This is a genomic window from Marinomonas sp. 15G6-16 (genome assembly GCF_055809555.1).
On the sequence record NZ_CM147916.1, the window covers coordinates 1,844,361 to 1,959,703 of the forward strand.

Annotated in this window: 108 protein-coding genes, 7 tRNA genes, 3 rRNA genes, 3 pseudogenes and 1 riboswitch (2 of these 122 cut by a window edge); of the genes and pseudogenes, 95 read left to right on the plus strand and 26 right to left on the minus strand. The window is 44.5% G+C overall.

Features of this window, described 5'->3' with window-relative positions; translation table 11 throughout:
* From AC0L46_RS08895 to AC0L46_RS08940, 10 genes are all read right to left on the minus strand, one after another.
* Nucleotides 1-513, minus strand: the 5' portion of a protein-coding gene (locus AC0L46_RS08895) for a 3'-5' exonuclease (RefSeq protein ID WP_473507127.1). The gene continues 225 nt to the left of window position 1, outside the view; the window shows 513 of its 738 coding nt (coding positions 1-513); the start codon lies at nt 511-513; its stop codon lies beyond the left edge, outside the window.
* The gene (locus tag AC0L46_RS08900) at nt 486-2,342 is read right to left on the minus strand and encodes a DUF294 nucleotidyltransferase-like domain-containing protein (RefSeq protein ID WP_473503033.1); all 1,857 of its coding nucleotides are present in this window, start codon (nt 2,340-2,342) and stop codon (nt 486-488) included. Before AC0L46_RS08900 ends, AC0L46_RS08895 begins: the two co-directional genes overlap by 28 nt.
* Nucleotides 2,343-2,351: 9 nt before the next feature.
* On the minus strand, nt 2,352-2,921 hold the full coding sequence (locus AC0L46_RS08905) for a TMEM165/GDT1 family protein (RefSeq protein WP_414682182.1): 570 nt from the start codon (nt 2,919-2,921) through the stop codon (nt 2,352-2,354).
* 80 nt (nt 2,922-3,001) lie between these two features.
* A riboswitch (yybP-ykoY riboswitch) is annotated at nt 3,002-3,122 on the minus strand.
* Between the two features lie 92 nt (nt 3,123-3,214).
* Nucleotides 3,215-4,798: a BCCT family transporter gene (locus tag AC0L46_RS08910; protein ID WP_473503035.1), complete on the minus strand. Its 1,584-nt coding sequence runs from the start codon at nt 4,796-4,798 to the stop codon at nt 3,215-3,217.
* Between the two features lie 364 nt (nt 4,799-5,162).
* The gene (gene hemW / locus AC0L46_RS08915; RefSeq protein WP_473503037.1) at nt 5,163-6,332 is read right to left on the minus strand and encodes a radical SAM family heme chaperone HemW; all 1,170 of its coding nucleotides are present in this window, start codon (nt 6,330-6,332) and stop codon (nt 5,163-5,165) included.
* Nucleotides 6,329-6,934 carry an XTP/dITP diphosphatase gene (locus tag AC0L46_RS08920; protein WP_317005450.1) on the minus strand — a complete coding sequence of 202 codons (606 nt, stop codon included), beginning with the start codon at nt 6,932-6,934 and terminating at the stop codon, nt 6,329-6,331. Before AC0L46_RS08920 ends, hemW begins: the two co-directional genes overlap by 4 nt.
* Before the next feature lie 67 nt (nt 6,935-7,001).
* Complete coding sequence (metW, locus tag AC0L46_RS08925; protein WP_414682185.1) at nt 7,002-7,592, minus strand: methionine biosynthesis protein MetW; 591 nt, start codon at nt 7,590-7,592, stop codon at nt 7,002-7,004.
* Nucleotides 7,582-8,748 carry a homoserine O-succinyltransferase MetX gene (metX, locus tag AC0L46_RS08930; protein WP_473503039.1) on the minus strand — a complete coding sequence of 389 codons (1,167 nt, stop codon included), beginning with the start codon at nt 8,746-8,748 and terminating at the stop codon, nt 7,582-7,584. The genes metW and metX overlap by 11 nt, the downstream gene beginning before the upstream one ends.
* Nucleotides 8,749-8,872: 124 nt before the next feature.
* Complete coding sequence (gene rsmD / locus AC0L46_RS08935; RefSeq protein WP_473503041.1) at nt 8,873-9,472, minus strand: 16S rRNA (guanine(966)-N(2))-methyltransferase RsmD; 600 nt, start codon at nt 9,470-9,472, stop codon at nt 8,873-8,875.
* Nucleotides 9,469-10,797, minus strand: a complete 1,329-nt coding sequence (locus AC0L46_RS08940; protein ID WP_473503043.1) for a peptidase M16 family protein — start codon at nt 10,795-10,797, stop codon at nt 9,469-9,471. The genes rsmD and AC0L46_RS08940 overlap by 4 nt, the downstream gene beginning before the upstream one ends.
* Before the next feature lie 171 nt (nt 10,798-10,968).
* Between AC0L46_RS08940 and ftsY the strand changes: the two genes are divergently transcribed.
* The 4 genes from ftsY to rpoH all read left to right on the plus strand — a co-directional run bounded on the left by ftsY (nt 10,969) and on the right by rpoH (nt 15,174).
* A complete protein-coding gene (gene ftsY, locus AC0L46_RS08945) occupies nt 10,969-12,432 on the plus strand; it encodes a signal recognition particle-docking protein FtsY (RefSeq protein ID WP_473503045.1) in 1,464 nt (487 codons plus the stop codon).
* Nucleotides 12,433-12,496: 64 nt separating this feature from the next.
* Complete coding sequence (gene ftsE, locus AC0L46_RS08950) at nt 12,497-13,168, plus strand: cell division ATP-binding protein FtsE (RefSeq protein ID WP_317005442.1); 672 nt, start codon at nt 12,497-12,499, stop codon at nt 13,166-13,168.
* Entirely contained in the window at nt 13,169-14,176 is a 1,008-nt protein-coding gene (gene ftsX, locus AC0L46_RS08955) for a permease-like cell division protein FtsX (RefSeq protein WP_414682190.1), read from the plus strand.
* A 131-nt stretch (nt 14,177-14,307) separates the two neighbouring features.
* Entirely contained in the window at nt 14,308-15,174 is an 867-nt protein-coding gene (gene rpoH, locus AC0L46_RS08960; RefSeq protein WP_414682191.1) for an RNA polymerase sigma factor RpoH, read from the plus strand.
* 109 nt (nt 15,175-15,283) lie between these two features.
* Here the strand turns inward: rpoH and AC0L46_RS08965 are convergent, their stop codons facing one another.
* The 5 genes from AC0L46_RS08965 to metK all read right to left on the minus strand — a co-directional run bounded on the left by AC0L46_RS08965 (nt 15,284) and on the right by metK (nt 20,922).
* A complete protein-coding gene (locus AC0L46_RS08965) occupies nt 15,284-16,147 on the minus strand; it encodes an energy transducer TonB (protein ID WP_473503048.1) in 864 nt (287 codons plus the stop codon).
* A gap of 6 nt (nt 16,148-16,153) precedes the next feature.
* Nucleotides 16,154-17,101, minus strand: coding sequence for a glutathione synthase (gshB, locus tag AC0L46_RS08970; RefSeq protein WP_473503050.1), 948 nt, complete (start codon nt 17,099-17,101; stop codon nt 16,154-16,156).
* 216 nt (nt 17,102-17,317) lie between these two features.
* Nucleotides 17,318-18,823: a TolC family outer membrane protein gene (locus tag AC0L46_RS08975; RefSeq protein WP_473503052.1), complete on the minus strand. Its 1,506-nt coding sequence runs from the start codon at nt 18,821-18,823 to the stop codon at nt 17,318-17,320.
* 113 nt (nt 18,824-18,936) lie between these two features.
* On the minus strand, nt 18,937-19,668 hold the full coding sequence (locus AC0L46_RS08980) for a 16S rRNA (uracil(1498)-N(3))-methyltransferase (RefSeq protein ID WP_473503054.1): 732 nt from the start codon (nt 19,666-19,668) through the stop codon (nt 18,937-18,939).
* Between the two features lie 90 nt (nt 19,669-19,758).
* Nucleotides 19,759-20,922 carry a methionine adenosyltransferase gene (gene metK, locus AC0L46_RS08985; RefSeq protein WP_414682196.1) on the minus strand — a complete coding sequence of 388 codons (1,164 nt, stop codon included), beginning with the start codon at nt 20,920-20,922 and terminating at the stop codon, nt 19,759-19,761.
* Between the two features lie 364 nt (nt 20,923-21,286).
* Here metK and tkt point away from each other — a divergent pair, with 364 nt between their 5' ends.
* The 11 genes from tkt to serA all read left to right on the plus strand — a co-directional run bounded on the left by tkt (nt 21,287) and on the right by serA (nt 35,339).
* Complete coding sequence (gene tkt, locus AC0L46_RS08990; RefSeq protein ID WP_473503056.1) at nt 21,287-23,287, plus strand: transketolase; 2,001 nt, start codon at nt 21,287-21,289, stop codon at nt 23,285-23,287.
* Nucleotides 23,288-23,402: 115 nt separating this feature from the next.
* The gene (locus tag AC0L46_RS08995; RefSeq protein ID WP_473503058.1) at nt 23,403-24,422 is read left to right on the plus strand and encodes a type I glyceraldehyde-3-phosphate dehydrogenase; all 1,020 of its coding nucleotides are present in this window, start codon (nt 23,403-23,405) and stop codon (nt 24,420-24,422) included.
* A gap of 45 nt (nt 24,423-24,467) precedes the next feature.
* Entirely contained in the window at nt 24,468-25,631 is a 1,164-nt protein-coding gene (locus tag AC0L46_RS09000) for a phosphoglycerate kinase (RefSeq protein WP_414682199.1), read from the plus strand.
* Nucleotides 25,632-25,901: 270 nt separating this feature from the next.
* Entirely contained in the window at nt 25,902-26,969 is a 1,068-nt protein-coding gene (fba, locus tag AC0L46_RS09005) for a class II fructose-bisphosphate aldolase (RefSeq protein WP_317005434.1), read from the plus strand.
* Nucleotides 26,970-27,091: 122 nt separating this feature from the next.
* Nucleotides 27,092-27,176, plus strand: a tRNA-Leu gene (locus tag AC0L46_RS09010).
* A gap of 189 nt (nt 27,177-27,365) precedes the next feature.
* On the plus strand, nt 27,366-28,457 hold the full coding sequence (locus AC0L46_RS09015) for a substrate-binding domain-containing protein (RefSeq protein WP_473503061.1): 1,092 nt from the start codon (nt 27,366-27,368) through the stop codon (nt 28,455-28,457).
* Nucleotides 28,445-31,027 (plus strand): hypothetical protein, encoded by a 2,583-nt coding sequence (locus tag AC0L46_RS09020; protein WP_473503063.1) that lies wholly within the window; start codon nt 28,445-28,447, stop codon nt 31,025-31,027. The genes AC0L46_RS09015 and AC0L46_RS09020 overlap by 13 nt, the downstream gene beginning before the upstream one ends.
* Before the next feature lie 16 nt (nt 31,028-31,043).
* Nucleotides 31,044-31,739 carry a 5'-methylthioadenosine/S-adenosylhomocysteine nucleosidase gene (gene mtnN, locus AC0L46_RS09025; RefSeq protein ID WP_414682202.1) on the plus strand — a complete coding sequence of 232 codons (696 nt, stop codon included), beginning with the start codon at nt 31,044-31,046 and terminating at the stop codon, nt 31,737-31,739.
* A gap of 3 nt (nt 31,740-31,742) precedes the next feature.
* The gene (locus AC0L46_RS09030; RefSeq protein WP_473503065.1) at nt 31,743-32,747 is read left to right on the plus strand and encodes a hypothetical protein; all 1,005 of its coding nucleotides are present in this window, start codon (nt 31,743-31,745) and stop codon (nt 32,745-32,747) included.
* Between the two features lie 111 nt (nt 32,748-32,858).
* On the plus strand, nt 32,859-33,962 hold the full coding sequence (gene trmA, locus AC0L46_RS09035; RefSeq protein WP_414682204.1) for a tRNA (uridine(54)-C5)-methyltransferase TrmA: 1,104 nt from the start codon (nt 32,859-32,861) through the stop codon (nt 33,960-33,962).
* A gap of 147 nt (nt 33,963-34,109) precedes the next feature.
* Nucleotides 34,110-35,339: a phosphoglycerate dehydrogenase gene (gene serA / locus AC0L46_RS09040; protein ID WP_473503067.1), complete on the plus strand. Its 1,230-nt coding sequence runs from the start codon at nt 34,110-34,112 to the stop codon at nt 35,337-35,339.
* A 79-nt stretch (nt 35,340-35,418) separates the two neighbouring features.
* On the opposite strand, the gene AC0L46_RS09045 is transcribed toward serA, so the two are convergent.
* Nucleotides 35,419-37,392 carry a methyl-accepting chemotaxis protein gene (locus AC0L46_RS09045; protein ID WP_473503069.1) on the minus strand — a complete coding sequence of 658 codons (1,974 nt, stop codon included), beginning with the start codon at nt 37,390-37,392 and terminating at the stop codon, nt 35,419-35,421.
* 343 nt (nt 37,393-37,735) lie between these two features.
* Here AC0L46_RS09045 and AC0L46_RS09050 point away from each other — a divergent pair, with 343 nt between their 5' ends.
* The 9 genes from AC0L46_RS09050 to rrf all read left to right on the plus strand — a co-directional run bounded on the left by AC0L46_RS09050 (nt 37,736) and on the right by rrf (nt 47,391).
* Nucleotides 37,736-38,848 (plus strand): extracellular solute-binding protein, encoded by a 1,113-nt coding sequence (locus tag AC0L46_RS09050; protein ID WP_473503071.1) that lies wholly within the window; start codon nt 37,736-37,738, stop codon nt 38,846-38,848.
* A gap of 79 nt (nt 38,849-38,927) precedes the next feature.
* On the plus strand, nt 38,928-40,019 hold the full coding sequence (locus AC0L46_RS09055; RefSeq protein WP_473503073.1) for an ABC transporter ATP-binding protein: 1,092 nt from the start codon (nt 38,928-38,930) through the stop codon (nt 40,017-40,019).
* Nucleotides 40,003-40,890, plus strand: a complete 888-nt coding sequence (locus tag AC0L46_RS09060; RefSeq protein ID WP_473503075.1) for an ABC transporter permease — start codon at nt 40,003-40,005, stop codon at nt 40,888-40,890. The genes AC0L46_RS09055 and AC0L46_RS09060 overlap by 17 nt, the downstream gene beginning before the upstream one ends.
* A complete protein-coding gene (locus AC0L46_RS09065) occupies nt 40,887-41,687 on the plus strand; it encodes an ABC transporter permease (RefSeq protein ID WP_473503077.1) in 801 nt (266 codons plus the stop codon). The genes AC0L46_RS09060 and AC0L46_RS09065 overlap by 4 nt, the downstream gene beginning before the upstream one ends.
* A 437-nt stretch (nt 41,688-42,124) precedes the next feature.
* Nucleotides 42,125-43,663, plus strand: a 16S ribosomal RNA gene (locus AC0L46_RS09070).
* 77 nt (nt 43,664-43,740) lie between these two features.
* A tRNA-Ile gene (locus tag AC0L46_RS09075) sits at nt 43,741-43,817 on the plus strand.
* A 20-nt stretch (nt 43,818-43,837) separates the two neighbouring features.
* A tRNA-Ala gene (locus tag AC0L46_RS09080) sits at nt 43,838-43,913 on the plus strand.
* 277 nt (nt 43,914-44,190) lie between these two features.
* A 23S ribosomal RNA gene (locus AC0L46_RS09085) occupies nt 44,191-47,074 on the plus strand.
* A gap of 202 nt (nt 47,075-47,276) precedes the next feature.
* Nucleotides 47,277-47,391: ribosomal RNA gene (gene rrf, locus AC0L46_RS09090) — 5S ribosomal RNA — on the plus strand.
* Together the 16S, 23S and 5S rRNA genes with 2 tRNA genes alongside form the textbook arrangement of a ribosomal RNA operon.
* A gap of 443 nt (nt 47,392-47,834) precedes the next feature.
* On the opposite strand, the gene AC0L46_RS09095 is transcribed toward rrf, so the two are convergent.
* A complete protein-coding gene (locus AC0L46_RS09095) occupies nt 47,835-48,275 on the minus strand; it encodes a GNAT family N-acetyltransferase (protein WP_473503079.1) in 441 nt (146 codons plus the stop codon).
* Between the two features lie 69 nt (nt 48,276-48,344).
* Between AC0L46_RS09095 and AC0L46_RS09100 the strand changes: the two genes are divergently transcribed.
* The 49 genes and pseudogenes from AC0L46_RS09100 (at nt 48,345) to rplQ (ending at nt 83,577) form a co-directional block, all read left to right on the plus strand.
* Nucleotides 48,345-49,523, plus strand: a complete 1,179-nt coding sequence (locus tag AC0L46_RS09100; RefSeq protein ID WP_473503081.1) for an alpha/beta hydrolase — start codon at nt 48,345-48,347, stop codon at nt 49,521-49,523.
* Between the two features lie 16 nt (nt 49,524-49,539).
* Nucleotides 49,540-50,424, plus strand: a complete 885-nt coding sequence (locus tag AC0L46_RS09105) for a phytanoyl-CoA dioxygenase family protein (protein ID WP_473503083.1) — start codon at nt 49,540-49,542, stop codon at nt 50,422-50,424.
* A gap of 31 nt (nt 50,425-50,455) precedes the next feature.
* Nucleotides 50,456-51,409, plus strand: a complete 954-nt coding sequence (locus tag AC0L46_RS09110) for a biotin--[acetyl-CoA-carboxylase] ligase (RefSeq protein WP_473503085.1) — start codon at nt 50,456-50,458, stop codon at nt 51,407-51,409.
* On the plus strand, nt 51,393-52,127 hold the full coding sequence (locus AC0L46_RS09115) for a type III pantothenate kinase (RefSeq protein ID WP_473503087.1): 735 nt from the start codon (nt 51,393-51,395) through the stop codon (nt 52,125-52,127). The genes AC0L46_RS09110 and AC0L46_RS09115 overlap by 17 nt, the downstream gene beginning before the upstream one ends.
* Nucleotides 52,124-52,828 (plus strand): SPOR domain-containing protein, encoded by a 705-nt coding sequence (locus AC0L46_RS09120; RefSeq protein WP_473503089.1) that lies wholly within the window; start codon nt 52,124-52,126, stop codon nt 52,826-52,828. The genes AC0L46_RS09115 and AC0L46_RS09120 overlap by 4 nt, the downstream gene beginning before the upstream one ends.
* Before the next feature lie 74 nt (nt 52,829-52,902).
* Nucleotides 52,903-52,986, plus strand: a tRNA-Tyr gene (locus AC0L46_RS09125).
* Between the two features lie 3 nt (nt 52,987-52,989).
* Nucleotides 52,990-53,064 (plus strand) — tRNA-Gly (locus AC0L46_RS09130).
* 2 nt (nt 53,065-53,066) lie between these two features.
* Nucleotides 53,067-53,142: transfer RNA gene (locus AC0L46_RS09135), tRNA-Thr, on the plus strand.
* 116 nt (nt 53,143-53,258) lie between these two features.
* Nucleotides 53,259-53,334: transfer RNA gene (locus AC0L46_RS09140), tRNA-Trp, on the plus strand.
* A gap of 43 nt (nt 53,335-53,377) precedes the next feature.
* Nucleotides 53,378-53,746, plus strand: a complete 369-nt coding sequence (gene secE / locus AC0L46_RS09145; protein ID WP_317005408.1) for a preprotein translocase subunit SecE — start codon at nt 53,378-53,380, stop codon at nt 53,744-53,746.
* Between the two features lie 9 nt (nt 53,747-53,755).
* Nucleotides 53,756-54,289, plus strand: coding sequence for a transcription termination/antitermination protein NusG (gene nusG, locus AC0L46_RS09150; protein WP_347984837.1), 534 nt, complete (start codon nt 53,756-53,758; stop codon nt 54,287-54,289).
* Nucleotides 54,290-54,339: 50 nt separating this feature from the next.
* The gene (gene rplK / locus AC0L46_RS09155) at nt 54,340-54,774 is read left to right on the plus strand and encodes a 50S ribosomal protein L11 (protein WP_317005406.1); all 435 of its coding nucleotides are present in this window, start codon (nt 54,340-54,342) and stop codon (nt 54,772-54,774) included.
* A complete protein-coding gene (rplA, locus tag AC0L46_RS09160; protein WP_347984838.1) occupies nt 54,774-55,469 on the plus strand; it encodes a 50S ribosomal protein L1 in 696 nt (231 codons plus the stop codon). Before rplK ends, rplA begins: the two co-directional genes overlap by 1 nt.
* 213 nt (nt 55,470-55,682) lie before the next feature.
* A complete protein-coding gene (rplJ, locus tag AC0L46_RS09165; RefSeq protein ID WP_414682759.1) occupies nt 55,683-56,183 on the plus strand; it encodes a 50S ribosomal protein L10 in 501 nt (166 codons plus the stop codon).
* An 81-nt stretch (nt 56,184-56,264) separates the two neighbouring features.
* Complete coding sequence (gene rplL, locus AC0L46_RS09170; protein WP_347984840.1) at nt 56,265-56,636, plus strand: 50S ribosomal protein L7/L12; 372 nt, start codon at nt 56,265-56,267, stop codon at nt 56,634-56,636.
* Between the two features lie 187 nt (nt 56,637-56,823).
* Nucleotides 56,824-60,924 carry a DNA-directed RNA polymerase subunit beta gene (gene rpoB, locus AC0L46_RS09175; protein ID WP_414682758.1) on the plus strand — a complete coding sequence of 1,367 codons (4,101 nt, stop codon included), beginning with the start codon at nt 56,824-56,826 and terminating at the stop codon, nt 60,922-60,924.
* Nucleotides 60,925-60,989: 65 nt separating this feature from the next.
* On the plus strand, nt 60,990-65,192 hold the full coding sequence (rpoC, locus tag AC0L46_RS09180) for a DNA-directed RNA polymerase subunit beta' (protein ID WP_473503092.1): 4,203 nt from the start codon (nt 60,990-60,992) through the stop codon (nt 65,190-65,192).
* Nucleotides 65,193-65,329: 137 nt separating this feature from the next.
* Complete coding sequence (rpsL, locus tag AC0L46_RS09185) at nt 65,330-65,701, plus strand: 30S ribosomal protein S12 (RefSeq protein WP_013659444.1); 372 nt, start codon at nt 65,330-65,332, stop codon at nt 65,699-65,701.
* A 99-nt stretch (nt 65,702-65,800) separates the two neighbouring features.
* On the plus strand, nt 65,801-66,274 hold the full coding sequence (gene rpsG, locus AC0L46_RS09190) for a 30S ribosomal protein S7 (RefSeq protein WP_317005403.1): 474 nt from the start codon (nt 65,801-65,803) through the stop codon (nt 66,272-66,274).
* Between the two features lie 21 nt (nt 66,275-66,295).
* Nucleotides 66,296-68,389 carry an elongation factor G gene (fusA, locus tag AC0L46_RS09195; RefSeq protein WP_473503094.1) on the plus strand — a complete coding sequence of 698 codons (2,094 nt, stop codon included), beginning with the start codon at nt 66,296-66,298 and terminating at the stop codon, nt 68,387-68,389.
* A gap of 35 nt (nt 68,390-68,424) precedes the next feature.
* Nucleotides 68,425-69,648 (plus strand): elongation factor Tu, encoded by a 1,224-nt coding sequence (tuf, locus tag AC0L46_RS09200; protein WP_414682755.1) that lies wholly within the window; start codon nt 68,425-68,427, stop codon nt 69,646-69,648.
* A 196-nt stretch (nt 69,649-69,844) separates the two neighbouring features.
* On the plus strand, nt 69,845-70,156 hold the full coding sequence (gene rpsJ, locus AC0L46_RS09205; protein ID WP_012071937.1) for a 30S ribosomal protein S10: 312 nt from the start codon (nt 69,845-69,847) through the stop codon (nt 70,154-70,156).
* A gap of 127 nt (nt 70,157-70,283) precedes the next feature.
* Nucleotides 70,284-70,922 carry a 50S ribosomal protein L3 gene (gene rplC, locus AC0L46_RS09210; protein ID WP_414682754.1) on the plus strand — a complete coding sequence of 213 codons (639 nt, stop codon included), beginning with the start codon at nt 70,284-70,286 and terminating at the stop codon, nt 70,920-70,922.
* Nucleotides 70,923-70,934: 12 nt separating this feature from the next.
* Nucleotides 70,935-71,540, plus strand: coding sequence for a 50S ribosomal protein L4 (gene rplD / locus AC0L46_RS09215; protein ID WP_317005399.1), 606 nt, complete (start codon nt 70,935-70,937; stop codon nt 71,538-71,540).
* Nucleotides 71,537-71,833 carry a 50S ribosomal protein L23 gene (rplW, locus tag AC0L46_RS09220; RefSeq protein WP_191596020.1) on the plus strand — a complete coding sequence of 99 codons (297 nt, stop codon included), beginning with the start codon at nt 71,537-71,539 and terminating at the stop codon, nt 71,831-71,833. Before rplD ends, rplW begins: the two co-directional genes overlap by 4 nt.
* 14 nt (nt 71,834-71,847) lie before the next feature.
* Nucleotides 71,848-72,671: pseudogene (rplB, locus tag AC0L46_RS09225) on the plus strand (50S ribosomal protein L2).
* Nucleotides 72,672-72,686: 15 nt separating this feature from the next.
* Complete coding sequence (gene rpsS, locus AC0L46_RS09230) at nt 72,687-72,962, plus strand: 30S ribosomal protein S19 (RefSeq protein ID WP_036163121.1); 276 nt, start codon at nt 72,687-72,689, stop codon at nt 72,960-72,962.
* 14 nt (nt 72,963-72,976) lie between these two features.
* On the plus strand, nt 72,977-73,309 hold the full coding sequence (gene rplV, locus AC0L46_RS09235; RefSeq protein WP_110577367.1) for a 50S ribosomal protein L22: 333 nt from the start codon (nt 72,977-72,979) through the stop codon (nt 73,307-73,309).
* Nucleotides 73,310-73,323: 14 nt separating this feature from the next.
* Nucleotides 73,324-74,004, plus strand: a complete 681-nt coding sequence (gene rpsC, locus AC0L46_RS09240; protein ID WP_414682753.1) for a 30S ribosomal protein S3 — start codon at nt 73,324-73,326, stop codon at nt 74,002-74,004.
* Nucleotides 74,005-74,014: 10 nt separating this feature from the next.
* Entirely contained in the window at nt 74,015-74,428 is a 414-nt protein-coding gene (gene rplP, locus AC0L46_RS09245; protein WP_133004497.1) for a 50S ribosomal protein L16, read from the plus strand.
* Nucleotides 74,429-74,620, plus strand: coding sequence for a 50S ribosomal protein L29 (gene rpmC / locus AC0L46_RS09250; protein WP_317005397.1), 192 nt, complete (start codon nt 74,429-74,431; stop codon nt 74,618-74,620). It abuts the gene before it with no gap.
* A gap of 1 nt (nt 74,621) precedes the next feature.
* The gene (gene rpsQ, locus AC0L46_RS09255) at nt 74,622-74,882 is read left to right on the plus strand and encodes a 30S ribosomal protein S17 (RefSeq protein ID WP_013797833.1); all 261 of its coding nucleotides are present in this window, start codon (nt 74,622-74,624) and stop codon (nt 74,880-74,882) included.
* A gap of 51 nt (nt 74,883-74,933) precedes the next feature.
* Nucleotides 74,934-75,302, plus strand: coding sequence for a 50S ribosomal protein L14 (gene rplN, locus AC0L46_RS09260; RefSeq protein WP_067020125.1), 369 nt, complete (start codon nt 74,934-74,936; stop codon nt 75,300-75,302).
* A gap of 16 nt (nt 75,303-75,318) precedes the next feature.
* A complete protein-coding gene (rplX, locus tag AC0L46_RS09265; RefSeq protein ID WP_317005395.1) occupies nt 75,319-75,636 on the plus strand; it encodes a 50S ribosomal protein L24 in 318 nt (105 codons plus the stop codon).
* 17 nt (nt 75,637-75,653) lie between these two features.
* Nucleotides 75,654-76,193, plus strand: a complete 540-nt coding sequence (gene rplE, locus AC0L46_RS09270; protein ID WP_012071924.1) for a 50S ribosomal protein L5 — start codon at nt 75,654-75,656, stop codon at nt 76,191-76,193.
* A 12-nt stretch (nt 76,194-76,205) separates the two neighbouring features.
* Nucleotides 76,206-76,511, plus strand: a complete 306-nt coding sequence (gene rpsN, locus AC0L46_RS09275) for a 30S ribosomal protein S14 (RefSeq protein WP_067020116.1) — start codon at nt 76,206-76,208, stop codon at nt 76,509-76,511.
* 130 nt (nt 76,512-76,641) lie between these two features.
* Nucleotides 76,642-77,034 carry a 30S ribosomal protein S8 gene (gene rpsH / locus AC0L46_RS09280; RefSeq protein WP_347984850.1) on the plus strand — a complete coding sequence of 131 codons (393 nt, stop codon included), beginning with the start codon at nt 76,642-76,644 and terminating at the stop codon, nt 77,032-77,034.
* Between the two features lie 8 nt (nt 77,035-77,042).
* Nucleotides 77,043-77,576, plus strand: coding sequence for a 50S ribosomal protein L6 (gene rplF / locus AC0L46_RS09285; protein WP_414682752.1), 534 nt, complete (start codon nt 77,043-77,045; stop codon nt 77,574-77,576).
* A gap of 10 nt (nt 77,577-77,586) precedes the next feature.
* Nucleotides 77,587-77,937 (plus strand): 50S ribosomal protein L18, encoded by a 351-nt coding sequence (rplR, locus tag AC0L46_RS09290; RefSeq protein WP_414682751.1) that lies wholly within the window; start codon nt 77,587-77,589, stop codon nt 77,935-77,937.
* Nucleotides 77,938-77,947: 10 nt separating this feature from the next.
* On the plus strand, nt 77,948-78,448 hold the full coding sequence (gene rpsE / locus AC0L46_RS09295; protein ID WP_317005390.1) for a 30S ribosomal protein S5: 501 nt from the start codon (nt 77,948-77,950) through the stop codon (nt 78,446-78,448).
* 6 nt (nt 78,449-78,454) lie between these two features.
* Nucleotides 78,455-78,640: a 50S ribosomal protein L30 gene (gene rpmD / locus AC0L46_RS09300; protein ID WP_036163144.1), complete on the plus strand. Its 186-nt coding sequence runs from the start codon at nt 78,455-78,457 to the stop codon at nt 78,638-78,640.
* Nucleotide 78,641: 1 nt separating this feature from the next.
* On the plus strand, nt 78,642-79,076 hold the full coding sequence (gene rplO / locus AC0L46_RS09305) for a 50S ribosomal protein L15 (RefSeq protein WP_317005389.1): 435 nt from the start codon (nt 78,642-78,644) through the stop codon (nt 79,074-79,076).
* The gene (gene secY, locus AC0L46_RS09310; protein ID WP_317005388.1) at nt 79,077-80,405 is read left to right on the plus strand and encodes a preprotein translocase subunit SecY; all 1,329 of its coding nucleotides are present in this window, start codon (nt 79,077-79,079) and stop codon (nt 80,403-80,405) included.
* A gap of 21 nt (nt 80,406-80,426) precedes the next feature.
* Nucleotides 80,427-80,540 (plus strand): 50S ribosomal protein L36, encoded by a 114-nt coding sequence (gene rpmJ / locus AC0L46_RS09315; RefSeq protein ID WP_110577380.1) that lies wholly within the window; start codon nt 80,427-80,429, stop codon nt 80,538-80,540.
* A gap of 126 nt (nt 80,541-80,666) precedes the next feature.
* Complete coding sequence (rpsM, locus tag AC0L46_RS09320; protein WP_212653854.1) at nt 80,667-81,023, plus strand: 30S ribosomal protein S13; 357 nt, start codon at nt 80,667-80,669, stop codon at nt 81,021-81,023.
* Nucleotides 81,024-81,089: 66 nt separating this feature from the next.
* The gene (rpsK, locus tag AC0L46_RS09325) at nt 81,090-81,482 is read left to right on the plus strand and encodes a 30S ribosomal protein S11 (RefSeq protein ID WP_414682750.1); all 393 of its coding nucleotides are present in this window, start codon (nt 81,090-81,092) and stop codon (nt 81,480-81,482) included.
* 16 nt (nt 81,483-81,498) lie between these two features.
* Nucleotides 81,499-82,119, plus strand: coding sequence for a 30S ribosomal protein S4 (gene rpsD / locus AC0L46_RS09330; RefSeq protein ID WP_347984856.1), 621 nt, complete (start codon nt 81,499-81,501; stop codon nt 82,117-82,119).
* A 33-nt stretch (nt 82,120-82,152) separates the two neighbouring features.
* Nucleotides 82,153-83,157: a DNA-directed RNA polymerase subunit alpha gene (locus tag AC0L46_RS09335; RefSeq protein ID WP_347984857.1), complete on the plus strand. Its 1,005-nt coding sequence runs from the start codon at nt 82,153-82,155 to the stop codon at nt 83,155-83,157.
* A gap of 42 nt (nt 83,158-83,199) precedes the next feature.
* Nucleotides 83,200-83,577, plus strand: coding sequence for a 50S ribosomal protein L17 (gene rplQ, locus AC0L46_RS09340; protein ID WP_212653851.1), 378 nt, complete (start codon nt 83,200-83,202; stop codon nt 83,575-83,577).
* Nucleotides 83,578-83,723: 146 nt separating this feature from the next.
* Here rplQ and uvrA read toward each other — a convergent pair whose 3' ends face one another.
* Nucleotides 83,724-86,546, minus strand: coding sequence for an excinuclease ABC subunit UvrA (gene uvrA, locus AC0L46_RS09345; RefSeq protein ID WP_473503100.1), 2,823 nt, complete (start codon nt 86,544-86,546; stop codon nt 83,724-83,726).
* A gap of 157 nt (nt 86,547-86,703) precedes the next feature.
* Between uvrA and AC0L46_RS09350 the strand changes: the two genes are divergently transcribed.
* Nucleotides 86,704-88,062, plus strand: coding sequence for an MFS transporter (locus tag AC0L46_RS09350; RefSeq protein WP_317005385.1), 1,359 nt, complete (start codon nt 86,704-86,706; stop codon nt 88,060-88,062).
* 38 nt (nt 88,063-88,100) lie between these two features.
* Nucleotides 88,101-88,805 carry a single-stranded DNA-binding protein gene (ssb, locus tag AC0L46_RS09355; protein ID WP_473503102.1) on the plus strand — a complete coding sequence of 235 codons (705 nt, stop codon included), beginning with the start codon at nt 88,101-88,103 and terminating at the stop codon, nt 88,803-88,805.
* A 121-nt stretch (nt 88,806-88,926) separates the two neighbouring features.
* Here the strand turns inward: ssb and AC0L46_RS09360 are convergent, their stop codons facing one another.
* A complete protein-coding gene (locus AC0L46_RS09360; RefSeq protein ID WP_473503104.1) occupies nt 88,927-89,328 on the minus strand; it encodes an Lrp/AsnC family transcriptional regulator in 402 nt (133 codons plus the stop codon).
* A gap of 183 nt (nt 89,329-89,511) precedes the next feature.
* On the opposite strand from AC0L46_RS09360, the gene AC0L46_RS09365 reads away from it, so the two are divergent.
* The 5 genes from AC0L46_RS09365 to AC0L46_RS09385 all read left to right on the plus strand — a co-directional run bounded on the left by AC0L46_RS09365 (nt 89,512) and on the right by AC0L46_RS09385 (nt 93,904).
* Nucleotides 89,512-90,393: an EamA family transporter gene (locus AC0L46_RS09365; protein ID WP_473503106.1), complete on the plus strand. Its 882-nt coding sequence runs from the start codon at nt 89,512-89,514 to the stop codon at nt 90,391-90,393.
* Nucleotides 90,394-90,447: 54 nt separating this feature from the next.
* On the plus strand, nt 90,448-91,596 hold the full coding sequence (gene add / locus AC0L46_RS09370; protein WP_473503108.1) for an adenosine deaminase: 1,149 nt from the start codon (nt 90,448-90,450) through the stop codon (nt 91,594-91,596).
* Between the two features lie 27 nt (nt 91,597-91,623).
* Entirely contained in the window at nt 91,624-92,004 is a 381-nt protein-coding gene (locus AC0L46_RS09375) for a VOC family protein (RefSeq protein WP_473503110.1), read from the plus strand.
* Nucleotides 92,005-92,171: 167 nt separating this feature from the next.
* Entirely contained in the window at nt 92,172-93,140 is a 969-nt protein-coding gene (locus AC0L46_RS09380) for a hypothetical protein (RefSeq protein WP_473503111.1), read from the plus strand.
* Between the two features lie 71 nt (nt 93,141-93,211).
* Nucleotides 93,212-93,904 (plus strand): META domain-containing protein, encoded by a 693-nt coding sequence (locus AC0L46_RS09385; RefSeq protein WP_473503113.1) that lies wholly within the window; start codon nt 93,212-93,214, stop codon nt 93,902-93,904.
* A gap of 51 nt (nt 93,905-93,955) precedes the next feature.
* Here the strand turns inward: AC0L46_RS09385 and AC0L46_RS09390 are convergent, their stop codons facing one another.
* The 3 genes from AC0L46_RS09390 to AC0L46_RS09400 form a co-directional block, all read right to left on the minus strand.
* Nucleotides 93,956-94,450: a phosphatase domain-containing protein gene (locus AC0L46_RS09390; protein WP_473503115.1), complete on the minus strand. Its 495-nt coding sequence runs from the start codon at nt 94,448-94,450 to the stop codon at nt 93,956-93,958.
* A gap of 11 nt (nt 94,451-94,461) precedes the next feature.
* On the minus strand, nt 94,462-95,511 hold the full coding sequence (ada, locus tag AC0L46_RS09395) for a bifunctional DNA-binding transcriptional regulator/O6-methylguanine-DNA methyltransferase Ada (RefSeq protein ID WP_473503117.1): 1,050 nt from the start codon (nt 95,509-95,511) through the stop codon (nt 94,462-94,464).
* Between the two features lie 123 nt (nt 95,512-95,634).
* A complete protein-coding gene (locus tag AC0L46_RS09400; RefSeq protein ID WP_473503119.1) occupies nt 95,635-96,516 on the minus strand; it encodes a LysR family transcriptional regulator in 882 nt (293 codons plus the stop codon).
* A gap of 142 nt (nt 96,517-96,658) precedes the next feature.
* Here AC0L46_RS09400 and AC0L46_RS09405 point away from each other — a divergent pair, with 142 nt between their 5' ends.
* The 6 genes and pseudogenes from AC0L46_RS09405 (at nt 96,659) to AC0L46_RS09430 (ending at nt 103,422) form a co-directional block, all read left to right on the plus strand.
* Nucleotides 96,659-97,396: an SDR family oxidoreductase gene (locus AC0L46_RS09405; RefSeq protein ID WP_473503121.1), complete on the plus strand. Its 738-nt coding sequence runs from the start codon at nt 96,659-96,661 to the stop codon at nt 97,394-97,396.
* A gap of 447 nt (nt 97,397-97,843) precedes the next feature.
* Entirely contained in the window at nt 97,844-98,422 is a 579-nt protein-coding gene (gene smrA / locus AC0L46_RS09410; RefSeq protein WP_414682734.1) for a DNA endonuclease SmrA, read from the plus strand.
* A gap of 151 nt (nt 98,423-98,573) precedes the next feature.
* A pseudogene (locus AC0L46_RS09415) lies at nt 98,574-101,491 on the plus strand (insulinase family protein).
* A gap of 54 nt (nt 101,492-101,545) precedes the next feature.
* On the plus strand, nt 101,546-102,652 hold the full coding sequence (locus tag AC0L46_RS09420; RefSeq protein ID WP_473503123.1) for a 1-acyl-sn-glycerol-3-phosphate acyltransferase: 1,107 nt from the start codon (nt 101,546-101,548) through the stop codon (nt 102,650-102,652).
* Nucleotides 102,653-102,670: 18 nt separating this feature from the next.
* A complete protein-coding gene (locus AC0L46_RS09425; protein WP_473503125.1) occupies nt 102,671-102,988 on the plus strand; it encodes a lysophospholipid acyltransferase family protein in 318 nt (105 codons plus the stop codon).
* Complete coding sequence (locus tag AC0L46_RS09430) at nt 102,937-103,422, plus strand: lysophospholipid acyltransferase family protein (RefSeq protein WP_473503127.1); 486 nt, start codon at nt 102,937-102,939, stop codon at nt 103,420-103,422. The genes AC0L46_RS09425 and AC0L46_RS09430 overlap by 52 nt, the downstream gene beginning before the upstream one ends.
* A 102-nt stretch (nt 103,423-103,524) precedes the next feature.
* On the opposite strand, the gene fabB is transcribed toward AC0L46_RS09430, so the two are convergent.
* A complete protein-coding gene (fabB, locus tag AC0L46_RS09435) occupies nt 103,525-104,739 on the minus strand; it encodes a beta-ketoacyl-ACP synthase I (protein ID WP_473503129.1) in 1,215 nt (404 codons plus the stop codon).
* A gap of 26 nt (nt 104,740-104,765) precedes the next feature.
* Nucleotides 104,766-105,281, minus strand: a complete 516-nt coding sequence (gene fabA, locus AC0L46_RS09440) for a 3-hydroxyacyl-[acyl-carrier-protein] dehydratase FabA (protein ID WP_347985010.1) — start codon at nt 105,279-105,281, stop codon at nt 104,766-104,768.
* Between the two features lie 294 nt (nt 105,282-105,575).
* Here fabA and AC0L46_RS09445 point away from each other — a divergent pair, with 294 nt between their 5' ends.
* Nucleotides 105,576-106,472 (plus strand): alpha/beta fold hydrolase, encoded by an 897-nt coding sequence (locus AC0L46_RS09445; RefSeq protein ID WP_473503131.1) that lies wholly within the window; start codon nt 105,576-105,578, stop codon nt 106,470-106,472.
* A 60-nt stretch (nt 106,473-106,532) separates the two neighbouring features.
* On the opposite strand, the gene ispB is transcribed toward AC0L46_RS09445, so the two are convergent.
* Complete coding sequence (gene ispB / locus AC0L46_RS09450) at nt 106,533-107,513, minus strand: octaprenyl diphosphate synthase (RefSeq protein WP_473503133.1); 981 nt, start codon at nt 107,511-107,513, stop codon at nt 106,533-106,535.
* Nucleotides 107,514-107,795: 282 nt separating this feature from the next.
* On the opposite strand from ispB, the gene rplU reads away from it, so the two are divergent.
* From rplU to AC0L46_RS09475, 5 genes are all read left to right on the plus strand, one after another.
* Nucleotides 107,796-108,104, plus strand: coding sequence for a 50S ribosomal protein L21 (gene rplU / locus AC0L46_RS09455; protein WP_199469959.1), 309 nt, complete (start codon nt 107,796-107,798; stop codon nt 108,102-108,104).
* Nucleotides 108,105-108,135: 31 nt separating this feature from the next.
* Nucleotides 108,136-108,393, plus strand: a complete 258-nt coding sequence (rpmA, locus tag AC0L46_RS09460; protein ID WP_265730332.1) for a 50S ribosomal protein L27 — start codon at nt 108,136-108,138, stop codon at nt 108,391-108,393.
* 106 nt (nt 108,394-108,499) lie between these two features.
* Entirely contained in the window at nt 108,500-109,690 is a 1,191-nt protein-coding gene (cgtA, locus tag AC0L46_RS09465; protein ID WP_414682727.1) for an Obg family GTPase CgtA, read from the plus strand.
* 26 nt (nt 109,691-109,716) lie between these two features.
* Complete coding sequence (gene proB / locus AC0L46_RS09470; RefSeq protein WP_473503135.1) at nt 109,717-110,841, plus strand: glutamate 5-kinase; 1,125 nt, start codon at nt 109,717-109,719, stop codon at nt 110,839-110,841.
* Between the two features lie 14 nt (nt 110,842-110,855).
* Nucleotides 110,856-111,218 (plus strand): diacylglycerol kinase, encoded by a 363-nt coding sequence (locus AC0L46_RS09475; RefSeq protein WP_347985015.1) that lies wholly within the window; start codon nt 110,856-110,858, stop codon nt 111,216-111,218.
* A gap of 60 nt (nt 111,219-111,278) precedes the next feature.
* On the opposite strand, the gene rpsT is transcribed toward AC0L46_RS09475, so the two are convergent.
* Nucleotides 111,279-111,542: a 30S ribosomal protein S20 gene (rpsT, locus tag AC0L46_RS09480; protein WP_347985016.1), complete on the minus strand. Its 264-nt coding sequence runs from the start codon at nt 111,540-111,542 to the stop codon at nt 111,279-111,281.
* A gap of 229 nt (nt 111,543-111,771) precedes the next feature.
* On the opposite strand from rpsT, the pseudogene murJ reads away from it, so the two are divergent.
* From murJ to ileS, 3 genes and pseudogenes are all read left to right on the plus strand, one after another.
* Nucleotides 111,772-113,339 (plus strand): annotated as a pseudogene (gene murJ / locus AC0L46_RS09485) (murein biosynthesis integral membrane protein MurJ).
* 128 nt (nt 113,340-113,467) lie between these two features.
* Nucleotides 113,468-114,403, plus strand: coding sequence for a bifunctional riboflavin kinase/FAD synthetase (gene ribF / locus AC0L46_RS09490; protein WP_473503138.1), 936 nt, complete (start codon nt 113,468-113,470; stop codon nt 114,401-114,403).
* Nucleotides 114,404-114,430: 27 nt separating this feature from the next.
* Nucleotides 114,431-115,343, plus strand: partial view of an isoleucine--tRNA ligase gene (gene ileS / locus AC0L46_RS09495; RefSeq protein ID WP_473503139.1) — the 5' portion only. 1,910 nt of this gene lie beyond the right edge of the window; only the first 913 of its 2,823 coding nucleotides appear in the window; the start codon lies at nt 114,431-114,433; its stop codon lies beyond the right edge, outside the window.

The window sequence follows — 115,343 nt, forward strand, 5'->3', positions numbered from 1 at the left end:
TACTGGAAAATAAAGCGGATAACCGTATATTTTCATGGCGGCTTTTAGAAGGAACTGGCGTTCAATCGACACACAATGTACCACCACAACCTGTTTGGTCATGGCTTCTAAAATTTCATCCAGTATGGCTTTCAGTGGCGGCGCTTGCTCCAATTCTGTGTCGGTAATTTCATGAATGGTGACGGATTCCGCATGCAGCGAATGTTCTGGTTTGGCCATCCAATATTGTGCGCCCTTACAGCGAATGGTTTTGCTGCTTAAGGGAATTAATCCCAAACTGATAATCTCGTCTTTTTCTGAATCCAAACCAGTCGTTTCCAAATCCAATGCGAGCAATGGCGTGTCTTCTAGCTTGGTATTTGAGGGAATCATGCCAGCTTGATAATAGCGTTTCAAAGGGCCTTCCGGCGCTTCTTCTGCCCACTCTGCAAACAGACTTTGCCAGTCTTGGATTTCGGCTGGTGGTTTCTTTTTAAAAAAGCCATTTAGCTGCGCTTCCCTGCATAGCGGAATTTAATAAATTCTTGCTGTCGGGTAACAATGTTGAACGCGTCTCTTAAGTGGCGTTTTTCAAAAGAGGACAGGTTTTCTGGGTTAACGTGATTATTTGGTTTGTCGCCCGCTTCGATTTGGTCTTTTTGGTTTTTGATTCGTACCATGCCGATCATTTCCAGCGCTAATGCCAGATCTTTTGCTCGGCCATCGGGAAGTAAACCAGCGGCTTCGATGTCTTCTATGCGTTCTAAGGTGTTCAGCTTGTCACTGCCACAGGCAAGTGCGTGTACACGAACAATGTCGATAATCGGGGCGATGCCTCTTTCTTTTAGGTTAAAAGTCCGCGATTGCTTGCCTTCGCCGTCTAGAACAAATTGTCTAAAAAATCCCAAAGGGGGTTTTCTTTGATTGGCGTTACGAGCCATGAAGGTTAAAAAGCCAGAATGCTGTTGAGCTTCTTTTCGAATATGTTGATTCAGCTGTTTGGCCAGCGTTTTGTCGCCGTAAATTCCTCGTAAGTCGAAGAAAATCGACAGGCGCAACAAAGCTTCTGCTTTTGGGTTTTGTATCCAGTCGCTGAAATTATCTTTCCACACGGATAAAGGCTGACGCCAGCGAGGGTTAGACGCCATGATGTCTCCCGTACAAAGGGTGTATCCGCATTTGTCTAAATTCTGGCACACCCAGTCGCTTAGATTCTCGAAGTACTCACCGTGCAGCTCTTTGTCGTATTTGTCGCTGAGAATAAGCGCGTTGTCTTGGTCTGTGTTGATGGTTTGTTCTTCTCTCGCTTGGGAACCCAAAGCCACGAAGCAATAAGGAACGGGCGCTGGACCAAACTTTTCTTCGCCAAGCTGCAAGAGTCGTTTCACAAAGGCCGTACCAATATGCGACATGGCGTTGCCAATCATTTGAGTATTGGCATCGGCAAGGACGAGTTGGGTGAAAGTGTGAGACATCTTTTGACTGATGGCGCGTAAGCTTTCGATGCTGTTTTGCTTAAAAATATCGCTGATCAAATACACGCTGCCATGGCTTTCTTTTTGAACAATATCGCCAGTGCTGACCACGCCAATCGGGCGGCCGTTTTTCATAATAGGAATGTGATGGACGTTTCTTTCCATCATTTTCAGGACAGCTTCGGAGGCATAATCTCGGCTGTCCATGACAATTGGGGCACGGGTCATAATGGCGGAAACAGGTGTTTCGTAAGCCAAGCCTTGAGCAACGGCTCTGGTGCGCAAATCTCGGTCCGTAACAATGCCTATTAGCTCGTCATTGTCTGTGATTAATAAGCTAGAGACGCGATGTTCAGACATGGTTTGCGCGGCCATGCGAATATCAGAATCCATTTGAATACTGATGGGTGGGCGTCTTAGCAGGCTAACCACAGGGCAAGTCATGAGTGAAATGTCTGAGCTTTGGGAATCCATGGCAAGACGCAAACGAGCCTGACGTTCAAGTTCAAAAAAGTCAGAAAAGTTGTCATTTTCTTCGTAGAACTTAAGGAACCAGCGGGCCGGAATGCGATACAGCAGGCTGTCTTCTATGGTGCGCATTGATTGCGATGACTTTCCGCCACGTAAGATGGAAGCGTAGCCAAAAAGTTCGCCTTCGTTCATGCGTCGAATAAGCTTTTGCTCTTTGCTGAGATTTTCTATTGCACCACTGCGAATAAAAAACAGCGTGTCGTTCAATGTATCAGGGGCAATGATGTATTCCCCAGCTCGCAGATACTGGATTTCAATTTCTTTAACCATATCATGCAGTTGTGGGTCATCTGCGATGTCATTAAACGGTGCGTGCTGACAAAGTGCTTCGAGTATTTCGGTTAATTCGACGTCCATCAAAAAGCCTTATGAGTTGAGCAATGGGGATACAATAGTCGCAACGCCCATGATGAGGAAAAGCAGGCAAGCCAACTGACGAGTGCGCTTTGCGTTGATGCAATCCATTATCCAGCGACCAGCAAATACCACAGGTACATTGGCTAGCATCATTCCTACGGTAGAGCCAATGAGTACCATCCAAACACTACCATAGTGAGCGCCTAATAAAACCGTCGCTATTTGAGTTTTATCGCCAATTTCGGCGAGGAAAAACAGTATAAAACTTGCACCGAATGCGCCGTATTTCAGCATCTTGCTGTCTTCGCTGTCGTCTTTATCGGGAATGAGTAACCACAAACCGACGGCGATAAAGCTGATGCCAACCACCCAACTCACTGCGCTCATTGGCAACCAATGACTGATTTCCACACCAAGCCAAGCAGAAATTGCATGGTTAAGCAGTGTTGCTACCAAAATACCTAGAGCAATCGACATTTTTGATGAGAAGCGTGTTGCGAGGAAGAGTGCTAGAAGTTGGGTTTTATCGCCCATCTCAGCAAGAGCAACGGTAGAAATAGAAGTGAGTAACGCATCCATATAAAAAATCCTAGGTGGGCATAAACAAAAGACAATAGACCTGTGCCCACCTGAGCCAAGTTACTGTCTTAAGTCTCATCAATCCTGACTGTTCAAAAAATATAGAATCAGGACTTCTTTGCCACGAGCTTGAGGCTCGATTATGTTGACAAAGGATCTTTGCAAAAAGCAAAGAAGATTACTCCCCTAAGAGGGCGCTGATAATAAAATACTTACTTAGAAAAAACAATGCGAGGGAAGGTTAAACCCTCACTCGCATTGTTTTAAGTGACATTGATCTTTATTAAATTGGATTATTTATAAAGATGTATGTCGCTGCGTAAGCCTTTCCACAAACTGATGCACATGATGAGCATAAGCAAAGTGAAAGGTAGGCCGATTGTGATTGCTGCAGCCTGAATAGCGCCAAGTGCTTCAGAACCACCGCCAATCAACAAGGCAATGGCGATAACACCTTCAAGAACCGCCCAGAACACGCGCTGGATCATTGGCGCATCTGTTTTACCACCGGCTGTAATACCGTCGATAACCAAAGAACCAGAGTCAGAAGAGGTAACGAAGAACACCAATACAAGCACAATGCCCACGAAAGAAGTCAAAGAGGTTAATGGCAAGCTCGCAAACATTTGGAACATAGCTAGTGAAGAATCACTGATGCCGTTTGCCAAAGCGCCTACACCATTTTCAACTTGATCCAATGCGGAACCGCCGAAGATAGACATCCAAACCAATGAAACTGCTGTTGGTACAAGTAAAACAGCCACAACGAACTCACGTACTGTACGACCGCGAGAAACACGTGCGATAAACATGCCGACGAATGGTGACCAGGAAATCCACCAAGCCCAGTAGAACACAGTCCAACCGTGGTAGAAGGTTTCGTCTTCACGACCAATCCAGTTACTTAGTGGAATGATGTTTTCAATGTAACCAAGGAAGAAAGAACCCATCGCAGCGAAAATCGCACCTGTGTTACCAACGATCACGATAAACAAAGCCAATACCGCAGCAATGATCATGTTGACGTTAGACAGCAGCTTAACACCGCCTTCCAAGCCACGAGCAACCGAAACAATGGCAACGGCTGTTACAGCACAAATAACAAGGATTTGCGTTGTTAGTGTATTTGGAATACCGAATAAGAAGTTCAGACCACTGGTTGCTTGCTGAGCGCCAAAACCAAGTGATGTCGCCAAACCAAAAATAGTCGCGATAACAGAGATAATGTCGATCAAGTGACCGATTTTGCCCCAGACTTTTTCACCTAATAAAGGGTAGAACGCAGAACGAATCGTTAGCGGCAAACCTTTGTTGTAAGCGAAGAAGGCAAGAGAAAGACCAACAACCGCATAAATAGCCCAAGGGTGAAGACCCCAATGGAACATGGTTGCGCCCATGGCTAAGTCTTTGGCTTCAGGCGTGTTTTTCATGACCTCGAACGGCGTACCGTACCAGCCTGTGTAATACGCTACAGGTTCTGCAACACTCCAAAACATCAAGCCAATGCCCATGCCGGCAGCAAAAAGCATTGAGAACCAAGTGATGGTCGAGTGTTCAGCGGTTGCTTGTGTTCCACCAAGGCGGATTTTACCAAGCGGAAGGGCGATTAACGCTAAGCAGAACAACACAAAAATGTTGCCAGATACCATGAAAAACCAGTCAAAGTTATTGATAGACCAGCTTTTGGCACCGGATAGAAGTGCGCTTGCGTCAGTAGGAAATAAGATGCTTCCGAGGATAAAAGCAAAAATGATAACGGCACTGGTACTGAATACAGGGTTCAGTACGTCTAGGCCAAGAAACTGAACGTTGTCTTGTCCTACCTTGTAAGCCGTGTTGTATTCTTCCCGACCATTGTCAGGCACTTTCGTGCTCATAAGTATTCTCCTGAATGAGTAAAATGTTGCTAAACCATGTTCCAAACTGATTAATACAAACTGGCATTCGTACATCGTTATGCCATCTCGTTACGTCATCCTAAAAGAACTCTCATCATTAGATTGTTCTTAATACGACCTGTGTCGGTCTGTTTCAGCTGCTTTGAATAGCTCAAACGTGTGTCGTGAACACAATAAATTGTTATAGGTTTCAGTCGTAAGTAAAACGAGTAGATAAATTTCGTATTTTCAATGTGGTTAGCAATGGAACGAAAAAAGGCCATCTATGAGGCCTTTTTTATGAAGTTGCAAAGGGTACAGTAATTTAGTTAGATGTCAAATCATAGTAAACAAAGTGACGGAACTAAGGGAGGAAGAGTTCGAGCAATTCGTTAAGGAATAATTTTCCTTTTTCGGTGGTTTTTACTCGATGTTTTTTCCATTCTTCAGCGTCTAACAAACCTTGTTTAATGGCGGTATTGCAGGCTCTAATCAATGAATCTGGCAGAGTTTGATAGGTGAAACGCTCATAATCTTTAAGATCAAAGGTTTCGAACAAGCGTAAGCGGTTCATCATAAACTCAAGCGGTAAATCTTCCTTGGCTATTTCTTCTTTAATGACTAACGCTTCTGGTAAATTGTTGAGGTAATGATTTGGGTGTCGAGTCTTTCGAGTTCGAAATATTTGACCATTAACTAACGTGATTTTTCCATGAGCGCCTGCGCCAATGCCAATGTAATCGCCAAAGCGCCAGTAATTCAAATTGTGTGACGCTCGACAGCCTAGTTTCGAATTCGCAGATACTTCATATTGCGCATAACCATGTTGCGTCAGCAGAGATTGTCCTGCGTCTTGGATTTCCCACAAGGTGTTGTCTTCAGGCAAGGCTGGCGGACGACGATAGAATTCTGTGTTGGGTTCTATGGTGAGCTGATACCAAGAAAGATGTTCAGGGTTTAAATCGATGGCGATGGCTAAATCTTCCATCGCCATTGCTTGGCTTTGTTCGGGCAAACCGTGCATCAAATCAATGTTGATATTATCGAATCCAGCGGCTCTGGACTTATCCACAGCGTGAATAGCTTCGTCTCGGTTGTGGATTCTTCCTAGGGTTTTCAACAGGTTTGGCTGAAAACTTTGGATACCAATAGACAGTCGATTAATGCCAGCTTTACGAAAGTGGCTGAATTTTTCTTGCTCAAAGGTTCCCGGATTCGCCTCCATGGTAATTTCAGCGTTATCAACCCAAGTAAGTTTTTCGCGCAAGGCATCCATTAGGCGATAGTAAAAATCTTCGCTCATTAAACTTGGCGTGCCGCCGCCAATAAAAGCCGTTTGTATTGGTCGACCTGCAACGTAAGGCAAATCCACTTCAAGATCAGCCAGTAGCTGATTCAAATAGGCTTCTTCGGGCAGCTTGCCATCTTCTGAGAAACGATCTGCTTGGTGCGAATTGAAGTCGCAATAAGGGCACTTTCGCACGCACCAAGGTAAGTGAATGTATAAACTAAGCGGTGGTAATTGAGTGCTCACAGCAAGTTGCCTTGTTGAAAGGCATTAAGCAATTGTTGCAATGCTTTTCCACGGTGGCTAATTTGGTTTTTGACTTCTTTCGGAAGGCTTGCTGCGCTGCAGCCGCACTCGGGAACATAGAAAATAGGATCATAACCAAAGCCTTCTTGGCCTTCGCTGGATTCCAGAATACGGCCTTCCCATGTTCCATGAAACACCAAAGGCGTTGGGTCGTCTTTATGGCGCATGTAAGCCAAAACGCAATGGAAACGTGCTGTGCGATCTAACTCAAAAACGCCATCTAGCTTTTCTAACAAGAGATCATTGTTGGCTTGGTTGTTACCATGTTCGCCAGCAAAGCGAGCGGAGTAAATTCCCGGCGCGCCATTCAGGTAATCGACTTCAATGCCTGAATCATCAGCCAATGCGGGTAAACCTGTTTGAGCGCAGGCATTACGGGCTTTTAAAATGGCGTTTTCAATGAAGCTAAGACCGTTTTCTTCGGCTTCTTCCACGTTAAACTCACTTTGTGGTTTAACCTCAATGTTCATGTCGCTCAGCAACGCATTAAATTCTTTTATTTTGCCGGCATTGTTACTGGCAAGAACGATGGTTTTATTCATCGTGTTTTCCTCTGGATAAGCTAACAGAAAGCCAGCTTGTGGCTGGCTTTAGTAGGTGTTGTTTTCATCAGCGACTGATATGAAAAATCGCCGTTTCACTGAATAGGTTTGGCATGGAGCGAATCCACCAATGATCTTTTAAATGACCATCGACCGCCGCCCAACGCAATATTTTGATGTCTTTTTCGCGACACAAGAGTTCGAAGTCTTGGAAGGTGAAAAAGTGAATGTTTGGCGTGTCATACCAGTTGTATGGCAAGAATTCAGACACAGGCATGCGGCCTTTTAAAGCAAGGTGAACACGGTTACGCCAATGACCAAAGTTTGGAAAGGTAATGATGCATTCTTTACCAATCCGCAGCATTTCATCAATCAATAAGTCAGGACGACGAAACTGTTGTAAGGCGTGTGTCATAATCACCAAGTCAAAACTTTGGTCTTCAAAGTTCTGCAAACCTTCGTCTATGTTCTGCTCTAAAACAGGAATGCCTTTTTCGATACAGGTGTTTAAATCGTTTGGCTCTATTTCTAGCCCATAACCGCTGACTTGCTTGTTCGACATCAAATGGTGAAGTAATTCGCCTGGGCCACAAGCAAGGTCCAAAACGCGTATATTAGGTTGTACCCATTCATCGATGATTTCTAAATCAGAGCGCATCAGAAGTCTCCGTTGTTAAGCCATTCGCGATGCGAGTTAGGAAAGTATTTAACACGCTCATGTAACGCGGAATAGGGAACAGGAAGGCGTCGTGACCTTCCGTCGCTTCTATTTTTGCATAGGATACTTGCTTTCCAGCTTTCACCAGAGCGTTGACCATTTCCTCACTGCGTTCAGGCGAAAAGCGCCAATCTGTTGTGAAAGACACGAATAAAAACTCGCATTGCGCTTTGCTTAATACCGCGGATAAGTCGTTATTGGTTTTGGCGGCTGGATCGAAGTAGTCCAGCGCCTTGGTCATCAGCATGTAAGTGTTGGCATCAAAGCGTTTGGTAAAAGCTTCGCCTTGGTAACGTAAATAACTCTCCACTTCGAATTCGATGCCATAATGATACTGGTAAGTGTCATGACGCATTTGGCGGCCAAACTTTTCACCCATTGCATCGTCTGACAAATAGGTAATGTGCCCCAGCATGCGCGCTAACCCAAGACCATTGGTCGGCACGGTTTGATTCTCTAGGTAATTGCCGTCGAAGAAATCAGGATCGCGTCGAATGGATTGTCTCGCCACTTCGTTAAAGGCGATGTTTTGCGTTGATAGCTTTGGTGCCGAGGCAATAATAATGGCGGCTTTTATGCGCTCAGGAAAACGAATGCTCCACTCAAGCGCTTGCATGCCGCCAAGGCTACCGCCGACGATAGCAGCAAATGTTTGAATACCGAGTTTATCCGCTAAACGAGCTTGGCTTTCAACCCAATCTTCCACTGTGACCATAGGAAAGCTAGCTTCCCAGCGTTCGCCTGTTGCCGGGTTTATACTGGTCGGGCCAGTTGATCCGCAACAACCGCCAAGGTTATTCAATGAAATGACGAAGAAGTGATTTGTGTCGATTGCTTTTCCAGGCCCAATTGCAGAATCCCACCAGCCAGGCTTTTTATCCGTCATTGCATGATAACCCGCCGCGTGATGATCTCCGCTCAATGCGTGGCAGATAAGCACAGCATTTGAAGCGGTTTCATTTAACGTGCCATAAGTCTCATAAATGAGTTGATAAGATGACAGTGTTTGACCACAAGACAACGTTAAAGGCGTGTCGAACTGCGCAATTTGTGGTTTAACAATACCAACAGAGTCGGCTGGAATAACGTCCGGCATAGGTTTTGGTAATCCTAATGAAAGTACTCGAATTCCCGTGAAGAAAAATGGGAAATTTTATTGATGAATAATGGCACACAGTCTAGCGTTTGCGTTGCATAGCATCAAGGTATAGACCTTCTAATTACTGTGTGATCTCAAAGAGTCGATAGACTAATTGACCTGCTGTTTTTTCTTTTTGTAACGTCCAGTTGTTCGGTAAAGGAGGAAGCGCGGCTTCTTTTTCCATTTCGATGTAGACCAGAGCGCGTTCAGCTAACCAACCTTTTTCCAGTAGCGGAATGATTTGCGCCAACCAACCTTTGCGAAAAGGCGGATCTAAGAAGATGATGTCCAATGGTCGAGGCGTTGCCGTTTCTAGAAAAGCCGCTGCGTTTTGCGCGATGACTTCGGCATTTGTTGCGCCTAATGTGGCGAGATTAGCTGTCATTTGCTGGGAAACAACACGAGAGTTATCAACAAAGGTAAGATGCTTCGCACCGCGGGATAAGGCTTCTAGCCCTAATGCCCCAGAGCCACAAAAGAAGTCGCCGCATGTCGCACCGGGAACGAAATGGTTAATCCAATTGAAGAGGGTTTCGCGCACTCTGTCTGGCGTGGGTCTTAAACCTTCAATATCAGGAATAGGTAACTGACGTGAGCGCCATTCACCGGCAATGATTCGGAGTTTAGAAGCCTTAGCTTTGCTGTTTTTGGAAGCCTGTTGTGGTGTTTTCTTTCTCATTGGTAAACCTGAATCTCTTGGTAAGTCGATGTCTTTAATAAATCTGTTAAGGCGTTCTGGTAATCAGTTTGGGTGAAAGTGTCGATGGCTTCTTTGTAAGAGCTTACAAAGTCTTCCAAGGTTAATTGCCCGTCTAAATGGGTGACTTGGGTCGCCATATAGCTCCACCATGTTGGAGACTGAGTTTGTATTTCCAATTGTGTTTTAAAGCTATCAAACAGTCTGTTAAAAGTGGTTTGGTCTTGAGCTGATGGCATGTTTTGCTGTGTCAGCAAGCTTTTCGCATCGAGCATCTTTGTGTTTAGGTTCTCGGCGTCTTGAGTTAGCGCAGCGGAATATTGAATGTTCCAACGAGCCCAAGGGTGTTTTGGCGATAAGGTGAAGGCAAGCTGTACAAAATCCATGTTGGTTTGTTGATTCAATGTTGAGACCAAATCTGCGCCCCATATTTGTAAGCTGATCCATTCTTTGACCGAGGCAATAGGTTTTAGAGCAACTGCGCTTTGAGTTTGCCACAGATAATCTGATGCCGACTTTTTGTTAAATTCAACCGTGCGAGAGGTTGGCTTATAGTCTTCTATTGACGTTGATGCCACAGCAAGTTGATCGTTTTTGCTGACATTATTAAGAACTTCTTCAATAGCGGCTTTTGCTTCTGTATTTAAGTTGCCGATCACGTAAATGGCAGACGCATTCAAGTGCATGGTTTTGTAATACTGACTCACTTGCTCCAATGTGACGGCAGCTGCATCCGTGTTGTTTGTCTGCTCATCTTGATTCTGAAATAGTCCTTTTTCTGCTTTGTATGGCTCAATTTCTGTGTGGCGTCGTTGCCAGCTATCCAGTGTACGATGCTTAAATGCTGGTTCTGCTAACCAGTTATTCACTAATGATAAAGTGCGCATGAGATAAGCTGTTTGGCTGCTGAGCGTTACACCAATGACTTGGTTTTCATAGTCATAATGGCTGCTGGCTTGCGCGGCTAAAGGGGCTAACCTTTGGTTGATGGATGCTGTGCTAAGTGGCAAGGAATCACTCATTAGCATGGCAAGCGTTGTTTGGGCCAGATTTGTATCTGTCGGTGTTGATTGAGGCGCTGGCGTTCGAAAAGCAAAGCGAATTTCAACTTTGTCACCACCTTCCCAACTGCCTTGCTCTAGCCAAATAATGGGAATGCCAGAATCCGTTTCGGATGTTTCTATATTCGGTGTTGGGAGTTTGCTGCTTGGCGCAGTGAGTTGTAGTACCCAAACGGCTAATGTACAGAAAACCATAATGATGGCTAAAACAGGTCGGCTGAAAAGAGGTTTACTATTATCGGGCATAAAGCACCTTAAGGTGTGTGTTATATGTCGTTTTGCGTGAAACTAGACCTGTTTGCTAGCTAGAATGATGATAAAATACTCGTTTTTACGCGCCCAATCTTGTGGCGTTGCTTCCAATCATAGCATTTCACTGGTGTTTACTGCATCAGTCAAAATAAAGAGACAAATTTAATGGAAATTGTTAATCAAATTATTGCTTTTTTTACGCCTTATCTTGGTGAGGAATACGCTCGTTATGCGCCAATTGCGATTGGTACAAGTTTAGCGATCGTTGCTTTTGTTATTCGTCGTCGTTTTGTGAATAAGATGAATGCAGAAATTAAAGCAGCGAAAAGAAAAGACCAAGCCGCTCAAAATACGCCAGTAAGCGAACCTATCGAGAAGCCTTCTGTTGTTGAAGCAGACATTGTGGCTGAGAAAGCACCGATTGCAGAAAGTGATTTAGTGGAAGAGTTGGCGGTTGCTGAAAAAGAATTAACGGCAGAAACGCCTGAAGTTGAGCAAGCAACAATTGCACCGGAAGAAGTGACAGAAGCGACCGTAGAAGAAGCGGTTGTAGAAGAACCTGTCGTTGCTGAAGAGCCTGTGGCTGTTGAAGAGCCAAAAGCTGAAGAGCCAGAAGTCTCTGAGTCTGAAGAAGAAGCCGCAGTTGAAACGGTGGAAGACGAAGCGCCTCAAGCAGAAGAAGTGGAAGAAGAACCAAAAGCTCCGACGCTTTCTTGGGCGCAAAGAATTAAAGCTGGTTTGTCTCGTACTCGCAGCGGATTAGGCAACGGCTTATCGTCTGTTATTTTGGGCAGCAAAAAAGTTGATGATGATCTACTAGAAGAGCTTGAAACTCAGCTTTTGATGGCGGATGTAGGCATTGATGCGACTCAGGCGTTGGTGAATGGGCTGACAGATAAGCTGAATCGTAAAGAGCTGAAAGACTCAGATACGTTATTAACAACGCTGAAATCTGATATGGCTGATATTCTGAGCAACTCACAGAAAACTCTTGAGCCTGTTAGCAAAGAAGGTCCTTTCGTTATTTTAATGGTTGGCGTTAACGGAGTTGGTAAAACCACCACTATCGGTAAGTTGGCTAAAAAATATCAGGCAGAAGGCAAAAGTGTTATGTTGGCGGCGGGCGATACATTCCGTGCCGCAGCAGTTGAGCAGCTTCAGGTTTGGGGTGAACGTAATAATGTTCCTGTTGTCGCACAACATACAGGTGCCGATTCTGCGTCTGTTATTTATGATGCGCTTGAATCCGCTAAAGCCAAAGGTGTCGATATTGTTATTGCTGACACAGCGGGTCGTTTGCAAAACAAAGAAAACCTGATGAATGAGTTGTCGAAAGTCGTTCGAGTAATGAAAAAGCTTGACGAAAATGCACCTCATGAAGTCATGCTTGTGCTTGATGCCGGTACTGGTCAAAACGCGATTAGCCAAGCTAAGCTTTTCTCTGAAGCGGTTGGCGTAAGTGGTATTACTTTGACGAAATTGGATGGCACAGCAAAAGGCGGGATTATCTTTGCAATTGCCAAGCAGTTCGGTTTGCCTATACGTTATATTGGCGTGGGTGAGCAGGCGGATGATTTACGTCCTTTCGTTGCGCAAGAGTTCGTAGACGCATTGTTTGAAAGTGAATAAAATTTTGAGCGATTCGCCCTATAAACAAACGTTTCTTATTTTAATTTAAGGATAGTGGATCAAGGTGGAAATCGAATTTCAGCGAGTGGGTAAAAAGTACGAGAGCGGACAGGAAGCATTGTCGCAGGTGAGTTTTCATTTGCGCCAAGGTGAAATGGCGTTTCTTACTGGGCATTCCGGTGCAGGTAAAAGTACCTTAATGAAACTCATGATGATGATTGAGCGCCAGACATCAGGGCAAATTCTTGTCGATGGTGTTGATCTGCGAACGTTAAGTCGACGGGCGATTCCTCAACACAGACGTCGAGTGGGTGTGGTGTTTCAAAATCACCAACTTTTATTTGATCGAAGTGTTTTTCATAATGTGGCTTTGCCTTTGCAGGTGAGCGGCGCAGATCCACAACAAATTGCGAAGCGTGTGCGTGCCGCATTGGACAAAGTCGGATTGTTAGATAAGGAAAAATACAATCCGATGGCCTTGTCTGGTGGTGAGCAGCAACGTGTCGGTATTGCTAGAGCAGTAGTTAATAAGCCACAACTTTTATTGGCCGATGAGCCTACGGGTAACTTGGATCCTAAATTATCCGCTGAAATCATGAATCTTTTCCAAGAGTTTAACCGAGTGGGAGTAACCGTTTTGGTTGCTAGCCACGATTTGGCTTTGGTTGCTCGCATGCGTCATCGAGTTCTCACTCTAAATCAAGGGCGAATGGTTAACGATGGAGGGTTTGGCTAAATGGCACAGAAACCCAATCAGCGCGGCGCCACAAGAGAATCCATAAAGGCGACAAAACATCATTGGCCTGCTCGCTCTTCATTCAGTCTTGGTAAGTATCTAAGACAGCATCAAACGACGCTGACTGAAAGCTTCATGCGTTTGGTGTCTTATCCTTTGTCTAGTGTGATGACTGTGATGGTGATCGCCATTGCTTTGTCTTTGCCGAGTGGTTTGTATGTTTTGTTGAAAAACGTGCAATCGGTGACAGATCAATGGGAGCAGCAGTCAGTTATTACTTTGTATTTGTTCCCAGGTTTAGAAGACACTCAGGCGCTTGCTTTGTCTCATCGTATTTCGGCACAAGCGGATGTGGCGTCGGTGGAATATATTTCCAAGGAAGAGGGGTTAAGGTATTTCGAGCAATCCAGTGGCTACGAACAAATCTTATCTTCTTTACCAGAGAACCCTTTGCCGATTGTGCTACGAGTTATTCCTCGCGAAATGGTGGATGTGACGACTTTGCCAAACTTACAGGCATTGCGTGACCAATTAGCCGGTCAACAGGAAGTGGAATACGCAGAATTAGATGCACAATGGTTACAGCGTCTTGCGAATATATTGAGTTTTGGGCAGCGTTTTTCTTATGCGCTGTCTGTTCTATTGGTTGTGGCGGTGTTTTTGATTGTCGGTAACACGATTCGAATGGCAGTAGAAAGCCGTCGCGATGAAGTCTTGGTCATGAAATTAGTCGGCGCAACAGATGGTTATATTCGTCGCCCATTTTTATACATGGGCTTTTGGTTTGGGGTCTTAGGTGGGCTCTTTGCCAGCCTATGTGTTCTCTTGCTTAGCTGGTGGATTAGTGCGCCTGCAGAACGTTTGATTGATTCCTATCAAAGTGGTTTTCAGTTACAGACTTTTAATGCAGATGAGATTGTTTTGTGTTTAACTATTAGTGCTTTTGTTGGTGTGATTGGCTCTTGGATTGCAGTGAATCGCCATATAGCAAATATTGAGTTGCAGTGATCATAAAAGGCTAATATCAGTCATTAGATAATAGCCATGGTTTATTCACATTTATGTCACACATGGAAAGCACTTACTTGGTAATATTTTTCTCATACTCAGTATGAGCAATTAAAAAGGTGGAAATAGAGATGGCTAAAACTCTCCAACCTACGGACATGATGATTCCAGGTCAAAACCTTGAATCCTACATACAGGCCGTTAGTAGAATTCCGATTTTATCCGCTGATGAAGAAAAAGCATTGGCTGAGCGTCTTTACTATCAAGAAGACCTCGAAGCAGCACGTACATTGGTTATGTCGCATTTGAGATTTGTTGTTCATATTGCGAAAAGTTATTCCGGATATGGTTTAGCACAAGGCGACCTAATCCAAGAAGGTAATGTTGGCCTAATGAAGGCTGTAAAGCGCTTTAACCCTGAAGTGGGTGTGCGTCTTGTTTCTTTTGCTGTGCATTGGATTAAAGCAGAGATTCATGAGTTCATTCTGAAAAACTGGCGCATTGTGAAAGTTGCGACAACCAAGGCTCAGCGTAAAATGTTCTTCAACTTACGCAGCGCGAAGAAGAGTTTGTCTTGGTTTAGTAATTCTGAAGTTGAGTCTGTTGCGAGCGATTTGGGCGTAACGCCTGAAGTAGTTCGTCAGATGGAAGGGCGTTTAAGTTCTTCTGATATGGCTTTTGATGCTTCTGCAGATGACGATGATGAAAGCGCATTTCAGGCGCCGTCTCAGTATTTAGAAGACCACAGATACGACCCAGCAACTTTGCTTGAAAACGGTAACTGGACAGAAGATTCTAACCAGCGCCTTGAAGTTGCAATGGCTGATTTAGACGAGCGTAGCCGTAATATCCTAGTGCAACGTTGGTTGTCAGACGGCAAATCAACTTTGCATGATTTGGCCGATGAATATGGTGTTTCAGCTGAGCGAATTCGTCAGCTTGAGAAAAACGCTATGAAGAAAATACGTGTCTCAATGGGAGAAGGTCAGTTCGATTGATCTTTCTCCCTTGGGATTGAAAAGCCTTCTTTGTGATCATCATAAAGAAGGCTTTTTCGTTTTTGGGGGTTACATTGTGAGGCTTGCTTTTTGGCGTAGAAGATCGTGTTTACTGACTTCTTAATTGATTGCCAGGTACAAAGCGCCAGGTCCGAATAATCTCGAGCTTATCTACTTCTTTTTTGAGTTCGCTCGGAAAGGCTTGGAAAGGTTCGGCCAATCGAACAATGCGCATGGCAGCATCATCTAATACTCTTTTCCCCGATGAATGTAAGATTTCAATATCATCAATGTAGCCGTTTGGAAGCAGGCTGACGGCCAAACGTAATTCCCCATATAAATGATTTCGCTTTGCTTCTTCTGGGTAATGAATGTTGCCTATTCGCTCAATTCTGCGTCGCCAGTCATCTAGATATTGAGCATCGACTGCCGCTTTTGCTGAAACAGAGGTTAAACGGCGAATGCGTGGACGTTTAGCATAAGATTGGCGTTGCTGGTCGAGTAGGGCTTCTAAGGTTGCTATGTCATTAGATAGATGACTAGGAATTTGTGTTTCTCCACGAAACCTTTCTTCTAAGGTTTTTACTTCCTGTTCAGGCTCATCAAGTACTTCAAAAACCGCTTCTTGGTTGCTTGTGGCAAGTAGCCTAGGTTCATCAATGGGTTCAGCTGAGGCGAGCTGTGGTTGAATCGGTGGAGATATTTCTTGGATAGTATCGGATAAAAAGCGGGAATTTTCTGTGGTTGTCAGCTTTTGTTTGCGTAACTCTGTACCGCTGGCTTGTTGGTTAGCTTGGGCGATAAAGTCTGCGTCAACAGGCGCTTTTGTTGTGTGTTGAACTAGCGTGACTTCCAATGTTTTAGGTTTGGTCGATGGAAGTGTGAAGTCAAAACCAACAATCATCACCATTAGCACATGAAGGCTAATGGCGATGAAAAGCGTGATGGAAAATTTATCGAGTGTTCGCATCATTTAATATTACTGAAGGCGCGCTTCGATTGCCTCAATTAATGTCATGGCGATGTCTAAACCGAATTGATCGTTTAGCTCTCTAACACAAGTAGGGCTAGTGACATTTATTTCAGTAAGGTAATCACCAATAACGTCTAAGCCAACAAACATCAGTCCTTTCTCTTTTAAAGATGGCATAACTTGTTCGCAAATCCAACGGTCTCTGTCGCTCAGTGGTCGGCCTTCACCTCGTCCACCCGCAGCCAAGTTGCCACGAGTTTCCCCTGAAGCGGGAATGCGTGCCAACGCGAAAGGAACTGGCTCACCATTGACGATTAAGATGCGTTTATCGCCTTGCTTTATCTCAGGGATAAATTTCTGCGCCATGATTTGTTCTGCACCCATGTTGGTTAGGGTTTCGATAATCACACTGACGTTCGAATCGTCTGGTTTGAGGCGAAAAATAGCGGTTCCGCCCATGCCATCTAAAGGTTTAAAAATCACATCGCCGTGTTCTTTGTGGAAGGACTTTAGTAAGTCTGCACGACGCGTCACTAAGACTGGTGGACAGCATTGAGGGAACTGAGTCGCAAAGAGCTTCTCGTTGCAGTCGCGAAGGCTTTTTGGGTCATTCACAACCAGTGCACCATCTCTTTCTGCTTGTTCAAGAATCATGGTGCTGTAGACAAATTCACTGTCGAATGGAGGATCTTTGCGCATTAAAATGACATCAAGGTCGCCAAGCGGCATTTTTGTTTCTTCACCTAAGTCATAAAAGTGCGATGGATCTTTGTAGACATTGAGAGGGCGAGTCATCGCGAATGCTTTTCCCTCTTCTATAAACAAATCCTTTTGTTCCATATAAATGAGCTGCCAGCCTTTTTCTGCAGCGGCCCAAAGCATGGCGAGTGAGGTGTCTTTTTTGTAGTTTATGGATGAAATAGGATCCATAACAATGCCGAGCTTGATAGTCATAGGGTGATTCCTAAAACGAAGTGATATCTTCGTACTTTGAAAATATATTAATAAGTATTGATGCTATAGAAATATGGGGACGCTGAGAAGAAAAAACACCATTGTTTTACAGATAGTTGTTTTTATAGGTAGTGTGTGGAGACATAAAAAAGCTAGATGAGGAATGGTTTTCTCTCATCTAGCTCTTTGGTACTAACAAACAAGCTCCAATAAAACTTACCAGCTACCGCTGTTTTCATCCGCTTCAAGGAAGAGTTCGCTTTCTAAGCTTTCTTGATCTGTTTTCGGTGCTGTGTCAGTTGTGACAGGCGAAGCAACATTAGGCTCATCTTGAATCGTTGCGTTTTCCGCTTCCGTTAATTCTTCAACCACACTGCCTTTTACTGTGAGAGAGCCTTTCTCATCAAACTCGTCATTAAAGCCAAGCAATGATGGGCGGTAGATACGGAATGCTCTCATCAATTCGCCTTTAGCATTGAACAAGCGGAACTCTGAGAAAAGCTCGTCATAGTCAGCGTTGACATAATCTTGGCGAGCTTGGAACAGCTCGTTTTCACTGTCTAAAACGTCCAACAATGAGCGACGACCTAAGCGAAATTGCTTTTCGTATGCCACTTGAGACTCTTTCGTTGAGATAACATATTGCTGAATATGCTCTTTTTGGCCGGTTGTTGCTTCATAAGCCGCCCAAGCAAGACGAACAGTTAACTCTGTGTCACGAATCGTATTACGACGAATCTCTGTCGCTTGGATGTTTTGTTGTACGGCCGCTTCTTGTTTACGTTTGAATGAACCGCCGCTGTAAAGGTTATAGTTAAGTCGAACCATTGCGAGTAAGTCTTCACTAGGGCCTTCATCACCGTCTATATTGTTGTCCCAAGTACGCTCTAAAACGAAGTTAACAGTTGGGTATTTCTCAGCATCAGCAATGTCTTGCAGGCTTTCTGTTGCAAGAACGTCCCAATAAGCACCTTCAATTGCTGGGTTTTTCTTAAGCGCTTCGCTGATCGCAGAGTCAAGGTCTTGTGGTAAGAGTGCACGATCTGGTACTGGGTAAATCATCTCTTCAGGAGGTAGTTCTCCAACGATGCTTTTATAGTTACTTTCAGCGTCTTTAAGGTTGTTAATTGCCGCTAAATTATTAGCGTGCGCTTTCGAAAGACGTGCAGATATTTGGCTAAGGTCAGATTGACGGCCAATGCCTGTGTCGCTTTTTAATTTAATTTGCTCATATATGCGCTGATGAGCTTTTAAATTTAGGTCGGCAAGAGCAAGAAGTTCGCGGTAACGTAAGACATCTGCAAAAACTTGAGCCACTTCTAACGCTGTGTTTTCAACAGAAATAAGAGCGTTCCAACGGTCAGCTTCGGCTTCACTGGTGAGTCGTTTTACTTCGTTGCGGGTGGAGAAACCATTAAAAAGAGGCTGATTTAATGCCAGTGTTAACTCACGTCGAGTTAAGTCAATATCGTCTGAATTTTCTTCATAAGTTGTTTCATGGCCGATGCCCGCAGAAAGATCCACGCTTGGGTAGTAGCCTGTGCGGCGCGCCACTTCTGCGTCTTCTTTCAGCTCACGATATTGTGCTATAGCTTGTCTGACTTCAGGGCTATTTTCGATAGCGATGTAAGTTGCTTCTTCAAGCGTAATAGCATGAGCTGACAAAGACAGTAAAGCCATGCTTAAGTAGCTAGTTGAAATCAGACCAAGTCGGTAAAACATAAAATCATCGTTCCTTTAATGAATGTATCTGCTTAAATTTTAAAATCATTTAAACCGTGAATATGTTGTAGTTATGTGAGTCAGCGGCTTTTTTACATTGTATCTAGATTACCTTAAATATCGCCCCAAAGTGTGTTTATTACACTTAATGCAACAATTGGTGCAGTTTCTGTTCTCAAAACTCTTGGCCCTAAAGTAATAGCTTTAAATCCTTTATTTTCAGACAGTTGAACCTCGTTTTCAGTCAGCCCGCCTTCTGGTCCAATAAGTAAACAGACCTGTTTATTTTCTGGACATTGGAACTGATTTATCGGTTTTGCACTGTGGTGATGCAAAGTGAGCATTAACATTTCGTTACAATTGTCTAGCCAATCTGCAAGATTTATAGGGGGATAGACAATAGGGACCACACCTCTACCACATTGTTCTGCCGCACTAATGGCTACTTGTTGCCAATGTTGTTGGCGCTTTTCTGCTCGGTTGTCTTGTAGTTTTACTTCGCATCTTTCACTGAATAAAGGTTGGATTGCATAAACACCAGCTTCTACTGATTTTTGAATAGCATAATCCATGCGTTCACCACGAGAGAGAGTTTGGCCTATGGTGACTTGAATAGGGGATTCGTTGTGCAGTGGCTCGAAATGAGAAATGGACAGGCTAGCTGAACGTTTTTCTACGTCGCACAAAGTGGCGTGATATTGACCACCTTTACCATTAAAGACACGAACTGGATGATCTGATTTGAGGCGAAGGACTTTGCAAACATGCTGAAAGGTCGAATCAGGTAAATTGATCTTAGTATTCTCGTTGAGGTCTGTATCAATAAAAATTCGTGGAATACGCATGCCTTGTCCTAAGTTTGAAAAGATAGAAATAAAAAAGCCCTCTGTGACGCTTTAACGTCACAGAGGGCTTTATAACGGAAAAAAGAAAACTTATAAACCAGCGGCTTTGCGTAAAGCGTCGGCTTTGTCTGTTTTTTCCCAAGTAAAGTTCTCACCTTCACGGCCAAAGTGACCGTATGCCGCGGTTGGTAAATAAATTGGACGTTTGAGATCCAACATTTCAATTAGGCCTGCTGGGCGCAATTCGAAATGCTCACGTACCAATTGCGAAATGACAGCGTCGCTTACTTTGCCTGTGCCAAACGTATTGATACTGATAGAGGTTGGCTCAGCCACACCGATCGCGTAAGAAATTTGGATTTCACATTTGTCTGCTAAACCCGCCGCAACGATGTTTTTGGCTACATAGCGACCAGCGTAAGCTGCAGAACGGTCAACTTTTGATGGATCTTTACCAGAGAAAGCACCACCACCGTGACGAGCCATACCACCGTATGTATCTACGATGATTTTACGACCTGTTAAACCACAGTCACCTACAGGGCCACCAATGATGAATTGACCTGTTGGGTTGATGAAGTATTTGGTTTCTTTTGATAACCACTCAGCTGGTAGAACAGGCTTGATGATTTCTTCCATCACGGCTTCGCGTAGATCGGCTTGTTTTACTGATGCACTGTGTTGAGTGGATAGAACCACAGCATCAACGGCACATGGCTTACCATTTTCATCATAGCGGAAAGTCACTTGGCTTTTGGCATCCGGACGAAGGAAATCAAGCGTGCCGTTTTTACGTACTTCAGCTTGGCGTTGCACAAGACGGTGAGCGTAAGTGATAGGTGCAGGCATTAATACGTCAGTTTCGTTAGTCGCAAAGCCAAACATCAAACCTTGGTCGCCAGCGCCGAGTTCTTTTTCGCTGGCTTCATCAACACCCACTGCGATGTCAGCAGATTGTTTGCCGATGGCGTTCATCACAGCGCAAGATTCCCAATCGAATCCCATGTCTGAACTGTTGTAGCCGATTTCACGAATCACACCGCGAGCGATTTCTTCGATATCAACCCATGCATTTGTGCGCACTTCACCTGCAACCAATACCATGCCCGTTTTTACGAGAGTTTCGCAGGCCACGCGCGCTTCTTTGTCTTCTGCAAGAATGGCATCAAGAATGGCGTCAGAGACTTGGTCTGCGATTTTGTCTGGATGACCTTCTGAAACGGATTCAGAAGTAAATAAAGAATATTCTGACATTATGAGTCTTCCTCTTTAGCTGAGTTGGCTGCTAAACAGGCATAAAAAAACCTGTTTTGCATAAAAATGCTAAACAGGTTCTTACGTATCTGTTTAGCTGAGTTTATATAGCGCCCGCAAGCCGAGACAAATCGACGCTGTTAAGCCGCGAATGATGGACTAGAGTTGTTTAAATATCAACCCATTCGTTAGATTTTAGTGAGTCAAAAGGTTGTTTTTTTGTTACGATGGTGCGGTTTTTATGTCATTTCATTTTCTTTGCCCATTGTTTGGGCATAACGGTGGTGCCAGCATTGCATGGTGGCCCTATTCTGTAGAGAATGTTTTTTCTATTGTTCGTTAAGCTATCAGGAGTGGAAGAACCATGCCGTCTCGTAAACAACTTGCTAACGCCATACGCGCATTAAGTATGGATGCAGTGCAAAAAGCCAATTCAGGTCACCCAGGTGCGCCAATGGGTATGGCCGATATCGCTGAAGTGTTATGGAATGATTTTTTAAAGCACAACCCAAATAACTCAAAATGGGTTGATCGTGACCGCTTTATATTGTCAAACGGCCATGGCTCCATGCTTATTTATTCTCTATTGCATTTGTCTGGCTACAAACTACCTATCGAAGAATTGCAACAATTCCGTCAATTGCATTCTAAAACACCTGGCCACCCAGAATATGGTTATACAGACGGCGTTGAAACAACAACGGGTCCTTTAGGTGCGGGTATCAGTAATGCGGTTGGTATGGCGATCGCTGAGAAAACATTAGCGGCTCAATTTAACCGTGAAGGCCATGAGGTTGTTGATCACAACACCTATTGTTTCCTTGGTGATGGTTGTTTGATGGAAGGTATTTCCCATGAAGCTTGTTCATTAGCCGGCACTTTGGGACTTGGTAAATTGGTCGCGTTTTGGGATGACAATGGTATTTCTATCGATGGTCATGTTGAAGGCTGGTTTACTGACGATACACCTAAGCGTTTTGAATCTTATGGTTGGCATGTAATTGCGGATGTTGATGGTCATGATCCTGTTGCGATTAAAGCAGCGATCGAAGCGGCTAAAGCGGAAACCAGCAAACCTACTCTGATTTGCTGCAAAACAGTGATTGGTTTTGGTTCACCAAACAAATCTGGTAGCCATGATTGTCACGGTGCGCCATTGGGTGACGCTGAAATTGCAGCAGCTCGTGAATTCCTTGAATGGCCACATGCACCTTTTGAAATTCCGGCTGATGTTTACGCTGGCTGGGATGCTAAAGAAGCGGGTTCTGTTCGTGAAGATGAATGGGCAGCGAAGTTCGAGTCGTACAAAGCGGCTTACCCAGAATTGGCGGCCGAATTTGAGCGTCGCGTGATCAATGGTGAATTGCCAGCTGACTTTGAAGCGAAAGCACAAGCTTTCATTCAAGAAAGCCAAGACAAAGGTGAAAACATTGCCAGCCGTAAAGCATCACAAAATGCGATTGGTGCTTTTGGGGCTATCTTACCTGAATTACTGGGTGGCTCTGCTGACCTTGCGGGTTCTAACTTGACGTTATGGTCTGGCTCTAAAGGTATCCAAGATGACGCGGCTGGTAACTATGTTTACTACGGTGTGCGTGAATTTGGTATGAGCGGTATTATGAATGGCGTGTCTTTGCACGGCGGTTTCATTAATTACGGCGCGACTTTCATGATGTTTATGGAATATGCGCGTAATGCGGTTCGTATGTCGGCATTGATGGGCATTCAAAACATCTTCGTTTATACCCATGACTCTATTGGTCAAGGTGAAGATGGTCCAACTCACCAGCCTGTTGAACAGCTTGCTAACTTGCGTATGACGCCAAATATGTCTGTGTGGCGTCCATGTGATGCAGCAGAAACAGCTGTGGCTTGGAAGGCGGCTATCGAGCGTCGTGACGGTCCTACGTCATTGGTTTTCTCTCGCCAAGGTTTACCTGCGCAAGCGCGTACTGCTGAGCAATTAGCGAATGTGGCAAAAGGCGCTTATGTCTTGAAAGATTGCGCTGGCACGCCAGATCTTATTCTGTTGGCAACTGGCTCGGAAGTTGGTTTGGCCGTTGCGTCTGCAGAAGCTTTAACAGAGAAAGGCAAAAAAGTGCGTGTGGTATCTATGCCGTCAACGAATGTGTTTGATGCTCAGGATTCTGCGTACAAAGAGTCTGTTTTACCAAGTGCTGTAACAAAACGCGTTGCTATTGAAGCGGCTCATGCAGATTACTGGTACAAGTATGTTGGCTTTAATGGCGCTATGGTTGCTATGACAACCTTTGGTGAATCTGCCCCTGGCGGTGATTTGCTGAAACACTTCGGCTTTACGGTTGATAATGTTGTCACGACAGCGGAAAAAATCCTAGCCGTTTAAATATTGAATGGCTAATAAGAAAAAGAGGCGGTATTTTGTACGCCTCTTTTTCCTTTTTTATAAGATGAAAAACGGTATTTTTTATCGGTTTTTATTGCGATGAAGTAGTGAGAATATGTTGCGAGTCGCTATTAATGGTTATGGTCGAATAGGGCGCTCGGTCTTAAGAGCACTTTATGAAAACGGCTACCGCGACCACATTCAGGTGGTGGCAATCAACGAATTGTCTGATATTGAGACAATCAGTTATCTTACGCGCTATGACACAACACATGGCCGCTTTCCTCAACCTGTATCGACAAAAGGCAATACACTTCTAATTGGTGATGATGAAATCGCCTGCTTTTCTTGTGCTCAACCTGAAGAATTAGAATGGTCGTCTCTTGACCTTGATATGGTGTTTGAATGCTCTGGAAGTTTCTCGGACAGAGAAGGTGCACAAGCTTATCTAAACGCTGGCGCGCCAAGAATTCTGCTTTCCCAACCTGCGGCATCAGACGTGGATGCAACGATTGTGTATGGCTTTAACCATGAAGAGATACAGTCGAGCCACGGGATTGTTTCTGCCGCGTCTTGCACAACCAATTGCCTGATTCCAGTATTAGATGTTATTAAGCAGTTTGCAGGTGTTGTGCATGGCACAACTCAAACGATTCACTCTGCAATGAATGATCAGCCTGTGATTGATGGTTATCACACGAAAGATTTACGTTTAACCCGTGCTGCGTTGAGTTCGATTATTCCCGTTGATACCGGTTTGGCGAAAGGCATTACTCGAATGATGCCGGAACTAGACGGGAAAATGGGATGTAATGCGGTGCGTGTGCCGACGTTAAATGTCTCCGTGATTGATCTTGTATTACGTACGGATCGAGATGTCACGGTGGCGCAAATAAACCAACAATTAGAACAAGCTTCCAATGGCAAATACGCTGAATTAATGGGTTTTTCTAAAGAAGCACATGCTTCTGTTGATTTTAATCATGATCCACGTTCTGTGATCATTGATAGCACACAGACCCAAGTCATTGATAAGCGTATGGTTAAGTTGCTGTGTTGGTTTGATAATGAATGGGGTTACGCTAATCGAATGCTGGATGTAGCAAAATACTGGGCAAATGTGATTAAAGACTAGTATTTGTATTACAATATAAAAAATTAAATGACGAGGACATCGTACATGACTGTAATGAATATGAAAGATGTGGATTTGACGAACAAGCGCGTATTGATTCGTGAAGATTTAAACGTGCCAGTCAAAGATGGCAAAGTAATGAGCGATGCTCGTATTCGTGCGGCATTGCCAACTATTAAGCTGGCATTAGAAGCAGGCGCTAAAGTGATGGTTATGTCACACCTTGGTCGCCCGACAGAAGGTCAGTACGAGGAAGAATTCTCCCTTCAGCCTGTAGCAGCGTATTTATCTGATTTGCTAGGACAAGAAGTTCCTCTCGTTAAAGACTGGTTGGATGGCGTAGAAGTTGAAGCTGGTCAGCTGGTTTTAGTTGAAAACGTACGTTTCAACTTAGGTGAAAAGAAAGACGATGAAGCCTTGTCTAAGAAAATGGCGGCATTATGTGATGTGTTTGTGATGGATGCATTTGGTACCGCGCACCGCGCGCACGCTTCCACTCATGGCGTAGCGAAGTTTGCACCTATTGCTTGTGCAGGCCCTTTATTAGCGGCAGAGCTTGATGCATTGGGTAAAGCGCTTGATAACCCAGCTCGTCCTTTGGTGGCGGTAGTTGGTGGTTCTAAAGTATCAACAAAGTTAACGGTTTTAGAATCTCTGTCTAAAGTTTGCGATCAATTAATTGTAGGCGGCGGCATTTCTAATACTTTCGTTGCTGCTCGCGGTAACAATGTTGGTATGTCTTTGTACGAAAAAGACCTTATTCCTCAGGCTCAAAAGCTAATGGCGGATCTGGATATTCCTGCAGTGACTGACGTTCGTGTTGGTACGGAATTCTCAGAAACAGCGGTTGCGACTGTTAAGCCTGTAGACCAAGTTGAAGACAACGAAGAAATCATGGACTTAGGTCCAGATTCTGCTCAAGTGATGGCAGATATCTTGAAAAACGCGAAAACCATTCTATGGAACGGCCCATGTGGCGTATTTGAGTTTGATAACTTCTCTAAAGGTACAGAAGTCGTTGCTCAAGCCATTGCAGACAGCGACGCGTTCTCTGTTGCTGGTGGCGGTGATACCTTGGCAGCGATTGATAAGTACGGTTTAGCGGACAAGATTTCTTATATTTCGACGGGTGGTGGTGCTTTTTTAGAGTTTGTTGAAGGAAAAGTGCTTCCAGCTGTTGCGATGTTGGAGTCACGCGCGCAAAATTAGTATTACAAAATGCAAAAATAGCATTCTAAATATATTATAAGGGCGGAAAGCCCAATGACTGGCCTTGTTTGTTGCTCCAAAAAAGCAAACAAGGCCAGCTATTATGAAAACTAGAGAGTGACATATTCGGCGCTAAGATCGAATGAAAATAAGGCGTAAGCCACGTGACTGCTGTGAAGCGGATCATGCAACAGGATGAACTGTTAGCCAACACCCTAACGTCGCCTGTTATAAATACAATATAAGACAAATAGTCAGAGGAAACCTTGTATGCCTTTAATTAGTATGCGTCAACTGCTGGATCATGCTGCTGAGCACAGCTACGGTCTGCCAGCTTTTAATGTGAATAACATGGAACAGGTTAAGGCCATTATGGAAGCCGCCCATGAAGTGAATTCACCTGTTATCATGCAAGCATCGGCTGGTGCTCGTAAATATGCCGGCTCACACTTTTTACGTCACTTGATTGCTGCTGCTATTGAAGACTACCCACACATTCCAGTGGTAATGCATCAGGATCATGGAACCTCTCCTGCTATCTGTCAGCGTTCGATTCAGCTTGGCTTTTCGTCTGTCATGATGGACGGCTCGTTAGAAGCAGATGGTAAAACCCCTGCAAGCTATGAATACAATGTTGATGTGACCCGTCGTACTGTTGAGTTTGCTCACGCATGTGGCGTGTCAGTTGAAGGTGAGTTGGGTTGCCTTGGTTCATTGGAAACCGGTCAAGCGGGCGAGGAAGATGGTGTTGGTGCAGAAGGTATTTTATCGCACGATCAAATGCTGACAGATCCTCAAGAAGCCGTAGATTTCGTTAATGCAACTGGCATTGATGCGCTTGCGGTTGCGATCGGTACAAGTCACGGTGCTTATAAGTTTACACGTCCACCGACTGGCGACATTCTTGATATTGAACGTATCAGCCAAATTGTTGAGCTTCTTCCAAATACGCACATTGTATTGCATGGCTCTTCTTCTGTTCCTCAGGATTGGTTGTCTATTATCAACGAGTTTGGTGGCGACATTCCTGAAACATACGGTGTACCGATTGAAGAAATCGTGAAAGCCATTCGTTACGGTGTTCGTAAAGTGAATATCGATACAGATTTACGTTTGGCAGCAACTGGCGCGATTCGTCGTAGTTTGGCTGAGCACAAAGGGAACTTTGACCCTCGTAAGTATTTAACAGAAAGTATTCGTGCAATGAAGGCTGTTTGTATTGATCGTTACGAAGCGTTTGGTTCTGCTGGTCAGGCTTCTCGCATTCATACGTTCGACCTAGAAGAAATGGCGGTTCGCTACGAGCGTGGTGAATACAATAACGGACGTGTTTTTTAAGCAAATTGTTTAGTTATTGTGCGAGCAAAGGTGAAAGGCAATATTTTTTAAGTTTTTTGATAAATAAGTTAAAAAAACTATTGACCAGAAAATTCATTTACCTATAATGCTCGCCATTCCTTGCGGGAGTGGTGGAATTGGTAGACACGCTGGATTTAGGTTCCAGTGCTTCACGGCGTGAGAGTTCGAGTCTCTCCTTCCGCACCATATTTAAAAAAGCTGACTTTATGTCAGCTTTTTTTTCGTCTGTAATTTGTCTCTACGCTTTTTAAGTCTCAGGATTCGTTTTAAACGAGTGTTTTTTTGCATTTGTTTTTAATTAGTTATTCACGTCCTCACGAAATTTCGCTAATTTGGTTAGAATGACACCTTTATGTGCCTTCATCGGATTGATTCATGCGAAGACTGTGGTTTTTGGTTTTATTTATTTTCTCTGCGTTTTCTGTTCAAGCCTCGAATATGACGCGTGATTTAATGAGCGATGATGTCTTTCAACGATTGATGCCTAGACAAGGTCCTTTGATCGAGCTTTTTACTTCTATTGTTCATTCTCCTCCGGTTTCCATTCTAAGAACTCAAAATAAGCCCATCAGTATTGCGGTGCTACTATTTGGTGAAGCGGACACTTTGGCGAATGAAGCTTTGTTGCTGTCTTTTAAGCAAAGGATGCGAGAGTTAAACATCGATTATCGATTAGATATTTATGTCTCTAATTTAGAGGATGATGGTGATGTCAGCTCTTATATGAAAATTGAGAAGAGCGCGCCAGATTATATTGTGATGACAAAATTAGGGATGGTGCAACGGCGTTTCTTGGAGCGCTTTTTATATGGAAACAAAACCAAAGTGCTTCTGTACGATTTTTCAACACCTTTGACGCATTGGGTGGATCGACCTCCGCTTATGTACATTGGGTTTGATCAAAGACAAGCGGCAAAGCAACTAGCGAGTTATTTAGACCGCCAACTTCCAAAACAGGCAAAAATGTCGGCGTTAGTATTGCCGGATAATTATCTTGGTCACATGCGCTGCGATGCTTTCTTGGATGAGATCACACAACTTGGTCGCACTGTTCATACGATTGATGTTGTTCAGGATTCACAAGAGCAAGCGGCTGAATCAACGAAAGCTTTATTGGCAGAGACTGAGGTCGATTTTATCTTTAGTTGCTCTGCTCATATTTCTGAAGGCGTACTTGCGGCTTTAAAAGAAACGGACAATCAAAGAGTGCAAACTAATGGTTGGGGGCTGACTCAAGAGGGTGTGAGAGGACTTGCTAATCCGAGAATAAAAGCCAGTGTATTGTTTATGAAAGATTACCTATCTGTTGCGCTCGCAGAGGCAATCAAATTGGATCTTGAAGGAAAAAATATGCCGAACCTCTATGTTGCTCGTTCAACCTTGGTGCCTTCAGAATTAGATTTTGACAGTTTACGCTTGATGGTGAGTCAAGCTTACCCATATTCGGTGATGTTATGGCAGAAGTAGTTCCGATTAGTTTACGACATCGCTTGCAGAGTAAAGCTTTCGCTTTATTGTCTGTGATCTTTGCCTGTATGTGTCTGATTGTTTTTTATTTGGTTGTGGTTCTGCATCAGTCTTTCTTGGAAAATAATTTTGTCTCAAGGCATAAATCTGTAGAGCAAGCTTTTAATAATTACCTAGATCGCGCTGAAGATGAAATGCGGCTAATTACTCAAGACCTTTCTTTGAATAATTACACATCAGGACGAGAGCTAGACCTTTTGTTTAGCCATCATGATGCGTTGTTTTTTGGTGAGTTGGACTTCTTTTATATTGAATGGAGTCACGGTCAGCATACGATGGATCCACGAGCGCGTTTATTTACCCAAGCGCACTTTCGCCCTTTGCTTCAAAAAGGGCTGATCAATAAGTGGGTGACGGTTACCACAGAAGATAATTTGGTCTTCTTGATGTATAAGAAAAAAATCGTTTCTGATGAGCAAAGAAATATAGGCTTTTTGTATGGCTTTATTTCACTAAAGGAAAACGTCACCTTTGCAAGTGCGCTACTGAGTAGCGATCAAGTGGCTGCGGTTCGTATCTCCGATAAAACAGGCGGGACAACCCAAGTTTTATTAGAAGAAAACAAAATGGACCTTGAGGGAACAGGAAAGGTTTTGTTTTCCAGTTGGCCTTTGATGTCTTCTGTTCAGGCCGATCTTGAACTAGAAGTGGGTCAGAAAACTAGAGCATTGTCAGGTCTTGTTATGAAAGTGCTGCCTTTTGTTCTAGGCGTTGGCTTTGTGATGCTGGTGTTCTATTTCTTACTTATGTACCAAATCAGACGGTATGTTTTTGTGCCTATTGAGCAGATGGCTTATCGGAGCAACAAGTATTTGTTGCCCTACAAGGAGCTACTTCCATTACAACAAAGAGCCGAAGCAGATAAAACCTTTATTGAGTCGAAAGAGCAACGTTTCCAGCTTCTTACAGAATCGGTGCATTGCGCCATTATTTTTTGTAATGAAGTGACAGAAATAGAAGCAATTAATGCGGAAGCCAGAGAGTTGTTCCCTGACGCGACGAAAGCTCGGACTATTTTTGATTTTATGCCGATTTCTTGTCACCAAAATATTCAAGCAGCATTAAAGGGCGAAGTAGGTGTGAAGTTTGACATCACTTCTGAGGACCAAAGGCGTATTTATAAATGGCAAGCTCACTCTTTTGTCAATGAAAGTAGCTATCAAGGGCTGTTATTAATTGGTCGAGATATGACGAAAGAAATTAGCTTGATCTGGCAGCTAGAACAGCTGCAACCGCTTTCTGTTGCCGCCGAAAAAAGAGTGAATACAGAAGCGATGTTGAGCGAATTAACTTACCTATCTAGGTTGCCACAACACATAACTGCCGCACAGCTTAGGGGCTGGATTGCTTTGTTGACGTCTGTTTTGGACGAGATTGGCAATGTGGATGAAGACGTTACTTACTTGCCGTTTGGTGAGCTTCTTGCCCAAGAAAGTGCTCATGTTGTTAAGGTGATGGGAATTGAAGCCAATAGGATGTTGTTAGACTGTCCATTAGAGGTTGGTGTTCAAGTGGTGGCAGTGAACACCTACTTAAGAAGCTTAATGCGTGTTCTATTTATGATGGTGATGTCAAATGACATGGAGGAGCGACGTCTCGGCATTAAAAGCCGAGGCTCTGATTTTGAGTTAGTTGTCATGCATGACATGGCGTCTCGACCATTGTTTTTCTGGATGATTAAAGCGCTATTAGACTCCTTGGAAGGAGAGAAGAAAGTCTTGCGCCACAATGCATTGCAACTGAATTTCAGGCTGGAAGAGATAGAAACAGCGGATGACTTGACGGCCTTATCGAGTAAATTGTGTGTTGCTTGGGTCGTAAATGATTACCCCAACGTTAGTGTGGTTCAGGAGTCATTGGCTAAATTCGGTGTTTCTGTTGAGAAATATGCTTCCACGGACAGTTTCTTTACTCAAGCCAGCGAAGTCACTAAGTTCGATGTTGTTCTCATCAGTTGTGATCAAGATATGGATTCGCAAAGGAATATGACTGAGGCGCTCAAGCTCAAATACCAAAGAGATAAGCTACCGATTATTTGGCTCAATAGTATTTTCCCCAAATGTGTAGATCCGGATGTTTTTAGTTTAGTGGGATGCCCTTCGGACTATGTTCTACATAAGGCGCTATTGGGAGCAAGTCAGCTTGAAGGCATTATGCCGATTCTCTCTAACAATCAAACGAACTCTTGGGTCATCGTTGGTGGTAGTCGAGTGAGTAAAGCGATCTGGCATGCCGAACTAGAGGCTTATGATCTAGGTGTGCAGTGGTTAGCCGATTTATCGAATTACTCGGCCATGCTTTCTTATCATCCTCAGGCGTCTCTAGTGCTATTAGAGCCTCAACCAAGCTTGTTGTTGCAAGCGATTCAAACCTCGTTTCCTGATGTGCGCTTCTTTTCAGTACAAAGGTGGGATGAAATGCCGGATAATGTGGCTATTTTTGAAATGAAGCAGCCTTATTCAGGTGAGCAGATACGACGATTTACTGAGTACGTGACTCAGGAAGTCTAAACATTAGGAGTAAAGAATGAGTGTAATTGGATTAATTGGCGCCATGGATGAAGAAGTGGCTGTTATTAAAGAATGGATGACAGATGTTCGTGAAGAGAGCATTGCTGGTTGTGACTTTTTTATAGGGCACTTTGAAGGAAAAGATGTTGTTCTATTAAAGTCTGGTATCGGTAAGGTAAACGCGGCGGTGTCTACAACATTATTGTTGTCTCAGTTTAAGCCAGAGTACGTCATCAATATTGGTTCTGCTGGTGGTTATGATCCAGAGCTGCAAGTAGGCGACGTGGTCATTTCAGATCAGGTTGTTCATCATGATGTCGATGTTACTGCGTTTGGTTACGCAATGGGTCAGGTGCCAAATATGCCAGAAACCTATGGGGCTGATGCCTCTTTGATTAGCCAAGCCCAAAAGGCATTTTCAGCGGTAACTGATGTACAAGCTAAAGTAGGTCTGATTGGAACAGGGGACAGTTTTATGAACGACCCTGTGAGAGTTGAAAAAGTACGAGAGACCTTTCCATCATTGGTTGCCGTTGAAATGGAAGCCGCAGCCGTAGCTCAGGTTTGCCATAAATTTGAAGTGCCTTTTGTTGTTGTGCGTTCGTTATCGGATATCGCTGGCAAAGAGTCATCAAAAAGCTTTGAAGAGTACCTAAAAGTGGCAGCGGAAAACTCCTCTTTGATGATTCAAGAAATGTTAAAAGGCAATTAATTGATGCTGCCTTGCAAGGAATGCATTTTATTGGCATGGATGACCGTTTTTTTGTCCAGTCCTGCTTGGTCTGAAGATGCTTTAGAGGCTGTGCCTCTAGAGCAAACTGAGATACAGAGTGACTCCTCTGCCGAAGACGAAATAAAAGATCTGCCTTGGTGGCAAACAACCCATAGTACTGTATCAAGGACAATCGGCAGTTGGTCAAACAACATGGATGCATTTTTATCCGGAAGGCCAAGTTTGTTCTCTTCCGAAAGTCAGGTTCAGATACGTTTTGGTCCGATTTTGGAAGAGGAATCAACAACCGGATTTTTTGATCTGCATGCTCAGTGGGAATTACCGAATACAAAAGATCGACTTCATCTGGTTATTGAATCTAACGGTGATTCATTGACACCGGAAAATGTGAGGAATGAAGCGTCAGAGCAAAATAGCGTGCTTAGTTCAGCATTAGACTCCAGTCTTTCGGCGGCGGTTAGGTTTGTACGCTCTGATTTAGGGGCAGATTTTGACGCAGGTATCTTGCTGGACTTTCCACTTGACCCTTTTGTGCGCCTGCGGTTCAAGCAAGGAACAGATAATACTCGGCTTCGTTGGTGGCAAAAACAGGAAGCATTCGCTTACTATTCTCAAGGTGTTGGTGCTCGCTATGTATTAGGCGTGGATTATAAACAGACGGCGTCGGTGAATTATGGTACTGACTTTAGTTTGGTGTGGTTGGATAAGGAAGGGCTTTTCTATGCACGAGAAAACCTTTTCCTTCATCATATGATTAACGACCGTAATCGACTTAATTATCAGCTGAGCTTTCTGCAATCTGGTGAACGTCAGCTTTCATCTGACTCCTTTCTATATAATCTCCAATACGAACGTTTTTTATACAAGGACTGGTTAATTGGTCAGGTAAAGCCGCAGTTTACCCATGAAGAGGAAGACGATTATGAAGGCGTGTTTTCATTGACTTTATCTCTTGCGATTCTGCTTGGACCAGAATATTTGAACTAATACGGTTCGATCCTCTTTTCTCGTATGCCGGGAAGTCATTAGATTTGTGTGGAGGGAACTCGTATAATGCCGCGTTTTAAGAACCTTAGTACTTTTTTAAGAGAATGAGCCATGAGACCGGATCAAATCCAACCAGAATTATATGAACAGCAGCTGCAAGATAAACAGGTTGCATTGGCCGAGTTAATGGCGGACTTGTCCTTGCCGGAAATGGAAGTATATGCGAGTCAACCGTCCCATTACCGTATGCGAGCTGAGTTCCGTATCTGGCATGAAGGCGATGATCTGTACTACGCCATGTTTGATTCTGCGGATCCACGCACACCAATTCGTACTGACCAATTCCTCGCGGCGTCTTCTCTTATTAATGATTTAATGCCAAAACTGATTGATGCGGTTCGAGATGTTCCAGTATTGCGTCATAAGCTTTTTCAGGTAGATTTTTTAACGACTACAACAGGCGAAGCGTTAATCAGCTTGCTTTACCATAAGCCAATTGATGAAGAATGGAATCTTGCCGCCCAAGGTTTGGACGCTGCGTTTCCTGCTTGCCATTTTATCGGCCGAAGCCGTAAAAAGAAGCAAATTCTGACTCGCGACTTTGTGATGGAAACATTGACGGTTCATGGTCAGAAATTTCATTACCAACAAGTTGAGAACAGCTTTACCCAGCCGAATGCTGGTATCAGTGAAAAGATGTTGGAATGGGCGCTGGATGTCACCGAAAATGCTTCTGGTGATTTATTAGAAATGTATTGTGGCAATGGTAATTTTTCAATTCCTTTGGCTCGACGTTTTGACCGAGTGGTTGCGACAGAAATTTCAAAAGTGTCTGTTAATTCAGCGCAGCTTAATATAGCCATAAACGGCATGCAGAATATCCAAGTTGTGAAAATGGCCAGTGAAGATGTTTCCGCCGCTTTGAATGGTGATGTCGAGCTACCAAAAACCTTGGTTCAGGCTGGTGTCAGTGAATTGTCTCCTTCCGTAGTTCTTGTTGATCCCCCACGAGCTGGTTTAGATGATGCGACAGTGGAATTAGTGAGAAAAATTGATGCCATTCTTTATATTTCCTGTAATCCAGAAACACTAAAGTCCAATTTAGAGGCGCTATCCAGCACACATGAAGTGGTTCGATATGCCATGTTTGATCAGTTTCCTTATACGCATCACGTGGAAACGGGCGTGTACTTGCAACGAAAAGTGCAGCTTTAAAGGAGTGAAGTAGCAAGTTTTATGGCTAAAGCTTGCTATGAATCTTGTTCTCGTTTTAATGAGAGAATCGACATTAGGTTACAAATTATTCTGTGTTAAGATAAGCGCAAAATTTCCCCCCACAACCATAGAGAAGTCGAACGAGCCATGAGTAATAACTCACTAGACAAAAATAAAATCAAAATCTTGCTATTAGAAGGTGTTCATCAGTCTGCATTAGAAGCATTGAATGACGCTGGTTACACTAATATTGAGTACCATAAAACAGCCTTAGCAGAAGATGAGCTAATCGAGAAAATCTCGGAAGCGCATTTTATCGGCATTCGATCTCGTACTCAGCTAACAGCAAAAGTGCTAGAGCACGCTAACAAGTTAGTTGGTATTGGATGTTTCTGTATTGGTACTAACCAAGTTGATTTAGACGCGGCAAGTGCAAAAGGCATTGTCGTCTTCAATGCACCTTTCTCGAACACACGTAGTGTGGCTGAGCTTGTTCTTGGTCAGTTGATTTTATTGCTTCGTGGTATTCCTGCTAAAAACGCTGCATGTCATCGCGGTGGCTGGATTAAGTCTGCAGTGGGTTCTTATGAAACTCGTGGTAAGCGTTTGGGCATCATTGGTTACGGTAGTATAGGAACGCAGTTGAGTGTTTTGGCTGAGTCTTTGGGCATGGAAGTGTGCTTTTACGACATCGTGACTAAATTGCCACTGGGTAACGCTCGCCAAATTAAAAGCTTGAAAGAGCTTCTTTCTACCAGTGATATTATTAGTTTGCATGTTCCTGAAACGAACTCTACAAAACTGATGATTGGCGAAAAAGAAGTGTCACAAATGAAGAAAGGCTCTATCTTCATTAATGCTTCACGCGGCACAGTTGCAGATTTGGACGCTGTTGCAAATGCCATTAAAGCGGGCGATCTAGGTGGCGCAGCAGTAGACGTATTCCCTGTTGAGCCAAAAGGCAATGACGAAGAGTTTGTTTCTCCTTTGCGCGGATTAGACAATGTGATTCTTACGCCACACATTGGCGGTAGTACAATGGAAGCACAGGAAAATATCGGTGTTGAAGTGGCTGAGAAGCTAATCAAGTTTTCTGATGTTGGGACAACCATTGCAGCGGTTAACTTCCCTGAAGTGGCGTTGCCAGCGCAGTCCGATAATCATCGTATTTTGCATATTCATGAAAACCGTCCAGGTGTGCTTTCTAAGATCAATGGAATCTTTTCTGAATACAACATTAACATCACTGGCCAATACCTTCGTACAACGGAGAAATTGGGTTACATGGTAATGGATGTAGACGCAGAAACGGGTGAGCTTGCCCTTGAGAAAATGAAAGAAGTCGATGGCACTATTAAAGCCAGACTTTTGTTCTAACTTTCAAATTTCGGGTTTATCAAATAAAAAATCCAGCCAAATCGGCTGGATTTTTTTATGTCTAGAATCTCATGCAAAACTAGCGACTAATGCCGAGAGTTGTCGTGATGTCTTGGATCTTAGTTTTGATGTTGCTTGCCATTTTAGCCATAAATTCTTCGGATTCATTGGCTTGCTCTCTTATTTTAACCACCGCGCTGTTTAAGCTATTCATTCCTAATTTTTGCTCAGCAGCATAGCCTGTGGCTTTTTTCGCCAAATGAGTGGATTGTTCCGACTTTTCAAGAACTTCTTGTGCGGATTGCCCTAGTGCTTGTGTGAGACTAATTTGTTCCGTTGAGGCGCTTTCCATTAGGTTGATGTTTTCCTTCAGCTTGCTGGTGGCGCGAGTAAGCAGAGAGAAAATCTCGGTAATCTTTTCTAATGATTCTTGAGTACTGCTAGACAGTGTTCTTACTTCGGAGGCAACAACGGCGAATCCTCGACCATGCTCGCCAGCTCGTGCTGCCTCGATCGCGGCATTCAGAGCGAGTAAATTGGTTTGCTCTGAAATGTCTCTGATGCTTCCCACGATGGAAGAAGCGCTTGATACGGAAGATTCCAAATCAACCAGTGTTCTTTTGCTGCTATTGAGCCTGTCTACAGTGGTTTGATTGGCAACGGCGAGCGAAGCGGCTTGATCGACACTGTGTGTCATTGCGGCATTTGTATCTGCAGCATAAGTGGCCACTTCTTGTGCTCTTACTTCGGCTTTGTTGGCGATGGTTTCAACCTGATTAGACAAGGTTAATGTGTTATCGATTTCCTTGCTTGAAGCCATATTCAAAGCATGAACTTCTCCAAAAGCATCGAGCATTTCGTTGAGTGATGCCGAAATGTTGGCAAGTTCAGTGTCTTTCTGTTGGCGCTGCTGTGCCATTTTCTCAAGGTAGAGATTTAGATAGCGAGCCACATCCGTTAATTCATTGTTTTGTTTACTTAGTTGAATGGCGCTCGTGTCTTGATGCTCAACCAAGTTCTTCACTGCAGAATAAAGATCTCTCGCACTGCCAACCACAACACGGCTTTGGAACTGGTGAACCAAGGTTGTTACCAATAGCATTAAAATCACAAAAGCAGAGAAAGCGATAAGTGTCTGCTGTTGTGTTTGTTCGGCATTGTCTTGAATAGTATGAGAGCCGTTGTTGATGATGTTTTTCAGTTCAATGATTAATTGACGAATACTTTGTTGTGCGTTTAAAGCACTTTCAATGTTCGATAGGCTGGATTCAATGTCTTTTAAATATCGGCCAGACCAAGTGTGAAGCTCGCTTTTTGTGTCTTCTAAAGGGTCAACAATTTCTGTTTCCTCTTCGTCACTTGCCCAACCCATTAAGGCGGACAAATCGTCAACGTCGTTATTGTTTTGTTGTTCTTGTAAAACCAGTACGGGAAGCGAGTTAAGTTCTTGAACATGGTCTTGAAAACTCGCAATGGAATCGATCAAGCGCTGATAGTTGACGTCATTCTTTTGTTTTAAATAATCGTCTTTTGCTTGTCTCATATGAGCTAAGCCACCATAAAGATGTGCTTGGCTCGCCAGATAAATGGCTGCGTCTTGTAGGTTTTTGGCGTCAATGAATTCCTGTGTTTTATCTGCAAACACATCAAGAGACAGGCGCATTTGTAGCTCATTGTTCTCAATTAACGCATATGGGTTGCCGGATAATTTCCCTGCCGCACGCACGTCTGACTTTAAGCTCGCTTCAATTCGCTTAAGCTGCGCGAGAATAGGAGCTTGCACTGAGCTCGGTATGTCGTCTAACGATGGAATAATCGTATTTTGTATAAAGTCTTCTGCTCCCTGCAACTTTGATGCTTCACCTGTCGATAAGTAATTCTCAATGATCTCGTTTAGCTCGATAGCAGAATGTCCCCATACTTTGTTATAGGCATCATTTTGCTCGAATGCATTACGAAATTGGAGAAGACTCCATAACAATAAAGCGATTAATAGACTAGCAATGACAAAATAGCTGGCCGTTGTGGTTCGAGTTACTTGGGATATTTTCAATTTAAAGCACGCCTTAATTACATAAAGTTACGTTGCGTGCCACCATAACTGGAATATGTGACAAAAATATTTCAGTGAGGCGTCTGGCGATATCTTCCACAAAGTACAATATTTTCGACTTTGCATTATTTGCGACATCAACCTGATTAAAAGCGACATCTTGAGCGCAAATATGTCATTTCTGTGAAAAAAAGCTGTCCCTGTCACGAATTGGTCATTATTTTGTATTAGATTGGTTTTTTATTAAAAGCATGTTTAATAAAAAATGTGTTTTAAAGGCAATTAGATTTAAGTGCTACTTTCTTAACGCAACACAACCATTTAAAAATACAGGAGCTCAAGAATGACTCTTTCTCGTCGTCAATTTGTAAAAGGTGCCACTGCAGCTGGTGCTGTTGCAGCAACTCCGTTTTCAATCAACCGTGCAATCGCAGCGAACAAAGAGCTACGAATCTATGCGTGGGCGGGTTATATCACGGATGAAATGTTGTCTGATTTCAAAGCAAAAACAGGTATTAATGCAACCTTTACGCCTTACGGAACCAATGATGAGCTAATGAACTCGCTGCGTGCCACAGATGGCACCGGCTTTGACATCATTATGCCAACTGTTGACCGTGTTCCTGGTTATGTTGACTACGACTTGGTTCAACCTTTAGACGTAAAAAGAGTGAATTGGGATGGTTGTTTAGAAAGCGCACTGGCTGGCTCTGATGTTGGTGGGATTGTGAACGGCAAGCGTTACTTTGCTCCAGCTGACTGGGGAACAGAGGCGATTGCTTACAACACTGAATACGCAAAAGTTGACCCTAAGAATTTAAGCTACGGCGATTTGTGGTTACCTGAAAATGCTGGTGGCGTTACCGTACGTGGCCATTCATCTTTGGTTGGTATCGGTTTGTGGTTAGAAAAAGCAGGCAAACTGCCTTATCCATTGTTGGATTCTTACAAAAATGAAAAAGCCATGCGCGCTAACTTTGATGTGATTCTAAAAGTAGCGGCAGAGAACAAAGCGTCTATCGCTCAGTTCTGGTCAACTGAAAACGAAGCGCAAGGTGCTTTTAGAACCAATGGTGCGGTAATCGGCCAAACTTGGGATAGCACAGCCTTCAAGTTGAAGTCTGAAGGTGAACCTATTGCTTACGGTGCACCAAAAGAAGGTGCGTTGGCTTGGATGGAAGGCTTTGTGATTCCGAAAAATGCGAATAACGTGGATTCTGTATATGAATTCATTAACTGGTATTACACGCCAGAAGCGGGCGCTATGTTTGTTAAATCAACAGGTTATAACTCTACATCGAAAGGTGCTGACGCTTTGTTGCCTGCTGAAACAAAACAATTCTTCCAAGACTCTTATTCTGAGCAAGACTTGGCGAACCTTTGGTGGTGGCCAATTCAGGAACCATGGTACGTGGCACTTCGTAACGAGTACCAAGACCGTTTCTTGTCTGCTTAACTTGTTGCAAAAAGCCCCTCGCAGACTTTGTCTCTGCGAGGGGCTTTTTTATTCTTATTTATTAATTCCGAGGAGTCTCATGGATAGCAGTGTTCATTTGAATAATGTCGTCATGCAGTTTGGTGACTTTACCGCGATTCAATCTACCGACTTACAGATTCAGTCGGGCGAGTTCTTTAGTTTTCTGGGTCCATCCGGCTGTGGCAAAACGACCATTCTAAATATGATCAGTGGTTTTCTAGACCCAACCAAAGGTGATGTAAAAATTGGTGGTCAATCCATGCAGGGAGTTCCGGCCAACAAACGTCCTACTTCTATGATTTTCCAAAATCTAGCTTTGTTTCCTTTAATGACAGTGGCTGAAAACATCGAGTTTGGCCTTGAAGTCCGTGGCGTACCCAAAGCTGAACGTAAAAAGACATCAGATCGTTTATTGGAGTTGGTTGCTTTAGAAGGCAGTGGGACAAAACGAGTTTCAGAGTTGTCGGGCGGTCAGAAACAACGTATCGCCATTGCTCGAGCTTTAGCGGTTGAGCCACAAGTGTTATTACTTGATGAGCCTCTTTCAGCCCTCGATTTAAAGCTACGCCAACATATGCGGACAGAGCTAAAAGAGATTCAACGTAAAACGGGCATTACCTTTATCTATATTACCCATGATCAGGGCGAAGCTTTGACCATGTCTGATCGAGTTGCCGTTATGTCAGCAGGGCGTATTCAACAAGTCGCCGACCCAATTACTTTGTATCGTGACCCGCAAACCGCTTTTGTTGCGTCGTTTGTTGGAGAGAACAACAGTATCGCAGGTAAAGTGACTGAAATTAACGAAGGCTATGCCGTGATTGACTGTGCTGGACTCGGCATATTGTCAGGTCGTGCCCAAGGTGAATTGAAAGTGGGTGACGAGGCAACTTTATTCGTTCGTCCTGAGCATTTCCGCCTTGAAACCGAAGAAGGCATGCATGTTTTGCAGGCGACCATAGAAGAGGTCAATTTCGAAGGCGCTTATCTAACTCTTAATGCGAATACGGCCAGTCATAAAACCTTATCTATTCAACTGGCTGCTCACCAGTACACGGATGCTTTACAAAAGGGCGCGCAGATCAAGCTGTCCTACCATCAATCAGATGCCGTAGTGATTGGAGGAGGTGACGATGTTCAAACAGCTTAAAGCTCGCTTTGGAAGTGGCTTGGCGGTTGGCATTATCGGCATGATTGCGATTTGGCTGATTGGCTTGGTAATACTGCCGCAGCTATTGATGATTGATTACTCCTTTCGGCCAAATCTACTACCGGCTGAGATTGGTGGGCCAAAAGATACATACTCACTGGTCAACTACGACACCTTATTTAACAACCAAATCCATTTGGCGATTTTCTTTAAGACCATTTGGTCGAGCGTACTAGTGACTGTGCTAACGCTAGTTGTTAGTTATCCTATTGCCTTTTACTTGGCGAAAGTGGCTACTCCACGACAAGCGGCCTTGTGTCTACTCTTACTTATTATTCCCTTTTGGATTAATGAGATTTTAAGAACCTTCTCTTGGTATATCATTCTTGCGTATAAAGGGCCTCTGAATGCGTTGTTACTTAGCTTGGGATTAATTAATCGACCAATACGTTTTTTGTCCGGCGATGGCGGCGTGATGTTAGGCATGGTGTACGCCTATATTCTATTTATGGTGTTTCCTATCTATAACGCTATTGAAAGCCTAGATACTAACCAAGTGAAAGCGGCCCGTAACCTTGGCGCCGGTTGGATACGCACCCATTATCGAGTCATTATTCCTCATGCGAAACCGGGTATTGCTACAGGCTGTATCATGACTTTTATGTTGGCAGCAGGGAGTTACGCTGTACCAGCATTGTTAGGTTCGCCTGGTAGTCGTTGGTTTACGCAAATTATCTATAACTGGTTCTTTGAAGGTGGTAATTGGAACCAAGGAGCTGCTTATGCCTTCTTGTTGCTCGTCATGTGTATTGGTTTCATTGCTTTTGTTATGCGTGTCTTTAAAGTTGGATTAGGAGATATCGCCAAATGAAGTCAGAAACCATTATGCGTATCGGGGTACGCTTCTATATCGGTATCTTTTTCCTATATCTTTTTACGCCACTTATTATCATGGGGGTTGCGACCTTTAACGATAGTCGCTTTCCCACTGTCTCTCCTTGGAAAGGCGCCACACTTAAGTGGTTTGAAGCCTTAGCTCAAGACGGTGCTATGTGGAAGGCGCTATGGACCAGTGGCATTGTCGCATTAGGCGTTTTGCTGGTGGCTGTGCCTATTGGTATCTGTTGTGCGTTATTGCTGTCAACTTACCAAGGGCGTGGTAAAACCTTTCTTTACACCTTAATGATGTCGCCCTTGCTAACCCCAGGAGTAATCGTGGGTATTTCCACGCTGATTTTCTGGAAAAGCTTATCAGTAAGTGGCGGGGTGTTCTTGACGGTTGTGGCGCAAACTACCTTTATTGCCGCCTATGTAATGCTGATGGTACTGGCTAGACTGCAGCGCTTTGATAGAACACTAGAGAATGCGGCGTTGAGCTTAGGGGCGACCCAGTGGCAGACGTTTAGACGCATTCTTTTGCCTTATTTAAAACCGGCAATTATTTCCGCTGCGGGTATCGCGTTCTTACAGTCCTTCGAAAACTACAACACAACCTTGTTCGTAAAAGGCTATGACACAACTTTAACGGTTTACATCGCATCTAAAGTTCGAACCGGACTGACACCTGCGGTGAATGCTTTGGGTTTAGTGATGATCTCAGTGACCGTTTTGCTGGCCATTGTCTACGAAGTGAAACGACGTAGAGAAATGGCGGGAAATCAAAACTAGATTCTCAAGGTTAGCCAAGCCCATTCCTGTTTCTGAGTGGGCTTTTTTTACTTTTTTGTTCGAAAAATAATCAAAAAAACGATCGATTGATGAGAAAACACACAAACATGACAGAAAGATAAATTAATCGTCTTTTTTGTCAGAAAAGGGTTGCACAAAATCTGTAGATCCTTAATATACGCCCTCGCTGACACGGACAGGGCTTAGCATCTTAATTAGGTTTAAGAGGTTAAGTGGCTTAAGTGTAACGGCAACGCTCTTTAAAATAGATAATCAGATAATTTGTGTGGGCGCTCGCTGGAGACTTCAGAAGATCGGCTGCTGACTTTTAGTTAGTAAGTTGATCAAAAAAATTGAAGTCTTACGAGACGTCAAACACGTCAATTCGCTTTATAAGTAAATTGTTAGTGTTTCGATACTTGAGTAAGCAAACTTTTTAACTGAAGAGTTTGATCATGGCTCAGATTGAACGCTGGCGGCAGGCTTAACACATGCAAGTCGAGCGGAAACGATGATAGCTTGCTATCAGGCGTCGAGCGGCGGACGGGTGAGTAACGCGTAGGAATCTGCCTAGTAGAGGGGGACAACATGTGGAAACGCATGCTAATACCGCATACGCCCTTAGGGGGAAAGGAGGGGATCTTAGGACCTTCCGCTATTAGATGAGCCTGCGTGAGATTAGCTAGTTGGTGGGGTAAAGGCTCACCAAGGCGACGATCTCTAACTGGTCTGAGAGGATGACCAGTCACACTGGGACTGAGACACGGCCCAGACTCCTACGGGAGGCAGCAGTGGGGAATATTGGACAATGGGCGCAAGCCTGATCCAGCCATGCCGCGTGTGTGAAGAAGGCCTTAGGGTTGTAAAGCACTTTCAGGAGTGAGGAAGGGCGTTTGGTTAATACCCAAATGTTTTGACGTTAGCTCCAGAAGAAGCACCGGCTAACTCTGTGCCAGCAGCCGCGGTAATACAGAGGGTGCAAGCGTTAATCGGAATTACTGGGCGTAAAGCGCGCGTAGGTGGTTTGTTAAGTCTGATGTGAAATCCCAGGGCTCAACCTTGGAATGGCACCGGATACTGGCAGGCTAGAGTACGGTAGAGGAGTGTGGAATTTCCTGTGTAGCGGTGAAATGCGTAGATATAGGAAGGAACATCAGTGGCGAAGGCGACACTCTGGACTGATACTGACACTGAGGTGCGAAAGCGTGGGGAGCAAACAGGATTAGATACCCTGGTAGTCCACGCCGTAAACGATGTCTACTAGCCGTTGGGTTGTAATGACTTAGTGGCGCAGCTAACGCAATAAGTAGACCGCCTGGGGAGTACGGCCGCAAGGTTAAAACTCAAATGAATTGACGGGGGCCCGCACAAGCGGTGGAGCATGTGGTTTAATTCGAAGCAACGCGAAGAACCTTACCTACTCTTGACATCCATAGAACTTAGCAGAGATGCTTTGGTGCCTTCGGGAACTATGAGACAGGTGCTGCATGGCTGTCGTCAGCTCGTGTTGTGAAATGTTGGGTTAAGTCCCGTAACGAGCGCAACCCTTATCCTTACTTGCTAGCAGGTTATGCTGAGAACTTTAAGGAGACTGCCGGTGACAAACCGGAGGAAGGTGGGGACGACGTCAAGTCATCATGGCCCTTACGAGTAGGGCTACACACGTGCTACAATGGCGTATACAAAGGGCTGCGAGCTAGCGATAGTGAGCGAATCCCATAAAGTACGTCGTAGTCCGGATTGGAGTCTGCAACTCGACTCCATGAAGTCGGAATCGCTAGTAATCGTAGATCAGAATGCTACGGTGAATACGTTCCCGGGCCTTGTACACACCGCCCGTCACACCATGGGAGTTGATTGCTCCAGAAGTAGCTAGCTTAACCTTCGGGATGGCGGTTACCACGGAGTGGTCAATGACTGGGGTGAAGTCGTAACAAGGTAGCCCTAGGGGAACCTGGGGCTGGATCACCTCCTTAAACGATAGAAGCTCTGGTGAGCGTTCACACAAATTATCTGATGTATATCTACTTTATAAGACGCACAGAAAGTGTTTGGGTCTGTAGCTCAGTTGGTTAGAGCGCACCCCTGATAAGGGTGAGGTCGGCCGTTCAAATCGGCCCAGACCCACCAAATACTAGACAGTGAATAATGGGGCTATAGCTCAGCTGGGAGAGCGCCTGCTTTGCACGCAGGAGGTCTGCGGTTCGATCCCGCATAGCTCCACCATTTATTAACTTCTTCTGTGTTTAAGATTAGCGAGAGTTCTAAGCAAGACACTAAACAGAATCGATTCAAAGCGTGCTTTGAATATGTTCTGACGTTTTAGTCTCTGACTTAGTGCTTTGCACTAAACTTGCTCTTTAATAATTCAAATTTTGAAATAACGATGAATCAAGCGTTAAACCGGTGGAAGTTCACTTTAACCTAGTGGCTTCTATTATCGTAAATCCTAAGAGGTACAAAAGCTCTTAGGTATGTGATCCGAAACTATTTTGGGTTATATGGTCAAGTGACCAAGCGTGCACGGTGGATGCCTTGGCAGTCAGAGGCGATGAAGGACGTGGTAATCTGCGATAAGGTTCGGGGAGTTGATAAACAAACTTTGATCCGAACATTTCCGAATGGGGAAACCCACCCGCTTGCGGGTATCGTTAAGTGAATACATAGCTTAACGAGGCGAACCCGGGGAACTGAAACATCTAAGTACCCGGAGGAAAAGAAATCAACCGAGATTCCCTAAGTAGCGGCGAGCGAAAGGGGATTAGCCCTTAAGTTGGTTTGGTGTTAGTAGAAGACTCTGGAAAGGGTCGCCATAGTGGGTGATAGCCCCGTATACGAAAACGCCATTTCAATGAAAACGAGTAGGACGGGACACGTGTTATCCTGTCTGAATATGGGGGGACCATCCTCCAAGGCTAAATACTCCTGACTGACCGATAGTGAACCAGTACCGTGAGGGAAAGGCGAAAAGAACCCCTGTGAGGGGAGTGAAATAGATCCTGAAACCGTGTACGTACAAGCAGTGGGAGCGGACTTGTTCCGTGACTGCGTACCTTTTGTATAATGGGTCAACGACTTATTTTCAGTAGCAAGGTTAAGCGATTAGCGGAGCCGTAGGGAAACCGAGTCTTAATAGGGCGTTTAGTTGCTGGGAATAGACCCGAAACCGGGCGATCTATCCATGAGCAGGTTGAAGGTTGGGTAACACTAACTGGAGGACCGAACCCACGTACGTTGAAAAGTCCGGGGATGACTTGTGGATAGGAGTGAAAGGCTAATCAAGCTCGGAGATAGCTGGTTCTCCTCGAAAGCTATTTAGGTAGCGCCTCGTATCTCACCATTGGGGGTAGAGCACTGTTTGGGCTAGGGGGTCATCCCGACTTACCAACCCCATGCAAACTCCGAATACCAATGAGTGCAATTACGGGAGACACACGGCGGGTGCTAACGTCCGTCGTGGAAAGGGAAACAACCCAGACCGTCAGCTAAGGTCCCAAAGTTACAGTTAAGTGGGAAACGATGTGGGAAGGCTTAGACAGCTAGGAGGTTGGCTTAGAAGCAGCCATCCTTTAAAGAAAGCGTAATAGCTCACTAGTCGAGTCGGCCTGCGCGGAAGATATAACGGGGCTAAACTGTACACCGAAGCTACGGATGCATATTTATATGCATGGTAGAGGAGCGTTCTGTAAGCCGTTGAAGGTCAAGCTGTAAGGCAGGCTGGAGGTATCAGAAGTGCGAATGTTGACATGAGTAACGATAAGGGGAGTGAAAAACTCCCCCGCCGGAAGACCAAGGTTTCCTGTCCCATGTTAATCAGGGCAGGGTGAGTCGGCCCCTAAGGCGAGGCAGAAATGCGTAGTCGATGGGAAACAGGTTAATATTCCTGTACTCGTACATATTGCGATGGAGAGACGGAGAAGGCTAGGCCAGCACAGCGATGGTTGTCTGTGTTTAAGGCGGTAGGTTTGGGACTTAGGCAAATCCGGGTCCCTTTAAGACCGAGAACTGACGACGAGCCCTCTTTTGGGCGAAGTGGTTGATGCCATGCTTCCAGGAAAAACTTCTAAGCTTCAGATATGATCGAACCGTACCCCAAACCGACACAGGTGGTCAGGTAGAGAATACCAAGGCGCTTGAGAGAACTCGGGTGAAGGAACTAGGCAAAATGGTACCGTAACTTCGGGAGAAGGTACGCCGGTTAGTGTGAAGGACTTGCTCCGTAAGCATTGATCGGTCGAAGATACCAGGTGGCTGCGACTGTTTATTAAAAACACAGCACTCTGCAAACACGAAAGTGGACGTATAGGGTGTGACGCCTGCCCGGTGCTTGAAGGTTAATTGATGGGGTTAGCTTCGGCGAAGCTCTTGATCGAAGCCCAAGTAAACGGCGGCCGTAACTATAACGGTCCTAAGGTAGCGAAATTCCTTGTCGGGTAAGTTCCGACCTGCACGAATGGCGTAACGATGGCCACACTGTCTCCACCCGAGACTCAGTGAAATTGAAATCGCAGTGAAGATGCTGTGTATCCGCGGCTAGACGGAAAGACCCCGTGAACCTTTACTATAGCTTCACAGTGAACTTTGAACCTACTTGTGTAGGATAGGTGGGAGGCTTTGAAGATAGGACGCCAGTTCTATTGGAGCCAATCTTGAAATACCACCCTGGTATGTTTGAGGTTCTAACTCAGGTCCATTATCTGGATCGAGGACACTGTGTGGTGGGTAGTTTGACTGGGGCGGTCTCCTCCCAAAGAGTAACGGAGGAGCACGAAGGTGTGCTCAGCATGGTCGGAAATCATGCATAGAGTGTAAAGGCAAAAGCACGCTTAACTGCGAGACAGACACGTCGAGCAGGTACGAAAGTAGGTCTTAGTGATCCGGTGGTTCTGTATGGAAGGGCCATCGCTCAACGGATAAAAGGTACTCCGGGGATAACAGGCTGATACCGCCCAAGAGTTCACATCGACGGCGGTGTTTGGCACCTCGATGTCGGCTCATCACATCCTGGGGCTGAAGCCGGTCCCAAGGGTATGGCTGTTCGCCATTTAAAGTGGTACGCGAGCTGGGTTTAGAACGTCGTGAGACAGTTCGGTCCCTATCTGCCGTGGACGTTTGAGATTTGAGAGGAGCTGCTCCTAGTACGAGAGGACCGGAGTGGACGAACCTCTGGTGTTCCGGTTGTCACGCCAGTGGCATTGCCGGGTAGCTATGTTCGGACGGGATAACCGCTGAAAGCATCTAAGCGGGAAGCCTCCCTCAAGATAAGATCTCACTGGGACATAAGTCCCCTAAAGAGCCGTTCGAGACTAGGACGTTGATAGGTTGGGTGTGTAAGTGCTGTGAGGCATTGAGCTAACCAATACTAATTGCTCGTGAGGCTTGACCATATAACACCAAAGTGGTTTTTGGATGAGAAAGCTCATCAAAGATTACAGAGACACATTACGATAAAGTACTGAAATTGTTCCTGACAATTTTCAGCATTTCCTCCATCCATGGAGGTCGCTGGTTTAACCTTGATACACGTTATTTCAAAATGAATTGTTAAAGATCCAAGCAACGTATTCGCGTGAAAACGCAGCCGAATTGCTTGACGATCATAGAGGCGTTGAACCACCTGATCCCATCCCGAACTCAGAAGTGAAAAGCGCCATCGCCGATGGTAGTGTGGGAGATCCCATGTGAGAGTAGGTCGTCGTCAAGCTTATAATACTAAGAGCCCCACATAGCCAACGCTGTGTGGGGTTTTTTATTGCAGATATGCATGTGATAGCAGTAAGTCGACAAGCTTATAATTAAGAAAGCCCTGATAGCTAAGCTGTCGGGGCTTTTTTTCGTCTGTTGGAAATGGAAGGTCTGAAAGGGAATAGAGACAGGAACAGATCAGATTAGAAACAAGAGCGTCTTAGTGGTCATTTACTTGCGCTTGTTTCGTGCCTCAACGCGTCTGCGTAAATGATCACTAAGACACTCTATTTCCTCGCAAGACTTCTCTATATCACTTTCCTTCTTCCTCGACAGATCAACGTAAATGACATCCAAGGCACTTTATTGTCTGCCAGCCTCACTCTTCGATGTGTTTACGTAAATTAAATCATCGCCTTATAACACCACACCTTTTCTCGCCAGTTTGGCCTGTCATATTGTCTATAGATTAGGTTGTTTATAGAGCATGGGAGTAATGTTTCGTCCTTGTGCTTGATAGGCTTTAAAGCGACCTAGTAAGGCGGCAGGTAATTCTTCGGGCAATATCTTAGCAAAGCCATTGCGCGTATAAAAAGGAACGAGAGGGGTAAGGGCAAAGCAGTAGCTTGCTTGTTTGCTGAGTTCGCCATGTAGGCATTGAATGAGGTGGCCGCCTAATCCTTTATTACGGTAGGATGGCTCTGTCACCATAGCAGTAAGTAGTTGGGCTTGGTCGAGTTGCTTTAGTCTTAATGAGCAAACTATTTTGTTGTTATCGCGAATTACCCAAATTGGGTCAGCTTTATTGGGTTTTCCGCTGGGGTAATGTTCTTGGTAGAACTTTTTGACGAGTGGAAACCAAAGTGAAGGAACAAGTTCTGCATATGAGTAGGTTTTTTTCATGCTTTAATAGACTTGAGTGGTGTTGCTTTGATTGTAGCAAATTTGCATGGTTCATAGTGAGGGTCTGGTATGTGGAAGGTTTTTGTCTTTTGGTGTGCTGCATTTATGGTTTTGCCAGCCTATGCAGAAAAACATGAGCACTTTGTTTTCAAGCCTGATGAGGTGTTTTCCGATTATGTGGCAAGGGCTGAGACGTATTTGCAGGCGAATAAAGTGTGGGTGAATGCAGATAATCAAATTCATGAACTTGCTGCTGTGATGCCGTTTGAATTACTACCTGATCCTTCTCGTTGTGATGGACATCAGAGAGTAGGAGTCTTGTTGTCTCATGGGTTATCTGATTCTCCTTTTTCTATGAGAGATCCTGCACGAGCATTGCAGGCTGCTTGCTATTATGTACGAGTGATTTTATTGCCAGGTCATGGAACTGAGTCATCTAGTTTGCTGAGTGTGTCCAGAGAGGATTGGCGAGAGACCTTTTATAACGCAGCAAATCAATTTAAAGACGAAGTGGATTCCTTGTATGTCGGCGGCTTTTCTACCGGTGGTGCATTGGCGGCTGAGTATGCCTGGAAAAATCCGGATCAGCTTTCCGGCGTGCTTCTTTTTTCTCCTGTATTCAAGGTAAATAGTAGTATTGACTGGTTGTCTCCATGGTTGGCTTTGGTGAAGGATTGGTTGGACAACGAACCATCCGATGATTTTGCTAAGTATGCTTCCATTCCTGTCCCAGCCATTGCGGAGGTCTATAAACTGGCTAAAGAAGTACGTGGTCTCGTTTTAGAGGGCCCTAAGTCGCTTCCAGTGTTTATCGCTATGTCTGATGAAGATCAGACGGTGGACTCTTCTGTTACTTTGGAAGTATTTGAGCAGGGAATGGTTGGAGCGACGAGTCAGGTCGCGCTTTACAGTCAAGATCAAAATAAAGTCAGTTCAGACCGCGTTAAGGTTTATAATTCCCATTGGCCTGAGTCGAATATTTTGGGGCTTTCTCACATGGCCGTTCATGGCGACCCAAATAATCCGTATTATGGGGCGTTTGGGGAATATCGAATATGTGGTTGGCATCTATCAGATAAGGCTTTGTATGATGCTTGTCGAACAGATGAAAGTAACTGGTTTGGTGAGCGCTCTAAAGCCTTATCGGAAAAGAGCCCGCATGCTGCGAGAGTGTCTTGGAATCCCGAATTCGCGTCTTTGATGCAAGAAATGGTTACTTTCATGCGGTCAAATACATTGCAAAATTAAGAGGAAATAAGGCCTTATGCCTGCAGATATCAAAATGCATTTACCTAACCTGACGTTGGCTCAACAACAGGTTGAGCAATATCACCGTGATGGTTATTTGATATTGGGTTCCCTTATTTCTTCTGAAGTATGTGATGCGTTAAAAAGTAGAATGTCAGAGTTAATTGACGGCTTTGATGCTGAATCTGTTCGTTCAATCTTTACAACCAATGAGCAGACTCGACATACAGATCAATATTTTATGGACTCGGCCGAGACGATCTCTTTTTTCTTTGAAGAAGAGGCATTCGATGAGTCTGGGAATCTTAAGCAATCTTTAAGTGCTTCGATCAATAAAGTCGGTCATGCTCTTCATGTAAAAGATGATGTCTTTCGTCAATTTTCTTTGGCGACTGTTTGGGGGAATATGCTTCGTCAATTGGGCATGGCTGAGCCCCGCGCAGTGCAATCTATGTATATTTTTAAACAGCCAAATATTGGTGGCGAAGTTGTTTGTCATCAGGACAGTACTTTTCTTTATACTAGGCCCATGAGCGTCATTGGTCTTTGGTTTGCGATTGAGGAGGCGACGCTGGAAAATGGTTGTCTTTGGGGTGTGCCTCAAGGGCATAATGTCGGATTGCTGAAGCGATTCGAACGAGTTTCTCCAGAATCCATCGAAACAAAGATGGTGACGTTAAAGGAGCATCAGTGGCATCAAGATGAATTAGTTGCTCTGCCTGTGTCAAAAGGGTCCTTGGTTATACTTAACGGCGAATTCCCTCACCTCAGTTATGCCAACCGCTCGGGTAAATCTCGTCATGCTTATGCTTTGCATGCGATAGATCAGGCTTGTGAGTATCCGAAAGAAAATTGGCTTCAATCTAATGTTAATAATGGTTTTCAGCTTTTTCATTTGTAGAGTTGAAACTTAGCTAAGTGGAAAAAATAATATGCAAACGGTTCTTGCGTTACTTAGTGACAATGAATTTCACTCTGGGGAAGACCTAGGGGCAGCGATGGGAATAACTCGAGCGGCAGTATGGAAAAAGCTGAAGAAGCTTGAGTCTATTGGCGTTACAGTGCATTCCGTTAAAGGGCGAGGTTATCGTTTGCCAACGCCTATAGAGTTGTTGTCTGAGTCGGCTCTTCGTGAAGGTGGTGTGTCTGACTCTGTTCAGCTGCAATTGGCTTTTGAAACAGAATCGACCAATAACGACGCAAAACACTATATTGGCCAAGGTGGTCAGTTGCCTGCGTTGTTTTCAGTGGAGCGTCAGACAAAAGGTCGCGGACGACGTGGGCGCCAATGGGAGTCTGGTGTTGCGAAAAACCTTACCTTGTCTTTTGCTTGGTGTTTTGAAAATGGCCCAAGCGTTATTGAGGGTTTGAGTTTGGCTGTTGGTGTTGCCGTTGCCAGAGTGCTTAAAAAAGCGGGCATTCCCAATCCTGGCCTTAAGTGGCCAAATGATATTCAAGTCGATGGGCAAAAGATTTGCGGCATTTTATTGGAAATGATTGCCGACCAAGATGTGTGTCATGTGGTGATTGGCATTGGGCTTAATGTTGAGATGGATGAAGCCTTCATGGCGAGTGTAGATCAGCCGTGGACAGATTTGGTTTCTAGGTTAGAGAATCGTCCTAGTCGAAACCGTATTTTGGCAGAGTTGACGCAAGAGCTTGTTGAGGTGTGTACGTTATTTGAAGAAGGTCATGGAATGAAGCATTTTCAGCATCATTGGCAAGCTTATGATGTGTTATTTAATCAATCTATTACGGTCAGTACGGTTAACAAACAACGTCAGGGCATAGCGAGAGGGATTGATGAAAAAGGTGCGTTGTTAATCGAAGAGAATGGTGAGATTTCCGCTCTCCACGGAGGCGAGATTAGTGTTCGTCGCAACTAATGTATTGGTGATTGATGCAGGCAACACAAGTGTAAAATTTACTGCCTTTAAAGGCGAAAAATTACTTTGGGTAGCTGCTGACGTGCTTAATGTTTTGGAATCAGGTTTTGTGCCAGATGCAGTTTATTTTGCTAGCGTTCGTTCCAAAGAGGAAAGTATTGTTGAGGTTGAAAGGGTTAAAGAGGCTTTTTCAAGCTGCGCTTGGCTTGAGCTTTCAAGTGAGAGCCAAGCGTGCGGTGTTGCGAATGCGTATTTTGAGCCGGCGCGGCTAGGTGTTGATCGCTGGCTTGGTGTGATTGCTGCCCATCATCTGTATAAAAAAGATGTGGTGATTGTGGATGCTGGAACCGCAATTAAGGTTGATCTAGTCAGTAGGGGTGGTAAGCACTTAGGTGGTTATATTGTGCCTGGCCTTTCTATGATGGAAAAAGCGTTGCTCTCCAACACTGCGCGCATTCGATATTCTACCAGTGAAGTGGTGGCGAGTGAGGGGCTTCCTAACTCGACCGCTAGGGCGGTAACAGAAGGTTGTCATGAGATGGCGTTGGGCTTTTTAGAGCGTATTTATCGTAACTACTCCGATAGTCAGTGGGTTGTGACGGGCGGGGATGGGCGTACTTTGTTGGATTTATTGAATATACCATTGGATAGCCAGCCTAATCTTGTGGCTCTTGGGGCTAGATTGGTTGGTGATGAGTTAATGAGAGGAAAGGAATGAAGTGGCTGTTTTTGTTTATAGTGTTAATTAATGCTGCGTTTTTAAGCTGGCATAGTTTTACTCAAGATAAGCCACAGGTATCAAAGGAGCCAGTATATGGGCCACCTGTTAGTGAGAAGATTTACCTGTTGTCAGAAGAGGCGCCAGTAACTGGATTAGAGCCTGAGAAAGCTGTCGCGCGGCAAGAAAGCTTTGAGGCTGTGATGGATAAGGTGGCTGCTCAAGTTGAAGGTCCCACAGAAAGTGCATTTTGTCCTCTTGTTGAAGTAGAGCGTCAGGCAGAGAAAGAGCAGATCCAGAAAGCTTTGGATGACCGTGCTTGGCCTTATGAAACAAATGAAACTTCAGGTAAAAGGACGAAATTTTGGTTATATGTTGCTGCTCCAGAGACGCAGGCAAAAGCGAGGGAAATCGTGAAGGATCTTGCGTCCAAATCCATTGATAGTTTTGTGATTAATCGAGAAGAAATGAAAAATCGTATTTCACTGGGTCTATATTCTTCGGCTGAACGTGCAAATCAAGCCAAAAGTCGTATAGAAGAAGTGTCTGGCTATACGGTGAGCATCTATGAGCATATGCGAAATGTTTCGCTGCAGCAGATCAAAGTAGGGCAACCTGTTAATGAAAAAGATTGGGTGTTATTTGTTTCACAGTTCGATCTTACGCAGATGACAATAAAAGTGGAAAAAAATCCATGCTAGCCCTTGCATTTGCTAAAGCGATTCATATAATGGCTCCCACCTTTTGGGGTGTTGCGTTGCAGCGTTGAGTACGTGGAGGGGTTCCCGAGTGGCCAAAGGGAGCAGATTGTAAATCTGCCACGAAAGTTTCGGTGGTTCGAATCCACCTCCCTCCACCATTTGCGGGTATGGTATAGTGGCTATTACCTCAGCCTTCCAAGCTGAAGAGGCGGGTTCGATTCCCGCTACCCGCTCCAATGCTCATGTAGCTCAGTTGGTAGAGCACACCCTTGGTAAGGGTGAGGTCGGCAGTTCAAATCTGCTCATGAGCTCCAGCTATTCTGATGCAAAAGACAGGTGGTTTATCCGCCTTTTTTATTGTCTGTTTTTTGGGCAAGTACCCTTGCAAATTTAACTTTGTTTAGGTAGTATTCTCCGCCCATACGAATGTAGGCCAATAGTTCAATTGGTAGAGCACTGGTTTCCAAAACCAGCTGTTGGGGGTTCGAGTCCCTCTTGGCCTGCCATCTTTCGTATCCTATTTTTTAGTTTTTAGGGATCACCTGAAGTATGAGTTCGAGTGCTGAAGCTCAATCATCTCGCGGAGATGTATTTAAGTGGGCTATTGTTGTTCTGCTAGTTGCGGTAGGCGTGATTGGTAATAACTATTATTCTACTGAGTCACTATTGTATCGCTTGATTGCTATTTTAGTGTTGGCTGTAGTTGCTGGTTTTGTTGCGTTACAAACTGTGAAAGGTCGGTCTTTTTTTACTTTAGCAAAAGAAGCTAAAACCGAAATTCGTAGGGTTGTGTGGCCAACTAGACAAGAAACTGTGCAGACAACCTTGATAGTGTTGGCGGTTGTTATTTTTATGTCTCTTGTACTGTGGGGAGTGGATTCGTTCCTTGGTTGGGTCGTTTCCTCGGTAATTAGTTAGGAGTTGCTCGTGACCAAACGATGGTATGTAGTACAGGCGTACTCAGGGTACGAAAAGCACGTAATGCGTTCGCTAATTGAGCGAGTGCAGGTTATGGGGCAAGAAGAGAATTTTGGCGATATCTTGGTGCCTACTGAAGAGGTGGTTGAGATTCGCGAAGGCAAAAAGCGCAAGAGCGAAAGAAAGTTCTATCCAGGTTATGTTTTGGTTCAAATGGATATGAATGATGACTCTTGGCATTTGGTTAAAGGTACATCTCGTGTGCTTGGTTTTATTGGTGGTACGGCAGATAAGCCATCTCCAATAACGTCACGAGAAGCTGATGCTATTTTGCAACGCGTTAGTGACGGTGTTGATAAGCCTCGTCCTAAGACATTGTTTGAAGTGGGTGAAGTGGTTCGTGTTAATGAAGGGCCGTTTGCAGACTTTAATGGTGTGGTTGAAGAAGTAGATTACGATAAAAGCCGAATCAAGGTTGCGGTGCTTATTTTTGGGCGCTCTACACCAGTTGATTTGGAATTTAGTCAGGTTGAAAAAGCCTGATTTTGTTGAACGGGTAGCCTTCGGGCAGTGACCCATCTGGAGTTAAAAAAATGGCTAAGAAAGTCCAAGCTTATATCAAGCTTCAAGTTAAAGCGGGTCAAGCGAACCCAAGTCCACCAGTTGGTCCAGCACTTGGTCAACACGGTGTGAACATCATGGAATTCTGTAAAGCATTCAACGCCAAAACTCAAGGTGTTGAGCCAGGTCTTCCTACACCAGTTATCATCACTGTTTACAGTGACCGTAGCTTTACATTCGAAACGAAATCTACTCCTGCGTCTGTTCTGTTGAAAAAAGCAGCTGGCCTTAAGAGTGGTTCTCCTCGTCCAAACACTCAGAAAGTTGGTACGGTTACTCGTGCTCAGCTAGAAGAGATTGTTGAAGCTAAGAAAGCTGACTTAACAGCAGCTGATATGGATGCAGCGGTTCGTACTATCGCTGGTAGCGCACGCGCTATGGGTCTTGAAGTTGAGGGTGTGAATTAATGGCTAAGCTAACTAAACGCGCTCGCTTGATCGCAGAAAAAGTAGAAGCAACTAAGTTGTACTCTGTAGAAGAGGCTGTTGCTCTTTTGTCTGAGCTTTCTACTGTTAAGTTCAAAGAATCTATCGATGTATCTGTTAACCTAGGTGTTGACCCTCGTAAGTCTGATCAGGCTGTACGTGGTTCTACTGTTTTGCCTAACGGTGCTGGTAAAGATGTTCGTGTTGCTGTATTTGCACAAGGTGCTAATGCTGAAGCTGCGAAAGAAGCTGGTGCAGATGTTGTTGGTTTTGATGACTTGGCTGAACAAGTTAAAGCTGGCAATCTAGATTTTGACGTTGTTATTGCTTCTCCAGACGCGATGCGCATCGTTGGTCAACTAGGTCAGGTTCTTGGTCCTCGCGGCCTGATGCCTAACCCTAAAGTTGGCACAGTAACTCCTGACGTTGCTACAGCAGTTAAAAACGCTAAAGCAGGTCAAGCACGTTACCGTACAGATAAAAATGGTATTATTCACGCAGGTGTTGGTTCTATCGAATTTACTGCTGAATCTATCAAAGGCAACCTAGAAGCACTTTTGGCTGACTTGCGTCGTGCTAAGCCTGCTTCTGCTAAAGGTGTCTACATGAAGAAAGTGACTTTGTCTTCTACAATGGGACCTGGTCTACAAATTGATTTAGGCGCGTTAAGCTTCTAAATTATACGCTTTGGGGTCTGCCTTTGAGCAGGCCGTCAAAGACCGCAGGAGCCTCTTGAGGGTTTAATGAAACGTTGAAAAATGTTTGTCCTGCGCAGATGGTGTGGCCCGATTCAGATTAACTGGATCTAACTCACCAGCAAGTACTTCGAGCAATCGGAGAGTTGGTAAAAAATAGGGGAATTTATTCCCTGCTAATCCAGGAGAAAACCAATGGCATTAGGTCTAGAAGACAAAAAAGCCATTGTCGCCGAAGTTAGCGAAGTTGCTAAAACTGCGTTGTCTGCAGTCGTAGCTGATTCTCGCGGTGTTACCGTGAGCAGCATGACTCAGTTGCGTAAAGAAGCGCGCGAAGCAGGTGTTTATGTACGTGTTGTACGTAACACATTGGCTCGCCGTGCAGTTGAAGGCACTGACTTCGAATGTCTAGCTGAGAGCTTTGTTGGTCCTACGTTGATCGCTTTCTCTAACGAGCACCCAGGTGCGGCCGCTCGTTTGTTGAAAACTTTCGCGAAAGATCAGAAAGAGTTTGAAGTAAAGGCGTTGGCGTTCAACGGTGAGTTGATCCCAGCAGGCGACATTGATCGTTTGGCAACACTGCCTACATACGAAGAAGCTATTGCGAAACTGATGAGTGTTATTCAGGGCGCAACAAGCAAGTTTGTACGTACTCTTGCAGCGGTTCGCGATCAAAAAGAGCAAGAAGCGGCATAATACGGATTTCCGTAACCCTTCTTGATAATTATTTTGTTTTATTACCTTCGGGTAATTATAAAAATGCTAGGAATCTGAGTCATGGCTCTAACTAAAGAAGATATCATCAATGCAGTAGCAGAAATGTCTGTAATGGATGTTGTTGAATTAATTTCAGCAATGGAAGAAAAATTCGGTGTATCTGCAGCAGCTGCTGTAGCTGCAGGCCCAGCTGCTGATGCAGGCGGTTCTGCTGAAGCACAAACTGAATTTGACGTTGTTCTTACTGCCGCTGGCGATAAGAAAGTAAACGTAATCAAAGCTGTACGTGCAGCGACTGGCCTAGGCTTGAAAGAAGCTAAAGCTATCGTTGACGGCGCTCCAATGACTGTTAAAGAAGCTGTATCTAAAGAAGATGCAGACGCTCTTAAAGCAGCTCTTGAAGAAGCTGGTGCATCTGTCGAAGTCAAGTAATGATGCTTGTATTTCCAGATTTCGACCAATAGTCGAAATGGCTGGTGACGTTTTTGTCACCGGCCTTTTTGGGTTTCTGAAACTCAAATAAAACTTAAAGAATTTTCAAGTGGGAGATAATGCTCCCATAAATGGTAAGGCCTGATTTGGGCCTTTTGCGTCAATGTGCACAAGCTGGGGAATGCTGATGGCTTACTCATACACTGAGAAAAAACGTATCCGTAAGGATTTCGGTAAACTGCCGCCCGTTTTGGATGTGCCATACTTGCTGGCAATTCAGCTTGAATCCTACCGTAATTTTTTGCAAGAAGGTAAACCTCTTGCAGAGCGTGGGGAATTAGGTCTGCATGGGGCTTTTAAATCTGTCTTTCCAATGGTTAGTTTTTCTGGTAGCGCGGCGCTTGAATACGTCGATTACCGTTTAGGCAAGCCAGTATTTGATGTTAAAGAGTGTCAGTTGCGTGGTGTTACTTACGCGGCACCTTTGCGCGTTCGTGTACGACTTATCATTTATGATAAAGAGTCGTCCAACAAGGCAATCAAAGACATCCGAGAGCAAGAAGTCTACATGGGTGAAATTCCACTCATGACAGATAATGGTACTTTCGTAATTAACGGAACAGAGCGTGTAATCGTATCTCAATTGCATCGTTCTCCTGGTGTGTTTTTTGATCACGACCGTGGCAAAACTCACTCTTCAGGTAAATTGCTTCATTCTGCCCGTGTTATTCCTTATCGTGGTTCTTGGTTGGATTTCGAGTTCGATCCAAAAGATTGCGTATTCGTTCGTATTGACCGTCGTCGTAAGTTACCTGCAACTATTTTGTTGCGAGCTTTGGGTTACGGAACGGAAGAAATTTTAGAAACTTTCTTTGACACAACACGTTTCTACATGAGCCGAGATGGCTTTGAGATGGATTTGATTGCAAATCGTCTGCGTGGTGAAACGGCATTGTTTAATATCGCTGACGCTAATGGCGAATTGATTGTTGAAGAAGGACGTCGTATTACGGCTAAGCACATTCGCGTAATGGAGAAGGCTGGTCTTGAACGCCTATCTGTGCCGCTTGAGTACATGCTTGGTAAAGTAACGGCGAAAAACTTAACTCATCCTTCAACTGGAGAGTTAATTGCGGAAGCAAACACTGAGTTATCTGTTGATTTGTTAGAAGCTCTTGTTTCTTCTGGTATTACAGAAGTAGACACACTTTATACGAACGATCTAGATAATGGCCCATTCATTTCTGACACGCTTCGTATCGACCCAACAAGCAACCAGCTTGAAGCATTGGTCGAAATTTACCGCATGATGCGTCCTGGCGAGCCGCCAACCAAAGAGTCTGCTGAAGGTTTGTTCCAAAGCTTGTTCTTCTCTGAAGATCGTTATGACTTGTCTGGCGTAGGTCGAATGAAATTCAACCGTCGCTTAGGTCGTGAAGAAGATACTGGCGCTGGCATCCTAGACAATGAAGACATTGTTGCTGTTCTTAAAACATTGCTAGACATCCGTAATGGTAACGGCATGGTTGATGATATCGACCACTTGGGTAACCGTCGCGTGCGTTCTGTTGGTGAAATGGCTGAGAACCAATTCCGTGTTGGTCTTGTCCGTGTTGAGCGTGCTGTAAAAGAACGTTTATCTATGGCGGAAGCTGATGGCTTGATGCCTCAGGATCTGTTGAATGCGAAGCCAGTTGCTGCTGCAATCAAAGAATTCTTTGGTTCTAGCCAGTTGTCTCAGTTCATGGACCAAAACAACCCGCTTTCTGAAGTAACACACAAACGTCGTGTTTCTGCATTAGGGCCTGGTGGTTTGACTCGTGAACGTGCCGGCTTTGAAGTTCGTGACGTACATGCCACTCACTATGGTCGTGTGTGTCCAATCGAAACGCCTGAAGGACCAAACATCGGTCTGATCAACTCTTTGTCTACTTATGCTCGTACGAATAGCTATGGTTTCCTTGAGACGCCATACCGTAAGATCGTCGACGGTAAGATGACAGATGAGACTGTTTATATTTCTGCGATCGATGAAGCGAAATACGTTATTGCCCAAGCATCTGCAACAGTAGATGAAGAAGGCCGTTTGGTAGATGAGTTGGTTCAGGTGCGTCATATGCACGAAACCACTTTGATTCCAAAAGAAAAAGTAAACTTGATGGACGTATCACCTCGTCAGGTTGTATCTGTTGCGGCATCTTTGATTCCGTTCCTTGAGCATGACGATGCCAACCGAGCTTTGATGGGTTCGAACATGCAACGTCAGGCTGTACCTACGTTAAAGGCTGATAAGCCTGTTGTTGGTACAGGTATGGAACGCAATGTTGCGAAAGACTCTGGTGTTTGTATTGTTGCTAACCGCGGCGGTGTGATTGAGTCTGTAGATGCAAGCCGTATCGTTGTTCGTGTTAACTCGGAAGAAACCATTGCTGGTGAAGCCGGTGTTGATATCTACAACTTAACGAAATACGTTCGTTCTAACCAAAATACCTGTATTAACCAGCGTACTTTGGTCATGAAAGGTGAAAAAGTAGCGTCTGGCGATATTATGGCTGACGGTCCTTCTGTTGATATGGGTGATTTGGCACTTGGTCAAAACATGCGTATTGCTTTCATGCCTTGGAACGGTTTCAACTTCGAGGACTCGATCCTAGTATCTGAGCGCGTTGTTGAAGAAGATCGTTTCACGTCTATCCACATTCAGGAATTAACCTGTGTGGCGCGTGATACTAAGCTTGGACCTGAAGAGATCACATCTGATATTCCTAACGTAGGTGAAGGTGCACTTTCTAAGCTTGATCAGTCTGGTATCGTTTATATCGGTGCTGAAGTTGAGCCAGGTGATATTTTGGTTGGTAAAGTGACGCCTAAGGGTGAAACTCAGCTAACACCTGAAGAGAAACTTTTGCGAGCGATCTTTGGTGAAAAAGCGTCTGACGTGAAAGACACGTCTCAGCGTGTTAAGACAGGTACTCGCGGTACAGTTATCGATGTACAAGTCTTTACTCGTGATGGCATCGAAAAAGATGAACGCGCTAAGTCCATTGAGAAAGCACAGCTTGATCAAGTTCGTAAAGACTTGAACGAAGAATTCCGTATTGTTGAAAAAGCAACTTTTGAGCGTTTGGCTGAAGCGTTGGTTGGACAGCAAGCAGAAGGCGGCCCAGGTTTGGCGCGTAATGCAATTATTACGGAAGAATATCTATCAAATCTAGATCACCCTGAGTGGTTTAATATTCGCGTTGCAAACGAAGAAGCTAGCGAGCAGCTTGAAAAAGCTCAAGTGGCTTTGGTTGAGCGTCGTAAAGAGCTTGATGCGAAATTTGAAGATAAGAAACGCAAGCTGCAAACTGGTGATGATCTTGCGCCTGGCGTATTGAAAATTGTTAAAGTTTACGTAGCGATCAAACGTCGCATCCAGCCTGGTGATAAAATGGCCGGTCGTCACGGTAACAAGGGTGTAATCTCTAAGATCATGCCTGTTGAAGATATGCCGTACGATGAAAACGGTGATCCAGTTGATATCGTATTGAACCCGCTTGGTGTTCCTTCGCGTATGAACGTTGGTCAGGTACTGGAAACTCACTTAGGTGCAGCCTCTAAAGGGTTGGGTCGTAAGATTAATGAGATGCTAGTCGTTGAGCGTGAGAAAGCAGAAGCAGTTGCTGAACTACGTGTTTTCCTAGACGAAATCTACAATGGCTACGAAGGCGACTTGCGTTGCGCGCGTACTGAAGATTTAGAAAGCTTTACAGACGAAGAAATTTTAACCTTGGCACAAAACCTAACAGGTGGTGTACCAATGGCGTCTGGTGCTTTTGACGGTGCAAAAGAAGCTGAAATCAAACGTATGTTGCGCCTAGCTGGTATCAACGAAAGCGGACAGGTTAAGTTGTTCAATGGTCGTACTGGTGATGCTTTCGAGCGCCCTGTAACAGTAGGCTACATGTACATGCTTAAGTTGAACCACTTGGTTGACGACAAGATGCACGCGCGTTCTACAGGCTCTTACAGCTTGGTTACTCAGCAGCCATTGGGCGGTAAAGCTCAATTTGGTGGTCAGCGTTTCGGTGAGATGGAGGTATGGGCACTCGAAGCATACGGTGCCGCTTACACGCTTCAAGAAATGTTGACAGTTAAGTCCGATGACGTGAACGGCCGTACTAAGATGTATAAGAACATCGTAGACGGTGATCACAGAATGGAACCTGGCATGCCTGAGTCCTTCAACGTATTGGTGAAAGAGATTCGTTCTCTTGGTATCGATATCGAGTTGGAAACCGAATAAGCACGAATCACATTTGACCTGCTGGGGAGCAAGACTCCCCGGCCTTACGAGTGGGGCGAATACACATGAAAGACTTATTAGGTCTTCTAAAATCACAAGGACAATCTGACGAGTTTGATGCGATCCGTATCGGCTTGGCGTCACCAGATATGATTCGTTCATGGTCTTACGGTGAAGTTAAGAAACCGGAAACCATCAACTATCGTACGTTCAAACCTGAGCGTGACGGCTTGTTCTGTGCAAAAATCTTTGGTCCTATTAAGGACTACGAATGCTTATGTGGTAAATATAAGCGTTTGAAACACCGTGGTGTTATCTGTGAGAAGTGTGGCGTTGAAGTGGCTCTGTCTAAAGTGCGTCGTGAACGCATGGGTCACATTGAGCTTGCATCGCCAGTTGCACACATTTGGTTCCTAAAATCTCTTCCATCACGTATTGGTCTTATCATGGATATGACTTTGCGTGACATCGAGCGAGTATTGTACTTTGAATCTTTCATCGTGATTGATCCAGGTATGACGACGCTTGATAAAGGGCAGTTGTTGAATGACGAGCAATATTTTGAAGCGCTAGAAGAATTCGGTGACGAATTTGATGCCCGTATGGGTGCTGAAGCGGTTCAGATGTTGTTGCGCGATTTGGACATGCCTGAAGAAATCAATCGCATGCGTGAAGAGCTAAACAGCACGAATTCTGAAACTCGTATTAAGAAGCTATCTAAGCGTCTTAAGCTTGTTGAAGCTTTCTATCATTCAGGAAACAACCCTGAGTGGATGGTGTTGGATGTATTGCCTGTTCTTCCGCCAGATCTACGTCCTTTGGTACCTCTTGAAGGTGGCCGTTTTGCGACGTCTGATTTGAACGACCTTTACCGTCGTGTGATCAACCGTAACAACCGTCTAAAACGCCTATTAGAGCTTTCTGCTCCAGACATCATCGTACGTAACGAAAAACGTATGTTGCAAGAGTCTGTTGATGCATTGCTTGATAACGGTCGTCGTGGTCGTGCCATTACAGGTTCTAACAAGCGTCCTCTGAAATCTTTGGCAGATATGATCAAAGGTAAGCAAGGTCGTTTCCGTCAGAACTTGCTAGGTAAGCGTGTAGATTACTCTGGTCGTTCTGTAATCACAGTAGGTCCTTCTTTACGTTTGCATCAGTGTGGTCTTCCTAAGAAGATGGCACTTGAATTATTTAAACCGTTTATCTTCTCTAAACTTGAGCTTCGTGGCATGGCGACGACGATCAAGGCAGCGAAGAAAATGGTTGAGCGTGAAACGCCTGAAGTGTGGGATATCTTAGACGAAGTTATCCGTGAGCATCCGGTTATGTTGAACCGTGCGCCAACACTTCACCGTTTGGGTATCCAAGCATTTGAACCAATGCTAATCGAAGGTAAAGCGATTCAGTTGCACCCACTTGTGTGTGCGGCTTATAACGCCGACTTCGATGGTGACCAAATGGCGGTACACGTTCCGTTGACAATTGAAGCTCAGCTAGAAGCGCGTGCTTTGATGATGTCTACGAACAACATTTTGTCTCCAGCTAACGGTGAGCCAATCATTGTTCCTTCTCAGGACGTTGTATTGGGTCTGTACTACATGACTCGTGAGAAAATCAATGCCAAAGGTGAAGGCATGGCGTTTTCTGACATCAAAGAAGTACACCGTGCTTACGGCGCGAAACAAGTTGAATTGCACGCTAAAGTAAAAGTTCGTGTCAGCCAAGTTGATACAACACTAGAAGGTGAAAAAGTGCCTTCTACTTTCGTTGCAGATACAACGGTTGGTCGTGCGCTATTGTTCGATATTGTTCCTGATGGCCTACCATTCTCTGTGGTTAATCAAACCATGAAGAAGAAAGCGATCTCTAACCTTATCAACGAGTGTTACCGTAAAGTTGGTTTGAAAGAGAGCTGTATTTTTGCCGATCAGCTGATGTACACAGGTTTTGCTTACGCAACAGCTTCTGGTTCTTCTGTTGGTGTTGACGATTTCGTTATTCCGCCAGAAAAAGCAGAAATCATTGCTAAGGCAGAAGCAGAAGTTAAAGAAATCGAATACCAGTATGCAGACGGTCTTGTAACGCAAGGCGAGAAGTATAACAAGGTAATCGATTTATGGTCTCGTACTAACGAAACTGTTACTGACGCTATGATGAAAAACTTGGCGAAAGAAACGACGATCGATAAAGAGGGTAATGAGGTTGAACAACAATCTTTTAACTCTGTTTATATGATGGCCGATTCTGGTGCCCGTGGTAGTGTTGCTCAGATGCGTCAGTTGGGTGGTATGCGTGGTCTGATGGCGAAACCAGATGGTTCCATCATCGAAACACCGATCACTGCGAACTTCCGTGAAGGTTTGTCTGTATTACAGTACTTTACCTCTACTCACGGTGCTCGTAAGGGTCTTGCGGATACAGCATTGAAAACAGCGAACTCTGGTTACTTGACTCGTCGTCTAGTGGATGTTGCTCAGGATTTGGTTATTACTGAAACTGACTGTAATACATCTAACGGTATCGTGGTTAATGCCATGATCGAAGGTGGTGATGTTGTTGTTCCTCTAGGTCAGCGTGTGTTGGGTCGTGTTGTGGCTCAAGACGTAAATGATGCTAAAGGAAACCTTGTTCTTTCTGCTGGCACTTTGATTGATGAGCATGACGTTCGTGCAATCGAAGCAGCTGGTGTGGACGAGATGATTATTCGTTCCGTTATCACTTGTGACACGCGTCATGGTGTTTGTGCGAAATGTTACGGTCGTGACTTGGCTCGTGGTCATCAGGTTAACATCGGTGAAGCAGTGGGTGTTGTTGCTGCTCAATCTATCGGTGAGCCAGGTACACAGTTAACCATGCGTACGTTCCACATCGGTGGTGCGGCATCTCGAGCATCTGCTGTCGACAGTGTTCAGGTTAAGAGTGCGGGTACTGTTCGTTTCCATAAGATGAAGAGTATCGAGCGTGATACTGGTCATTTGGTTGTGGCTTCTCGTTCTTCTGAATTGGCGATTGCTGATGAAGCCGGTCGTGAGAAAGAGCGTTATAAGCTTCCTTACGGTGCGGTATTGAGTGTTCGTGAAGGTGATGCAGTTGTAGCGGGTCAAATCGTTGCAAACTGGGATCCACACACACACCCAATCGTTTCTGAGATGGAAGGTCGTCTTGAATTCAGTGGTATGGAAGAGAACGTTACTATCCGTCGCCAATCTGATGATATGACTGGCTTAACTACCATTGAAGTCATGGAAGTGAAAGATCGCCCTTCTGCAGGTAAAGATCTACGTCCAATGATTGCGGTAGTTGATGCAGAGGGTAACCCTGTATTGATTCCAGGTACGGATTCTCCTGTGCAATACATGCTTCCAGAAAAAGCTCTATTGAGCTTGGATCACGGTGCAACTGTGAAGTCTGGTGAAGTATTGGCTCGTATTCCACAAGAATCACAAGGTAACAAAGATATTACCGGTGGTTTGCCACGAGTTGCTGACTTATTTGAAGCGCGTCGCCCGAAAGATCCTGCTGTTATGGCAGAAGCAAGTGGTGTAGTGAGCTTCGGTAAAGAGACGAAAGGCAAGATCCGCTTGGTTATCACGCCTCAAGATGGCAGTGATCCAATTGAGACTTTGATTCCGAAATGGCGTCAAATCAATATCTTTGATGGTGAAGAAGTGGCGAAAGGCGAGATTATTGCCGATGGTCCTTTGAGCCCTCATGACATTTTGCGCCTAAAAGGTGTAGAAGCATTAGCTGACTACATTAGTAATGAAGTGCAAGAAGTTTACCGCTTACAAGGTGTTGTGATTAACGATAAGCATATCGAAGTTATCGTTCGTCAGATGCTACGTAAAGTGGAAGTGGGTGAGTCTGGTGATACAGATCTTATCCAAGGTGATCAGGTTGAGTTGACTCAACTTCTTGATGCAAACGAGAAAGCGGAAGCAGAAGGTAAATTCCCTGCTAAGTTTGAACGTGTGCTTCTAGGTATCACTAAAGCATCTTTGGCTACTGAGTCCTTTATATCAGCAGCGTCTTTCCAAGAAACAACTCGAGTTCTTACGGAAGGTGCGGTAACTGGTAAGAAAGATCACTTACGTGGCTTGAAAGAAAACGTTGTAGTGGGTCGTTTGATACCAGCAGGTACAGGCTTGGCTTACCACAATGAGCGCAAGAGAAAGAAAGAGCTTGCGCAAGCAGCAAAAGAAGGAAGTTCAGCGGTAAGTGCGTCAGATGTGGAAGAAGCATTGAGCGCAGCACTGAAAGACTAGTTATTTGCTGTTAAATCGTGAGGGAGGTGATTTTTTAGTCACCTTCCTCTTGACTGTTTTATAGGCGCAAATTAAACTTGCGCCTCCTTAATTTTGGCGATTTCCGCCATAAGAATTGGATTTGTGGAGCTTGTCTAATGGCAACCGTTAACCAGTTGGTTCGTAAACCACGTAAACGTAAAGTGGCAAAGAGTGACGTACCTGCGTTACAAGCTTGTCCGCAACGCCGCGGTGTCTGCACTCGCGTATATACTACTACACCTAAAAAGCCTAACTCGGCTTTGCGTAAAGTATGTCGTGTTCGCTTGACTAACGGCTTTGAAGTAACTTCCTACATTGGTGGTGAAGGTCACAATCTACAAGAACACAGTGTTGTACTGATCCGTGGCGGTCGTGTAAAAGATTTGCCAGGTGTTCGTTATCACACAGTTCGCGGTAGTTTAGATACTTCAGGCGTACAAAATCGTAAGCAAGGTCGTTCTAAATACGGTACTAAACGTCCTAAGTAAGTTAATACTGCTTAGATCATCGTTTAGACATAATTTTGTAATACAGTAAGGCCGAGCAATTGTTGAATTGTCTCGGGCGAACCTGAAGAGGGTATAGAAATGCCAAGAAGACGCGTCGTCGCAAAGCGTGATGTACTTCCGGATCCTAAACACGGAAGCCAACTACTCGCTAAATTCATTAACCACGTAATGGTTAGTGGTAAAAAATCTGTTGCAGAGAGCATCGTATACAACGCTCTAAACACTGTTGCAGAGCGCGCTAAAACTGAAGAGCCTATGGCTGTCTTCGAAAAAGCACTAGAATCTATCCAACCAATGGTTGAGGTTAAATCTCGCCGTGTTGGTGGTGCAACTTATCAAGTTCCTGTTGAAGTACGTCCAGCTCGCCGCGCAGCTTTGTCTATGCGTTGGTTGGTTGATGCTTCTCGCAAACGTGGTGAGAAATCAATGGCTCTACGCCTAGCTGGCGAAATTTTAGATGCTGCTGAGAATAAAGGTTCTGCTGTTAAGAAACGTGAAGACGTTCATCGCATGGCAGAAGCGAACAAAGCATTTTCTCATTACCGTTTCTAATCTCCTGGAGAGCTATACACAGTGGCACGTAAAACACCTATCAACCGCTACCGTAATATTGGTATTTGTGCGCACGTTGATGCAGGTAAAACGACGACAACTGAACGCGTTCTTTTCTATACAGGTCTGTCTCATAAAATAGGTGAGGTGCACGATGGTGCGGCTACTATGGATTGGATGGAGCAAGAGCAAGAGCGCGGTATTACCATCACTTCAGCGGCAACAACTTGCTTCTGGAGTGGTATGAGTAAACAGTTTGAACAGCATCGTATCAATATTATTGATACGCCTGGGCACGTAGATTTCACTATTGAAGTGGAGCGTTCTTTGCGTGTTCTGGATGGTGCCGTTGTTGTGCTTTGTGGCTCTTCTGGCGTACAGCCTCAGACTGAGACTGTATGGCGACAAGCGAATAAATATGAAGTGCCTCGTATGGTGTTCGTCAATAAGATGGACCGAACAGGTGCGGATTATTTTTCGGTTGTTGAGCAGCTTAAAGCTCGCCTGGGAGCGAATGCCGTTCCTATTCAAATTAACATCGGTACTGAAGATGACTTCAAGGGCGTTGTTGATTTGATTCTCATGAAAGCCATTATGTGGAATGAAGAAGATCAAGGTATGTCTTACGAATTGGAAGATATACCAGCCGACCTTCTTGAGACTGCTGAAGAATGGCGAGAAGAGATGGTTGAAGCGGCTGCGGAAGCAAATGAAGAATTAATGGATAAGTACCTTGAAGAAGGTGAGTTATCTATTGAAGAAATTAAAAGTGGCTTGCGTGCACGAACTTTAGCGAATGACATTGTTCTTGTTACTTGTGGTTCGGCCTTTAAAAATAAAGGCGTGCAAGCTGTTTTGGATGCTGTTGTTGAATACATGCCTTCACCGCTTGAAGTTAAAGCGATTGAAGGGACACTTGAGGATGGCGAAACGGCTGTTACTCGAGTGGCTGATGATGAGGCTCCTTTCTCTGCATTGGCGTTCAAAATAGCAACCGATCCGTTTGTTGGTACTTTGACATTCATGCGTGTGTACTCTGGTATGTTGCGTTCGGGTGATGCAGTTTACAACTCTGTTAAACAGAAGCGTGAGCGTATCGGCCGGATGGTTCAGATGCATGCAAATGATCGTGAAGAGATTAAAGAAGTGTTGGCAGGAGATATTGCTGCAGCTGTAGGTATGAAGTACGTAACTACAGGTGACACTCTTTGTGATATGAACGATGTTGTTGTACTTGAACGTATGGAATTTCCAGAGCCTGTTATTTCTGTTGCGGTTGAGCCTAAATCTCAAGCGGATCAAGAAAAAATGGGTATTGCGTTGGGTAAACTGGCGCAAGAAGATCCTTCTTTCCGTGTGGAAACGCATGAAGAGACAGGGCAAACAATTATTTCAGGTATGGGTGAGCTGCATCTTGATATTCTTGTTGACCGTATGCGTCGCGAGTTTAAGGTGGAGGCGAACATTGGTAAGCCTCAGGTTTCCTACCGTGAAAAAATTCGCAAAGAAGTGGTGGTTAATCACAAATTTGTGCGTCAATCTGGTGGTCGTGGCCAATACGGTCACGTCGTAATGAAGTTGATTCCATCTGATAAGGATGGTCTTGAGTTTGTTAACGAGATTGTTGGTGGTGTTATTCCTAAAGAATACATCCCTGCGATAGAAAAAGGTGTTTCAGAGCAAATGAAGAATGGTGTCATTGCTGGGTATCCTTTATTGGGTCTCAAGGTGGTATTATTCGATGGTTCATTCCATGATGTTGACTCTAATGAAATGGCCTTTAAAATTGCAGCTTCTCAAGGTTTGAGAAAAGGGGCGGTCGATGCCGATCCTTGTGTTCTTGAGCCGGTAATGAAAGTGGAAGTTGTGACTCCTGAAGAATATATGGGCGATGTGATGGGTGACTTGAATCGTCGTCGAGGTATTGTTCAGGGGATGGACGATTCCCCGTCAGGGAAGATTATTCGTGCTGAAGTTCCTCTCGGGGAAATGTTCGGATATGCAACTGACGTGCGTAGCTTGTCGCAAGGGCGTGCAAGTTATGCAATGGAGTTTGAGAAATACGCTGAAGCACCGGCTAGTGTGGCAGACGCGATCATCAAAAATGAAGATTAATCATCATACTTACTAATTCTTAAGGTGTATGTATCATGGCAAAGAGTAAATTCGAACGTAATAAACCACACGTTAACGTTGGTACTATTGGTCACGTTGACCATGGTAAAACAACTCTAACTGCAGCATTGACTCGTGTATGTGCAGAAGTATTCGGCGGCGAAGCTGTTGCTTTTGACGGTATCGATAATGCTCCAGAAGAGCGTGAGCGTGGTATCACTATCTCAACTTCTCACGTTGAGTATGATTCTCCAGTACGTCACTACGCACACGTAGACTGTCCAGGACACGCCGATTATGTTAAAAACATGATCACTGGTGCTGCTCAAATGGACGGCGCTATCCTTGTTTGTGGTGCGACTGACGGCCCTATGCCTCAGACTCGTGAGCACATCTTGCTTTCTCGTCAAGTAGGTGTTCCTTACATCGTAGTATTCCTAAACAAAGCTGACTTGTTGGCTGAAGACTGTGGCGGTGCGGATTCTGAAGAATACGCTGAAATGCTAGAGTTGGTTGAAATGGAATTGCGTGACCTTCTTTCTGAATACGACTTCCCAGGTGATGACACTCCAATCATCCCAGGTTCTGCTTTGATGGCATTGAACGGCGAAGACGACAACGAAATGGGTACAACTGCAGTTAAGAAGCTTGTTGAGACTCTTGACGAATACATTCCTGAGCCAGAGCGTGCTATCGATGGTGCTTTCATCATGCCTATCGAGGACGTATTCTCTATCCAAGGTCGTGGTACTGTTGTAACTGGTCGTGTTGAGCGCGGTATCATCCGTGTTCAAGAAGAAGTTGAAATCGTTGGTATCGTTGATACTACTAAGACAACTTGTACTGGTGTTGAGATGTTCCGTAAACTTCTTGACGAAGGTCGTGCTGGTGAGAACTGTGGTATCCTTCTACGTGGTACTAAGCGTGAAGACGTTCAGCGTGGTCAAGTATTGGCTAAGCCTGGTTCTATCACTCCTCACACTGAGTTCACAGCAGAAGTATACGTGTTGGGTAAAGATGAAGGTGGTCGTCACACTCCATTCTTCAAAGGCTACCGTCCACAGTTCTACTTCCGTACAACTGACGTAACTGGTGCTTGTTCTCTACCTGAAGGCGTAGAAATGGTTATGCCTGGTGATAACATTCAGATGACTGTTGAACTGATTCACCCAATCGCGATGGACGAAGGTCTACGTTTCGCGATCCGTGAAGGTGGTCGTACAGTTGGTGCTGGTGTTGTAGCTAAAATTCTTAAATAATTAGACTTTGTTCTAGTTAGATAAGTTTTAAAAGCCGCCCTTAGTGGGCGGCTTTTTTATTGGTTTATTTTTGTTGCTTGCAAATTGGTTACTTGACAACCAGTTTCTGAGTGGCTAATATTCGCCGTCCTTAAAAAGGATTGTGGTTTAATAAATGTACAGTTAAACCATAAATACACAGTATTTGGAGTTGGAAATGCAAAGCCAAAAAATCCGTATTCGTCTGAAAGCATTTGATCATCGTCTGATTGATGCTTCAACACAAGAAATTGTGGACACAGCGAAACGTACAGGTGCACAAGTTCGTGGACCAATTCCACTTCCTACTCGCAAAGAGCGTTATACAGTATTGATTTCACCACACGTAAACAAAGATGCGCGTGATCAGTATGAAATCCGTACACACAAACGTGTTCTAGACATCGTTGAGCCAACTGAAAAAACAGTTGACGCTTTGATGAAGTTAGATCTTGCGGCAGGCGTGGAAGTACAAATTTCTTTAGGTTAATAGCCTAAAATCTGGGGTGCGAGAACCGACTGGTTATCAGTCGGCTTATGCACATTAGTGGAATGATCTGGAATGGTCAGCCGTAGCGGGTGATAGCCCCATACACAACTGGCAAGTGAGGTAAAAAATGGCTATTCAATTAGTCGGACGCAAAGCCGGAATGACACGTGTCTTCACAGAAGAAGGTGTATCCGTGCCAGTAACCGTCATCGAGGTTGAACCGAACCGCGTTACTCAGGTGAAAACAGCAGAAACTGACGGCTACCAAGCTGTTCAAGTAACTGTAGGTTCTCGCCGTTCGAGCCGCGTTAACAAAGCTGCTGCGGGTCATTATGCAAAAGCGAATGTTGAAGCAGGTCGTGGTTTGTGGGAGTTCCGCCTGGCAGGTGACGAAAAAGAAATCAATGTTGGTGATGAGCTAACTGTTGCTGATTTCGAATCTATCCAAACGGTTGATGTAACTGGTCAATCAAAGGGTAAAGGATTTCAGGGTGCCATCAAGCGTCATAATTTCTCTATGCAAGACGCTACGCATGGTAACTCATTGTCTCACCGTGCACCTGGTTCCATCGGTCAATGTCAAACACCTGGTCGTGTTTGGAAAGGCAAGAAGATGGCTGGCCACATGGGTGCTGCACAAGTTACTACTCAATCACTAGAAGTGGTTCGTGTAGACACAGAACGTAACCTTATCCTAGTGAAAGGTGCCGTACCTGGTGCAGTGAATGGTGATGTTATTCTTCAATCAGCTGTTAAAGCTCGCTAAGAGGGGTAGACAATGAACTTGAATCTAACAGGCGCAGAAGGAACAGTAGAAGTTTCTGATGTAGCCTTTGCTCGTGAATACAACGAAGCGCTAGTACACCAAGTAGTTACATCTTACTTGGCTGGCGGTCGTCAAGGTTCTCGTGCTCAAAAAACTCGCTCTGAAGTAGCCGGTGGTGGACGTAAACCTTGGAAACAAAAAGGTTCTGGTCGTGCACGTGCAGGTACTATCCGTAGCCCATTATGGCGCTCAGGTGGTGTTACCTTCGCTGCGAAACCACAAGATCACTCTCAGAAAGTGAACAAGAAGATGTACCGTGCAGCAATGCGCACCATCTGGTCTGAACTTGTACGTCAAGACCGTCTTGTTGTGGTTGAAGATCTTAAATTGGAAGCCCCAAAAACTAAGCTCTTCATAGCAAAAATGACAGAATTGAATGTTGAGAATGCTTTGATTGTTTCCCATGAATTGGATGACAATTTGTTTTTAGCAGCTCGCAATATTCCTAGCGTAGATGTGCGTGATGCAGCGTCTATCGATCCTGTTAGCTTGATTGCTTACGACAAAGTGTTGGTGACAGTTGGTGCTCTGAAACAAGTTGAGGAGGCACTAGCATGATCGGCGAACGCATTTATAAAGTTCTGTTGGGTCCACACATTTCCGAAAAAGCAACTATCGTAGCCGAAGGCAACGGTCAGTATGTATTTCGTGTAACGGGTGATGCGACAAAACCTGAAATCAAACAAGCTATCGAAGCGCTTTTTGAAGTCAAAGTTGAGTCTGTACGTACGTTGAACCAAAAAGGTAAGACTAAGCGCACAGTTCGTGGTCTAGGTAAGCGTAGCGACGTGAAAAAAGCGTACGTTCGTTTGGCCGAAGGTCAAGACATTGATTTCATGGTCGCTGAATAAGGGGAGATAGGTCAATGGCTGTTGTAAAAAGTAAGCCAACGTCTGCAGGCCGTCGTCACGTTGTTAAAGTTACCAACAGTGACTTGCACAAAGGCGCACCTTATGCACCTTTGCTAGACAAAAAAGCAAGTCAGGTGGACGTAACAATAACGGACGCATCACTACGCGTCACGTAGGTGGTGGTCATAAGCAGCATTATCGTATGGTTGATTTTCGTCGTAACAAAGACGGAATTCCTGCGGTAGTTGAGCGTTTGGAATATGATCCAAACCGTTCTGCAAATATTGCATTGATTAAATATGCTGATGGTGAGCGTCGTTACATTATCGCTTCCAAAGGTATGGTTGCAGGCAATGTTGTTTTTAGTGGTGCAGATGCGCCTATCAAAGCTGGTAATACTTTGCCTCTGCAAAATATTCCAGTTGGTAGTACGGTTCACTGTATCGAGCTTAAGCCAGGTAAAGGTGCACAAGTTGCGCGTTCTGCTGGTGCTTCAGCTCAGCTAGTTGCACGTGAAGGTCGTTACGTTACTCTTCGTCTACGTTCAGGCGAAATGCGTAAAGTATTGACTGAGTGTCGCGCCACTTTGGGTGAAGTATCAAACTCTGAGCATAGCTTGCGAGTTCTTGGTAAAGCTGGTGCTACGCGTTGGCGTGGTGTTCGTCCTACCGTTCGCGGTGCGGCAATGAACCCAGTTGATCACCCACATGGTGGTGGTGAAGGTCGTAGTAAGGGTGGTCGTCATCCTGTTTCACCTTGGGGTATTCCTGCTAAAGGGTACAAAACACGCAGCAACAAGCGTACTGATAAACTTATTGTACGTCGCCGTACTAAGTAATAAGAGGAAACGACTGTGCCACGTTCACTAAAAAAAGGTCCTTTTATCGACCTTCATTTGTTGAAAAAGGTAGAGGCTGCGGTAGAGAAAAAAGATCGCCGTCCAATTAAAACTTGGTCGCGCCGTTCTACTATCTTCCCTGATTTTGTAGGGTTGACTATCGCTGTCCATAATGGTCGCCAGCATGTTCCAGTTCTAGTAACTGAAGACATGGTCGGTCATAAATTGGGTGAGTTCGCTCCGACCCGTACATATCGTGGTCATGCTGCGGACAAGAAAGCCAAACGGTAATAAGGGGTATTAACATGAGTGAAGTAAGCGCTTCATTGAAGGGTGCTCGCCTCTCAGCGCAGAAGGCCCGTTTGGTTGTAGATCAAATCCGCGGCAAATCTGTTAGCGAAGCACTGAACATTTTAACGTTCAGTCCTAAAAAGGCGGCAGTAATTGTCAAGAAGGTACTTGAGTCTGCGATAGCGAACGCTGAGCATAACGAAGGTGCTGATGTAGATGACTTGCGTGTTTCTACGGCGTATGTGGATGAGGCAATGACTCTGAAACGTATTATGCCACGTGCTAAAGGCCGTGCTGACCGTATTTTGAAACGCGGTTGTCACATAACAGTTAAAGTCGCTGACTAATTAGGAGAAACCCAATGGGTCAGAAGGTTCATCCAACTGGTATACGCCTAGGGATAGTTAAAGACCATACTTCTACTTGGTATGCGAATAATCAAAACTACTCTAAGCTGCTATTAAATGATCTTCAGGTTCGTGAGTACTTGGAGAAAAAATTGGTTCAGGCGTCTGTTTCTCGTATCGAGATCCAACGTCCTGCTCAAACAGCTCGCATTACTATTCACACTGCCCGTCCAGGCATCGTGATTGGTAAGAAAGGCGAAGATGTTGAAAAACTACGTAATGCTATTTCAGAAATGATGGGCGTTCCTGTACACATCAACATCGAAGAAATTCGTAAGCCTGAAATGGACGCGAAATTGGTTGCGCAAAATATTGCTAGCCAACTTGAGCGCCGTGTAATGTTCCGTCGTGCAATGAAGCGTGCAGTACAAAACGCTATGCGTGCCGGTGCGAAGGGTATCAAGGTTCAGGTAAGTGGTCGTCTAGGCGGTGCAGAAATTGCCCGCGCTGAGTGGTACCGTGAAGGTCGTGTGCCTCTACATACACTACGTGCAGACATCGACTACGCTCCTTATGAAGCAAACACAACTTACGGCATCATTGGCGTAAAAGTGTGGATCTTTAAAGGCGAAATCTTGGGCGGTATTGAACAAGTGCGTGCTGATAAAGGCGCACAAAAGAAGAAGTCTAAGTAGGGGGTAAGTCATGTTACAACCGAAACGTACTAAATTCCGTAAGATGATGAAAGGCCGTAATCGTGGTCTTGCATTACGCGGAAACCAAGTTAGCTTTGGTGAATTCGGATTGAAGTCCACAGAACGTGGTCGTATTACTGCTCGTCAAATTGAAGCGGCGCGTCGTGCAATGACTCGTCACATCAAACGTGGTGGTAAAATTTGGATTCGTGTGTTCCCTGATAAGCCGATTACTCAGAAGCCTCTTGAGGTTCGTCAGGGTAAAGGTAAGGGTAATGTAGAATACTGGGTTGCACAAATTCAGCCTGGTAAGATGCTTTATGAAGTTGAGGGCGTTTCAGAGCAACTAGCACGCGAAGCTTTTGCGCTAGCTGCAGCTAAACTTCCTTTGTCCACAACTTTCGTAACGCGTACGGTGATGTAGATGATAGCAAAAGAACTGCAAGAAAAGTCTGTAGCAGAGCTACAAGCGACCTTGATTGAGCTTCTACGTGAGCAATTCACATTGCGCATGCAGAAAGCGACTGGTCAGTTGACGCAAACTCATTTGCTTTCTCAAGTCCGCCGCAATATCGCACGTGTTAAAACCGTGCTTAATGATAAGGCAGGTAACTAAGATGGCAGAAACAAAAGCGCGTACAGCTACTGGTAAGGTAGTCAGCGACAAAATGGATAAAACCATTACAGTACTAGTTGAGCGTACAGAAAAACACCCTCTATACGGTAAGTTCGTACGTCGTTCAACGAAATTACACGCTCACGATGAAAACAATGAGTGCCAGATCGGTGATACAGTTAAGGTCGTAGAAACACGTCCTTACTCTAAGTCTAAGACTTGGAATCTGGTTCAAGTTGTAGAGAAAGCAGCAGCTGTATAAGCTGCTCCTTCCTTCGTGAGACTTGTTATCTAATTTGATTGGAGAGCAGTAATGATTCAAACAGAATCGATGCTTGATGTTGCAGATAACAGCGGCGCAAAGCGTGTTCAGTGTATTAAAGTACTGGGTGGCTCACATCGTCGTTATGCTGCTATCGGTGACATCATTAAGGTCACAGTGAAAGAAGCGATCCCTCGTGGTCGTGTTAAAAAAGGGCAGGTTCTTAACGCTGTTGTCGTTAGAACTAAGAAAGGTGTTCGTCGCTCTGATGGTTCCGTAATCCGCTTTGATGTAAATTCAGCGGTATTGTTGAACGCTTCAGGACAGCCTATTGGTACTCGTATCTTTGGCCCTGTAACACGTGAATTGCGTACAGAGCAGTTCATGAAAATTGTTTCTCTTGCACCTGAAGTGCTGTAAGAGAGAGGGGGACATTATGCGTAAAATCAAACGTAACGACGAAGTTATCGTGATTGCTGGGAAAGACAAAGGCAAACGCGGTAAAGTTGTTAAGGTAGTAGACGAAAACCGAGTTCTAGTTTCTGGCATTAACACTGTTAAGAAGCATGAAAAACCAAACCCTATGAAGGGTTCAACTGGTGGTATCGTTGAACAAGAAGCACCTATCCAGGTTTCGAATGTAGCCATTTTTAACAATGCTACTGGTAAAGCGGATCGCGTCGGCTTTAAATTGAATGAAGACGGTACGAAAGTACGTATCTTTAAATCAAATAGTGAAGCGATCGACGCCTAAGAGCGAGAATTATAGCCATGGCGAGACTTAAGCAAGTTTATAAAGATCAAGTTGTAGCAAAACTTACAGAAGAGTTTAGCTACAAAAACGTGATGGAAGTGCCGAAAATCACTAAAATCACACTAAATATGGGTGTAGGTGAAGCTATTGCTGACAAGAAACTTCTTGAGCATGCAGTAAATGATCTAGAAGCACTTAGCGGCCAAAAAGTTGTAGTGACTAAGGCGCGTAAATCAGTAGCAGGCTTTAAAATCCGTGACGGTTACCCGATCGGTTGTAAAGTAACTCTACGTGGTGAGCGTATGTGGGATTTCTTCGACCGTTTGGTTGATGTTGCTATCCCACGTATCCGTGACTTCCGTGGACTTAATCCTAAGTCTTTCGACGGTCGCGGTAACTACAGCATGGGTGTTAAAGAGCAAATCATCTTCCCTGAAATCGACTACGATAAAGTAGATCGTGTACGTGGTATGGATATTACCATTACAACGACTGCTCGTACCGATGAAGAAGGTCGTGCTTTGTTAGCCGCCTTTAGTTTCCCTTTCAAGAAATAAGAGGTAGGAATCATGGCAAAGATCTCAATGATTCAGCGCGAAGCAAAACGTACCAAATTAGTAGCTAAGTACGCTGAAAAGCGTGCTGCTCTAAAAGCGATCATTAGCGACGTTAATGCATCGGACGATGAAAAGTGGGAAGCAACGCTTAAATTGCAAGCGCTTCCACGCGATTCATCTTCTTCTCGCCAGCGTAACCGTTGTCAAGTAACAGGTCGTCCACACGGTGTTTACCGTCGTTTCGGCTTGTCTCGTATCAAACTGCGTGAAGCAGCGATGCGTGGTGACGTGCCAGGCTTGAAGAAAGCTAGTTGGTAAGCAAGTAGAGCGCGATCATAATACATTGCAGTGAGTGGGGTGTCTAAAAGCTGGACATTCCGCTCGCTGCTGTGTACTATGCGCGAGCTCTATTTGCTGCACAATGGTTTTTTAAATTAGGAGCTCTTAAATGAGTATGCAAGATACCCTTGCGGATATGTTTACACGTATTCGTAATGCACAGATGGCTTCAAAGACATCTGTGAGCATGCCTTCATCAAAAATGAAAGCATCTATCGCTGCAGTTCTACGCGAAGAAGGTTACGTAGGTGACTTCTCTGTAGACGAAGCAGTGAAACCGACTCTTACTATCGAATTGAAATATTACGAAGGTAAGCCGGTTATCGAACAAATTAAACGCGCATCTCGCCCAAGTTTGCGTCAATACAAAGGTACTACTTCACTTCCTAAAGTAGAAGCAGGTCTTGGTGTTGCTATCATCTCTACTTCTAAAGGTGTGATGACAGACCGTGCAGCTCGTGCTGCTGGTATTGGTGGCGAAGTAATCTGCACAGTATTCTAGGAGTTAGTATGTCTCGAGTTGCTAATAGTCCCGTGACGCTTCCTAGTGGTGTAGATTTGACACTAAATGGCCAAACTGTCGTTGTTAAAGGCGGTAAAGGTTCTTTAGAGTTTAATGTTCACACAAGCGTTCAAGTGTCTAAAGAAGAAAATGTAATCACTTTCGCTCCACGCGATGGTGCAAAACAAAGCCGTGCCTTAGCTGGTACAACTCGTGCTTTAGTTAACAACATGGTTGTTGGTGTTAGCCAAGGTTTCGAAAAAAGATTGCTTCTTCAAGGTGTTGGTTACCGTGCTGCCGTTAAAGGTAAAGTACTGAACCTTTCTCTGGGTTTTTCTCATCCAGTAGATTACGAACTACCTGAAGGCATAACAGCTGAATGTGCTTCTCAAACAGAAATCGTGATTCGCGGTATTGATAAACAAGCCGTTGGTCAGGTTGCTGCAGAAGTTCGCGGTTTCCGTCCGCCTGAGCCTTATAAAGGTAAGGGTGTTCGTTATGCTGACGAGATTATTCGTCGTAAAGAAGCTAAGAAGAAGTAGGTAAGCATTCATGAACACTAAAAAACAATCTCGGATTCGTCGTGCACGTCGTGCTCGTTTGCATATTCGTGACTTAGGTGCGAATCGTCTTGCTGTACATCGCACGCCTCGCCATATGTATGCTCAAGTGATTTCTCCTTGCGGTAGTAAAGTACTAGCTAGTGCTTCTACTCTTGAAGAAGCTCTTCGTGGTACAGCGACTGGTAACAAAGCAGCAGCTAAAGAAGTTGGTACTTTGATCGCTACTCGCGCTAAAGAAGCAGGTGTCACTTCGGTCGCTTTTGACCGTTCTGGCTTCAAATATCATGGTCGCGTTCAAGCTCTTGCTGACGCTGCACGTGAAGCCGGTCTAGAGTTTTAAGGGGTAGCAAATGGCTGTTAATGATCAACAAACTAGCGACCTCCAAGAGAAGCTAGTTCAAGTAAACCGCGTTGCTAAAGTTGTTAAGGGTGGTCGTATCTTCTCTTTCACAGCTTTAACAGTTGTCGGTGATGGAAATGGTAAAGTTGGCTTTGGTCGCGGTAAAGCGCGTGAAGTTCCACAAGCGATTCAAAAAGCTATGGAACAAGCACGTCGCAATATGGTTTCTGTAAAACTTGACGGCGATACGCTTCAGTATCCTGTTAAAGCATCTCACGGTGCTTCAAAAGTTTACATGCAACCTGCGTCTCAAGGTACTGGTGTTATCGCCGGTGGTGCAATGCGTGCGGTTCTTGAAATCGCTGGTGTGCACAACGTATTGGCGAAATGTTACGGTTCTACAAACCCAGTAAACGTAGTTCGCGCTACGATCAAAGGTTTGCAGGATATGAAAGCGCCTGAGCAAATCGCGGCTAAACGCGGTAAGTCAGTCGATCAAATTTTGGGGTAATGTGTTATGGCGAATAATACCATCACAGTTCAACTAACCCGTAGCCCGATCGGTCGTCTTCCAAAGCACCGTGAAACTGTAAAAGGTTTGGGTTTACGCAAAGTTGGCCAAACTCGTGAGTTGGAAGATACACCAGCGGTACGTGGTATGGTTAATAAAGTTTATTACATGGTTAAAGTGGTAGGAGAGTAATATGTTTTTAAATACAATTAGTCCTGCCGAAGGTAGCAAACATGCTCCTAAACGTGTTGGTCGCGGTATTGGTAGCGGCTTGGGTAAAACTGGCGGACGTGGTCATAAAGGTCTTAAGTCTCGCTCAGGTGGCTCAGTAAAACCTGGTTTTGAAGGTGGTCAAATGCCTTTGCAGAAACGTCTGCCAAAATTTGGTTTTACTTCACGTCAAGCGAAGTATGTTGCTGAGGTTCGTCTAAACGAGCTTGCTGCTGTAAATGCTGAAGTTGTAGATTTAGCTGCTCTTAAAAGCGCCGACATTCTTGGTCACCAAATTAAAACTGCACGTGTAATTTTGTCTGGTTCTATCGACAAAGCTGTTACCGTTCGTGGTCTTAAAGTGACTAAAGGTGCTCGTGCTGCTATTGAAGCAGCTGGCGGAAAAGTCGAGGAATAAATGGCAAAGCGTGGCTCACTACCTGCTGGGATGCAAAACGGATTAAGCGAGCTTTGGTCTCGTATTCGCTTTGTGTTTTTAGCAATTATTGTATACCGAATTGGTGCACATATCCCTGTCCCAGGAATTAACCCTGATAGGTTGTCTGCATTGTTTGATCAAAATGAAGGCACAATTCTGAGTTTATTTAACGTATTCTCAGGGGGCGCGTTAGAGCGTATGAGTATTTTTGCGCTTGGTATTCTGCCCTATATTTCTGCCTCTATTATTATGCAGTTATTGACGGTTGTGAGTCCGCAGCTAGAGCAGTTGAAAAAAGAAGGTGAGGCGGGTCGTCGTAAGATTACTCAATATACTCGCTATGGTACCGTCCTTCTTGCGTTGGTTCAGTCGGCTAGTATGTCGGTTGGCCTTGCAAGTCAGGGTATATCATTCAGTACAGGTATGGAATTCTATGCCGTTGCTGTTGTTACTCTTGTGGCTGGTACTGTCTTTTTGATGTGGTTGGGAGAACAGGTTACAGAAAAAGGCATTGGTAATGGCATTTCCATTCTAATCTTTGCCGGCATCGTAGCAGGTCTTCCTTCAGCTTTAGCTCAGTCTTTTGAATCGGCTCGTCAAGGCGATATTAATATTTTAGCTTTGCTGTTAATCGGTATTTTAGCGATTGCTACGGTTGCGTTTGTCGTGTTCATTGAACGTGGTCAACGTCGTATCACTGTTAATTACGCGAAAAGACAGCAAGGCAAAAAAGTGTTTGCTGCACAAAAGAGTCATTTGCCACTTAAAGTAAACATGGCTGGTGTAATACCTCCAATCTTTGCTTCAAGTATCCTTTTGTTCCCTGCATCGATCGGCCAATGGTTCGGTCAAGGTGAGGGTATGGAATGGTTGCAAAATATTTCTTTGGCTCTCGCTCCAGGGCAACCGCTCTATGTGTTGTTGTTTGCAATTGCAATTGTTTTCTTTTGCTTTTTCTACACAGCGCTAGTGTTCAACCCTAAAGATGTAGCAGATAACTTGAAAAAGTCCGGTGCTTTTTTGCCGGGTATTCGTCCAGGTGATCATACAGCTCGATATATTGATGGTGTAATGACCCGTTTGACATTGTTTGGTGCTTTGTACATCACTCTAGTGTCTTTGATGCCTCAGTTCTTTGTTGTTGCGTGGAATGTTCCATTCTACTTTGGCGGTACTTCTATGTTGATCGTAGTAGTGGTTGTCATGGACTTTATGTCGCAAGTTCAAAGCCATCTGATGAGTCAGCAATACGAGTCATTAATGAAGAAATCTAATCTGACTGGCTATGGTCCAAATGGCCTTATGTGATAAACATAGGTTGGAGTGAACATGAAAGTACGTGCATCTGTAAAGAAAATCTGTCGTAACTGCAAAATCGTTCGTCGTAACGGTTCAGTTCGAGTGATTTGCATTGAGCCTCGTCATAAGCAACGTCAAGGCTAATTGCGAGTTTCTCAATGATAGGAAAGGGTGGTTGATTTATGGCCTAAAGATAGGCATAATCAGCCGCCCTCATGAAAGTAAAGTGATGGTTTATTAGTTAATCATCTATAACAACGGAGTAAAGTGATGGCTCGTATAGCCGGTGTCAATATTCCTGACAATAAACATGCGGTCATTTCTCTGACTTACATCTTCGGAATTGGTCGCACTCGTTCACGCGCTATTTGTGCAGCTACGGGTGTTGCTGAAACTGCGAAAATCGGTTCATTAAGTGATGATGTCCTTGATGAACTTCGTGGTGAAGTTGGTAAGTACACTGTAGAGGGTGACTTGCGTCGTGAAGTCAGCATGTCTATCAAACGTTTGATGGACTTAGGTTGCAACCGCGGGATCCGTCATCGCCGCAGCCTACCTGTTCGTGGTCAACGTACCAAAACGAACGCTCGTACACGAAAAGGCCCACGTAAGCCAATTCGTAAGTAATTTAAACGCGTTTCGCTCTAACCATATTATTAGGTTAGAGCTGAGCATTAAATAGGAAAGTGCAATATGGCTAAGCCAGCAACGCGCAGCACCAAGAAGAAAGTCAAAAAGACGGTCGTCGACGGTGTTGCTCATGTACATGCATCATTTAATAATACGATCGTGACAATCACTGATCGCCAAGGTAACGCTCTTTCATGGGCTACTGCAGGTGGTTCTGGTTTCCGCGGATCTCGTAAAAGTACACCATTCGCAGCTCAAGTAGCAGCGGAACGTGCCGGTGCTGTCGCTCAAGAATTCGGCCTTAAAAACGTTGACGTAATGATCAAGGGCCCTGGTCCAGGTCGTGAGTCCGCAGTTCGTGCATTGAATGCATTGGGCTTGCGTATCAATAACATCACAGATGTGACGCCAATTCCACACAATGGTTGTCGTCCACCTAAGAAACGTCGCGTTTAATTGAGGAGACAGATACATGGCTCGTTATATAGGTCCAACTTGTAAGTTGTCTCGTCGTGAAGGTACCGACTTGCAATTGAAGAGCGGTTCACGCGCTCTTGAGTCGAAATGTAAAGCAGAAACAGTTCCAGGTGTGCACGGTGCACGTCGCGGTCGTCTTTCTGATTACGGCTTACAATTACGTGAGAAACAAAAAGTACGTCGTATGTACGGTGTTCTTGAAAAACAATTCCGTAATTACTACAAATCTGCGGCTCGTCTTAAAGGCGCAACAGGTGAAAACTTGTTACAACTTTTAGAGTCTCGTTTGGATAACGTTGTTTATCGCGCAGGTTTTGGTTCTACACGTGCGGAAGCTCGTCAGTTAGTAGGCCATAAAGGCATTCTAGTAAATGGCGCTACGGTTAACATTCCATCTTACCAAGTTAAAGCTGGTGATGTTGTGTCTATCCGTGAAAAAGCTAAGAAGCAATTGCGTGTTCAAAGCGCACTAGAGCTATCTAAAAGTCGTGCAGCGATCCATTGGATCGAGGTTGATTCAACCAAATTGGAAGCAACTTATAAAGCGCTTCCAGAGCGTGCCGATTTATCAGCTGAAATTAATGAGAACCTAATTGTCGAGCTTTACTCTAAGTAAGCCGGTAATTAGGATTAAGAAATAGGTGGATCTATGCAGCGTTCAGTGAGCGAATTGTTAACCCCACGCAACATTGAAGTGCAAGAGTTAGGGAATAGCCGAGCTAAAGTTACACTGCAACCTCTAGAACGTGGTTTTGGTCATACTTTGGGTAATGCGCTACGCCGTATTCTTTTATCTTCTATGCCAGGTTGTGCGATTGTTGAAGTTGAAATCGACGGTGTATTACATGAATACAGCGCAATCGAAGGGGTTAAAGAAGATGTAATTGAGATTCTTCTTAACCTGAAAGGAGTTGCGATCGCTCTACACGGGCAAGATGAAGCAACTCTTACTCTAAGTAAAAAGGGTCCTGGTGTCGTAACGGCTGGAGATATCCAGTTGGTTTCTGATGCAGAGATCGCTAATCCTGACCATGTAATTGCGCATTTAGATGATACTGCAGAGTTATCTATGCAGATCAAAGTTGCGCGTGGTCGTGGTTATGAGCCTGCTGATGCCCGTACTGCCGGCGACGATGAGACTCGTCCTATCGGTCGCTTGCAACTGGATGCTTCATTCAGCCCTGTTCGTCGTGTTGCTTACAGTGTTGACAATGCTCGTGTTGAGCAACGCACTGACTTGGATAAATTGGTCCTAGACATTGAGTCTAACGGCACAATTGATCCAGAAGAAGCAATTCGCAGAGCAGCAACTATTCTTCAACAACAGATTGCCGTATTCGTCGCTCTTGAAAGCGAAAGTGAAGCACCTGTTGAAGAAGAAGAAGATGAAATTGATCCAATTTTGCTACGCCCGGTTGATGATCTTGAGTTGACCGTTCGCAGTGCTAACTGTTTAAAAGCAGAGAACATTTATTACATCGGTGATTTGATTCAACGTACTGAGGTTGAGCTTCTTAAGACGCCTAACCTAGGTAAGAAGTCGTTAACTGAAATCAAAGATGTTTTAGCACAGCGTGGTTTGTCTTTGGGAATGCGTCTAGAAAACTGGCCACCAGCTAGTTTGAAAGACGATAGCAAAGTTCTAGCTCGCTAGGTCATTGTTCCCTGACCACCGTAGTTTGGTAAGGAATGTAAAATGCGTCATCGTAAGAGTGGACGTCACTTAAACCGTACTAGCTCACATCGTAAAGCGATGTTTAAAAATATGGCTGCTTCTTTGTTTGAGCACGAAGTTATTAAAACTACGTTGCCTAAAGCAAAAGAATTACGTCGTGTTGCTGAGCCGTTAATCACATTGGCGAAAGTTGATTCCGTAGCGAATCGTCGCCTTGCCTTTGCTCGTACTCGTAGCAAAGATGCAGTAGGTAAATTGTTCTCTGAACTTGGTCCTCGTTACCAAGCTCGTCCTGGCGGTTATGTTCGCATTCTAAAATGTGGATTCCGTGCAGGTGACAACGCACCTATGGCTTACGTTGAATTGGTCGATCGACCAGTTACAGAAGCCGCTGAGTAATATCAGTTTGTAATAAAAAAGCCGAGCTTATGCTCGGCTTTTTTTTCGCTGAAATTTATTACTCAAAGTGACTTAAAGGTCAAAAAAAGGCTGATGAAACTCAATTCATCAGCCTTTTTGTCATTTTAGAGTTTGAAATTAATAACCTAGTTCAGCATATCTTTTAAGAATCTACCTGTATGAGATTTCTCAGATTTAGCTATTTCTTCAGGTGTACCTTCCGCAATGATGTAACCACCACCACTTCCGCCTTCAGGGCCTAAGTCTACGATCCAATCAGCAGTCTTAATAACATCCAAGTTATGTTCAATGACAACAACAGTGTTGCCGTGATCTCTTAATCTGTGAAGTACTTTCAGCAGCTGTTCTATATCCGCAAAATGCAGTCCAGTCGTTGGCTCATCAAGAATGTATAAGGTTGTTCCTGTATCTCGCTTAGAGAGCTCTTTTGCCAACTTAACACGTTGTGCTTCACCACCCGATAAGGTGGTAGCCGCTTGCCCCAGGCGAATGTAGCCAAGACCCACATCAATGAGCGTTTGTAGTTTGCGAGCAATCGAAGGTACAGCATCAAAAAACTCACGAGCATTTTCAATGGTCATTTCTAGACACTCATGGATGTTTTTGCCTTTATAGAGTATCTCTAATGTTTCTCGGTTGTAGCGTTTCCCTTTACAGGTGTCACATGGGACATACACATCGGGTAAGAAGTGCATTTCTACTTTAATTACCCCGTCACCCTGACAAGCTTCACAGCGTCCACCTTTGACGTTAAAGCTAAAGCGGCCAGGTTTATAGCCACGAGAGCGAGCTTCTTGTGTAGCAGAGAATAACTCACGCATAGGAGTGAAAATGCCCGTGTACGTCGCTGGGTTAGAGCGAGGAGTACGACCAATTGGGCTCTGGTTAATATCGACACATTTGTCGAATAACTCTAACCCTTCAATTCGATCATGAGGCGCGGCTTTTAGTGTGGTTGCACCGTTTAATGCCGTTGCGGCAAGTGGATACAATGTTCCGTTTATTAAGGTGGATTTGCCTGAGCCAGAAACACCTGTAACACAGGTCATTACACCGACAGGGATATTTAAATCAACAGAGTTGAGGTTGTTGCCAACGGCGCCAATGAGGTTCAATGATTGGTTGTCCTTTGCCTTATGGCGAATACTCGGAATCTCAATTTTGCGTTTGCCAACTAAATACTGACCTGTAATGGATTTCTCACAGTTCATAATGTCTTGCGGTGTTCCGCTGGCAATAATTTCCCCGCCATGAACACCAGCGCCCGGGCCTATGTCGACGACAAAGTCCGCGACACGAATAGCGTCCTCATCATGTTCTACAACAATCACGGTATTTCCCAAGTCTCGTAATCGTGTAAGGGTTGCAATCAGGCGTTCGTTGTCTCTCTGGTGAAGGCCAATGGAAGGTTCATCCAGAATGTACATGACGCCAACAAGGCCAGCGCCAATTTGGCTTGCTAAGCGTATCCGTTGAGCTTCACCACCAGACAATGAATCTGCTTTTCTATCTAAAGTGAGATAGTCCAAACCGACATTGACCAAGAAGGTCAGTCGATCACGAATCTCTTTTAATATTTTAGACGCGATCTCACCTCTGGCGCCTGGTAAATTAAGATTCTCAAAATAGCTTAAGCATTCGGCGATAGGGTAAGTAACAACTTCAGGTAGCGTCTGTTCATTGATGAAAACATGTCGAGCTGAGCGATTCAGTCGAGCGCCGTGACAATCTGGACAAGGCTGTATGCTGATGTATTGGGATAAATCATCGCGAACACTGTCTGATTCGGTCTCGTGATAGCGGCGTTGAAGGTTTGGAATAACACCCTCGAAGGAGTGAGAACGTGTCATTTTGTCTCCACGCTCATTGATATAAACGAAGTCTATCTTGTCTTTACCTGACCCTTGTAAAATCCGCTTTTTGAAGTTGTCCGGAATATCTTGGTATTTGGCTTCAATATCAAAACCGTAATGCTTTGCTAAAGCGCTAAGTTGTTGATAGTAAAAAATGCTGCGTCGTCCCCAGCCTCGAATGGCGCCTTCTGCCAAAGTAAGCGTTGGATCTTGAATAATGCGATCAGGGTCGAACATTTGGTGAGTACCCAGACCGTCACAAGTCTGACAAGCACCATTCGGGTTATTAAAAGAGAACAGCCTTGGTTCCAGCTCGGTTAGGCTATAGCCACAAACAGGGCAAGCAAACTTACTGGAGAAGATATACTCTTCAGACTCGTCATCCATATTAATGGCTTTGGCGATTCCGTCAGACAAACCTAAACAAGTTTCAAACGACTCCGCTAATCTTAGTTGCAAATCAGAGCGTACTTTAAAGCGGTCGATCACCACTTCAATCGTGTGCTTTTTGTTTTTCTCCAGTGTTGGCGCGTCATCTAAATCCACAACAATGCCGTCAATGCGCGCACGAATGAAACCTTTGGATAACAAATCACTGATGGTATGTAAGTGCTCACCTTTGCGATCTTTGACGATCGGAGCGAGCAGCATCATTTTTGTTTCCTCTGGTAGAGATATAATTTTATCTACCATTTGTGATATGGTTTGCGCTTCTAACGGTTCGCCATGATCAGGGCAACGTGGTTGTCCTGCACGAGCAAATAACAAGCGCAAATAATCATATATCTCAGTGATGGTGCCTACTGTCGATCTAGGGTTGTGAGACGTGGATTTTTGCTCGATAGAGATGGCTGGAGACAAGCCTTCAATATGGTCTATGTCTGGTTTTTCCATCATAGATAAAAATTGTCGAGCGTAAGTGGATAGGGATTCTACGTAGCGGCGTTGGCCTTCGGCATACAAGGTGTCAAAAGCGAGAGAAGATTTGCCCGAGCCAGATAAACCTGTGATGACGACAAGTTTGTCTCTTGGAATGTCTAAATCCACATTTTTTAGGTTGTGGGTGCGGGCCCCGCGTATCGTAATGGTATCCATGAGTCTCCCAAGTGAAATTGATCAACAGAGATAAATCTGTCAGTAATTTAAATAACTGTCTATTTTTACAGTAGTTGAAATGGAGCTTCAACGGTATTTTGAGTAAAATGGCTATCTTTTTTCCTTAACCCCTAAGTTAAGTGGTTGTAACTTCCTTATGGATCTACTTGAACGTCGTTCAGTCTTTGCTTTAGCGCTGATCTATCTATTTAGAATGCTAGGCTTATTCCTGATTATGCCTGTCATTAGTGTTGCCGCAGACGGTTTAACTGGTGCCGACGCAGCTTTAATTGGCACCGCCATTGGCATTTATGGTTTGACACAAGCTAGCCTGCAAATTCCCATGGGCATGTGGTCCGATAAAATAGGGCGCAAGCCTGTCATTATTATTGGCTTAATCCTATTTGCCATAGGCAGTTTGATTTGCGCTAATGCCGACGATATAAACACCTTAATTGTTGGTCGAGCGGTACAAGGCGCAGGCGCCATTGCGAGTACTCTCATGGCGTTATTAAGTGACGTGACGCGTGAGCAAAACCGCACCAAAGCCATGGCCATTGTTGGCATTAGTATTGGTGCTTCCTTTATGATTTCCCTAGTATTGGGGCCTTGGATATTCTCTTTAGTCGGCCTTTCAGGGTTGTTTTATTTATCCTTTGCTCTATCTGTACTGGGAATTGGACTGATCTTATTTGCGGTACCAAATATTGTTCAACATACCTTTCGCCGAGATACGACTCCGAGCTTGCTCGCGTTAGGGGAAGTGTTGAAAGATAAGCGATTAGGCTTTTTGAATGTCAGCGTATTATTGTTGCATGCCAGTTTAACCGCGTTATTTATAACGATACCAAACTTACTCATTGAGCACTTTGATTTACCCCTGTCTCAACACAGCTGGCTCTACTTAACCGTCATGGGTTTTGCCTTTGTAGGTATGTTACCATTGGTGATTATTGCCGAATCAAAAGGCAAAATGAAAAGCGTTTTAGTTTTTGTGCTTATGCTATTGGGCGCAAGTGCGATCTTGTTACAATGGACACATTCTATTTGGTTGTTTGGTGTCTTACTTTGGGGCTATTTTGTTGGCTTTAATGCATTGGAAGCGACATTGCCTTCCTTAATAAGCAAGCAAGCTCCAGTGGGTTATCGTGGCACGGCAATGGGTGTGTTTTCGACACATCAATTTATAGGTTCTTTTTTGGGTGGTGTCGGCGGTGGTTGGTTACTGCAGAACTATTCAAACAGCGGCATATTCTGGGTGGTTGGTGTTGTCTTCTTAGCTTGGTCACTGGTTGCTTTAGCGCAAGCAGCACCTCGTCAGCTAAGCAGTCTTGCGTTCAGCTTACCCAATATGACCGAAACAGAAATAACTAAGTTGGCGGATCAACTTATTAAAATCCAAGGAGTGGAAGGTATGCAAATATTCAAAGATGAGCAAACCGCTTATCTTAAAGTTGATAAAAAGATCTTAGATAAAGAGAGTTTGAAGCATCTGGCGCCTCAAATTGCTCTTTAGAAAAACATTATTTTACTTTTTAGTTGGAGAACTAGGTCATGGCCCGTGGAATAAACAAAGTAATCTTGATAGGTAATGCCGGCAATGATGCCGAAGTACGCTTTATGCCATCCGGCGCTGCGGTTGCAAACGTTAACTTAGCAACAACAGAAAGCTGGCGTGATAAGCAAACTGGCCAAATGCAAGAACGTACAGAATGGCACCGTGTTTCATTCATGGACCGTGGTAACTTCCGTCTTGGTCAGATCGCGGGTGATTACATCAAGAAAGGCTCTAAAGTTTACGTAGAAGGTTCATTACGTACTCGTGAGTGGGAAAAAGACGGCATCAAACGTTACACAACAGAAATCGTTGCCAACGAAATGCAATTGTTAGATGGCCGTAACGACGGTGGAGCTCAAGGTGGTTATGGCAACAGCGCGCCACAACAAGCCGCACCTCAGCAAGGCGGTTATGGTCAAGCGCCAGCGGCAGCACCTCAACAAGCGCCACAAGGCTTTAATCAGCCACAAGGTGGATATGGTCAAGAGCCACAACAGGCTGCACCCGCTCAAGCGGCACCACAACCACAATCTTTTGGTAGCTGGGGCAATGCACCTCAACAAGCGCCAGCTCAAGCTGCACCACAGCAGCGTCCGCCACAAGCAGCGCAGCCAGCTAGACAGGCACCGCAGCAACCAGCGGCACCTAAACCACAGCAAGCACCAAACTTCGACGATTTCGATGATGATATCCCGTTCTGAGGATTGTCTTAAAAGGTTGTTCCAGCTCGTTTAGAAATAGCTTAAAAGCCTCGCTAATGCGGGGCTTTTTTGTTGAGCGGGTAGTATAAAATCTTCGTGCTTTTACTTTGATTGAGAGCAGCTACCCAGCCGGCGGTATTGGGCTGTTGGCTTTGGCGTGTTTGAGTACCACTAGGGTGCGAAAGTATTTCACGCTGTCGTCTTTGTGCAGTACGCGGTTGGCAAAGTCATCGAAGGCTTCCATGTCGGTAGACAGTACTTGCAGCACCACATCATGATCGCCTGTTACACACCAAGAATCGAGCACTTCTGGCTCCTTGTTAACCCGAGCAAGGAAGCTGTTTATGATGGCGTTGTGGTCTCTTTCAAAGGTGATCATGACGAGCATGCTTAGAGGCCAACCCATGGTTTTGGGTTTGACGATGGCCATTTCCTTTTCAATAACACCACTGCTGCGCAGTTGTCTCACTCGGCGATAGCAAGCAGGTTCTGACAGGCCGATTTTTTCGGCAATCAAGCTCATGGAAGCTTTGGCATCTATTTGCAGCTGTTCGAGGATCTTCTTATCTAATGCGTCCATCAGTTTTTAGCCTTTCTTAGCGGGATTTTGATAAAAATTATCAAATCTAAGTGAAATACGACTTAGAAATATACCTCAAACTGATAAATTTTATCTCATCTTCTTCGACCTATTAGAGATTAACTTATGATGACGACTTCACCCTCGTTCAAACTCGTGGCTTCTTTGGCGGCGCTGTTGATGGCTATTGTATCTATTACCGCAGGCGCCGCATTGGCTAAATCTATGTTCTCTGTATTCACTCCAGAAAATGTCACTGTGCTGCGTTTATCTGTGTCGGCAGTCATTTTGTTTTTTGGATTAAAGGCTTGGCGAGTACGTTTTACTCGTGACAATTTCCTCACCATATTTGCCTATGGGATAACCGTCGCTGGAATGAATTTGTTTTTTTACATGTCGATCAAAACGGTACCCGTTGGTGTGGCATTGGCGGTTGAGCTGATTGGTCCTTTGTGTGTAGCGACGCTTTATTCCCAGCACCGATTGGATTATGTGTGGATTTTGTTAGCGGCAATAGGCGTTTATTTATTGTTGCCAAAGTCAGCACAAGTGGAGAATCTTGATGTAGAAGGGCTGCTCTATGCGCTGGTGGCGGCATTTTTTTGGGGAACGTATATCTTAATGGGAAAGAGAGCGGGTAAATACTTTGGAAATAAGGCGCCGCCATTAGGTTTGGTGTTTGCCTCATTAGTTGTAATACCAGCAGGAGATGGCGTATTCATTACTCAGTTATTAGACATTCATTTATTGCTCTTCGCTGTATTGATTGCGTTATTGTCTAGTGCTATTCCTTTGATGTTAGAGATGTTTGCACTGCGTAATTTACCGACTCATGTTTATGGTGTCATGGCGAGTGGTGAGCCTGTGATGGGAGCGATTGTGAGTTTCTTTATTCTAGGAGAGCAATTGTCTTTGCTTCAATGTTTGGGAGTTGGGGCAATCGTGACTTCCTCTGTTTGTATAGCGCTTTCACCTTTGTATTTAAGAACGCGTAACTTTTCACGATAGAAAATATTCGCTTCCTCTCGCCTTGTCGCGTCCAATTAAGTTACCCTTTCTCTTATGATGAATTTACCTAAAGTTGTTTTACATGAGCATATTGAAGGCTCGGTGACGCCTGAGTTGGCGTTGGTGTTGGCGAAGAAGTACGGTGTTTCTTTGCCTGTCGGGTTTCTGTATGAAGAAGGCGAGTATGATGCGGTGGATTTTCCGAATGGTCGCTATCAATACGATGAGTCGGATTTTGGTGAGTTCATTAGAACGTACGATGTTGTGGCGGATTTGATTCGTGAGCCAGATGATTACTATCTTGTCACAAAAGATTATTTATCTAGAAATTCGCAAAAAGGCATGGTGTATTGTGAGTTGATTACCTCTGCTCATCATCTTTGTTTTACTGAGTTGTCTGACGGAAGCTCGGAGTTAGACAGCAGAAAATATCATGACATCATGGATGCCATTGATCAGGCGATCCTTGATGTGAAAGCCGAATTCGGTACGGAAACGCGACTTCATGGATGCGCCGTACGCCATCTTGATCTGTCCGATATTGAGCGCAGTGTGCGTTTCATTAAAGATAATCCGCGCTCAATGATCACCGGGTTTAATATTGCGGGTAATGAAATGGCGGGACACTTTTCTGACTTTCATTATGTGCATGATCTTGTTGAGGAAATTCCATTATCTAAGTCTTATCACGCGGGCGAAATTTGCGGGCCAGAAAGCATTCGCAGTGCTTTAGCTTGTGGCGCGAAGCGCATTGGTCATGGCATCGCGGCGATCAAGGATGAGTCTTTGATGGATGAATTGATTGCAAACCATATCACGCTTGAGATTTCGCCAAGCAGCAATCGAATTCTGGTACCTGAATTTAACCAATCTCTTGATTATCATCCTCTTAGAAAAATCTACGAACGAGGCGTACGTATTACCATCAATACAGACGATGCAGGCTTGTTTGGTACGGACATTGGTAAAGAGTATCAAATCGCGGAACAGGTGTTTGGCTTCTCGCGGGTCGAGCTTTTGGACATCACCTTGTGTGCGCTGGAAGCGGCGTTTATCTCAGATGAAGCAAAGCAAACCTTGATGGATTCGGTATATGACACCTTTAGCGACTCAGATAAAGAAGCGTTAAAGCAACGCTGTTTAACGCTGCAATCCGGTGCCTTGTTTGAGCGTTTGTATGCTCGTTTAGGGCGTTTAAACTAATCATTTACATTAGAACAGGATAACAAAATGCTATTAGGCGCAATGCTAGGAACCAATGATCTCATGAAAGCAGGGGCTTTTTATGATGAAGTGCTTGGCACTATTGATATGGTGCGTACCATGACTGTGGAAGGTGAAATTGGTTATGGCTCTAAAGGCGGTTCAAGTTGTTTTTGGGTTTTGACGCCTTTTAATAAAAAGCCTGCAACGGTAGGTAATGGCGTGCAAATTAGCTTTCAGGCATCGAGCAATGAAGCGGTTGATCGCTTTTACCAAGCCGCTTTGTCTGCTGGTGGCGTAGACGAAGGTGCGCCAGATTATCGCTATCGACCACATTATTATGGCGCTTACTGTCGAGATTTGGACGGCAATAAACTTCATGTAGTGCATGAGGCAAATCCTAGCTAAAGGAAGTTAAGTGAACCGAGAAACGCTGCTTGTGTTTTAAATGAGTTGAGATCTTTACGCAATTCAAAGATTCGCTGACATAGATTTACGGATGCCTCGTTATACTTCATGTCAGTTAGCGTTTCGCTTGTTGCGCGGATCAGAATGTTTAGAGGGAGTGTATGTGTATGTCGAAAAATCAAATGGGTTCTATATTGTCTGTGGTGATGTTAGGCCTCGGACTTCCTGCATTGGCGGTCGCCAGTTCAACTTCATCTTATCAAGGCACAGGCAGCCTGACTCAAGGCGGCGCAACCACGTTAGTGTCCAACTTATTTGATTGTTCCAATGGTTATAGTCGCCCCTCGCCAGTAGGCGAAATAACCGATCAAGAGGGTAAAGTCTGGACGGTTCCGGCAGCGAACTTGTTTCAGTCTGGGACAAAGGCAAACGATTTATATGAGGAATGCCACCAAATTACACCATCTGGCTTAGCGCAAGTTGATGAAGCATCCGTTCCTGCTGTGGAAGTAGATCCTGATGGAGAAGTGGTGACGGGTTATATCTTTGCGGATAACTATTTTGAGCTTTACGTAAATGGCAAGCTGATTGGTGTCGATTCCGTTCCTTTCACTCCTTTTAACTCCAGCATCGTGAAATTTAAAGTCAATAAGCCTTACACTTTGGCGGTGAAAGTTATTGATTGGGAAGAAAATTTAGGCCTCGGCTCAGAACGTAATCGCGGCACCAAGTATCATCCAGGAGACGGCGGTTTTATTGCTAGCTTTAGTGATGGCACAGTGACCAATGATGATTGGCAAGCGCAAACCTTTTATACCTCGCCTGTTTATGATCTGAGCTGTTTGAGTGAAGAAGCTGGTGCTCGACTATCCAAGAGTTGCCAAACGCGAGGGCAAGATGATCAAAGTGAAGTGTATGGCGTGCATTGGTCTGTTCCGGCAGATTGGTTGAGTGAAGACTTCGACGACAGCACTTGGCCGCAAGCAACGCTATACAGTGAAGACGATATAGGTGTTGATAATAAGCGCAGTTATATGAACTTTATTGATCAGTTCAGTGGCGCAGGCGCTCAGTTTATTTGGTCGAGCAACGTGGTGCTCGATAATGAAGTGTTACTGAGATATCAGGTTAAGTAGTTGTTTTAATGAGTGGTTGGTAAATCCGCCACTCTTAGCTTGTGAAGAGATATTATTTCTAGGGATAGAAAATGCCAAAAAGCATGTTGTTGGGAGTATTGCTGGCCAGTATTCAGTTGGTCGGATGCAGCGCTATATCGGAAGACACAGACGAATCTACATTAGCCGTTTTACATGAAGATCTTTTATCTGGTTCATGGCAAGTCGAAGACATTGATCAAGCGGGCATTATTGACAGTAGCATGATGACGGTTGAGTTCGGTGCTGAAGGGCGAATCGCTGGTTTTACTGGCTGTAATCGCTACAGTGCAAATGTGGATACTGAGCAAGGGCGCTTTATTGTTAGCGAGGCTGTGTCGACACGTCGAGCTTGTGTTCCGGCAATCGGAAAGCAAGAATCACGTTTTCTGGCTGCGTTACAAGATGCTTCCAGATACGAATGGCAAGAGCATAAAGGGCTGGTGGTTTATGACGCTAATAACGAGCAGCGACTTAAATTAGTCAAAATGTCGCCTCAAGAAAAACCCATTGATAAAGGCTTAAGCAAGATAAATCGGTATCAATGCGATCAAATCGGAGAGGTTCAATTTCGTTTCGTTGGGCCTGAAACCATAGAGCTTACGGCAAGTGAACAAACGCGTATTTTACAGCGCCAGCCGACGGCGTCTGGCGCGCAATATACAGATGATAAAGTGCGCTTTTGGAACAAAGGAAGCGAAGCGATGTTGTCTGTAGCTGGCGTAACCTATTCTTGTGAAGGATAAGCTCCTGTTTTGGGCTTATCCTTCATTTGGTCGTGAGCGAATAACAGGCAGTTAAAAACCATATTGCTCTTCAAGAAAGGCCACGTGCGCTGGAATCGTCAAAGATGTCGGGCGAATGGATTGGACGAGAGATTTAGCGCGTTCCCACTGATATCCAGATTCCAGCAATAATATCGCCGCCATCATGCCTGTGCGTCCTGTCCCTCCACGGCAATGAATCACAATGGTCTTTTTCTCTTTTAAATGACCAAGTATTGCTTCTTTGACTGGACTAAACGCGTTGAAAAAGTCTTGCTCAGGAGCGTGGTCGTCTTCCACAGGCAGTTGGTACCAAATCATGCCTTGTTGTTCTGTTTCTTTGCCAAGCTCGGTGACTTTTAGTTTGGCAATCTCATCATTGGGTAACATGCTGATAATGATATCCGCGCCTGCTTCTTTGAGCGTGTGAATCGAAGACGCTAAGTCAGCTTCTTTTGTACCGGGGCAAGGCGTGAAAATAAAAGTAGCGCCATTGTCTAATGTCAGTCGGTCATAAGGATGTGTCATAGATTGGACTCCTATTTCTCATTGTTTAATAAGGTTTGTTTTCTTTCTAATCCCCAGCGATAACCCCCTAATCCGCCGTCGCTTCTTAATACTCGATGACAGGGTATTAAGACGCCAATGCGGTTTTTTCCGCAGGCTGTACCAACCGCTCTGACGGCGTTGGGCTTGCCTATTTTTTCAGCCACGTCTTTGTAGGTCATGGTTTCTCCTTCTCGGATTTGAGTGAGAAACTGCCAAACTGTCATTTGAAAAGCCGTGCCTCGAATATCCAAGGGAATGTTTGGACGAGGAGCATTGTGGTTGATGTGTTGATCCAGAGCCTCGATCCAATGGTCTAGCTGGATGGAATCTTGTGCTGGGGATTTTTTCAAATCGGCGCTTGGGAACTCTTCGTGTAATTGCTGGATAAGCTGGCCTTGGTCATCGCCAAATTGAACACAGCAAACGCCTTTTTCTGTGGCGGCCATGAGCAAGACACCAAATTGAGTTGAGCGGCAGGCATAATGAATTTCTTCGCCAATGCCTCCTTTCTGGTAAGTTTTAGGCGTCATGCCTATCTGTCTTAATGTTTCTCCATAGATTCGACTGTCTGAACTGAATCCTGATGCATGAATGGCTGTTGTTACTTGGCTTCCTTGCTTTAGGTTTTGTTTAAATTTTTTCATTCTTAGGGCATCTTGATAGTGTTTTGGTGAAATGCCAAAAGTATCTTTGAAGGCTTTTTGTAAGCGTGATGGGGAAAGTTTCACGACTTTACTGAGGGATTCCAAAGTGATCTTTTCCTCGGCATGTTTTTCTATGTGTCTGGCCAGATCAATGGCTTCTTGATGGCGTGGGTCGTTTCCCGCTGGATGACAACGTTTGCAGGGACGAAACCCCATAGTCATAGCCGATTCTATGTCGGGAAAGAATCTCAAATGATCTGGGTAGGCTTGTTTTGTTGAGCAAGATGGTTGGCAAAATATGCCTGTTGTGATGACGCCGTAATAGAATACGCCATCAAACAGAGAATTTCTTTTTGCCACTGCTAGGATCATGTCTTGTTCGGAGGGCATGGTCATTCTGATATTCGCTCTTTTGCTACTTAGGGATTATCTGATCACAATTGTTTTCGCTATGCCATCTGATTCTTGCCGAGTAATTTGAAGAGCTCTTGATGCTTGTTCTGCCTTTTCAAAAGGCTTTTAAAAAGACAGACTTTCTAACCATTCAATAAAGACTTTTACTCTTGGGGAATGTGTTCGGTTTCTCGGATAAAGAATGCAAACGGGAGAAGAGCTTGGTGGATGGTTAGGAATCAGTTCGACCAGTTCGCCATTCGCTAGTTCTTTTTCGACATGATATTTAGGCGCTTGAATGATGCCTAGGCCCATTTTTGCTGCGGATATAAGCGTTTCTGCTGAGTTGACCATGAGCGATGTTGTCGGCTTTTGAGTGATGATCTTACCATCCATCATAAATTCTAATGGCATAGGAGTACGGCTTCCTGTTGTACGAAAACCTATCATCTTGTGTCTTGCTATGTCGTCTGGATGGTGAGGTGTACCAAACTTTTCTAGATAACTTGGTGCCGCTAAAGTGGCTTCATTCAACTGTGTGATTTCTCTTGCGACCAAATCTTCTGCTTGAGGTTGGCCAACTCGCAGTACGCAATCTATGCCTTCACGAACGAGGTCAACGAGCTGATCACCTTCGCTCATATAGAGTTCTATGTCTGGGTAGCGTGATAAAAATGTCGGAAGAGCAGGCAGTAAAAAATGCCGAGCAAGTGTGCCATGCACATCGACCCGTAATAGGCCTTTTGGGTTGTGTCCTGAGAAGGTGCTTTCCGCATCTTCCACATCACTGATTATAGATAAGCAGCGATGATAGAAATCCTCACCATCTAACGTAGGCGTGACTTGTCTCGTTGTTCTCTCAAGTAAACGAACACCCAGTTTGTGCTCTATTTTTTTGATGGCATCTGTGACGGTTGAACGAGGCAGATCCAAATCTTTGGCAGCGAGAGTAAAACTGCGCCTTTCAAGCACGCGTGTGAAAACGCGCATTGCATCGATTCTATCCATAATTGTTTGCTATTTTCGGATTCTGATAACGAATATTAGGTAATTATCCGAAAAATCTAAAGTGTTAGTCTGATGTTTCTCTTGGCAAGGTTGGAAAAGCCTTCCATATAAAGTAATCAGCAAAACAAGTGGAGAAGAGGATATGGCAAATAATCAGCGAGTTGTATTGGTGACGGGAGCATCACGAGGTATTGGTGCTGAGGTGGCAAAACGTTTAGCGAAAGACGGTTTCGCTGTGGCGATTAATTACAGCAGTAACCAGCAAGCAGCGGAAGCGGTGCAAAAGGAAATTGAAGCGAGTAATGGTGTTGCAGCGATCTTTCAAGCAAATATGGCAAGTTCCGCCGAAGTGGATCGTATGTTCACTGATATTAAAGCGAAATTTGGCGGTATAGATGTTCTGATAAATAATGCGGGTGTTATGGCGCTAGGGCCATTGGCGGCTGTAACGGATGAAGTGATAGATCAGCATATTGATATCAATTTAAAAGGTTCGTTATATGCTCTAAGAGCGGCGGCTCAGCATTTAAATGACGGTGGCCGAGTGGTGAATTTATCCACGACAGTGGTGGGATTAAAACTGGAAAACTACAGTGTTTATGCTGCGACAAAAGGGGCGATTGAAGTGGCGACAGGCATCTTGGCGAAAGAAATGCGTGGTCGCAATATTACGGTGAATGCGGTGGCTCCTGGACCAACGGCGACGGATTTGTTTTTAGAAGGTAAGCCACAAGAAGTCATTGAGCGTATGAGTAAAATGAGTCCGCTTGAGCGCTTAGGTAAACCAAGTGATATTGCGGGAAGCATTGCTTTTCTTGTTGGCTCAGATGGTGGTTGGATTAATGGTCAAACGCTTCGTGCAAATGGCGGCCTAGTGTAATCATGCACTCCTTAAATATGATTCTTGGTGGTTTTGCGCTCTTGGCTTTTTTCCTTGTATTGGAGACGAAACAGGTAAGTCTGGTTTCCCGCATTATGAGGCTTGAGGTGTATCTTGTACTTTGGAGCGCAGTCTCATTGGTGAATATGTGGTTAGGAATAACAAGGGCAGGCTATGGTTTTGTTGAAGAACTTTTTATCCTGCCTTTGATTTGGTCACCACCTGGACTGTTCGCCATTTGGTTGTTGAGAAAACGGAGAAAGAATCGACTTTCCGAAAAATGCTGACAATCTGTGCTGTGGCTTGGTTATGCTGTTATAATTCACGCATCTTAAGGTATGTTAATTAAGCGAAAAGCTGAGAAATCTTTAATGGGCTCCTTTGGGAGCCTTTTTCTGTTTTGGCGGTCTTAATGAGTGTGATGAATGGTATTTGAGGTGAATAACGATGGCAGATGATGAGACATCTTTGTTTGCTCAAGAAGTGGCAGGCATTAAGCCGCTTGATAAAAGCGAAGTGTACCTTGCAAAAAAAGGCCCGCAGGTGGACTTTGAAGAGCGCCAGAAAGCGGCGATGATTGCAAAAGAAGCAGATAAGAACCATCTTTCCCAAGATTACATAGAGAAGGTTGAGCCTAACGACGTGCTGGAATATAAACGCTCTGGTGTACAAGATGGTGTTTTTAAACGTCTTCGTCAGGGCAAATACGGCATTGAGGCTAGGTTAGATTTGCATAATCACACAGTGGCTCAAGCCCGAGAGCAGGTTTATCAATTTGTGGATGATTGTATGCGCAACGATATTCGCGTCGCGATTATTGTGCATGGCAAAGGGGAGCGAACGCCAGACCCTGAGAGTCGAGCCATGTTAAAAAGCCATATAAACAAGTGGTTACGAGATCTGGATGCTGTGATGGCGTTCCATAGTGCTCAGCGATATCACGGCGGTTTAGGTGCCGTGTATGTGTTATTGAAGAAGACTGAAAAAGCGCGCTTAGATGACTGGGAAAAACATCAGAAACGCTAGACTTTTTTGTCGCTAAAATAGAAAGCTTTCATGTTATTTCGTGCAGTAAAAGCCATATTTTTGCTATAATCCCGCCACTTTACTGACTTGAGTTTATCCAAGCAGTCCCAAACATTATTGTCATCGCATTCTAATTCTATTGAGGTAGATAATGACCAATATCAAGGCACATCCTGCGTTTACATTTCTTCGCAGTGAGTTTATTGATGCTCTTAACGTTACAGTACAGGAATTCGAACATACGGTGACTGGCGCTAAGCATTTTCATATTGCGTCAGAGAATGATGAAAACGTTTTTCTTGTCGGTTTAAAAACCGTTCCGACGGATTCTTGTGGTGTTGCGCATATTCTCGAACACACAGTATTGTGTGGTTCAGAACGTTTCCCTGTTCGTGACCCTTTCTTCATGATGATTCGCCGTTCATTGAATACTTTTATGAACGCTTTCACATCATCCGACTGGACGGCTTACCCTTTCGCGAGCAAGAACAAAAAGATTTCCATAACCTTTTGGACGTGTATCTGGATGCGGTGTTTTTCTCTCGTTTAGATCCTTTGGACTTTTCTCAAGAGGGTCACCGTCTTGAATTTGCTGAGCCAGAAAACACAGAATCGGATTTAACCTTCAAGGGTGTTGTTTTCAATGAGATGAAAGGCGCGATGAGCTCTACGACGTCTGTCTTGTGGCAAACGCTGACAAAGTACTTGTTCCCGAACAATACGTACCATTTCAACTCTGGCGGTGAGCCAACGGATATTCCTGATTTATCTTACGATGATCTTTTGGCGTTCTATCGCATACATTACCATCCTTCTAATGCTGTCTTTATGACGTTTGGTGATATTCCTGCAGACACCTTGCAAGAAGAATTCGAAGCCAAAGTCTTGAGTCGTTTTGAACGCTTAGATACGCAAGTTACTGTTCCTAATGCGAAACGTTATTTCTCGCCTGTTCGTGTTGAAGAAGGCTACGCCGCTGACGAAGTGAAAGAAGATGGCAGCCATGTGGTTGTTGGTTGGTTGTTAGGTGAAAGCACTGATCTGAACCAACAGTTTGAAGCACAACTATTATCGAGTGTGTTATTGGATAACAGTGCATCGCCATTGCGCCGTGTACTGGAAAACTCTGATTTAGGACGAGCGCCGTCACCTTTGTGTGGATTAGAAGACTCGAACAAAGAAATGAGTTTTATGTGTGGTTTGGAAGGCGTTAAAAAAGAAGACGCGACCAAAGTGGAAGCACTGATCATTTCTACGTTAGAAGACATTGCAGAGAAAGGCGTGCCGCAAGAGTCTGTGGATGCCATGTTGCATCAGTTAGAGCTAAGTCAGCGCGAAATTGGTGGCGGCGGATACCCTTATGGTTTACAGCTGATTTTGGCTGGTTTATCGACAGCGGTGCATTCCGGTGACGTGATTGCTCAGTTGGATTTAGATCCAGTGATTGAGGCAATGCGTGAAAAAGTCCAAGACAAAAACTACATTCCTAATTTGATTAAAACCTTACTCTTGTCTAACGCACATCGCGTAACTTTGACGTTAAGCCCAGATGATGCGCTTGAAACACGTAGAAATGCGGCAGAGAAAGACAGATTAAGCAAAATAAAATCAGCGTTATCTGATGAAGAAAAACAGCGCATCGTTGAACAAAGTGCGGCTTTGAAAGCACGTCAATCTCAAGTGGATGACATGAGCATTCTGCCGAAAGTCGGCTTAGAAGATGTTCCTGCTCGCTTGCCAGAATATGATAACCAAAAATTGGCAGGAGACTTGCCAATCACTTTCTACCCTCAAGGCACCAATGGTTTGGTGTACCAGCAGTTGGTCATTGATTTACCAGAATTAGACGAAGAAGAAATTGCGTATTTGCCTTTGTTCTCTTCCATGATGACGGAGTTGGGGATTGGCGAGTCTGACTATTTGACGGTTCAAGAGCGTCAAGCGCAAGTGTGTGGCGGTTTGGGTGCGTCGAACTCGATCCGCGCAACCATTGAAGATCGCCAGTCATTAAATGGTTACTTTATTTTATCAACGAAAGCTTTAGTACCGAATGTCAAAGCAATGAGTGAATTGCTGAAAGATACTATGTTGTCGGTTCGATTTGATGAAGTGGCTCGAGTAAAAGAGCTGGTGGCTCAGCGTCGTGCACGTCGAGAACAATCTATTACAGGTCAAGGTCATTCCTTGGCGATGACCGCTGCGTCTAGTGCGCTTTCCGGTTTGGCTGCACAGCAAGAAGCATGGGGCGGTATGTCCGGTATTCGCTCTGCGATTGCACTTGATGATGCCATGAAAGCAAGTGATGACGCGGTGCATAATGTATTGGCTGTGTTTGCTCGCTTGCACGGTAAGTTACTTAAAGCGAATAAGCAGCTTCTTCTTGTCGCAGAACCTCAACATGAAGCCGCTATCCTTGCGGATGTGCGTGTTATTTTCACCGATTTACCAGCAGGAACGGAAGCAAGTAAATTTGCGCTGAAGCCTGTTGATTCAAGAGTGAAGTTGGCTTGGTTAACGTCAACACAGGTAAGTTTTTGCAGTAAGGCTTTCCGTACTGAATCTGGTGAGCATCCTGATGTGGCCGCTCTTACAGTATTGGGCGGCTTCTTACGTAATGGCTTCTTACATCGCGCGATTCGTGAACAAGGTGGTGCTTACGGTGGCGGTGCGAGCTTTGATGGCAGCACAGGTTCATTCCGTTTCTATTCTTATCGCGATCCGCGTTTGACAGAAACCTTGGCGGATTTTGACGCTTCTATTGATTGGATGCTGAACGAAGAACACACAGAAGAAGCTTTGGAAGAAGCGATTTTGGGTGTGATTGGTTCTATGGATAAACCTGGTTCACCAGCTGGTGAAGCGCAGAGTGATTTTTATGTGCAATTACATGGACGCAGCTTGGCTTACCGAGAAGCGTTCCGCGCTAAAATTTTAGCGGTGACGATAGAGCAGCTTAAGCAAGTAGCGAAAACCTACTTGGTTAAAGAAAATGAAAACATTGCAGTGGTGACGTCAACGTCAAAACGTGCAGAGCTAGAAGCGTTAGGGTTTGATATTCAAACCCTGTAACGCTGACTTTTATATAACAAAAAACAGAATAGTTTTTTATTGTTGGAAAAATCAATGGATCAGTTTCACGATATACGCCCTTACAATGACAACGAAGTTGCGGAGGTACTGAATAACCTGGTTGAAACACCAGACTTTATAAACACCATTATTGGTTTTCGTTTTTCCAAATGGCCTAAGGTTTTTCATGGGCCTTTGTCGTTTATAGTGAAGCTGGCTTTGAAGCGCCAGATTAGCGGTATCTCGAATGTTCATGAGTTCCAAATGCGCGTTGCGGGTTACATGGAACGTATGATCAAGACAACTACAAGCAATGTTGAATATCGTGGTATTGAAAAGCTTGATAAAAACCAAGGTTATTTGTTCCTGTCGAACCATAGAGATATCGCTATGGATCCAGCTTTTGTCAATTATGGCTTGTATATGGCTGGCCTAAATACAGTGCGTATTGCGATTGGTGATAATTTGCTACGACGTCCTTTTGTGTCGGATCTTATGCGTCTGAACAAAAGCTTTATCGTGAAGCGTTCTGCTAATGGTATTCGTGAAATGATGGCAGCGTTTGGTCAGTTGTCTGCTTACATTTCTGAATCCTTGATGAAAGAGCAGACGAATATTTGGATTGCGCAAAAAGAGGGTCGTGCAAAGGATGGCTTAGACCAAACGGACCCTGCGATTATCAAGATGTTTTACATGAGCCAAAAGAAAGAGAAAATCCCTTTTTCCAGTGCGATGGCAAACTTGAAGATTGTTCCTGTGTCGATTTCTTACGAATACGACCCTTGTGCCTTTGATAAGGCGCAAGAGCTGTATCAGAAGTCGACAACGGGCAATTACGAAAAGGCAGAGTTCGAAGATATCGACAGTATTAAAAATGGTATTGTCGGCCAAAAAGGCAAAGTGGTTGTAACCTTTGGTGATGTTATGGACGATAGCTTTGAAACGCCAGAAGAGTTTGTGGCGGAAGTGGATCGTCAGATCATTACAAATTATGCGATACAGTCAACCAACGAAGCGGCTTATGCTTTACAGCAAGGTTTGCCGTCAACGGATAGTGCTTTCTCAAGTTACCTTGAAACTTGCCCTGAAAATATCAGAGAAACCGTGTTGGCTATGTATGCTAACCCTCTGAAGCAGAAGCAAAAATACTTGGAAAAATAGAAAAGGAGTGCGGTGTTAATGAGTGTTTGGGAATCAGCAAGATCTTGGATAGGTTCAATTGTCTTCTTTGCTTATTATGCAGTTTCAACGATTTTGTTCGGCGCTCTTGCTCCTCTTGCTACGCTGTTGTTGCCTAAAAATGCACGTCAACCAGTGTTAAATTTACATAACAAAGGTTTGTTGTGTGCGTTTCGTCTTCTGTGTGGCGTGAAGGTAGAAATAATAGGGCGAGAGAATATTGATAAAAATCGACCTGTTGTCTTAGTGGCAAACCATCAAAGCGAATGGGAAACCTATGTTCTGCAGGTGCTTATGGCGCGGTTTCAACTGTATTAAAAAAAGAGCTGCTTGCTGTACCATTTTTTGGTTGGGGGTTGCGCATGGTGAAGCCGATTGCGATTGATCGCTCTCAGCGAACCAATGCTCTTAAGCAAATCATTAGTCAAGGTAAAGAGCGATTAGAAGATGGTCGTTCTGTACTTATCTTTCCTGAAGGCACTCGCATTGCGCCAAACGAAGAGCAAGCCTTTAATAAAGGTGCAGCAATGTTGGCGACGTCTGCTAATGTGCCGATTTTACCTGTTGTTCATAATGCTGGCTATACATGGCCTGGTAGACGCTGGCGTAAATTTCCTGGGTCAATCCGAGTTGTGATTGGTTCTGTTATTGAGTCTGAAGGGAAGAAAACCTCAGCGTTACATGAGGAAATGGACACTTGGATGCGTGCTGAAATGGCCAAATTACCAAAAGGGAATAGCTCTTTAGACTAAGGGTTGTCTAGGGCAAGACTAATTAAACGCCTACTTATTTTAAGCAATAAAAAAGCCGCATTTGAAATGCGGCTTTTTTGTGACTAGATTCTCGCTAGAGGATTAAGCTTCGTATTTTTTGAATACTAAGCTGGCATTTGTACCGCCAAATCCAAAGCTGTTAGACATGATGTATTTAAGATCAGCATTGTCTTTACGAGTCGTTACTACAGGAATGTTGCCCGCAGCAGGATCAAGGTCATCTACGTTTGCTGATGCTGCGATGAAGTTGTTTTCCATCATTAGCAAGCAGTAAATTGCTTCGTGTACGCCTGCAGCACCCAGAGAGTGACCAGACAAAGATTTTGTTGAGCTAATTAATGGAATCTTGTCGCCAAATGTTTCATTAACAGCTTGAAGCTCTTTCATGTCACCGGCAGGAGTACTTGTACCATGAGTATTGATGTAATCGATGTCGCCATCAATAGTGCTCATTGCCATTTGCATACAACGAACCGCGCCTTCACCAGAAGGAGCAACCATGTCGTAGCCATCGGATGTTGCACCGTAACCTACAAGTTCTGCGTAGATTTTTGCGCCACGAGCTTTAGCGTGTTCTAACTCTTCGATAACCAACATACCGCCACCGCCAGCGATAACAAAACCATCACGGTTTGCATCGTATGCGCGAGACGCTTTTTCTGGTGTTTCATTGTACTTAGAAGATAGTGCGCCCATTGCATCAAACATACAGGTTTGAGCCCAGCTTTCTTCTTCGCCGCCGCCAGCGAAAACAATATCTTGCTTGCCTAGTTGGATTAACTCCATAGCGTTACCAATACAGTGTGCACTGGTTGAGCAAGCCGATGTGATTGAGTAGTTCACACCTTTGATTTTGAATGGTGTTGCTAGACAAGCAGATACAGTACTTCCCATTGTTTGGGTAACACGGTATGGACCAACACGTTTAACGCCTTTTTCGCGTAGTGTGTCTGCTGATTGCACTAGGTTATCAGCGGATGCACCGCCAGAACCTGCAACCAAACCAGTGCGAACATTGGAAACTTGTTCTTCTGTTAAGCTAGCATCAGCGATTGCTTGTTGCATAGATACATAAGCATAAGTTGCTGCTGGACCCATGAAACGACGTACTTTACGGTCAATTTCACTGTCATCTAAGTCAACTCGGCCAGCAACATGGCTACGGAAGCCATATTCTTTATAGTCTTCGACGAAGCGAATACCAGATTGCCCTTCGCGCAAGGAGTTTAGAACGCTGCTTTTGTCATTGCCTAGGCAGCTAACAACGCCAAGACCTGTTACTACTACACGACGCATAAGTGTGCCTCTTTCATTCTTAATCTTTAGAAGTTGTCTGTTGATGTGAACAAACCTACACGCAAGTCTTTTGCTGTGTAAATCTCACGCCCGTCAACTTTAACGCTACCATCTGCGATACCCATTACCAACTTACGCTCAATAACGCGCTTAAGTTGAATGTTGAAAGTAACTTTTTTCGCTGTTGGTAGAATTTGACCTGTGAATTTCACTTCGCCGGAACCCAAAGCACGCCCACGTCCTTTGTTACCTTTCCAACCAAGGAAAAAACCAACTAGTTGCCACATTGCATCTAAGCCAAGACAACCAGGCATAACTGGGTCACCTGGGAAGTGGCATTCAAAAAACCAAAGGTCAGGGTTGATATCTAGCTCAGCGATGATTTCGCCTTTGCCATATTCTCCGCCTTCGGCAGAAATGTGAGTAATACGATCCATCATAAGCATATTGCCAACAGGAAGTCGGGCATTACCTTCACCAAACATTTCGCCGTAGCCGCATTTTAATAGTTCGTCTTTTTCAAAAGATGAAGCAGTAGTCATTGTATTCCTATATCCACATCCAGAATGACTTAAAAGTAGTCAGGTGGATTTGTGTGGTCCAGTTTGCAGTATAAAATCTAGCTGATTATATCGGTTCGAAGCCTCAATATGAATGTTTGAATGTAAAAAAACCAAATTACCTGCATGAAAAATGATCATTTTGCTTTTGTTTTTCATGTTTTGCCGAAAGTATGTTGCTTTTGGGCGATTTTTTGGCTGTTTGATATTACTATTTGGCCAGTATTTTCTTTTTAAGATATTTGCTTCGGTAATGTCTGATGTTTGAGATTTTGTATGGCGAGTAAAGAAAAAATAGATTTCGTGACTTGGAATAGCTCATTAGAAGATGGCTCTATTCAAGGCTACTTGAGCCGTAAAAACGACACTGAGCCAAGTATTCATTTCCTCCACGGTAATGGGTTTTCTGTCAAAACCTATTCTTGCTTTTTGGGAAAACTGGGAGCGTATAATTTAATTTTACAAGACGCGGCTGGTCATGGTGGATCAACAGCGGGTAAGCGTTTTGTTGGTTGGAATAAAACGGCGACACGCTTCATTGATTCGTTGAAACAGCAGAAGTCTGCATTACCGGATACCAGTTTGATTGGTATGGGGCATAGCTTTGGTGGCTGTGTGACGGTACTGATGAACGATCAAAAACCATCTACTTTTGATCGCATGGTACTTTTGGATCCGGCTATTTTCCCGCCTCGATTAATCTGGATGATGCGTGGTGTTAAGTTGGCAGGCCTGAAGAGTCGAGTGCCATTGGCGAGGCAAGCAAAGCGCCGTCGTACTCAGTGGGAAAGTTATGCTCAAGTTAGAGGAAACTTCTTTGAAAGAGGTACCTTTAAAGGTTGGGAAGACGAGTGTTTGGATGATTATATTTCTTCGTCAATTAAATGCGATGAAAATGGACATTATCAACTAGGTTGTCCTACTTGGATGGAGGCGGCAATTTTTTCAAGTTATCCACAAGGTTTGTGGCGCGCTATAAAGAATATCTCCGTGCCTACCTACATAGTGCAAGGTAAAGAGACGTTTGATTATTTCAAGGAAGCTTATCGTTTGGCTGCCAAGTTGAACCCTAATATCACGGTTGTGGAAGTCGATGGCGGGCATTGCTTTATGCAGCAACACTCTAGTTTGTCGGCAGAGGCGGTAATGGATTTGCTGAAAGAGGAGAAATAGGAAGAAGAGCGGAAGCCTTATCTGCTCTTCTCAAATGTTCCTATGTTCCTCTTGTGAATTCTAGTTGCGTCTTTTAACAGATGCGTGAGCTAAGGAAATGAGTGCTGTTTTGTATGCTGACTCTGGTAACTTGTCGATGGAACTAATAGCCATGTCAGCTTGCTGCTGAGCTTTTTTCTCAGTGTATTCAATAGCACCGCAAGCTTGAACATCTTTAATAATGGTGTCTAGTTGCTCTAAACCGCCAGTAAGGATAGCGTTCTTAACTCTGCCAGCTGCTTCTGTACTGCCATGCTTCATGGTGTAGATGAGAGGTAGAGTCGGTTTGCCTTCGGCCAGATCGTCTCCCACACTCTTGCCCATTTCTTCTGCTGTACTTGTGTAGTCCATAACATCATCAATGAGCTGAAAGGCTGTGCCGACATACATGCCGTATTGTCTGAGTGCTTCTTGTGTTTCGCTATTTGCATTGGCAATGATGGCACCACAAAGTGCTGCACCTTCAAAAAGCTTTGCCGTTTTGTACTGAATTACTTTTAAGTAGCTTTCTTCTGTTGTGTCTGGGTCGCCACAGTTAATGAGTTGTTGTACTTCGCCTTCGGCAATAACGTTTGTGGTTTCTGCTAATACTTTCATGCATTGCATGCTGCCAACATCGACCATAATTTGGAAGGCGCGAGAATACAGGAAGTCACCAACAAGAACGCTAGGAGCATTTCCCCATTCTTCGTTAGCGGTTTTTTTACCACGGCGCATGTCTGATTCATCAACAACATCATCGTGTAGCAATGTTGATGTGTGGATAAATTCGATGATGGTCGCCATTTGTATGGCTTGGTGTTGTTTTTCGCTATTCAGCTCTTCGCTTGCTTTGGCGGCAAGTAAAACCAACAAAGGTCGGAGTCTTTTGCCTCCATTACTAATGATGTAGTAACCGATTTGCTCGATAAGAGGGATGTCACTACTCAGTTGCGACACTATATATTCATTTACTTGGCCAAATTCATTGGCCACAACATCATGTATTTGTGTAGGTTGCATGCAATTTCCGAAGCTAAATTATCTCGAGCTGATCAGCAAGTTTGCATCATGCTAGGTAAGGCTTGTGTCAGGGTCAACCCAAATTATGAAAAATCTCTAAAGACCTTGCTTTTTACTTGTATTGGCTGGTTTGATTTTGTACAATCTCGCGTCCGATTTACCCACATTTTGCTCCCTATCATATGGTTAGTGCTTTTTGTCCGATTCGGTCAGAAAAATATTGCCACTAGAAGTAGGTCAAATTCAATTTCAGTAGCCGGGTAAATCTTATTGGAGAAGAACATGTTTGCAGTGATCAAAACTGGCGGTAAGCAATACCGTGTAGAAGAAGGCCAAACCCTTAAGGTTGAGAAATTAGCTGTTGAAGAAGGTGGCGCGATTCAGTTCGACGACGTTCTTCTTGTAAGCAATGGCGACGACGTTAAAGTTGGCGCACCAATTGTAGAAGGCGCTAAAGTAACAGCGGAAGTTGTTGCACATGGTCGCGGAGACAAAGTGAAAATTTTGAAATTCCGTCGTCGTAAGCACTCTATGAAGCGTATGGGTCACCGTCAGTGGTTCACAGAAGTGAAAATAACTGGCATTAACTAAGCGCTAACTATTCAAATTTAAGGAGTAAGTCATGGCTCATAAAAAGGCGGGTGGTAGTACTCGTAATGGTCGCGATTCCGAGTCGAAACGATTAGGTGTCAAACGTTTTGGTGGTCAAGTTGTGATCCCAGGTAACATTCTTGTTCGTCAGCGTGGTACTCAGTTCCACCCTGGTGCAGGTGTTCAAATTGGTAAAGATCATACTTTGTTCGCTGTTGTTGAAGGCCAAGTGAAGTTTGAAGTGAAAGGTAAGTTGAAGCGTCGTACAGTTTCTGTCGTTGCTGCTTAATCGCTTACTAAAAACTTAAAAAAAGCTCCGCGACGCGGGGCTTTTTTTGGAAGAATTCTATAATCAGTGTCTGTTGATTCTGATAATCCACCGAAGAGGTGTATCTGTGAAATTTGTTGATGAAGCCAGTATCTATGTAAGAGCAGGTAAGGGCGGTAATGGTTGTTTAAGCTTTTGGCGCGAAAAGTTCGTAGCGAAAGGTGGTCCTGATGGTGGTGATGGCGGAAATGGCGGCAGCGTAGTCTTGGTTGCTGATGATGCTCTTAACACCTTGATCGACTTCCGTTTTACCAAAAAGTACATTGCCGATAGTGGTGAAAACGGCCAAGGCCGTGATATGACTGGCTCAAAAGGGGCTGATCTTGAAATTAAAGTGCCTATTGGAACAACGGTGATCGACGAAGATACCGGAGAGACTCTAGGGGATCTTGTTCGAGATGGTCAAAAGTTAAAAGTAGCTCAAGGTGGTCATCATGGTTTGGGTAATACTCGATTTAAGTCGAGTACTAACCGTGCGCCAAGACAGACAACGAAAGGTACGGTTGGTGAAGAGCGTACTCTTAAGCTAGAAATGAAGGTTTTGGCTGATGTTGGTTTGTTGGGTCTACCTAATGCTGGTAAATCTACTTTCATCCGAGCGGTTTCTTCTGCTAAGCCAAAAGTGGCGGATTATCCTTTTACAACGCTTGTTCCAAATCTGGGTGTGGTTAAGGTTAAAAAGCATCAAAGCTTTGTTGTTGCTGATATTCCAGGGATTATTGAAGGTGCATCTGAAGGTGCTGGGCTTGGTATTCGATTCCTGAAACACTTGGTTCGTAATCGTATCTTATTGCACATCGTTGACTTGGCTCCGTGGGATGAAATTACGCCTGCTGAAGCGGCTGTTATTGCAGTAAATGAGTTGCATCAATTTAGTCCTGCACTTGCTGAACGTGATCGCTGGTTGGTTCTAAATAAAGTCGATATGGTTCCAGAAGAAGAGCTTGAAGAGCGTTGTCAGAGTGTTATTGATGCACTTGGTTGGGAAGGTAAAGCGTATCGAATTTCTGCTATTTCCGGCGAAGGCACAGAGATCTTATGTTTGGATCTGATGACTGCATTGGAAGAGCAGAGAGAATTGCTGGCAGAAAGTGAAGAAGCCCGCGAGAAAGAGAAAGCAGTTCGAGCTCTGATCGATGAAGAAGGTCGAAACCGTATCATGTCATTGCGTGAGAAGCGTCGCAAAGCTGGCCAAGCTTTGGATGACGACGATTTTGACGATGATGATTACGATGTTGAAGTGGAATACGTTAGCTAGTTTGATTGGTGGGTAGAAGTAGAGTCATGATAATGCGAGAGAAGATTGCAAAGGCGCAGCGTATTGTTGTCAAAATTGGCAGTGCACTGTTGACGAATGATGGACAGGGATTGGATGTTGCTCGAATTGGTCTTTGGGTGGCGCAAATTGCCCAATTACGTGAGCAAGGGAAAGAAGTGGTTTTAGTTTCCTCTGGATCAATTGCTGCAGGTATGAAGCGTTTAGGCTTTTCTTCTCGACCCACTCAAATTAACGAATTGCAGGCTGCGGCTGCAGTCGGTCAAATGGAGTTGGTGGGTGTATATGAATCCTTTTTTGAAAAGCATGATTTGTGTACGGCGCAAATTCTACTGACCCACGACGATCTGTCGAATCGTCGACGCTATTTAAATGCACGATCTTCGTTGAGAACACTGCTTGGGCTTGGTGTTGTACCTATTATTAATGAGAATGACACGGTTGTAACCGATGAAATTCGATTCGGAGACAACGACACGCTTGGTGCTTTAGTAGCAAACTTAGTAGAAGCGGATTTGCTGGTTATCTTGACGGATCAGCAGGGGTTGTTTGATAAAAATCCGCGTGACTATGAAGACGCAGAATTGATCTCTCATGTTCTGGCGTCGGATGAGCGTTTGGAGTCGATGGCAAGTGGTGGTGCTGGTGTTTTAGGTAGCGGCGGTATGCTGACGAAAATTCGAGCGGCTCGTTTGGCGGCTCGTTCTGGAGCTGACACCTTAATTGCTTCTGGTCGTGAGGAAAATATTCTTCTTAAAGTGGTTTCTGGTGAGGCTTTAGGTACTTGGCTTGAACCGGATTATTGTCCTCAAGCGGCACGTAAGTTGTGGCTTGCAGGTCATCTTAAGAGCCGAGGTTCTTTGGTATTGGATGCGGGTGCAGTAAAGGCGCTTCGTCAGGAAGGAACGAGCTTGTTGGCTGTTGGTGTTAAGGATGCTGAAGGCTCTTTTTCTCGCGGAGACATGGTTATCTGTGTTGATGAGCGCGGTGGTCTTGTTGCACGTGGCTTGGTCAATTATAGTGTGGCCGAGACGTTGAAGCTCTTGGGTCAACCGTCCTCTAGTATCGGTGATATTTTGGGCTATAAAGGTGAGCCTGAACTTATTCATCGAGATGATTTGGTCATTATTTAAAAGAAGAGGTTGTCATGGCTAAGCCTGGGAAAGTGGGTTTTGACCGAGTTTTCGGTGCTATGAAGTACTCGTCGCAAGGGTTGCGGGCTCAGTGGAAACACGAAGCGGCCTTCCGGCAAGAAGTTTGTTTGTTCTTATTTGCATTGCCTTTTGCTATTTGGCTTGGCGACAGTGGCTTGGAGCGAGCGGTTCTGATTCTCTCCGTTGGCTTGGTGCTAATTGTCGAGACGCTGAATTCTAGTGTTGAAGCTATCGTTGATAGAATTAGTCATGAGCATCATGAGCTTTCTGGTCGAGCGAAGGATTTGGGTTCTGCAGCGGTAATGCTGGCTTTAATTTTGGCGGGTATTGTGTGGTTGGTTATTTTGCTTGGTTAGCCACTAGTGACTGTTTTGAAGATATAAAAAAACCGGCAGCTGCCGGTTTTTTTATAGGTATTAGGCCAGTGCTTTGATTTTAGCACTCAAGCGACTCTTATGACGAGCTGCTTTGTTTTTATGGTATAGGCCTTTGTTAGCGGCTTTATCTAGCTGAGAAGTCGCTAGAACGTAAGCTGCTTGTGCTTCAGTTTGGTTGCCTGTTTCAATAGCTGCATCTACTTTTTTCAAGTAAGTACGAACCATAGAGCGAATGCTACCATTGTGAGCGCGGCTTTTGATTGCCTGGCGCGCACGTTTTTTTGAACCTGCGGAATTTGCCACGGTCTGGCTCCTTTGTTTAATACATGAAACGACACAGCAATTTGCTGAGTCGTGAAATTAATGTCAAGTTTTAACTTTAAAATCTCGCGGCGGATTTTACCAGTTTTTTGCGCTGCCACAACCCTATAATGCAAAAATAGTCAAATGAGTTGCGATATTTGGCTGCGCTCTTGTGTCGGCAGGTGGTATTCTTTGTGTTATCTATCCTTTGTGTGTGCTGTCAAATTGTATGTCTGAAATAAATCCCACGCCCGATAAGGCACGTAAGTCTTTGTCTTTGTTACGTTCTGGTATTTTGGTTTCTATCTGTACCTTTCTTTCCCGTATTTTAGGCTTGGTGAGGGATGCGGCATTGGCTTATGTTTTGGGGGCAAGTGGCAGTGCGGATGCATTTTATGTGGCTTTTAAAATTCCTAACTTTTTCCGACGTTTGTTTGCTGAAGGTGCTTTTGCGCAGGCATTTGTTCCTGTCCTAAGTGATTATCGTATAAACGAAGGCAAAGAAGAGGTTCGTGCGTTAGTTGCCGCTGTCACAGGTTCGCTGTCTTTAGTTTTGTTGTGCGTCACCGCTGTATTTATGCTGTGTGCGCCTTGGGTTGTCTATGTGTTTGCGCCAGGCTTTGCTGGAGATGCCAGTCAATCCGCATTAACTGCCGATTTGTTGGTGATTACTTTCCCTTATTTGTTGTTTATTTCTTTGACGGCTTTGGCGGTGGGATTTTGAATGCGCATGGTGAGTATGCGGTTCCTGCGATTACGCCTATTTTTCTGAATATCTCTTTAATTGTTGCCACTGTGTTTTTTGCCCGCTCAGCGGCTCAAGCTGAAGTGGCGGTTGCTTGGGGGGTGTTCTTTGCGGGCTTGATACAGTTGATGTTTCAAGTGCCCTTTTTGGCAAGACTGCATTTGTTGCCAATGCCAAGATTCGGTTTTCGACACTCAGGTGTAAAGCGGATCCTTCTTTTAATGGGGCCTGCTTTGTTTGGTGTCTCTGTTAGTCAGATTAATTTGTTGTTAGACACTGTTTTAGCTTCCTTCTTGCAAACAGGCAGCATCACTTGGTTGTATTTATCTGATCGTTTATACGAGCTGCCTTTGGGGATTTTTGCGATTGCGATCAGTACGGTTATTTTGCCTTCTTTGTCCCGTAGTTTTGCTAGTGGTGAATCCGGTGGCTTTTCAAAAACATTAGATTGGGCTTTGCGTCTTTTGCTGCTTATTGCGATTCCATCTGCTCTGGCTTTGTTTATGTTGGCTGAGCCTCTGATTGCAACCATTTTTTATCGTGGTGAATTAACCGTGCTCGATGTGGAAAAAGCTGCGCAGAGTTTGCAAGCTTATTCTTTGGGTTTGGTTTTTATGATGCTCATTAAGGTTTTGGCGCCTGGCTATTACTCTCGACAAGACACAAAAACACCTGTCCGCATTGGCATCATCGCAATGGTGTCGAATATGGTTTTGAATTTGATTCTTGTTTGGCCGCTTGGGCATGTGGGCTTGGCATTAGCGACAAGTTTGTCTGCGGGGTTAAACGCGTTTCTACTTTGGCGCGGTTTGCATAAGCAAGGTCATCATGTGTTTTCCAGTGAATGGCGTAAGTTGTTGCGAATATTGGTTTGTGCAACCTTGGCGTTAGGGGGCTGTTTGTTCTTTTATCTTCAACAAGGTTGGTTGTGGACGCAGATGAGCGATGTGCATCGAGTTGGCTATATCTTGTTGATTGTTGTTAGTGGTGTTTCGGTTTACGGCTTGGTTGCCGTGGCGGCGGGGTTACGTCCATCTATTTTGAAACATTAGTAACTTTTGATTTATGAAGTCGGTTTGCACGGGTTGTGCAAGTTCTGGCCTACCTTCATCTTGTTAACTGCTATATAATCGCGGTTATTTTTTCTGATGCTGGGTTTAATTGTTTTGTACGGGGTTCTATGGAGTTAATTCGCGGTATTCATAATATCCGTTCAAAGCATAAAGAATGTGTGCTGACGATTGGGAACTTTGACGGTGTGCATTTGGGGCACAGTGCTATTTTGGCGAGAGTCAAATCTCTGGCGAAACAATATGATGCTCCGGCGGGGATCATGATCTTTGAGCCTCAGCCAAGAGAGTTTTTTGCACCTGAAGTTGCTCCTGGCCGCATTGGTCGCTTGCGAGATAAAGTGAAGTTATTGGAAGGGCAAGGCATTGATTATGTTCTTTGTATGCCTTTCAACCCGAAATTACAGCAGCTAAATGCTCAGGCGTTTTGCCAGCAAATTTTGTTGGACGGTTTGACAGTGAAGCATTTGGTTGTTGGTGACGACTTTCGATTTGGTTGTGATCGTCAGGGTGACTTTGATTACCTGCAAGAATTTGGCAGTCAGAATGGTTTTGATGTTGAAAATACACCTTCTGTTTTAAATGCATTAGGTGAGCGTGTTAGCAGTACCTTGGTAAGAAGTGCGCTTGAAAATGGTGACATTTCTGCAGCACAAGAAAATATGGGACATTCCGTGTCTTTGAGTGGCCGAGTAATACATGGCCAACAATTAGGGCGAAAGCTTGGTTTTCCAACAGCGAATGTTCATCTAAAAGGAATTAAATCTGCGTTATCTGGTGTGTATGCTGTGACGCTAGACGTTGACGGTATGTTGCATAATGGCGTGGCGAATATCGGTGTTCGACCGACTGTTCAGGGTAAAACGCCAATATTAGAAGTACACCTATTCGATTTTAATGGCGACTTGTACGATAAGTATGTGCAAGTGACTTTTTGTCAGTTTATTAGGTCGGAACGAAAAATGGCCAGCTTAGAAGCGCTGGAAAAACAAATTCAATGTGATAAAGAAGAGGCGTTACGTTTCTTTGTCCAATCAGTGAACTGATGATCTTTGAGGATAAGTTGATAAACCATGAGTGATTATAAACCGACACTGAATTTGCCAGATACTAGTTTCCCAATGCGTGGAGATTTGGCAAAACGTGAGCCTGCAATGTTAAAACGTTGGCAGGATATGGATCTGTATAAAAAAGTACGTGATGTAAGTAAAGGCCGTAAATCTTTTATTCTTCATGATGGCCCTCCGTACGCAAATGGCAGCATTCACATTGGTCATGCGGTTAACAAAATCCTCAAAGATATTATTGTTAAGTCTAAAACCGTTAGTGGCTTTGATGCGCCTTATATTCCTGGTTGGGATTGTCATGGTTTGCCGATTGAGCACAAGGTTGAGCAACTTATCGGTAAAGCTGGCGTTAAAGTATCCTACAAAGAGTTTCGCGCGAAATGTCGTGAATACGCTTACACGCAAATTGAAGAACAGAAAAAAGATTTTATCCGCCTTGGTGTAATGGGCGATTGGGAAAATCCGTACCTAACCATGAACTTCCAAACGGAAGCCAATATAGTTCGAGCTTTGGGCAAAATTGCTGAGAATGGCCATTTGGTAAAAGGCTTTAAGCCAGTTTACTGGAGTGTGGTTGGTGGTTCGGCTCTAGCGGAAGCGGAAGTGGAATACCAAGATAAAACATCTTTGTCATTGGATGTGCGTTATGCGCCTAAAGACGAAGCGGCGTTATTGGCTAAGTTTTCTGATGTAGAAGGCGAAGGAAAGGTTTCTGTTGTTATCTGGACGACAACTCCTTGGACTCTACCTGCAAGCCAAGCTGTTTCTGTTCACCCAGAATTTAACTATGCGCTTGTTGAAGTGGATATGGGCTTAGGCAAAGAGCGCTTGATCGTTGCTGAAGATATGGTTGAAGGCTTGATGGCGCGTTACAGTGTGTCTGATTTCCGTATTGTTGGTCGTACAGTGGGTGCTGAGT

Excerpts from the sequence above, each read along its gene's own strand:
- ftsY (WP_473503045.1), top strand. The coding sequence starts at position 10,969 with ATGGAAATTGTTAATCAAATTATTGCTTTTTTTACGCCTTATCTTGGT.
- AC0L46_RS09015 (WP_473503061.1), top strand. The coding sequence starts at position 27,366 with ATGCGAAGACTGTGGTTTTTGGTTTTATTTATTTTCTCTGCGTTTTCT.
- secY (WP_317005388.1), top strand. The coding sequence starts at position 79,077 with ATGGCAAAGCGTGGCTCACTACCTGCTGGGATGCAAAACGGATTAAGC.
- gshB (WP_473503050.1), bottom strand. The coding sequence starts at position 17,101 with ATGACTATCAAGCTCGGCATTGTTATGGATCCTATTTCATCCATAAAC.
- AC0L46_RS09120 (WP_473503089.1), top strand. The coding sequence starts at position 52,124 with ATGAAGTGGCTGTTTTTGTTTATAGTGTTAATTAATGCTGCGTTTTTA.
- AC0L46_RS09110 (WP_473503085.1), top strand. The coding sequence starts at position 50,456 with ATGCAAACGGTTCTTGCGTTACTTAGTGACAATGAATTTCACTCTGGG.
- rplR (WP_414682751.1), top strand. The coding sequence starts at position 77,587 with ATGAACACTAAAAAACAATCTCGGATTCGTCGTGCACGTCGTGCTCGT.
- AC0L46_RS09445 (WP_473503131.1), top strand. The coding sequence starts at position 105,576 with ATGGCGAGTAAAGAAAAAATAGATTTCGTGACTTGGAATAGCTCATTA.
- serA (WP_473503067.1), top strand. The coding sequence starts at position 34,110 with ATGAGTAATAACTCACTAGACAAAAATAAAATCAAAATCTTGCTATTA.
- rpsJ (WP_012071937.1), top strand. The coding sequence starts at position 69,845 with ATGCAAAGCCAAAAAATCCGTATTCGTCTGAAAGCATTTGATCATCGT.
- AC0L46_RS09350 (WP_317005385.1), top strand. The coding sequence starts at position 86,704 with ATGGATCTACTTGAACGTCGTTCAGTCTTTGCTTTAGCGCTGATCTAT.
- ribF (WP_473503138.1), top strand. The coding sequence starts at position 113,468 with ATGGAGTTAATTCGCGGTATTCATAATATCCGTTCAAAGCATAAAGAA.
- fabA (WP_347985010.1), bottom strand. The coding sequence starts at position 105,281 with ATGACTACTGCTTCATCTTTTGAAAAAGACGAACTATTAAAATGCGGC.
- AC0L46_RS09420 (WP_473503123.1), top strand. The coding sequence starts at position 101,546 with ATGGATCAGTTTCACGATATACGCCCTTACAATGACAACGAAGTTGCG.
- AC0L46_RS09475 (WP_347985015.1), top strand. The coding sequence starts at position 110,856 with ATGGCTAAGCCTGGGAAAGTGGGTTTTGACCGAGTTTTCGGTGCTATG.
- metK (WP_414682196.1), bottom strand. The coding sequence starts at position 20,922 with ATGTCAGAATATTCTTTATTTACTTCTGAATCCGTTTCAGAAGGTCAT.
- AC0L46_RS09430 (WP_473503127.1), top strand. The coding sequence starts at position 102,937 with ATGGGAAACCTATGTTCTGCAGGTGCTTATGGCGCGGTTTCAACTGTA.
- rpsG (WP_317005403.1), top strand. The coding sequence starts at position 65,801 with ATGCCAAGAAGACGCGTCGTCGCAAAGCGTGATGTACTTCCGGATCCT.
- rplU (WP_199469959.1), top strand. The coding sequence starts at position 107,796 with ATGTTTGCAGTGATCAAAACTGGCGGTAAGCAATACCGTGTAGAAGAA.
- AC0L46_RS08965 (WP_473503048.1), bottom strand. The coding sequence starts at position 16,147 with ATGATGCGAACACTCGATAAATTTTCCATCACGCTTTTCATCGCCATT.
- AC0L46_RS09065 (WP_473503077.1), top strand. The coding sequence starts at position 40,887 with ATGAAGTCAGAAACCATTATGCGTATCGGGGTACGCTTCTATATCGGT.
- rplL (WP_347984840.1), top strand. The coding sequence starts at position 56,265 with ATGGCTCTAACTAAAGAAGATATCATCAATGCAGTAGCAGAAATGTCT.
- proB (WP_473503135.1), top strand. The coding sequence starts at position 109,717 with ATGATAATGCGAGAGAAGATTGCAAAGGCGCAGCGTATTGTTGTCAAA.
- rpmJ (WP_110577380.1), top strand. The coding sequence starts at position 80,427 with ATGAAAGTACGTGCATCTGTAAAGAAAATCTGTCGTAACTGCAAAATC.
- AC0L46_RS08910 (WP_473503035.1), bottom strand. The coding sequence starts at position 4,798 with ATGAGCACGAAAGTGCCTGACAATGGTCGGGAAGAATACAACACGGCT.
- AC0L46_RS09335 (WP_347984857.1), top strand. The coding sequence starts at position 82,153 with ATGCAGCGTTCAGTGAGCGAATTGTTAACCCCACGCAACATTGAAGTG.
- rpsK (WP_414682750.1), top strand. The coding sequence starts at position 81,090 with ATGGCTAAGCCAGCAACGCGCAGCACCAAGAAGAAAGTCAAAAAGACG.
- AC0L46_RS09060 (WP_473503075.1), top strand. The coding sequence starts at position 40,003 with ATGTTCAAACAGCTTAAAGCTCGCTTTGGAAGTGGCTTGGCGGTTGGC.
- AC0L46_RS08900 (WP_473503033.1), bottom strand. The coding sequence starts at position 2,342 with ATGGACGTCGAATTAACCGAAATACTCGAAGCACTTTGTCAGCACGCA.
- rplC (WP_414682754.1), top strand. The coding sequence starts at position 70,284 with ATGGCTATTCAATTAGTCGGACGCAAAGCCGGAATGACACGTGTCTTC.
- AC0L46_RS09365 (WP_473503106.1), top strand. The coding sequence starts at position 89,512 with ATGATGACGACTTCACCCTCGTTCAAACTCGTGGCTTCTTTGGCGGCG.
- ispB (WP_473503133.1), bottom strand. The coding sequence starts at position 107,513 with ATGCAACCTACACAAATACATGATGTTGTGGCCAATGAATTTGGCCAA.
- tkt (WP_473503056.1), top strand. The coding sequence starts at position 21,287 with ATGCCGTCTCGTAAACAACTTGCTAACGCCATACGCGCATTAAGTATG.
- mtnN (WP_414682202.1), top strand. The coding sequence starts at position 31,044 with ATGAGTGTAATTGGATTAATTGGCGCCATGGATGAAGAAGTGGCTGTT.
- AC0L46_RS08920 (WP_317005450.1), bottom strand. The coding sequence starts at position 6,934 with ATGAATAAAACCATCGTTCTTGCCAGTAACAATGCCGGCAAAATAAAA.
- smrA (WP_414682734.1), top strand. The coding sequence starts at position 97,844 with ATGGCAGATGATGAGACATCTTTGTTTGCTCAAGAAGTGGCAGGCATT.
- rpmD (WP_036163144.1), top strand. The coding sequence starts at position 78,455 with ATGGCGAATAATACCATCACAGTTCAACTAACCCGTAGCCCGATCGGT.
- rpmA (WP_265730332.1), top strand. The coding sequence starts at position 108,136 with ATGGCTCATAAAAAGGCGGGTGGTAGTACTCGTAATGGTCGCGATTCC.
- rpoH (WP_414682191.1), top strand. The coding sequence starts at position 14,308 with ATGGCTAAAACTCTCCAACCTACGGACATGATGATTCCAGGTCAAAAC.
- rpmC (WP_317005397.1), top strand. The coding sequence starts at position 74,429 with ATGATAGCAAAAGAACTGCAAGAAAAGTCTGTAGCAGAGCTACAAGCG.
- rpsD (WP_347984856.1), top strand. The coding sequence starts at position 81,499 with ATGGCTCGTTATATAGGTCCAACTTGTAAGTTGTCTCGTCGTGAAGGT.
- ftsX (WP_414682190.1), top strand. The coding sequence starts at position 13,169 with ATGGCACAGAAACCCAATCAGCGCGGCGCCACAAGAGAATCCATAAAG.
- AC0L46_RS08940 (WP_473503043.1), bottom strand. The coding sequence starts at position 10,797 with ATGCCCGATAATAGTAAACCTCTTTTCAGCCGACCTGTTTTAGCCATC.
- rpsE (WP_317005390.1), top strand. The coding sequence starts at position 77,948 with ATGGCTGTTAATGATCAACAAACTAGCGACCTCCAAGAGAAGCTAGTT.
- rplO (WP_317005389.1), top strand. The coding sequence starts at position 78,642 with ATGTTTTTAAATACAATTAGTCCTGCCGAAGGTAGCAAACATGCTCCT.
- rplE (WP_012071924.1), top strand. The coding sequence starts at position 75,654 with ATGGCGAGACTTAAGCAAGTTTATAAAGATCAAGTTGTAGCAAAACTT.
- add (WP_473503108.1), top strand. The coding sequence starts at position 90,448 with ATGATGAATTTACCTAAAGTTGTTTTACATGAGCATATTGAAGGCTCG.
- tuf (WP_414682755.1), top strand. The coding sequence starts at position 68,425 with ATGGCAAAGAGTAAATTCGAACGTAATAAACCACACGTTAACGTTGGT.
- AC0L46_RS09425 (WP_473503125.1), top strand. The coding sequence starts at position 102,671 with ATGAGTGTTTGGGAATCAGCAAGATCTTGGATAGGTTCAATTGTCTTC.
- AC0L46_RS09020 (WP_473503063.1), top strand. The coding sequence starts at position 28,445 with ATGGCAGAAGTAGTTCCGATTAGTTTACGACATCGCTTGCAGAGTAAA.
- AC0L46_RS08905 (WP_414682182.1), bottom strand. The coding sequence starts at position 2,921 with ATGGATGCGTTACTCACTTCTATTTCTACCGTTGCTCTTGCTGAGATG.
- rpsC (WP_414682753.1), top strand. The coding sequence starts at position 73,324 with ATGGGTCAGAAGGTTCATCCAACTGGTATACGCCTAGGGATAGTTAAA.
- secE (WP_317005408.1), top strand. The coding sequence starts at position 53,378 with ATGAGTTCGAGTGCTGAAGCTCAATCATCTCGCGGAGATGTATTTAAG.
- ada (WP_473503117.1), bottom strand. The coding sequence starts at position 95,511 with ATGACCATGCCCTCCGAACAAGACATGATCCTAGCAGTGGCAAAAAGA.
- rplA (WP_347984838.1), top strand. The coding sequence starts at position 54,774 with ATGGCTAAGCTAACTAAACGCGCTCGCTTGATCGCAGAAAAAGTAGAA.
- rplK (WP_317005406.1), top strand. The coding sequence starts at position 54,340 with ATGGCTAAGAAAGTCCAAGCTTATATCAAGCTTCAAGTTAAAGCGGGT.
- AC0L46_RS09105 (WP_473503083.1), top strand. The coding sequence starts at position 49,540 with ATGCCTGCAGATATCAAAATGCATTTACCTAACCTGACGTTGGCTCAA.
- rpsM (WP_212653854.1), top strand. The coding sequence starts at position 80,667 with ATGGCTCGTATAGCCGGTGTCAATATTCCTGACAATAAACATGCGGTC.
- rplP (WP_133004497.1), top strand. The coding sequence starts at position 74,015 with ATGTTACAACCGAAACGTACTAAATTCCGTAAGATGATGAAAGGCCGT.
- rplJ (WP_414682759.1), top strand. The coding sequence starts at position 55,683 with ATGGCATTAGGTCTAGAAGACAAAAAAGCCATTGTCGCCGAAGTTAGC.
- ssb (WP_473503102.1), top strand. The coding sequence starts at position 88,101 with ATGGCCCGTGGAATAAACAAAGTAATCTTGATAGGTAATGCCGGCAAT.
- rplQ (WP_212653851.1), top strand. The coding sequence starts at position 83,200 with ATGCGTCATCGTAAGAGTGGACGTCACTTAAACCGTACTAGCTCACAT.
- AC0L46_RS08980 (WP_473503054.1), bottom strand. The coding sequence starts at position 19,668 with ATGCGTATTCCACGAATTTTTATTGATACAGACCTCAACGAGAATACT.
- AC0L46_RS09360 (WP_473503104.1), bottom strand. The coding sequence starts at position 89,328 with ATGAGCTTGATTGCCGAAAAAATCGGCCTGTCAGAACCTGCTTGCTAT.
- rpsH (WP_347984850.1), top strand. The coding sequence starts at position 76,642 with ATGAGTATGCAAGATACCCTTGCGGATATGTTTACACGTATTCGTAAT.
- AC0L46_RS09385 (WP_473503113.1), top strand. The coding sequence starts at position 93,212 with ATGCCAAAAAGCATGTTGTTGGGAGTATTGCTGGCCAGTATTCAGTTG.
- AC0L46_RS09405 (WP_473503121.1), top strand. The coding sequence starts at position 96,659 with ATGGCAAATAATCAGCGAGTTGTATTGGTGACGGGAGCATCACGAGGT.
- rpsQ (WP_013797833.1), top strand. The coding sequence starts at position 74,622 with ATGGCAGAAACAAAAGCGCGTACAGCTACTGGTAAGGTAGTCAGCGAC.
- rplX (WP_317005395.1), top strand. The coding sequence starts at position 75,319 with ATGCGTAAAATCAAACGTAACGACGAAGTTATCGTGATTGCTGGGAAA.
- rplN (WP_067020125.1), top strand. The coding sequence starts at position 74,934 with ATGATTCAAACAGAATCGATGCTTGATGTTGCAGATAACAGCGGCGCA.
- rpoC (WP_473503092.1), top strand. The coding sequence starts at position 60,990 with ATGAAAGACTTATTAGGTCTTCTAAAATCACAAGGACAATCTGACGAG.
- rplD (WP_317005399.1), top strand. The coding sequence starts at position 70,935 with ATGAACTTGAATCTAACAGGCGCAGAAGGAACAGTAGAAGTTTCTGAT.
- AC0L46_RS09030 (WP_473503065.1), top strand. The coding sequence starts at position 31,743 with ATGCTGCCTTGCAAGGAATGCATTTTATTGGCATGGATGACCGTTTTT.
- rplW (WP_191596020.1), top strand. The coding sequence starts at position 71,537 with ATGATCGGCGAACGCATTTATAAAGTTCTGTTGGGTCCACACATTTCC.
- AC0L46_RS09400 (WP_473503119.1), bottom strand. The coding sequence starts at position 96,516 with ATGGATAGAATCGATGCAATGCGCGTTTTCACACGCGTGCTTGAAAGG.
- fabB (WP_473503129.1), bottom strand. The coding sequence starts at position 104,739 with ATGCGTCGTGTAGTAGTAACAGGTCTTGGCGTTGTTAGCTGCCTAGGC.
- rplF (WP_414682752.1), top strand. The coding sequence starts at position 77,043 with ATGTCTCGAGTTGCTAATAGTCCCGTGACGCTTCCTAGTGGTGTAGAT.
- metW (WP_414682185.1), bottom strand. The coding sequence starts at position 7,592 with ATGCGCTCTGATTTAGAAATCATCGATGAATGGGTACAACCTAATATA.
- rpsN (WP_067020116.1), top strand. The coding sequence starts at position 76,206 with ATGGCAAAGATCTCAATGATTCAGCGCGAAGCAAAACGTACCAAATTA.
- AC0L46_RS09000 (WP_414682199.1), top strand. The coding sequence starts at position 24,468 with ATGACTGTAATGAATATGAAAGATGTGGATTTGACGAACAAGCGCGTA.
- trmA (WP_414682204.1), top strand. The coding sequence starts at position 32,859 with ATGAGACCGGATCAAATCCAACCAGAATTATATGAACAGCAGCTGCAA.
- rpsL (WP_013659444.1), top strand. The coding sequence starts at position 65,330 with ATGGCAACCGTTAACCAGTTGGTTCGTAAACCACGTAAACGTAAAGTG.
- metX (WP_473503039.1), bottom strand. The coding sequence starts at position 8,748 with ATGCCGGACGTTATTCCAGCCGACTCTGTTGGTATTGTTAAACCACAA.
- AC0L46_RS08975 (WP_473503052.1), bottom strand. The coding sequence starts at position 18,823 with ATGTTTTACCGACTTGGTCTGATTTCAACTAGCTACTTAAGCATGGCT.
- AC0L46_RS09050 (WP_473503071.1), top strand. The coding sequence starts at position 37,736 with ATGACTCTTTCTCGTCGTCAATTTGTAAAAGGTGCCACTGCAGCTGGT.
- AC0L46_RS09390 (WP_473503115.1), bottom strand. The coding sequence starts at position 94,450 with ATGACACATCCTTATGACCGACTGACATTAGACAATGGCGCTACTTTT.
- AC0L46_RS09055 (WP_473503073.1), top strand. The coding sequence starts at position 38,928 with ATGGATAGCAGTGTTCATTTGAATAATGTCGTCATGCAGTTTGGTGAC.
- fba (WP_317005434.1), top strand. The coding sequence starts at position 25,902 with ATGCCTTTAATTAGTATGCGTCAACTGCTGGATCATGCTGCTGAGCAC.
- rpoB (WP_414682758.1), top strand. The coding sequence starts at position 56,824 with ATGGCTTACTCATACACTGAGAAAAAACGTATCCGTAAGGATTTCGGT.
- AC0L46_RS09375 (WP_473503110.1), top strand. The coding sequence starts at position 91,624 with ATGCTATTAGGCGCAATGCTAGGAACCAATGATCTCATGAAAGCAGGG.
- AC0L46_RS09095 (WP_473503079.1), bottom strand. The coding sequence starts at position 48,275 with ATGAAAAAAACCTACTCATATGCAGAACTTGTTCCTTCACTTTGGTTT.
- rplV (WP_110577367.1), top strand. The coding sequence starts at position 72,977 with ATGAGTGAAGTAAGCGCTTCATTGAAGGGTGCTCGCCTCTCAGCGCAG.
- AC0L46_RS09100 (WP_473503081.1), top strand. The coding sequence starts at position 48,345 with ATGTGGAAGGTTTTTGTCTTTTGGTGTGCTGCATTTATGGTTTTGCCA.
- rsmD (WP_473503041.1), bottom strand. The coding sequence starts at position 9,472 with ATGAGAAAGAAAACACCACAACAGGCTTCCAAAAACAGCAAAGCTAAG.
- AC0L46_RS09380 (WP_473503111.1), top strand. The coding sequence starts at position 92,172 with ATGTCGAAAAATCAAATGGGTTCTATATTGTCTGTGGTGATGTTAGGC.
- AC0L46_RS08995 (WP_473503058.1), top strand. The coding sequence starts at position 23,403 with ATGTTGCGAGTCGCTATTAATGGTTATGGTCGAATAGGGCGCTCGGTC.
- uvrA (WP_473503100.1), bottom strand. The coding sequence starts at position 86,546 with ATGGATACCATTACGATACGCGGGGCCCGCACCCACAACCTAAAAAAT.